Below are 110,700 nucleotides of genomic sequence, written 5' to 3' on the forward strand. Positions count from 1 at the left end.
AATGCCGGCCCGGCTGTCGGCGTCCCCCTGGATGATGAAGGTCCCCCCCTGGGCGCCGTAGGCGAGCCCCTTCCCCACCGAGCCCCCCACCCGCTGGCCGTTGCGGTTCTCCCCCTTGAGTATGACGATCTTCCCCCCCCGGGCAGATTTGCCGACCCCGTCCTGGGCCCCCCCCTCGACACGAATGTTGATGCGGGGGATGTTGAAAGCCGCCAGGCCGTTGCCGGGGATGGCATCGCGGTGGAAGTGGAGGAGCGCCTGGTTGCCGCCGCCGAACCGCCCTTCCTGGAGACCGCGCACCATGGTGCCGGCCAGATGGGTGCCGATGGCACGGTCGGAACTGGTGGCATTGTCGTCATCGTAGCGAACCCGTTCCTCGCCGGCGTCGAAGGCATCGGTCACCAGGTTGGAAACGAGGGAGGTAAGGTAGTTGAGGGGTTTGCGGATGATGCGCACCTTGCTCTCCACCAGTCTCATCGCCACAGCCGGAATGGGGGCCAGGAGTTCCGCCAGGTCGAGGCGGTCGAGTCCCCGGCTCTGGACGAGAAGATCAGCCCGGCCCACCAGGTCCTGGGTCCGCTTGAAGCCGAGCCGGGCGGTGAGTATCTTGATTTCCCGTGCCATCCCCCGGAAGAAGGTGGTTTCGTAGATGACGCCGTTTTCCAGTACCCGGGGGACGAACCGCTTCAGCCCCCGCTTTTCCGCCTCCTCCACGGTCTCGATCTGGGTGGCGATCCCCACGTGGCAGGTCCCGAGATGGCAGCCACGGCAGGCGGTGCAGCCGATGATGATCATGGCCATGGTGCCGAAGCCGACCCGGTTGGCCCCCAAGAGCATGAGCTTCAGGACGTCACGGCCGGTACGGGCGCCGCCGTCGGCCCAGATCTCCACCTTGTGGCGCATCCCCGCCTGGGTCAGGGCACGGTGTGCCTCCCGCACCCCGATCTCCGCCGGGAAACCGACGAACTTTATGGCATGCTTGCGGGCCGCTCCGGTCCCTCCGTCGTAACCGCTGATGGTGATGATGTCCGCCCCCGCCTTGGCGATGCCGAGGGCAATGGTGCCGATTCCCGCCACCGCCGGCACCTTGACCGAGATGCGGGCGCGGGGGTTGGCGGTGCGGAGCTCCTCGATGATCTGGGCCAGGTCCTCGATGGAGTAGATGTCGTGGTTGTTGGAGGGAGAGATGAGGGCGACCCCCGGCGTGGCGTGCCGCGCCGCGGCGATCTTCTCAGTCACCTTGAAGCCGGGGAGATGCCCTCCTTCCCCCGGCTTGGCCCCCTGCCCCACCTTGATCTCCAGGAAGTCCACCGAATTGAGGAACTCCATGGAGACCCCGAAACGGCCGGAGGCGACCTGCTGCCCCCGGTTGTGCCGGTAGGCGTCGAGCATGTCGGCGATCTCCCCCCCCTCGCCGTTCATGCAGACGATGTTGAGACGGCGGGCCGCCTCGGCGTAGATGCGGAAGGGGGTCTCCCCCTGGGAGCCGAAGCTCATGGCGGAAAAGAGGATCGGGAGGCTATGGCCGCCGATTCCCGTATCCACCTCCTCCGGATCGACGGAGAGCTCCTCGGGAAAACGGAAGTCGATGAGGTGACGGACCGCCAGGGGATTCTCCCCCTCCAGCTGCTGGATGAGACGGGACAGGTCGGCGTAGGTCTCCTCCATCTTGGCCACCGCGCCGACCATCTTCCAGATGCGGGGATAGAGGCGGAACTGCACCTGGGCCGGCTCTTTCACCTTGCTCCGGGCCACTGCGGTACGGCTCCGGTTCTCCACCTCCAGCCGGGCCAGGGTAAGCCCACCCTCGCCGGAACCGCAGAAATTGGGGGTCTCGAATATCTCTGCCAGGTGGCGGCAGAGGCCGATGGATGCGAAATACTTGCCGTAGCCGCCGATCTCATGGGTCCCCATGGTGGAGATCACCTTCTCCAGCCCCTTGGCAAGGACGGAGAGGAGGTTGGGGATACCGTTCTCCTCTTCCCGCGCCAGCTCCCACATGAGGTAGGGGGAGAGGGCATCGGCCCCCATGCCGAGGGCGAAGATCAGGTCGTGGAGGTTGCGAAGCGCACCGGAGCGGACCACCAGGGATACCTTTCGCCGCAGGCTCTCCCCGTCGGCGAGGATCGCCTCCTTGAGCCCCTTGTGGAGCACCGCCACCGCCAGATAGGGATCGAGGAAATCCCGGCCGGATGAGAAGACGCCCGCGTCATCCAGCACGAGGAGACGGGCACCCCGCCTGACGGCCCCGATCGCCTCCGCCGTGAGCCGGGCGGCGGCCTGGTCGATGGTCTCGCCGCGGCGGAGGGCACAGGAGAGGGTACGGCAACTCCGGAGGCCGAAATGGGCACGGAGCGCTTCCAGGGTGCAGGTGCCGAATTTCTCCGCCGCCACGCCGTCAGCCGGAGAAATTTCTCCCGGCCGGCCACCGGTCAGAAGCGGCACGTCGAGGGCCACGCTCCGTTCGGCCTTCCCCCGCAAGGCGGGGCGCGGGCCGAGATAAACCCGGATGGAGAAGTGCTCCGCCTCCCGCTCCCGGTCGATGGCCGGGTTGGTCACCACCGCAACCTGTTCCTTGAAGTAGTCGGAGAGGTTCTGGCGCAGGTTGGAGAGGGCCGCCAGCGGGCCATCGTAACCGAGGGAGGCGATGGGGTCCTGGCCGGTGCGCGCCATCTCCCGCAGGTTCTGCAGGTCGGTGCTCTTCCAGGCCAGGGCGGAGAGGAAATTGTCGCGGAGGTAGCGGGCATTTCCCCCTTTCCCCCTCTCCTTTTGCGGGGAAGGGGAGTTGAGTTCCGCTCCGTTGGTGACTGAAGCAGCGTGTGCAGCCAGGTTGGTCCGGCGGCGGAACAGATGGTAGGCCTCGTTCCGGAGTTCCTGGTGCTCCAGCACCTGTACCCGTTTGCCGGGGGTGAGGCGGAGGCCGACCTTCTCCCCCGGCGCCAGGGGTTTTGGATCAGAGGCGATCTCCTCGTGGGGGACCACCCCCAGCTCGGAGGAGGCGAACAGCTCCTTTTCCGTCTCGCCGAACCAGAGGGGCCGAAGCCCCATGGCATCCACGCTGAAGACGCAGAGGTCGCGGTGGCGTGCGATGATTGCGGCCGGCCCCTGGGCGGAGGCCTTGAGGTAGCGGCGCATCCAGCCGTACATGGCCTGCAGCTCGGGTGAATACTGCTCCATCTGGCTGAAGATGGGGGGGAATACCATCTCCATAGCCTCGAAGAGGGTGAGGCCTGACCGGAACATGAGTCCCTCCAGGGTCCGGTTCAGGTCCTGGGAGTCGCTGCCGTCCCAGGTGAGGTCGATCCCCATCATCCGGGCCTCTTCCCGCAGCCGGGCGATGGTGTTGATCTCGCCGTTGTGGCCGAGAAGGGAGAAGGGCTGGGCCCGCAGGACCGTAGGGAGGGTGTTGGTGGAGTAGCGGCTGTGGCCGATGGTGGCAGCGGAGAGGAAATCCCGCCTTTTCAGTTCCGGATAGTAGCGGGAGAGAACCTCCGGCGCACCGTGAACCTTGTAAGCGGCGACGGTAGTGGAGAGGGATGCCACGTGGACGGGAAAGCGCCGCTCCAGCTCCAACTGCAGGCCATAGAGGAGCGCGGGTGCCGTGGACGGGTCGGGGCAGAGAACTGCCATCTGCCGGAAGAGCGGCTCCCCCGCTTTCGCCATGGCGGAAAGCACTTCGTTTCTGACGAGGCCGTCCCGCTCCACCAGCAGTTCCACGCCGGCAGCGCGGCAGCACTCGCCAATGGCAGCATGCAGGTCCGGTGTGGCGGCAAGGTCATCCCGGGGGATGAGGAGGTGCCCTACGGCAAAGCCCGCCGTCTCGGCCAGGGCCGGGTCGAGGCCCGCCCCGGCAAGGATCTCCCGCCAGATAAGGCGGGGGATGTCGGTGAGAATACCGCAGCCGTCCCCTTCGCCGTTGATCTCGCCGGCCCGGTGCCCCATCTTGATGAGGGCCTCTATTGTCCGCTGCACATTGCCGTGGGTCGGCCGCACCTCCTTGTTGACGTAACAGATGATGGCGCAGGCGTCCCTTTCGACGGGAAACTGGCCAGACGGGTCGCGATGGGGGGCTAACATGGGAACTCCTGTATTCTCTGGTCCGGCGGTTTAACTCCGATGCCGCGTTCAGCTACAGGTATAGCAGAGGGAAGAGCAACAGGCAAGCGGCAGAGAACGGCGACAACGGCGGGCAGGCCGGGTTGCACCGTCGGGGATTAGGTGGTACACTTCTCAAAATTTCATCCGTTGGAGGTTTACCATGAAGAAACTGTTTACCGTTCTTGCTGCAACCATCGCTGCCACCGCCTTTGCCGGCCTCGCCTGTGCCACCGAGCCCGCCAAGGTCTACTCCCCCACAACCGACCTCATGAAAAAGCACGACGAGATGAAGGAGAAGGCTGTCCAGAAGGAGTCGGCCGTAACGGAGAAGGCAAAGAAGAAAGAGGCGGAGTTGCAGGAGAAGAAGAAAAAGTCCGACGAGAAGGCCGCCGAGCAGAAGAAGAAACTGGAAGAGAAAAAGGCGGCAGCAAAGAAAAAGAAGGAAGATACGACTAAGGCGGTGAAAGGGGTCCATGAGCAGGGGAAACAGGATATCAAGGACATCAAGGAGATGGCCAAGTAACGGACTCCGTATCTACTACCACGAAAAAAGCCGCTGGCGCCAGCGGCTTTTTTTCGTTTTGTGCATGTAATCCCCTCTCCCTGAGGGAGGGCCAGGGTGAGGGGGGGGGTGAAAATAAACTTTCACCGCACTGCGGCCCCCTCATCCGGCCTTCGGCCACCTTCTCCCTCCAGGGAGAAGGAAAGGGGGTGAGAAATTCAGTCTCTACTGGGGCCTTGTGGACAACCAAGTGGCAATAATCAGGTCCAGGTTTATTGAGCATTGGTGAGCGGCTGGTAGCTGACATCGAGGATGACGAAGGTGGCATCTCCGGCCGGGCGGCGGACCATCACCTCGTCCCCCTCCCGCTTGCCGAGCAGCGCCCTCCCCATGGGGGCATCCAGGCTGATCCACCCCTGGGCGGCGTCCGATTCGTCCGGGCCGACGATGCGGTAGACCCGCTCCTCCCCCGCCTCGTCCTCCAGCCGCACCCAGGCGCCGAAGTAGACCCGGTCGGTACGGGAGGGGGGTGATGTAACCACGGTCAGGAGGTCGAGCCGTTTGGTGAGGAAACGGATGCGACGGTCGATCTCCCGCAGACGCTTCTTGCCGTAGATGTACTCGGCATTCTCCGAGCGGTCACCCTCGGCGGCGGCATCGGCCACCCCCTGGGTAACCTTGGGGCGCTCCACCTTCCAGAGCCACTCCAGCTCTTCCCGCAGGCGCTTCGCCCCGTCGGGGGTGATATAGTCGGCCCGGGACGCCTCTGCCGCAGGTCCCTTCCCCATGAATTACTTCTTTCCCTTTTCCAGTTTCGCCTTCAGGAGTTCCCCCAGCGACCCGAGGGACTGGGCCGAGCTTTCCTCGGCACTCTTCCGGAACGAGGCAAGGGTTGCCTCCTCTTCGTCGGCGGCCCGGGCCACACCGGCCAGAGCGAGGGAGATGCGGCGGTTGTCCCGGTCCACACTCTCCACCTTGACTTCCACCTCCTCACCTTCCTTGAGCACTTCCCGCGGGTGGTTGATCCGCTTCCCCGCACCAAGGCGGGAGATGTGGATGAGACCGTCGATCCCTTCGCCGAGGGTTACGAAGGCGCCGAACTGGGCCAGGCGTGCCACCCGGCCGGTATGGAAGGAGCCTTCCGGATAGTTCACTACCGCCTTTTCCCACGGATCGGCCAGGGTCTCCCGCAGGCTCAGGGAGATGCGGCCGTTGTCCCAGTCGAGCTGCTTGATGACCACCTGCACCTGCTGCCCCACGCTGAGGGCTTCCCGGATATCGGTCACCCGTCCCCACCCCACCTCGGCCATGGGGATGAGCCCCTCCACCCCGCCGATGTCGACGAACGCGCCGAAGTCCCGCAGGGATGTAACAGTGCCGGTGACGGTCTGGTCAACCTGAAGGGCGGCCTTGAGCCGCTCCTTTTCCTGGCGCTGCAGTTCCTCCAGTACCGCCCGGTGGGAAAGGACGATGTTGCGCCCTTTTTCCCCGTACTCGGTGATCCTGAAGGAGAGGTGCTGTCCCACATAGACGGCGGCATCGGCAACCCGTTTCAGCCCCATCTGGGAATAAGGGCAGAAGGCGCGGACCGTCCCGAGCTTCACCTCGAAGCCCCCCTTGATCTCCTTTTCCACCCGCCCTTCCACGGGAATGCCGCTGCGCCATGCATCTTCCAGCTGGGCATTGCCGGCCACCCCTCCGCCGACCTTGGTGGTGAACCGCATTTCATTGTTGTGGGAGGAGAGGAACCAGGCGGTGACCGTGTCCCCTTCCCGGACGGTCAGGTTCCCCTCAGCATCCAGGAGTTCCTTCCGTTCCAGCACCCCTTCCCCTTTACGGCCGGTGTCGAGAAAGATCCAGTCGCCGGAGATCTTGAGGACCCTGACCTCCACCTTGTCCCCCGGCGCCAGGCGGGGAGTCGCGGCGAAACTCCGGGCAAGCAGGTCGGCGAAATTCTCTTCGCCGTTGTTTTCGTTTTCGTCATTCACTGGTTTGTCATTGTCGGTCATGGTGAGAACACCTCGTTGATGGAGTGGCGTCGTGCAGCTACCAGGTGAGCATACAAGCTGGAGCGTCTCCTTGTCAACCGTCTCCTCCGGCAATCATCCGTCATCCCTTATTCAGAATACTACCAACATGCGCTGTATAAATTTTCCATACAAACAATGCAGAACACCAAACGTTCCCCTTCGTCCCAAGCCTTGCATAACCAACTGGAATTGAGCAACAATTGCGGGATGGGCGGGGAGTGTTGCCAGAAGCCCCACCTACCCCGATGCATATTATTTCTATACAAACGGAAAACAGGTGGCCGTTCCCTCCCCCAGCGGAGCAATCCATTTGGAGAGTCATTCCGCCATATTACAAAGTTAACATAAAATTTTTATAATAATGGTACGGTCACTGCATGAAATGCGTGCGGGAACGATAGCGCAAACCTACTCCGGAAGGGAAAGAATCATGGGAATACTGGTACAGAAACGGGACAGGATTTATGACGTAGTGAAGGAGCAATTCCTTGGCGAGATGATAGCAGCGGGCTCCATTCTGAAATACCGGGATGCCAGCAGATGGATACGTGTCGGAGCCGGGATGGGGAGCGCCTGCTAGGGGAGGCATCAGCCTCCACCGGCGCAACCCCGGCAGTACGGCAGGGTAGAATCAGGGGGCCTTGTGGCAGTCACTGCAGTGAACGACCGGCCCGGCACCCACCTTTTTGTGGCACCCCAGACAAAGCTTGTGGGCGGACTCCTTGGTCATCTCGAAATGACGGGGGGGCCCCTCGTGGCAGTCGGTGCAGCCGAAATTCTTCCGGTGCTCCATATGGTCGAAATCCACGTTGCCGTTATAGGCCCTGAGATTGATGGCGTCGGCCGCGAAGGCGACTGACAGAAGAATGGCAACGGCTCCCAGCAGTTCTCTCATAGCATGTTTTCCTTCCCGATCGGGGCACGGTGCGCGACAGTATTGTGCCAGCCGCCGCAAGCTCTCTTCTATTACATCGTGGCCGCTCTTCCTGTCAACAGGAATCCACCGTCCGGGACGCAGGGCATCCCGAATTCCGCAAGGGTGTGTCCGCGAAAACAGGTGCGAACCCGAAAAAAACCGGTTGCATCGGCCGCGATCTGATGCTATAAAAACCAACAAGACCATTTTTGTCCTGTATGATACATTTCAAACTGCCAGGGAGGGAAAACCGGATGAATCGCCTTAGGGTAGGAGCAGGAATGATCATGGCGCTGACGGTGCTGCTTGCGGCCAGCGTGAGCCGGGCCGGCGACCGGCCGTCAGCGCTGTTCGATGAAGGGCATGGCCAGCGATTCACCATCGGGGAAAAGGGCCCCCTTCACCTGGCCGGCCTTGCCGAACGGTTTCGCGCCGGGGGATTCGAGGTGAAGAAAAGCGACGGCCCCCTTGACGGCGGGATTCTGGAAACCGCCGACGTCCTGATCCTGTCGGGGCCGTTCACCCCCTACGCAGCCGGCGAGGTTGCCGCCATCGCCCGTTTCCTGGAACGGGGCGGGCGCCTGGCCGCCATGCTCCATGTCGGCCCCCCCCTTGCGGATCTCCTGCACCGGATCGGCGTCGATTTCTCCAACGGCGTCATCAGGGAGCAGGACAACGTTATCGATGGAAATCCGCTCAACTTCCGGGTTGCCAGCCTGGCCGGCGACCCCCTCATGGCCGGCCTGGACGGTTTCAGCGTCTACGGCTGCTGGGCGCTGACCAATACGGATTCCCGGGCCGCAATCATCGCGTCCACCGGCCCCCGGGCATCCGTCGATCTGGGAACGGGACCCGACGGGAAGCCTCTGCAGGCGGTCCAGTCCTTCGGCGTGGCCGTCGCAGGCAAGCTGGGCCAGGGACGGTTCGTGGTGTTCGGCGACGACGCCATCTTCCAGAACCGGTTTCTGGATGTTGACAATCGGCATCTTGCGGATAACCTTGTTCAGTGGCTTAACTAGGCGGAAGTCAGCCTCGCAATAAATCTCAGAGGAGGAGCATGTTCATGGCAAACAATCTGGAAGTGTACAAATGTGAGCTCTGCGGCAATATCGTCGAGGTATTCCATGCCGGTGGCGGCGAACTGGTCTGCTGCGGTGAACCGATGAAGCTGCAGGCCGAGAATACGGTGGATGCGGCCAAGGAGAAGCACGTGCCGGTCATGGAAAAAGGCAACGGCACCCTTACGGTCACCGTGGGAAGCGTTCCCCACCCCATGGAGGAAAAGCACTACATAGAGTGGATCGAAGTCATCGCCGACGGCAAGGTATACCGCCAGGGGCTCAAGCCGGGGGATGCCCCCCGGGCCACGTTCCCCATCAGCGCCGAGCAGGTGGTGGTGCGCGAGTATTGCAATCTTCATGGCCAGTGGTCAGCCAAGAGCTGAAACCGGCGCGATCCGGGACAACGGAAACGCGCATCCCTCAAAACAGGCCTGTTCCGCAGGCCTGTTTTCGTCAACGGGAACTTCCCGGCACCGCAGGTTGCATACGCAACCGTTATGGTATACTTGACGTGGCTTGATACTACATCTATCAAAGGAAGCCGGCCATGGATACGAACGAATATTCAGGGAAGCACCGGGCCTGTCCCCGGGTCAACAAACTGTTCTTCATCTCCTATGTCAACCGGGAGGGGGAGGAACAGAAAACCCCCGTTTCGCTGGGGCGCACCCTGAATATCAGCATGAACGGAGTCGGCATGGAGGTGTTTCAGCAGATCGCCGTCGGCTCCTCCATGGAGATGGAACTCGATCTGGAGAACGCTCTTCTCCCCGTGCAGGGGCGGGTTGTCCATGTGGAGTCCTACGGAAACGGCGCCTATTATCTCGGCATCGTATTCAACGAACCCCAGGCGCACCTGGCCCATCTGGACAGGGAAGTCCCGGGATAGCTGGACGCTCCGCACCGGTCGTATCCAGGATCAATCTGACAGAAAAGGAGATACACGATGGAGGAAAGAACAGGCAGCGTTACCTTCAAGGGAAACCCCATAACACTTCTTGGTCCGGCACTCAAGGTCGGGGACCGGGCTCCCGATTTCAGGGTGGTAGACACCTCCCTGGCACCCCTGGCCCTTGTGGACTTTGCCGGCAAGATCAAGATATTCAGCACCGTCCCCTCCCTGGACACCCCGGTCTGCGACACGGAAACGCGCCGCTTCAACCAGGAGGCGGCCGGACTCCCCGATTCGGTGGTGGTCCTCACGGTGAGCCTCGACCTCCCCTTTGCCCAGAAGCGCTGGTGCGGTGCAGCGGGGATCGACCGGGTCCAGACCCTCTCCGACTACCAGGACCGTTCCTTCGGCCTCTCCTACGGCGTGCTCATCAAGGAGCTGAAACTCCTCTCCCGCTCCATCTTCGTGGTGGACGCCCAGGACACCATCCGCTACATCCAGCACGTGCCGGAAGTAACGACGGAGCCGGATTACGGGGCGGTCCTGACTGCGGTGAAGGGACTGCTGTGATTTTCTGAGGTATTCGACATCATACTATTTATGCGGAGGCGATAATGTTCGACAACATCGGTGTGCAGGGAGCGGTCAGAAAGGCGATTCAGACGGAAAAAAATGCCATGAATTTTTACGAGCTCGGGGCCAGGCTGATGCATGACAAGGACGCCAAGCGGGTCTTCGAGCTCCTTGCCCAGGAAGAGCGTGTCCATGCGAGCCATTTTTTCAAGGCCTACGACGGCAGTGACATTACCTCCTTCGACGACTTCATGAGCGCACCCCCCGAGGAAGAATCAACCTGGCTGGCCGCCATGGCCAAGACCATCAACGAAGGATTCAATGAGCAGAAAGCGCTGGAACTGGCTCTGGAAAACGAGCAGAAGCTGGAGACGACCCTGCGGGAAACTGCCGCCAAAATAGAAAACCAGGAGGTCCGGGCGGTGTTCGAGCTCAATGCCCGGGAAACCCACAACCATTTCGTGGTCATCGAAGCGGAGTATGCCCGGGTCATGGGGATGGTCCACGATTCGGACATGGATACCTACGTGCGGGAATAGCGCCTGGAGGAGATGTCAACCGGAAAAAGGCCTGCGACGAGCAGGCCTTTTTCCGTTCGGGCATTACCCCGTGCACCTGCCCGACCCGTGATAAATCGGCTTGCGCCTTCCCCCGTCGCGGGCTATACTCCCCCCATGTTTACCTACCGCATTACGGAAACCGATCACTGCCGGCGAGTGGAGAACCTGCTCTGCAACCTTCTCCCGGCCGCCCCCCACGGCTACCTGAAACAACTGGCGAAAACGGGCCACCTGAAGGTCAACGGCTCCCCTACCTCCCTCGAAGCGCTCCTGCGCCTGGAGGACACGGTTACCCTCAAGGAGAGCGTCCGGACGCGGCATTTCCTGGCCGGCGACCGACCACGCCTCGACATCCTCTACGAAGACCAGTGGCTCATGGTATTCAACAAGGAACCGGGCCTCCCCATGCACCGGGCCGCAGAAGTCGATGAACGGAACCTGGTCGACCTCGGGATGAAACTCATGGCGGAACGGGGGGGGGAAGGGAAACTACGGCCGATCAACCGGCTCGACCGGGGAACCTCCGGCGTGGTGATGCTGGGAAAGAGTTCGGCGTCTGCGGCCATGTTCGGCCAGATGCTGCAGGAAGAGGGGCTGGACAAGATGTATCTGGGGGTGGTAGGGGGAAAACCGGCGGCGCCAGCGGGGAGCATTTCGGCTCCACTGGAGGGGAAGGAGGCTGAAACCAGGTTCCGCGTCCTGTTCCAGGGGAAAGGGATCGCCTTCGTGGCGATCTGGCCGGTCACCGGCCGGATGCACCAGATCCGCCAGCATTTCCGGATCATCGGCCACCCTATCCGGGGGGACAAGCGGTACGGCGGCGGGACGTTGCCCGAGTACCCCGGCCATCTCCTCCACTCCTTCCGCACCACCTTCGTCCATCCCTCAAACGGAAACAGGCTGACGCTCCACGCGCCCCTTCCCTCCGGCTTCGTGGCCCAGCTCAGGGCCATGGCAGGGGATATGCTGGCCCCCCTGCTGCGGGAACTCCCCGACCTTTGAATCTGGAATCGGCAGTTGAACGCAGGACTTCTTCAACTGCCTCTCTTAGGCTGAATCGATTCGCCGGGCTCTCCGGCACGGCGGGCAAGGCGATCAAGGAGTTCCCGGGGCTTCAGCATCTTCCCCTTCTCCTCGTCACGCACCTGCTCGTAGAAAGCACAGGTACGGCAATCGAAATACTTGCGGGCGAACTGTCCCTGGACCGTCCCGCCACAAAAAGTGCCGGCCACCACCCAGCAGGCACGTCCGCCGTTGATGCCGCCATGGATGCCGTCAAGCTCCCCGGCCAGGGCGGCCGGGCAGACATCTCCCCCGCCATCCCCTTTTTTATCCGGCCCACGGCCGCAGGCCATGATTTCCCAGCAGTTCTTTTTCCCCACACGATTCCCCGTCATTTTCTTCCTGGCAGTTTACCACAGGTAAATCGCGGAACGACAGCAGTATTGCGTGGCATATTTTTCATAAAAATTCGCAAAAAAAGGGGAGCCATCGGCTCCCCCTGTTCCCTGGCATGCAGTCAATGTCAGGAAGCGACCTTCAGCACGATCTTGCCGAAATGCCGGTCCTCCTCCATCATCCGGTGGGCTTCCACCACCTGGTCGAGGGGGAAGACCTTTTCGATGATCGGGACGATGGTCCTGTCGGCGAATTTCGGGAGAGCGGTCTTCGTGAACTCGGCGACGATCTCCCCCTTGTCCTTCACCGGCCGGGAGCGGAGAACGGAGCCGATGATCTGCTGGCGCTTCACCATCATGAGGGCGAGGTTGAGCTCCGCCTTGATGCCGGAGACGATGCCGATGATGACGAGACGGCCGGCGTAGCCGAGGGAGTTCATGTTGGGCGCCAGGTACTTGGCTCCCACATGGTCGAGGATCACGTCCACCCCCTTTTTGTTGGTGAACTCCTTGACAACCTCGGAAAAATCGGGGGTCTCCCGGAAATTCACGACCAGGTCGGCACCCAGTTCCTTTACCCGCTCGATCTTCTCCGGCGCGGCGGTGACGATGATCTTCGTGGCGGGAACCAGCGCCTTGCAGAGCTGCAGGCCGGCGGTATTCACCCCGCCGCCGCCGCCGTGGAGGATGACGGTATTGTTGTCCTTCAGGCCGCCGATCATGAAGACGTTCAGGAATGCGGTTATGTAGGACTCGCAGACGCAGGCCGCCTCCTCGAAGCTCATGGATTCGGGAATCCGCATCAGGTGGCTTGCGTAGGCAACCGCATATTCAGCATAGGCACCTCCCCCCACCAGGGACATGACCCGCTCCCCCTTCTGCCAGCCGGTAACTCCCGGCCCGACCTCTTCTATCACCCCGGCGACCTCGAGCCCGAGTATCTCCGAATCGCCCGGCGGCGGCGGATATTTCCCTTCCCGCTGCACCAGGTCCGGCCGGTTGATGGAGGTCGCCATCACCTTGACGAGCACCTGCCCTTCCCCCGGCTGGGGAACGGCCACCTCCCCGACCTTCAGCACTTCCAGTCCGCCGAATCCTTCCAGTAACACTGCTTTCATACCTTCCCTCCTCCGTTATCGATACTATCAATCCCGCATCATTTTTTCGTGTCCATCCGGAAACTCCGGATGTGAAACTATCGGTTTCCAATTCGGAAACGAGGAGTTTTTCGTCCTGGCAAGGAAAACGAGGGATTGCGCGGAGGCGTACCGCCCTCACCCTATCCCTCTCCCGAAAGGAGAGGGCATTGAGTACTCTCCCCCTCTGGGGGAGAGATAGAGAGAGGGATTGGTACGCCGCACAAGCAAGCCCGATGGTTGACGCCGCCAGGGCGGAAAAGAACCGTTTTCGGATGGAAACTATTTCGTGCCGGCGGCCGGCTTGGCCGGTGGCGCCACCAGCTTGGAGACCTTCGCCTTAATCCGTTTGAACTCGGTCTGATCCGCCGCTGGCCAGCTCTTCGGCGGCAGTTGGCCGATGTCGGACTGCACCTCCTGGATCCGTTCGGCGGTAAGGGGATGGGTAGAGAAGAACCGGGCCAACTGGCTCGGGTTGCTGGCGCTTTTGCTGTCGAGTTTGGTGAAGAAGGCAAGCATCCCCTCCGGGTTGTACCCCGCCTTGTACATGGTTTCCACCCCCAGGTAGTCCGCCTGGGTCTCCATGCTCCGGCTGTAGGACATCATCCCCGCCTTGCCGAACATCTGGGAGGCGAGCTGGGCCAGGAGGCCGGGGTTCTGCCCCAGCACCAACTGGAGGACCAGGGAATAGCCGTATTCCTGGGTCATCTGACGGGTGCCGTGGCGCGCCACCACGTGGTTGATCTCGTGGGCCATGACCGCCGCCAGTTCGGCTTCCGTCTCGGCCATCTTGATGAGGCCGGTGTTGACGTAGGTATGCCCCCCGGGGATGGCGAAGGCATTGACGCTGTCGTCCAGAACCACCTTGAAGGTATAGGGGAAATCGACGCTCCGAGCGCCGGTCAGCAGCCGCTTGCCGACCCGCTCCACGTATCCCTGCAGTTCCGGATCGTTCACCACCGGGTTTTGCTTCTCGATCTCCACGGCAAACTTGTCCCCCAACTCCTTCTCCTCGGCTATGGAAATGAGGTTGAACCCCTGGATATCGGTCTTGGTCACGGCGCAGCCGGCCATGAGCTGGGTAAGAAGCAGCAGGACAACGGGCAACAGTCGATGCGGTTTCATGACGAACACCTCCCGGTCCCGGGGAACTGTGCACACCGGGGACTCTTCATTATAGGTACGTGAATGGAATAACACCGTGAACGGACGGGGAAGAACCTGGCAAGTATCCAGTGTATCAGTTTATTCCCGATGCGCCAGGAGCTTCTTTCCCACCCAGTGGCTGGCAAACTGGTAGGCGATGCGACCGCTCCAGTCCCCTTTTTTCCGTGACCAGAGAATCGCCTCGTCCTGCGCCCCCTTGTCCCACTCCAGGCTGGTGCCGTTCTTCGTACAGAGCCGGTCGATCCACTGGGCGACCACCTCCAGGTACTGGTCCTGGGTAAAGGGGTGGAAGCCGACCCAGAGGCCGAACCGACCGGAAAGGGATATCTTCTCCTCCACCGCCTCGCCGTGGTGAATCTCGTTGTTGACGAGCATGGCCCCCCGGTTGTCGCTTTCGTACTCGGGGAGGAGATGACGGCGATTGGAGGTGACGTAGATGAGGACGTTGTCCGGCGGGGCATAGACCGACCCGTCGAGGGCGCTCTTCAGCATCTTGTAGCTGGAATCTCCCATCTCGAACGAGGCATCGTCGGAGAAGACGATGTACTTGTACGGCTCAGTCTTGATGGCGTCCACGATGTCGGGAAGGTGGATCAGATCGTCCTTGTCCACCTGGATGACCCGCAGCCCCCGGGGGGCGTACCGATGAAGCAGCGCCCGCACCAGCGACGACTTGCCGGTCCCCCGGGTTCCCCAGAGGAGAACGTTGTTGGCGGGAAGGCCGGCCAGGAACTGGCGGGTGTTGTCCTCCACGACCCCCTTCTGCTTGTCGATGCCGAGCAGGTCGTCCATCTGGATGCTCTCGATCTCCGGCACCGGTTCCAGGCAGCCACTGAAGGAGTGGCGACGCCAGTTGGCTGCATGGCATGCGCTCCAGTCGATGGCCGGCACCGGCCGGGGGAGAAGCATCTCCACCGAGGTCAGCACCCTTTTGAGCTGGTCGCGCAGTTCCTGGTCCATCGTGTTCTTCCTCCTTGAAGATACTTACTGCTGGTAAACTTCTGTCCCCCTCTCTGTCTCTCCCCCGCTGGGAGAGAGCAAACCATTCTCCCCCCGGAGGGGGGAGGAAGGAGGGGGGAAGGTGCTGGTTGCAGAAACAGGTTCAGTGGTCGTGGTAGCCGAGCACCACGAGGATGCACGTTCCGTCGGCGATCACGTTGATGCCGTGCTCCTCGCAGGCGGCGATGGCCCGGGGGCTCTGGGCGCCGGGCTGCATCCAGATGTTCTCGATCCCCCTGGCGATCGCCTCCGCCACCACCTGCTCGGTGATAGCCGGCGGGGTGATGACGGAAAGGCTCTTCACTTCGGGAGGAAGATCGGCCACGGTCGCCACGCAGGGAGCCCCCTCGATCTCCGTCGCCCGGGGATTGATGCCGATGACCCTTTTCCCGTTCTCCAGGTAGCAGCGGAGCACCTTGTTGCCGAACTTCTCCCGGTTGGTGGACGCCCCGGCCACACCGAAGGCCTCCGCTTCGAGGAATTTCCCGATCCGTTCACGCACGTTCATGGTATCTCCTCCATTTTCAGGTTTATTCCTCCATTTCCGGTGACGTCCGTCATAGCATCAGGAGTGGAGGGAAAGCCCGAGCGGCAAGCGGACACCCGCCGAAATTCTCCATTGCAGGGAATGCCGGGTGAAAGACTGCAGCTCTTACGGCCACAACCGGTCAGGGTCCGCAGCGAAGGGCCGACCGCAGCGGATGAGGCCATGACGGACGGACCCGTTCCCTTTCAGCGCTTGGCGGTCGTGAGACCCCCCGACAGTTCACGAACCAGCTCGTCGTAGGTGCCGAGGGACTTGATCAGGGGACCGGCCTTGCGGCTGCTGTCGCTGAACAGATGCAGCTTGGCGTTGAAGGCTCCGGTCCGGTTCTTCAGTCCGGCGATGCTCTCACTGAGAAAGCTCTTCTCCTTCTTGGCCGCGTCCCCCCGGGTGATGAACGCCTTGGTCTTGTTCCAGTATTCGTCGGTGCTCCCCACGTAGTGGTTGACGCTCTCCAGGAAGGCGAGAGAGGAGGCGGACAGATCGGCGGTACCGGTGAGCTTCTGCTGCACATCCTGCATGTCCCGACCCAGCTGCTCGTCGGCAAAGCGGTTCAGCGCCCCCACTTCCTGGGGGTTGGGCCGGGCCGGGTCGAGGGCCTCGACGCGGCTGACGAACTGCTGTGAACTCCCCAGGTAGCGGGCTATGGAGACCGACGTGGCGTTGAGGGAGAGAATTCCCTGGGAGACGAACTTGGTGAGGAGCGAGGCCTGGCCGGCATAGGGGATCGGAAGGACCCGGGCGAACCCGGCTGCGATGGACCCCGCCTCGATGTACTTGGCATAGCCGGAGAGGCTGCCGGACATCCATTTCACGTAGCTTTCGAAATCGGCCATGGACTGGCGCTGGGCCTTGGTGTCCCGGGCGATCTCCTGCAGCCGCTGGAAGTTCCTGGTCGCCAGGGATTCGGCGGTCAGGGCCGGCTTTTCCTCAAGGGTCCTGAGTCTCTCCAGCAGGAGGGTGTTCTCCTGCTGCAGGGTGGCGATGGCCGTGTCCTTCTGGTCGACGGGAGGTGATATCTCCGCGACTACGGTGGGGGGGGCCACCTCCACCGGGACGTCGGCGGCAGCGGCTATCCCTCCCCCCAACGACAGGGCGAGGAGGACGGTCGATATAGTGGCAATACGCATGGAAAGAAATCTCCCTGATACATAATGGGGACAGTCCGGATACCGGCCCAACATACCGGAATCACAGGGGTGAAGCAAGAACTACTTGCGCCCCGCCGGCGTGACGGAACCGAAGGAGATCTTCAGTCCCGAGCCGACCCTCTGCAGGGCGTGGACCGGGAAGGTCGCCCTGTCCGCATCCAGCACCAGCCGGACCTTGTCCGGATGGGTACCGACGCGGAGCTTGCGCACGCCGAAGCGGTTGATCGCCACCTCCTTGGCCGCCAGGGAACTCCCCCCCGGGGCGATGTCGATCACCAGCCGTCCCGGATTGGTGAGGGTGAAGGTCGTGAAGCGCTCGATGGCGGTCTGGGCAACGATCTCGATGCTCTCACTGCCGACCTTGACGTCACGTACCACGGGTGGGGGACCGAAGGACGGCACCACCGGCTGGAGCGGCTGCTTCGCGGGCGCCTTTTCGGGACTTTTGGACTCCGGCACCTTGGCGGCAGCCGGGGCTTTCGCTGCCGCCGGAGCCGACGATGCAGCGGCTTTCTTCCCTTCCTTCACGGGAGCGACAGGGGGGGAGGGGGCTCCGGCTGCCGGCAGGGGTTTGAGCATGGCAAATATCCGGGTCTTCTCCACGGGGTGGGGGGCGACACTGATCTCCGCGTCCCGGGCAAGGTCGATGATGGCGCGGCTCAGCACCCGCCCGTTGATCGTCCGCCGCTCCACGGTGACCCGCTTGATGAGGCTCGTGTCCGCCGGCACCACCGGCATCATCTGTCCCGGCTCGATGTCGTAGAGGTCCACCATCGCCCGCCGCAACTGGGGCATGGTATAGCAGGAGACCTCCCCCGGCTGCCGGTCGGTGACGAATTCCACCCGGGGGGTAGCGCCGCCGCCGGTCTTGATCTCCTTCAGCATGCCGGCGGCGGAAGCCGCCTGGGCGGTCAGGGCAATGATGAACATCAGGATGACGGTGCAGACGGTCCGTACGTGAACCATGGGGACTCCTCGCGACAAATAAGGGTTAAGTGCCCTTAAAATAACGGATTGGGGGGCGACAGGCAAGGGATATTTGAAACCGGGACTCGGGACCGGTAAAGGATTATACGAACTTGTGCCATGAAACATCTAAAGCCCCCTCCCCTCCCTCCCCCGCTGGGGGAGGGCATACGGTTCTCCCCCCAGCGGGGGGAGGCAGGAGGGGGGATTTGAGGTGGTGTAATATCAAATAGTACGATGTCCGGGAGGAAACTACATCATTTCCACCGGGTCGATGTCGATAACAAGCCGTACCTGGGCCGGCAGGTCGATGGCGCCGCGGAAGGCGCTCACCAGCCGGTGCAGGTCGCTGCGGGCGGGGGCCTTGAGGAGGATCTGCCAGCGGAAGCGGCCGCGCAGCTTGCCGAGGGGAGAAGTGACCGGGCCGAGGATCTCCACCCTGCTCCGGAGGCGCCCCTTGAGCTGCTGCAGGAGGCGCGCGGCCTGTTCCGCCCCCTGCTCCACCACGGCCCCATTGGTGCCGGAGAGGTGGAGGGCGGCCAGGAAGGCGAAGGGGGGGTAGCCGGTCTCCCTGCGGAAGGCCAGCTCCTCCGCGTAGAAGCCGGCCACGTCGTGGCTGACGGCATGGCGGATGGCATAGTGGTCGGGGGCGAGGCTCTGGACGATGACCCGCCCCGCCGCGTCCCCCCGGCCGGCCCGGCCGAGCACCTGGGTGATGAGCTGGAAGGTCCGCTCGGCGCTGCGAAAATCGGGGATATTGAGGGTCGCATCGGCGGAAACCACCCCCACCAGGGTGACGCCGGGGAAGTCGTGCCCCTTGGCGATCATCTGGGTGCCAATCAGGATATCGATCCGCCCCTCCGCCACCCCCCGCAGGATCCGGGCATGCCCTCCTTTGCCGCTCGTGGTGTCCCGGTCCATCCGGCTCACCCGGGCCTCGGGGAGGAGTTCCCACACCTCCTCCTCCACCCGCTCCGTCCCCCGCCCCAGAAGACCGATGGACGGGCTCTCGCAGCCGGGGCAGACGGAGGGTGCCGGGATGGAGTAATCGCAGTAGTGGCAGAAGTGGCGCTCCCGGCGCCGGTGGTAGGTGAGGGTCACGGCACAGTTGGGGCAGCGGAGCACGAAGCCGCACTCCTGGCAGACCAGATAGGTGGCGAACCCGCGCCGGTTGAGGAAGAGAAGGGACTGCCCCCCTACCGCCAGATTCTCCGCCAGGGCGGCAGCCAGGGGGGGGAGGAAGGTCTCCCCCCTCTTCCCCCGGGCATCCACCAGCTCCACAGCCGGCATGGGGAGGTCGCGCACCCGGCGGGGGAGTTCCAGGTAGCCGAGCCGCCCCTCCCTGACGGCGTGGAAGCTCGTGACCAGCGGCGTGGCAGAACCGAGGAGCACCACGGCCTTGTCCATCTTCCCCCGCACCAGAGCCAGATCCCGGGCATGGTAGCGCACCCCCTCCGACTGCTTGTAGGACCCCTCGTGCTCCTCGTCCACCACGATGATGCCGAGCCGTTCCAGGGGGGCGAAAATGGCGGAGCGGGCGCCGATGACGATCTCCGCCTCCCCCCGCCGGATCCGACGCCATTCGTCGAAGCGCTCCCCGTCGGAGAGGCCGCTGTGGAGCACTGCGATGCCGCAACGGAAACGGCGCTTGAAGCGGCGGACCAGCTGGGGGGTGAGGGCGATCTCCGGCACCAGTACGAGCGCCGTCTTTCCCCGGGAGAGGACATGGGCGATGGCCTGGAGGTAGACCTCCGTCTTGCCGCTCCCCGTGACGCCGTGGAGAAGAAAGGGAGCAAAGGCGGCCGTGTCGCCGGCGGCAACGAGGCGGGCCAAGGCCGCCGCCTGGTCGTCGTTCAGGATGTGGGGGGTGTCGTGCTCGAACACCTCCTCCCGGAACGGATCGCGGTAGACTTCCCGCGCCGCGGCCGTCACGAGCCCCAGTTCTCGGAGCCGCTTGAGCTGGGGGGCGCAAGGGCCGAACCGCTGACGGATGAGGTGGGCCGGCGCCTCCTCCATCCCCCCGAGGAACGTCAGGATCTCCCCTCCCCTTCCCCGTGGTTGTGTGACTCCTGCAGGTGCCGAAAGGGACCGGTAGAACAGCTCCGTCTTCACCCGCTTCCCGCCGGCCAGCACCTCTTCGGTGACGCTGCTCCCGTCCGCTGCCGCCACCTGGCGCTTCCGGCTGGTGAGGTTGATCCCCGCGGGGAGCGCCGTCTTCAGCACCTCCCCCAAGGGAAAAAGGTAGTAGGCCGCCACCCAGCGAAGGAACGCCAGCTCCGCCGGGGTGATGAGGGGCTCCGCGTCCAGCACCTCGATGATCTCCTTCAACTCCGCCGCCGCGGCATCACCCGGCCCGAGCACGTACCCGGTCACCTTGCGCCGGCCGAACGGCACCAGCACCCGCTTGCCGGCCGATGCCTGCACCGCGAGCCGTTCCGGCACCCGGTAGGTGAAGGTCTGGTCGATCCGCACCGGAATGGCGACCTCGATGATGGTGGGAGGAGATGCTGGCATAATGGTGGAGTCTACAGCGGACGGGGAAAAGAGGCAAGGGGGAGATGGAAGAGTCAAACCTGCCCGCCTGTCTCATAATAAACTTCGGACCACCATGATAGAAAGCAAGCCGGTCATAGCGGCTTCTTATGAAACTCGGATTCATAGGATAAACACAGATAAATAGTTTGTCCCATCCGCATCCTGTTCATCTATGGTTAAAAACCACAAGGTCGCAAAATCTGATCTTAATGCCTTGCATTGCACTCCTTACTCCTTGACACCCTCGCCTCCTGAGGTGTAATCAGATGAAAATTTATTTATGAAACAGCAGTCCCGAGATATACAAAATGAAAGAATGCCACATCATGAAAGGACCATTTTATGAATGAACATCTCACCGAGAAGATTATCGGATGCGCCTACTCAGTTGCCAACACTCTTGGCTCGGGATTCCTTGAAAAGGTCTATGAGAACGCCCTCGCCCACGAACTCCGCAAAAGAGGTATTAACACAAAGCAACAGGCCGGGATGAATGTCTATTATGATGGCATTATCGTTGGTGAATATGTAGCGGACCTGCTAGTGGAAAATGTCCTGGTGGAGTTAAAGGCTGTTAAATCCTTGGATAACATCCATATGGCCCAATGCATGAACTATCTCAAGGCAACTGGTCTGCAGGTCTGCCTGCTCATTAATTTCGGATCTCCACGGATAGAGATCAAACGGGTTATAAACGGCTTTTTGTGAAACTCGGATTCAAAGGATAACCACGGCTACGGTCTTAAATACGTTTGCCTCATCCGTATTCATCCTATTCATCTGTGGTTAAAAAGATTTACCGACCCCCTAATCCCCGAGTCCCTGACCCCGGCCTTAAACCTTGACACTCCAGCCTTCACGGGTGTATGTAAACGAGGAATCTGCCATGCAGTGCCAGGAGGGGCCGATGAGCGTCGACGATCGAACCAAAACCCAGGTCGAACCGCTGTTTCTTCTGTGCGGCGCCTTCCTTGCCCTCGCCGTCTCGGGCCTCAATCCCCACGACCGTCTGACGTGGATACTGGAAATTTCCCCTTTTCTGCTGGCCGTGCCGGTTCTTGCCGTTACCCACCGCAGATTCCCCCTTACCCCCCTGCTCTACCGGCTGATCGTCGTCCACGCCATCATCCTCTTCATCGGCGGACACTACACCTATGCCGAGGTCCCGTTCGGCTTCACGCTGCAGGACATGTTCGGGCTCTCTCGGAACCCCTATGACCGGATCGGCCACTTTGCCCAAGGCTTTGTGCCGGCAATCGCAGCCCGGGAAATTCTTCTGCGGCGGACTCCCCTCGTTCGCGGCGGCTGGCTGTTCTTTATCGTTGTTTCCATCTGCCTCGCCATCAGCGCCTGTTACGAGTTCATCGAATGGTGGTCGGCAGTGGCTCTCGGACAGGGCGCCGACGCCTTCCTGGGAACGCAAGGCGATCCCTGGGACACCCAGTGGGACATGTTCACGGCGTTTCTGGGGGCGTTGACCGCACAGGTGGTGCTTGCACCGCTGCATGACCGACAGCTGCGACTCATCGACAGGCGCCAAAAAGTTACGGCTTCCCCTGAAGTTGCGGCTCAAGGTGAGAGTTGAGAGTCTGTTGTCAGTGTGAGAGCTGATGGGCGGCTTTGTTGCTTTAAGGTCACAAATCGTGATCTTGGAATGCCCAAGATATGCGAATCGAAGATGTCGCCGATCGGCTCAATATTGACTGGAATGCTACGCAAGGAAGGCAGGCACGGATTGCCGACGGAAGGCATGTCTCTACCAGATCAACTATGATCGAATCAATTACTGTCGGTTCGAAAACCAGTTCTCCCATAGAGGTAAGCATCATGCCATTCCAAGGACAAAAGGCAGAAAGTGATGGACTCCTCGGCATGAATTTTCTTCGCAGCCATAGGTTCCGCATCGACTTTACGCACCAGTTATTACGATGGGACTGATTTGTGCCCAAGGATCAACCAACCAATTACCGTGAAGAAGGCGTGGAGGTGCCGTACGAGCGGATACCACCGGCTACCTTGCGGACCATTATCGAGGAGTTCGTGACGCGGGAATGGTCCGATCTGGGGGATGGGGACTACACCCTGGAGAAAAAGGTGGAGCAGGTAATGCAGCAACTGCGCGAAAGGAAGGCCAAGGTGGTGGTCGACCTCGTGTCGGAAACCGCCAATATCGTCATCAGTCGCTGAGGTCCTCCACGAACATCCCCCCACTCACCTCCATTGATTGCCTTCAAACCGGCTGCATCTTCCCTTGCCGCTGCAAGTTCCCCGAACTGGTGTAGACTGTACAGACAGATTTTCAAATGACCGTGTTTCTCCGGCAAATGCGAACTCGTCTTCTGTGCACTCAAGGGGTAACCTATGAAGCTTCACCGGCTCGTCTGGTTTGCAAACCGTTTCACGATTTACGTGGTGCTGTTCGTGCTGCTGGTCGCCACCATAGTTACGCTTGCCTACGAATACTGGCTGGTCAGCCTTGTTGCCATGGTCACGTTCTTCCTCGCCCTCTACAAAGGGCTGGTCCGTCTCAAGATCCTCACGAATTCGGTGGTGGTGCGGGACGGGAAGGTGGTCTTCTTCGTACCCGAGACGACGGTTCGCAACCGGTTCGATTTTGTATCGCGCGGACAGAGCATTGTGGAATTGCCGGAATTCCAGCTGCTGGACCGGCCATTCAAGGTGGAGATCTTTGCCCCGGGCCGGAAGGGGACGGTATGGTGCTGCCGTCTGTCGCTTCGCTTCGAATACCTCATGCAGCCGGAAGCGTGGCAGCGGGCCTATGACCGTTTTGTCGCCCACGGAGAGCGCCTGCCGTCGGCGGTCAGGAAGCTGCTGGTGGAGAGCAGCGGCCGGATGGAACTCCAGCCGGTCGTCATGGCCGGTGAGGAGGCCATGCGGGAGTACCTGACGCCGATCGTCGCGCACCTGAACCGTGCTCTGGCGGACGTCGGCCTGGAAGTGGTGGACGTGCAGTGCTCGTTCACCGAAGGTCCGACCCTGGCCCGCCTTCTGGGTGCCGATCAGCAGGAAGCTGAAAAGGGATCGACGGAAGAAGTTTTCAAGTGGCAGGTAAGGAAGGACGAAGAGACGCCGAAAGGAAGGGGTGTGCTGCTGGAGGTGCCTGGTAACGTTGAACGGTAGAAAACGGACAATGACCGATCGCACAACGAAAGGAGCGTTCATGAAACTGACCGGGGCACCCAAGCTGGTGGTGTGGGCGGAAAAGGTGCGGAAAGACCGGCTGAAGGTCTGGCAGGAGACCTCTCCGGAGATCTTTCAGGCCATCGAACCCCTGCTGAACCTGCAGACAAGTGCCGACTGGTGGATTTCTTACAAGGACAAGGGGCTGGAGGTGGCATGCTCGCAGCTGCTCGCGGGGAACCGGCGCCCGGCCGCCGGCCCGCGGAAGAAGTAGCGCAGGGAATTCCGGCAGGAAAATTCCGGGGACCGTTCGGCCCCGGATGTGCTATTATAAAGCCAGGCAGAAACAACGGTTCGACGCTGCTGCACCGCGTGCGAACCCGATAAGGAAAGGAGGTTGCCACCATGACAGGCATCGGCTGGGAAATGTTCGGAACGGGCATGAGCCTGCTTATCATCACCCTGGTATCGGCCATCCTCTTCGTATACACCTGGTTGCGGTCAGGCGACAGCATGCGTATGACCACCCATCCCCACGTGGACAGAATGGCCGGAGATGAAGGGGAAGACTGATACGTCACACACTACGAGCAACGATAACGGGACAGGCTGCGTTTCAAATGCAGCCTGTCCCGATTTTGCGGGAAGCACACCTCAACTCTGGAGAACACACCTATGAAAGTCGATCTTGCCTTGCTGAACAACCTGATAAGCAAACGATCCGCTGAGATTGAACAGAGCGTTGCCGGAACCGGCTACCTGGCAAGAACGGTCATCGGCGTCGGCACCTTTCTGCTGGATAACGAGGGGAACACCGATCTGCTGACCTCTAAACAGCTGGCAACCTTCGACAAATTTCTCAAACCGTTGCTGGAATCACGGCCGACCAGACCGGGGAAGTGATTTCGAAACATGCCGATTAATTTCATCCCCCGGACAATCGAAAGGCGACCAACCGGCCGCCTTCCCGCCCCCTAACCCTTGTCAGCATCCGCTCCACCGGCACAACTTTAACTGAGCGTGTCCTCGTCGCCACTGATATGAACGAATCCTTCGTGGCTCACTTCATGATCGCTGTCGGTGAGCGTTCCGCAGACGTCACACAGGTATTTATCCCCGAAGCGTTCGTAGGAGCTGTGCTCACAGGCTCCGCTCCAGACCTTGACGTCGCACCGTTCTTTCGTCATGACCTTTCGCCTCCTTCCTTCCTGGTTCCATTATAGCATGGGAAGGAAACTGACCGTGCCGGGAATTTCGGCGTGCCCGGGACTGCCTGCACTTGTTCCGGCCAGGGACGAATGAGGTGGCGTGGCCCTTCTAGCCGCAACGGAGCCGCTTCTTCCCCCCCTTGAACAGCACGTCGATCTTGTTCGGCAGGACGAGCTGCACGACGCCGAGCCCGAACAGGGAGTGCAGCAGCAGGGTGTTGACACGGTACGTCCTGTCCATGTCGTAGGGAATCGCCTGTGCCGGGTCCATCCCCGGCTGCAGTGCCTCCCACTCAGCAGCAGCAGCGGCCGCAGGGTCGGCTTTCGTCGCGCGCGCGCGGGGCGCCGCCGCTTTTTCCCGGGTACTCCTGGCGGCAGCAGGCTCCTTGGCCACCTTGACCGGATGATAGTTGTGCATGCTGTGGCAGGTGTTGCACTCGACACGCACGATCTTTTCCCCGACCATGGCGACGATGGTATGATTCATCAGTGCCCGGCAACGGGTGCACCTGGTCTCGATAATGCTGCCGGCCGATAGCGGTCTTCTCATGATGTTCTCCTCGGTGATGGTGCCAATAAAAAAACCACAGGGGCGGTCCCCTGTGGTTCAGGTGTCGGTCAGTTATAGCATGTTTCACCTAGCAGAGCAATTATTAAACCGCCCATGCCCGGAACAGGAAGGCCGGTCACGCATACCAAAAAAGCATTTGTCGCCGGTTTGTTCGCGGTCGCTCAGGGGAAGGCCGCCGGCTTGATCTCCTCTTCCCGTTCTCCGGGAGGAAGGATCAGATTGAGAAGCACTGCCAGAACGCCACAGAGGCTGATCCCCTGCAGGCTGAAGCTGCCGATCGTCACCCCCAGGCCGCCGATGCCGGTCACCAGGGTAACGGAAACTAGACAGAGGTTGCGCGGCTTCATCAGGTCCACCCTGCCGTCGATGATGGTCTTCAGGCCGATGCCGGCGATGGAACCGAACAGAAGGATCATGATCCCCCCCATGACCGGCAGGGGGATTGTCTGCAGCAAAGCGCCGAACTTCCCGACAAAGGCCATAATGATGGCAAAGCCGGCCGCCCAGGTCATGACCACCGGGTTGTAGTTGCGGGTAAGCATGACCGCGCCGGTTACCTCGCCGTAGGTTGTGACCGGCGGTCCGCCGAACAGTCCGACGATATTGACCGCCAGACCGTCACCCAGAAGGGTGCGGTGCAGGCCGGGCTGGTCGGTGTAATCACGGCCGACGACCGAGCCGATGGCGAGGATGCCGCCAACGTGCTCCACAATCGGCGCGATGGCCACCGGGATCATGAAGAGGATCGCCGCCAGGTTGAACTGGGGGGTGCCGAACTCCGGGACCGCCAGCCAGGGCGCATTGATCACCCTGCTGAAATCGACCAGACCGAGGAAGAGTGCGGTGGTGTAGCCGGCCGCCACGCCGACCAGGATCGGTACCAGCTTGAGCAGGCCGTGGGCATGGATGGCGGTCAGCATGGTGGCGGCAAGGGAGACGGCAGCGACACCAAGGGCGGTGCCGTAGGGTACCACCTGGGCATCGCCGGCCTTGCCGGTGGCCATGCTGATGGCCACCTGGGCCAGGCCAAGACCGATAACCATGACAACCGGCCCGATGACGACCGGCGGCAGGAGGCGGTGGATGAAGTCGACCCCGCGCCACTTGACCAGACCGGCGGCGACGTAATAGAAGAAGCTGGCGGCTGCCAGGGCACCGAGTGTCGCTGGCATCCCCCAGGTCTTGACCGAGTAGATTACCGGAGCGATGAAAGCGAAGGAAGAGCCAAGGTAGATGGGGACCTGGCGTTTGGTGCAGATCTGAAAGACCAGGGTCCCGATGCCGGCGCCAAGGAGGGCCAGGCTCGGGTTGAGTCCGGTCAGGAGCGGAACGAGGACCGTAGCGCCGAAGGCAACAAAAAGGATCTGCGCGCCGGACAGGGCGGTACGCCAGACCGGCTCGGGGGATGTGGACATTGCGCTGTTCTCCTATTTCGTGCCGAATATTTTGTCCCCGGCATCGCCGAGGCCGGGGAGGATGTAACCCCGTTCGTTGAGTCGCTCGTCGATGGAGGCAACGTAGATATCCACGTCGGGGTGGGCAGCCACGATCCGTTCGATCCCCGCGGGGACGGCGACGAGAAAAAGCCCCTTGATCCTTTGGCAGCCCGCCTTCTTCAGCATCTCAATGGTGGCCAGGAGTGAGCCGCCGGTGGCAAGCATCGGATCGATGATAAGGGCAGTCCGCTCTTCCATGCCGGTAGCAAGCTTTTCGTAGTAGGCGACCGGTTCCAGCGTCTCTTCATTGCGGTAAAGACCGACCACGCTGACCCTGGCGCTCGGGATCATGTCGAGGACTCCGTTCATCATTCCCAGGCCGGCGCGCAGAATCGGCACGACCGTGATCTTCTTCCCCTTGATCTGCTGGACGGAGACCGGACCGGCCCAGCCACTGACGGTGATGGTCTCGGTTTCCAGATCCTTGGTCGCTTCGTAGGTGAGAAGGCGCGCCACTTCGGAGGCCAACTCGCGAAATTGTTTTGTGCTCAGATCAACCTTGCGCATCAGGCCGAGTTTGTGCTGAATCAGGGGGTGTTTGACTTCGTAGACCGCCACGTCGGAACTCCTTTAACAGAAATAAGTTTACAAAATTGAGTAAGAATACAGGTCAACCACAGACAGGTCAAGAGCCTGAAACTGTTTCGCCAGAAGCCGCCAGATCCCGGGAAGACAAAAAAGGACAGGCTGTTCACGGTGACATACAGCCTGCCCCCTCCACGTTCTTCGCGAACCCACTTCCTCTTGCCAAGGTACGTACCTTCCGCCCCCGGCACGGGCCGCGCCTACATGCTGTGCAGTGCTACGATATTCCCCTCCGTATCCTCGAACCGGCCGATGAAGCCATACTCGCCGATGCTCGTCTTCGGCAGCAGCGCTTTTCCGCCGCCGGCTACGACCCGTTCCAGCGTCGTCAGGATGTCCTGCACGGAGAAATAGATCACGGTCCCCGTCTTGGCGGGAACGTATCCGTCACCCTTTACCAGCGAACCGGCGGCCCCCTCCGTTGCTTCCTTCATGGGGAACATCGCCATCAGGAGCGGACCCATTTCGGACGTGGCGAGGGTATAGCCGAACACGGCTTCATAAAATGCCGTGGCGCGATCCAGGTCGACGACCGGGATCTCGAACCAGATAACCGGATTGATGGTGGTTGCCATCGTCATCGCCTCCTTTGCGTTTCCCGAGTGACGACTGCGTTGTCACCCGTTTGTACGTATAAGTGTATTCCTTTGACAGGAAGACATAAAGGCATTTATGCGGGGAAGGGAAGGCCGCGCGGTGGCCAGCCGATGTATTTCACCGCAAAAAAAAAGAGGGGCCACGCGTGCGCAGCCCCCCTTTTCCTGTTTTGACCGATGTCCCCTCAGCCCAGCGGCAACGTATATCCCTCCCCCGCAAACTGGATATTCGCCGGATCGTCGCAGCGCGGCGGCGAGACGGCATGAACGCCGCCGCAGGCCGGGCAGCTCTCCACAAAGGTGGTCAGGGTGAAGGGTGCACCGCACCCCTGGCAGGTGGTGGGCAAACCGCCGCCGGGAACGGGCCGCTCCCTGAGACTGCCACCGTGGGCCCGGCTGACGAACTCTACCAGTTCCCTTCCTTCAGCATAGGGCCCCGCCCCGGCGGCGTGGCCGCATCCGCAATTTCCCATGGTTAAACTCCTTGTGTGTGGTTGCTCCTGGCGGGGGTCATCCCGCCAGCAGGGTGCCAGCATACACGGAGTGCGTGAAGCGTCACATGACCCAAGTCAAGAAACCGTGGAAAAACGCGCTGTCAGTTATGGCCGGAATTTCGGGGAGCCTTCGGTAGGGACCAGTTGAAGTGGATGGCGCAGACACGCAGGACGATCACGGCCAGGGCGGAGATGATGAGTGCCCAGGGGGCCGGCAGGGGGGTAAGGTGAAGCAGGTAGAGGAGTGCCCCCCCCGCCAGGCAGGCCGAGGCGTAGACTTCCTTTTGCAGCACCAGCGGGACCTGGGAGGAGAGGATGTCGCGCATCATCCCCCCGGCGGTGGCGGTCATGACCCCCATCATCACCGAGCCGATGAAGCCCATGTGGAAATCCAGCGCCTTGCCGGTGCCGATCACGACGAACGTCCCTAGGCCCAGGGCGTCCAGATAGAGGAGGGGGAGTTGCAGGAGTCCCACCCGGTGGTGGAACAGGAAAACCGCCAGGGAGACGAAAATCGAGAGGTAGAAATAGGTTTCGTCCTTGAAGATGAAGGGGGGTGTGTCCCCGAGAAGCAGGTCGCGCAGGGTCCCGCCGCCGGTGGCGGTCACCATCCCGAGCATCAGCACGCCGAACAGGTCCATGTCCCGGCGGATGCCGGCCAGCGCGCCGGACGCAGCAAAGGCAGCGGTGCCGAGCAGATCGAGGCTGTAGAGCAGATTCACGGTTTCAATCCTCCCGGCAGCAGTGTACCCGGATGTCCGGGCAAAGGCAATCCGGGAAATTGAGGGATGGGAACAGACAACGACAAAGACGGCCACGTGGCCGTCTTTGTCGTTTCATATCCGTCATCGCTCTGATGGGGGAATAGCCGTTCAGGTATTCAATCCTCCCGCCGGAGGGGGGCGAAGGTGATCTCGATCTCTCCGAAACGGGGCGTTTCTTCTCCCCCATCCGTACTTCCCGCTGTCGTGACCTGATCGTTCAGGGTAACCTTTATCTTGCTGTACAGCCCCATCTTTCCCGGTTCCCCCTTGTCGATGAGGAACCCCTTGCGCTTCACCAGATGCTGCATGATTTCCGGGGGAAGCTGGTAGTCGGGGCGGCCTTCAACCTTCCTCCGTTCCTGTTTCAGTTCGACCTTGAAAGGGACCTTGATCCTGAGGCGCTCGATCCCCATGAGTGCAGAGCTTTTCCCCAGTTCCGTCCCTTCGCGGGCGGAAACGTCGTGCAGGTAATCCACGGCGCTTTGGACCTCGTTCTGGAGGGCGAGGATGAGTTCTGTCAGATAGGCTGTTTCCGGAGGGGTCATGGCGTGCTCCTACGAGGTGATGGTTTTGAAGCATATTTCGACTTCGCTCGTAATGTTGCTCCTCAGGCTGAGAAACTCGGGTCCCCGTGTCGAAACCGGATGTACCCTGAGACGCCCGCCGGCAAAGAGGGAAGTGAGGACTCCCTTTTTCAGGGGTTCCACGTTGACGGTCTGTTCCAGCTTGAGGGTGAACTTGGCGTTTATCCGCCCGCTATCCACGATTACGCGGGGGATGCCCCTCTGCACCATGAGCCGGAGACTTTCCTGCTGGGTCTGCGCCATCCGGGATGCTACGGCAAGGGCGATGCGCCCTCCCCCCGCGGCTGAGAACACGAGGCCGGCGGCGGATTTTTCCAGGTCTTCCTTCGTTACCGTGTAGCCGCACCGGTCAAGGACGGGAGGTTCTTCGGTCATCCCCTGGCGCGGTAAACGGTACGGTTGACCGGCATCGACGGCTGACACCGTTCCACGCCCCTCCGCTACGGGGAAAAGCCCCAGGATTTCACGGCGGACATCTCCGTTGTCCAGGTAGCGCGCGGCGAACTGGTCAGGCTGGAGGAGGATTGCCTCCTCCAGTTCCCGAAGTTTCTGTTCCTGGGCCAGCAGTGACGATACAACGCCGTCAAGGGTTTCGGTTATGAGCAGCGCGGCGAATTCTGCAAAGCCGCTTTCGACGGCCTTGACAAGTTCCGTCCCCATGGGGGTCCTCCTAGGCGTTCAGTGGCTGGTAGTCGGTCTTGAAGTCTATCTTGACACTGCCATAAATCTGCACCTGGCTGCCGCTCGTATCGCGGTTCTTCTCTGACGTGGTGGAGACGTTGATGCTGCTGTAGGAGGTCGACGCCGATGCCTTGACCCAGAGGCTGACGAAGCCGCCGGTCTTTGCCTTGGCGTTGAACTTGAACTCGTCGCGATGGTACGTATTTGCCTGCCGTTCGTAGAAGGTTGAGCCGTAGGTGTTGAAGGTGAGGCGCGTCTCGATGGTCCCGTGCTCCACGACGAGACGGAGGATGCCGAGCTTTACCATCTCCTTCAGCAGGGTGTACTTGTCTGCCGCTATCCGCTTGGCAACGGCGTCCAGGATCGCCTTGTACTTGCTGTCGTCGATATTCCCCTGGGCGATGGTCGGGGTCGTCTCGCCCTGGATCTTTACGGCATCGGTTATCTTCGTGGCTTCTTCATCGGTAAGCGCCCCGCCGGACTTCGCCTTAGTCCCCACGTCGCTGGAGGCGTCGGGAAGGACCCGGGCCAGGAACTGGAGAATGAGTTCCCCCCCGATGTCGTCCTTGGTGTCGTTGATGAACTGGGTGAGAGGTTTGGAAACCTGCGTCAGGAGGTCGACGTACGCCTCCGTCTGACGCATGTTGGCGCTGACCAGTGCATCGAAGGTGTCGGTGATGAGCTTTGCGGTGAATTCCGGGAAACCGATTTCATTCAGTCGTGCAGCCTCGGTTACGGCTGCCTGTGTTCCATTAGCCATGGTGGGCCTCCTTTTTTCTGGCTCTGGCGGTACCTGTCCGAAGAAAGACTCCATACCCGAGCCGGTAGGGCATCCGTGCAGTCAAGAAGCCCGGAATGGGTGCCTGTGCAGGGACGGTGCTGTAGCCTGTCGAAATTCTTATGGTTTTTTGTTTATCAGTTAATACTGGCTAACACAACGTACTAACGGTTATTTATTTTTGCAGGGGAGTATTACGTCAAAAGGGTTAATTCGCTGGCGGGTCTTTAGCCTTGGGGGTTTACCGTGAACGGTACTGCGAATGCTGTTGAATTGCCGGCGACAAGCTGATAAAGTGCGGCCGGTAGAGGATTCATACGAGATACGCTTTTCGGGGGAAGGAATGACCGGATTTCGCGGGAACAGCCGGATGTTTTTCATGGGATGTGCGGTCCTGGTCGGCCTCTATCTGGCCAGCCTCTACTCCTATCTCCTCTTCCACTCCCTGGTGGAACTATTCTCCGTCGTCGTGGCGTGCGGGATTTTCACCATCGCCTGGAACGCACGCCGCATCGACCTCAACAACTACTTCCTCTTTGTCGGCATCGGCTCTCTCTTCGTCGGCACAATGGACTTCACCCACGCCCTTGCCTACAAGGGGATGGGGGTTTTCCCCGGTTTCGATGCCAATCTGCCGACCCAGCTCTGGATAATTTCCCGCTACCTGCAGGGTTTCACGCTCCTCGCCGCACCGTATTTCCTCGGCCGGCAGCTTAAATCCGGCTACGTACTGGTGGCATACCTTGCCGCAACTTCTCTTCTTCTGGCATCGGTATTCGGAGGGATCTTCCCCGATTGCTTTATAGAGGGGGAGGGGCTCACCCCGTTCAAGAAGGTGAGCGAATACCTGGTTTCCTTCGTGCTCCTGGGCTCCCTTCTCTTCATGCGGAAGAAGGGAGAGATGTTCGACCGGAACGTGGTCCGCCTCCTTTCAGCCGCCATCGCTACCCTGATCGCCTCAGGACTCGCCTTTACCCTCTATGCCGACGTGTACGGCATCAGTAATATGGTCGGGCATTTCCTCAAGTTCGCCGGCTTCTACCTCATTTACAAGGCGATAATCGAGACCGCCCTGACCAGGCCCTACGACCTTCTCTTCCGGGAACTGAAACTGAGCGAGGAGCGCTACCGCCACCTCTATACCGATACGCCGGTGATGCTCCACTCCATAAACAGGGAACGGCAACTGGTCAACGTCAGCAACTACTGGCTCGAACATCTGGGCTTCGAGCGGAGCGAGGTGATCGGCCGCAGGGTCCTCGACTTCATGACGGAAGCGTCGCGGCGCTACGTGGAAGAATTCACCAGCCCCGAATATTTCCGGACCGGCCACGTCAAAGATGTGCCGCTCCAGCTGGTCAGGAAAAACGGGGAAGTGCGCGACGTCCTCCTCACTGCCACGGCCGAGAGGGATGAACAGAGGGAGATCATCCGCTCCCTGGCGGTCATGGTGGATATCACCGACCGCAAACGTGCGGAAGAGAAGATCGAAATTCTCAACACCAACCTGGCGGCCCGCGCCCTCGACCTGGAAAAGGCCAACCAGGAACTGGCGGCTGCCAACCAGGAACTGGAGGCGTTCAACTACACCGTCTCCCACGACCTCCGGTCTCCCCTGACCTGCATCAACGGCTACTGCCAGATCATCCAGGATCAATGCGGCGAAAAGCTCGATGAACAAAGCAGGGGCTTCATCGAGCAGATCCATACTGCGGGCAGGCGCATGGATCAGCTGATTGCCACACTCCTCAATTTTTCCCGGCTGACACGCCAGGAGATGGAGCGGGAAACGGTCGACCTGAGCCATATGGTCCGGTCCATCACCATGGATCTCAGGCTGAGACATCCCGAACACACCGTGGCGCTGACCATCGCGGACGGAGCAGTGACCAGCGGTGACGGGAAACTCCTGAGGGTAGCGCTCGAAAATCTCCTGGGAAATGCCTGGAAGTACACCGGCCGGCGTGAGGATGCGGAAGTAGAGTTCGGCGTCCTCCATGAGGAGGGGAAGAGGGTTCATTTTGTCCGCGACAACGGGATCGGTTTCGACATGGGTCAGGGGGTAAAGCTGTTCAATCTTTTCCAGCGCCTGGACAGTGCCCGGGACTTCGAGGGGACCGGCATCGGGCTGGTCACGGTGCGGCGGATCATCCAGCGCCACGGGGGGAGGATCTGGGCCGAGGGGGAGGCGGGCAAGGGGGCGACTTTTTACTTTACCCTGGAATGATAACAGGATGTCGTTGCCCTCGGGAATGAATCGGTGTGAACGGGAAAAGGCGGCCAAGGTGGTCGCCTTTTTGCGTGTGCGCGCCGTCAACGGGGAACGAAAAAAGCCCCTGTGTTTCCACAGGGGCTTTCTGGAATCGCCCGCCAATCGACTTGGCGGGCTAAATACTGCAACCTTCCTTGCAACGGGATACCGGGCGAATACGAAATCTTTCAGTCCACATCGGCGTAATCTCCTTTCAATCCAGGTTGGTGTTGATGTCTATGCTACTGTACAAGAATTCGGAGAGTGCCGTCAACCTAAATCGGACATATTAGGTCTTTTTTATGTATTCACCGGCACCACTTTCTCCATGACGGGTGTATAATCGAAAGCAGGAAGAACATTTTGCCGGGAGGTGCCGTCATGAACTCATTCATGTCGAAATACAGTTCCTACTGCTACGCGCTGATGCGGATCGTGGCCGGATTCCTGTTTCTGTGGCACGGCGCCCAGAAGCTGTTCGGGTTTCCCAGCCCGATGCCGCCAGGGGTCCCCTCCTTCATCACCTATGTCGCCGGGCCCATCGAGCTGTTCGGGGGCATCCTCATCATGATCGGCCTCTTCACCCATGGGGCCGCCTTCCTGGCCAGCGGCCTGATGGCATTCGCCTACTGGATCGGACACGGGACCAAGGCGCTGTTGCCCATCGTGAACAGCGGGGAACTGGCGGCGTTGTACTGCTTCGTGTTCCTGTTCATCGCTGCGCAGGGGAGCGGCATCTGGAGCGTCGATTCTCTGAAGGGCGGGGGCAAAGCTCCTGACCGGTAGCGACTGCGCGGCGCTGGCCGGTTGCCTGCCGAATCAAGGCCGCGACAAAGGAGAATCCCATGCAAAAGATAACCCCCTTTTTGTGGTTCGAAGATAACGCCGAAGAGGCGGCGAATTTCTACGTGTCCGTATTCAAGAATTCAAGGGTCGTCAGCATCAGCCATTACGGGGAAGCGGGGCCGAGACCGGCGGGGACGGTCATGACGGTCAGTTTCGTGCTCGACGGGGAGGAGTTCGTCGCCCTCAACGGCGGGCCGGAATTCACCTTCTCGCCGGCCATCTCGTTCGTCGTGAACTGCACGACCCAGGAAGAGGTGGATGAACTGTGGGCAAAGCTCTCGGCCGGGGGGAAAGAAGTGCAGTGCGGCTGGCTGGAGGACAGGTACGGCCTGTCGTGGCAGATCGTCCCGACCGTCCTGACCGAGATGCTGAATGATGCCGACCCGGCAAAGGCGAACCGGGTCATGCAGGCCATGCTGCAGATGGTCAAGATCGACATCGAAGGCCTGCGTCGGGCATATGGCAATGGCTGAAAACGAGGGTTCTGTGATATACTATGAGTGTCAGGAGAGGCAAGGCAGTAGTGGTTGTAGAACCGATGGGCCGCGGTTTCCACGCGGCAGGGAGGTGCATCATGAGAACCAGTACAAAGCGGATGGCAAAAGGGATATTTCACGAAGTACGGGGTACGGCAAAAAGAATGGTCGGATCACTCATTTCGAACAGGACATTGGAAACAAAGGGGAGATTCGAGCGGATTACGGGCAAGGTCCAGAGAAAAATCGGCAAAGTACAGGGTGCATGGGGATTCTAGGAAGAGCAGCGCACACCCGTTCCACGCACTTCAGAAGTAACGAAAGGCGGCCGAAAGGCCGCCTTTTCAATGAGTCATATGCATCGACTGAGGTCAGGAGGCCGGCACGGGAACGGCATGCGTCAGCCCCTCGGCCAACTCCTCAAGGTTTGCCACCGCCAGGTCGGCCAGCTCCGGCCAGCGGAAGGTGCCGCTCCGGTCCACATGGATGGTGGCAATGCCGGCGGCGCGCCCCACCTGAAGGTCGAAGAGGTAGTCCCCCACCATCACCGCCTCGTCCGGTACGCTGCCCCAGGCGTCGAGCAGCTTTGCGACCCCCTCCGGGTGGGGTTTCGGCGCGGCCTCGTCCCGACCGAGGACCGCATCCGGGCGGAAGTACTGCTTGAGGCCGATCAGGCCCAGGGTATGGAGCGCAATCTCCCGCGTATTGCGGGTGAGGATGCCTATCTGTACACCGCGCCGGAGCAAGCGGTCGAGCAGCCGTCCGGCACCGGGTGCGGCGGCGGTTCTTGCGGCCAGTTCATACTCGATCTCTATCAGCCGGGCATGCTTTGCCGTGGCCTCGGCCGCCGGCAGGGAGGCAAGGAACCCGAGGATATCGGGATCGGTTTCCGTCATGCCGAGCGCCGTACGGATGGCGGCGAAATCGTGCACCGGCAGGGTCAACGTGCCGTCCAGGTCGAAGATCCAGCAGCGGCGGGCAAGTATGTGATGTCGGTGTGTCATATCAGCAGGATAATCTTTTTTGTCCATTGGGGCAACATGGATTTCCACCGGCAGGAACCGCAAAGGCGGCCGATTGGCCGCCTTTTGAATTTCTTCTGCTGAAACATGGTCAATACCTGCTACCGCCTGATCCCCAGCCCGACAGCATCGATGAGCGGCCATAGGGCCGCTCGGAAACACAGTCTGTTTGCACCGGAAACGGTTATCAGGGACCGGCGTTCCCTGAAGGTTCGGAATGGTTCGAGACCTTATCGGTCGTCATTCCGCCCGTCACGACGAACCCCATGGCCCGGTGCGTGGAGATATCTACGGGCCTGACCGCGGATCGGGGCACAATGACCGTGTGCCCGCCGATCTGGTAGCTCAGGGGGAGGTAGACGGCAATTTCCCCCTCGCCACCGATCCCCGCCGGCAGCCCACTGAAGTCGCTGCGGGTAACGAAGCCGATTAAACGCATCGGCACCCCGCCGAATTCGAACTCCACCGTCACCACCTGGTTGAACTGGGAATCCCGCCCGGCAGCGAAAAAACCGATGAAATCCTTCAGTGAGCCGTAGAGGGTCTTCACGAGAGGAATGCGATTCATCAGGGCTTCGCTCAGGCCGAGCAGGCGCCGCACCAGAAAGGCATTGAGTGTCCAGCCGAACAGGAAGACGACGACCAGCCCGGCCACCAGCCCCATCCCGGGGATGTACCACGGGAGAAGAATCTCGAGGACCCCTCCGAGGAAGGTCTCTGCTGACCGGACTAACCAGAAGAGAATGTAAATCGTCAGTAAGGCGGGGAGGATTGCCACCAGCCCTTGAAACATGATTTTGCCAAGTTTCGTCATATGTATCTCTCCTGCCCCGTTATATTGGCAGGGGCGGCGGAAATTATACCTTATCGCACCGGTCGTTGCATCATAATCATGCTTCCGCCCCACGCCACGACCGTTGACGGCAGTGAATATTCAATGCTAGGATGACGGTCACTTGCATCCTAAATTCCATGATGGTGAGGAGTACCGATGAAAAGACTGATCATTGCAACCGTTGCTGCGATTCTCGCAGTTCCCGCCTTTGCCGCGGCTGACGACGCCATCGACAAGGCCGCCAAGGAAAAAGGCGCCGTGAAAACCCCTTCCGGGATGGTCTACGTGTCCATCAAGGACGGCAAGGGCAAGTCGCCGAAAGCCACCGACACCGTCGAGGTCAACTATCGCGGCACCCTTACCAACGGCAAGGAGTTCGACAGCTCCTACAAACGCAATCAGTCCATCAGCTTCCCCCTCTCCGGGGTAATCCCCTGCTGGACCGAAGGAGTCCAGAAGATGAAGGTCGGCGGCAAGGCCAAGCTGGTCTGCCCCCCCGAGCTTGCCTACGGTGCCCGGGGTGCAGGGAGTGCTGTCCCCCCCAACGCGACCCTCATTTTCGAGGTCGAACTGCTCGCCATAAAATAGGTGACCGGGCAGACATCGGGAACCCCTGAAACGTAGAAACGCCGTGAACCTGTCAACACCAGGTTTCACGGCGTTTTCTTTAAGGGAGACGGTTCGTCGCCGGACCGGTTCTCTTACGTATTCCGCGCTTCCACCGGGGCACAGAGATCCTCAACCTGCCGTAACAACGCCTGTATCTCAGGCTGCTGCTGCACGATCTCGCACTGTTCCGTCAGAATCGCCGCCAGGATTTCATCGGTTGTCAGCGGGTTGGCCAGGACGACCCGCAGGACGGTGAGCTCCTCGCCATAGCGGGCGATGCGCAGCCGGGTCCGGGAGACGAAGGTCTTGCCTGCCTCCCGCTGGTGTTTCTGCAGCAGCTGGCAGACCTGGTCGAGGAGCGCGTTGATGACACGCCGCTGCCGGGCCGGCGCGGCGGCCAGCGCCTGCTGCACGTTGAGGGGGCAGTAGCGGTAGGTGAGGATATTCAGCTCCGGCTCGCTGGTCAGCTCGAAATCGGGGTGCTGTCGGATCATGGCGGCAAAGGTCTGCGCCCGCTCGACCCCCATGTCGATGAGCAACTCGTACCCCTTGCGGCCGATGATGGAAAAGCCCGCATGCACCAGCATCGCCATCCCCGGCCGCGACCCTTCCAGGGTATGGCTCCCCAGGTCCTTGGACCCATAGCGGAGGATATAGTTGGCGTGGTGTTCGATGGCCGACAGGGCGGTCGGGTCCTTGAAGACGACCATCCCCGCCCCCATCGGCACATACAGCTGCTTGTGCCCGTCGATGGTGACCGAGTCGGCCCGTTCGATGCCCCTGAGCAGCGGGCGGTGCCGGTCGGAAAAGAGGGTCGGCCCCCCCCAGGCGGCGTCCACGTGAAAATGGCAGCCGAGCTCCCGGGCAAAATCGGCCAGTTCTTCCAGCGGGTCGACGTTGCCGGTTTCGGTCGTCCCGGCAATCCCCACCACCGCCAGGGGAAGGATGTTCCGGTCCTGCAGGCGCCGGCACTCTTCCCGCAGTGCCTTCAGGTCGATGCGGTTACGGTCGTCGGTCTGCACCTTGATCAGGTTGTCCCGGCCGAGACCGAGGAGGTCGGCGGCCTTGCCGAAGGAGTAGTGGCCCCGCTCGGAGACGAGGACCGCAATTCCGTCACAGCCGCGATGCTTGAGCGCCCGCCCGAGCCCTTCCTGCGCGATACCGCGAAACTCTCCGTTCGGGGCGAAGAGGCGGTTGCGCGCCACCCAGAGCGCCGTGACGTTGGCGATGGTACCGCCGGAGCAGAAGGCCCCCAGGGCATGCTGGCTGTTGTGGATCCAGGGGGTATAGAAGTCGTCATCACGGCGGTAGACCAGGTGATGGAGCATGGCGAGGACCTGCCGCTCCATGGGGGTGAACGCCTTGGAGGTCTCCACCTTGACCAGGTTCTGGTTGAGGGCGGTCATGAGGCGCGCCAGGGGGAGCATGAAATAGGGAAGCGCCGAGGTCATGTGCCCGACAAAGCCGGGGGCGGCGGTATGGACCGACTGGGCGACGAGGTGCGTCTTGACGAATTCGGTGTATTCGGAGACGTAGGTCGGTTCTTCGGGGATGGCCGCGGAGGAGAAATGGGTCTCGATCTCTTCCAGGTTCCGTTCGATGGCGACGATATGCGTCTGCAGAAAGCCGGCGACATCGGCGGCAATCGCCTGGTCGATGGCGCCGAGGGTCGAATCGGGGGATTCCGGCACGGTGAAGATCCGGTACAGGTTTTCCAGGTTGGCGCGGGCTGCATCACGGTTTTTCGGCATTATCGTCTCACCTTCGGGAAATCTCCCTGTTTCTTGACTATCGGCTCTCCCCGACGCTCACCGTCCCCGGCGCTTCTTGCCCTGCGGAGCGGGCGGCAGGGGAACAGCCGTGAACTCGGGCTCATACCCCACCACGAAACTGGCGATGGTGGTATTGCGCATCCCCAGGAAATGGGTATTGTTCCTGTCGAACGGGCAGACGGGGAGAATGCATGGTTCAAAGCCGAACCGCGTGTAATAGGCCGGCTCCCCCAGGACGAACAGGGGCTGAGTCTTGATCGCCTCCTGCCGCAGGGCAAACCTGAGCAGTTCCGAGCCCACCCCCTTCCCCTGGAAATCGGGTGCCACGGCCATGGGTGCCAGGTGCAATCCGCAGATGACGCTGCCGTGGTAGGCGTTGGTAAAGGCGATATAGGCGATAACCTTGCCGACATGGATACAGACCCATTCGTGGATCGGTTTCCCCTTCTCATGGAGTTTCTGCACCAGCCCGGCTTCGTAGTCACTCCCCGGAAAGGCGCGCTGCAAGAGGGCGTAGACCTTGGGGCGGTTCTCAACGGTCAGTTTCTGTATTTTCATGAAGGCTCCGGCATTCCCGTTCGTTCCCGCATCATACCCGCAGTCGCGGCGCAGGTCAAACATGTAGCGCGGGAGCGGCACCTTTCCCCTTCATAATTGGTCCCGATTCCTTCATAATGCACGTCATGACCTCCCTCCGACGCAATGTCTCCCTGCTCTACGCCTTCTCCTTCCTCCAGATGACCCTCTTCCCCATGGCGGTCATCACCCTGTTCTGGAAGGACCGGATCGGCCTGTCCCTGTCCCAGATCCTTCTCCTGCAGAGCATCTTCGCCGTGGCGATGGTGGTGATGGAGTACCCCTCCGGCTACATCAGCGACCGGATCGGCTACCGGACGGCCCTCACCTTCGCATCCCTTCTCGGCATTCTGGGGTGGGGGTTCTACACGGTCGCCGCATCGTTCCATGACGTCCTCATCGCCGAGATCCTCCTCGGCATCTCCACCTCCTTCATCAGCGGCACGGACAGCGCGCTGCTCTACGAATCCCTCAAGGGGACCGGAGATGAACCTGCCTATGCGCGCTTCGAAGGGCGCTCCACCGGCTTCGGCCAGACCGGCGAGGCAGCGGGGGCGCTGTTCGCCGGCGTTCTCTACGCACGCTACCCCCTCCTCCCCTTCATCCTCCAGGTTGGGGTCTGGGTGCTGGCGCTGCTCCTCACCCGCGGCCTGACGGAACCCCGGCGCGAGCCGCGACTCCACGGCGGCCATCTTAAAGAGGCGCTCGCCTCGGCACGCTACGTCTTCATCGAGAACCGGCGCCTGCGCGCAGCGATCCTCCTCAGCATCGTGCTCGGGCTCTCATCCTTCTACCCGGTCTGGCTGATCCAGCCGTACATGCGTGACGCCGGCGTCCCCCTCGCCTCCTTCGGCCCGATCTGGGCGGGAGCCAACCTCACCGTCGCCTTCTGCGCCATCCTGAGCCATCGGGTGCGGGCCGTCCTGGGGGACCGGGGGATGGTCCTGCTGCTGGTGCTGCTGGTCTGGGGGGGATTCCTGGGGTTGGGGCTGGCGGCGGGGGTGTGGGGATTTCTCTTCTACTACCTGCTCACGGCCATGCGGGGGATGAAGGGGCCGTTCCTCCTCCATGCCGCCCAGGCCGAGATCCCGTCGGCAAACCGGGCGGGGATGCTGTCGCTCCAGTCCCTCTGTTTCCGGCTCCTGTTCGCGATTACCGGCCCGCTGGTCGGGATGTATGCCGACACCTGCGGGGTAGGCAAAACCTTCCAGCTCCTCCTGATTGCCTTCCTCCTGGCCCTTCCCCCGCTGGCCTGGCTCTTCCTGAACCATCGGCACGGGAAAGATGCCGGGGGGTGAGCCCGACATGCACAGTGGTCCCTAGCGGATCACCCGGAGACGCCGAATCGCGCCGCCGCGTCGGCGGTGGTTATGCAGCGCAGTGTCGGGGGCCCTCCGGCAAAGGGGACCACCTTCTCCCACAGGCGGCCGTCCCGCGGATCGCGGTACAGTTCAGCCAGTTCCTCCCGGTTCTCCGCCAGCTTCTCCAGCTTCGTGGCCGCCAGCCACTCCACCCGGTCGGCAACGGCGTCTCCCGTCACCTTAATGCCAAGGTCGAGCCACATACCTACCAGTTCCGTCTCTTCCGGTTTCAGCTCTGCAAACATCGTCTCCTCCTTCACGAGTGGAAGCCTTTCACTTCCCTCCTTTATCCCATTTTCTGCACCAAACGTCCAGAACGGTATTGCACTGCGCCGGTCGAAAATGGTACATAAAAGGGCAACCGCCTTCACGTTGCCGGGGAATGCGGTCTCCTATAAACAAATCGTGAGGTTGAAACAATGACAATGAAACACTTCGGTCCGACCAGGCTGGACGCAGCGCTCATCCCGAAAATCGCCCAGCAGTGGGGAACGCCGGTCTATCTCCATGACCAGGACTACATCGAGAACAGCTGTGACCAGCTGCTGAACATGCCCAATGCCTACGGCCTGCATGTCCGCTACGCCATGAAGGCCAACTCGGACCGCACCGTCCTCCGGGTCGTCACCAGCAAGGGGCTCGACCTGGACTGCTCGTCCCTGGACGAGGCGGCCCGCGCCCATGCCGCCGGCATCCCCTACAGCCGGATGATGCTCACCACCCAGGAGGTCCCCTCCGGCGAGGAGCGCAAAGAGCTGGAGGCGATGATCAGGGCCGGCCTCAGGTACAACGTCTGCTCCATGCTGCAGTTCCAGCTGATCGCCGACTTCGCCGCAGAGAACAGCGTCGACCTCTCCATCCGGGTCCACCCCGGCGCCGCCGGCGGCGGTGAAAGCACCACCCGCGACACCGGGAGCGAATACTCCTGCTTCGGCGTCCACCTGCGGGACGTCCCGACGGTCAAGGCGCTGGCCGACGAAAAGGGGCTGCGTTTCACCCAGGTCCATGTCCATATCGGCTCCGGCGGCGACCCGGAGAAATGGCGGGAGAACATCGACCGGGAACTGGGCTTCGTGAAGAGCTATTTCCCCGATGCCACCACCGTAAGCTTCGGCGGCGGGCTCAAGGTCGCCCGGATGCCGGGAGAAAAACAGGCCGATATCGCGGCGCTCGGCGCCTATGCCAAGCAGAGGATCGAGGAGTTCAAGGCGGCCACCGGCCGGGAACTGGAGATGGAGATCGAGCCGGGGACCTTCGTCGTGGCCAACTCGGGGCACATCGTCACCCGGATCATCGACAAGAAGCTGACCAACGAGATGAACTTCCTCATCGTCGACGGCGGCATGGAACTGTTGACCCGCCCGCTCCTGTACGGCTCCGAGCACCCCATCGCCATCGTGCGCCAGGACGGAACGCTCCTCTCCAGCGAGTATGACCAGACACCAACCGCCGGCCTCAAATCCTTCGGCATCGTGGGGCGCTGCTGCGAGAGCGGCGACTCGGTACGTCTCGACAAGGAGGGGAACATCGTGCCGGTCATGATCGTCGAGCCGGAAATCGGCGACTATGTGGTCATCGGCGGCACGGGGGCCTATTCCGAGAGCATGTCGCCGGAAAACTACAACTCCCACCGCAAGCCGGGAGCGGTCATGAAGACCCGGAGCGGCGAGCTGGTGCAGATCAGGAAGAAGCAGGTGCGGGAGCAGCTGACACAGAATGAGCTGGATGTGAAGCTGTAGCAGATCACAAAATATTGCTCTGAAAACAAGAAAGGCGGCCAATCGGCCGCCTTTTGCATTACGTATCATGCCCCGAGAAGACTGCCGGGCCGGTCATGCCGGGTGTTCCGGAGCTTCCGCGTCAAGGGGGGTGAAACGCGGCACCTCCTGCCCGGCAACGATCACCGTCTCCATGAACATCGCCAAAGGCCGCACCCAGAGGGAGTCGTGATCGTAGAGGCAACGGTAGACCACCAGCAGTTCGTCGGTCTCGCTGTGGCGCGCCGTGCCGATTACCCGGTACTCCCCACCCTTGTAATGCCGGTAGAGTCCCGGCGCCGGTTCCCGATTCATGATCGCTCCTCTGTCCGCTTCCGCCCTGTACGGCCGCCATCCGCCTCCCAACCGTAGCGGCCGAGATCGACCCGCCCCCGGGCATCGAACCGCACCCCTTCCGCCTCCAGCAACTGCCGCTGAATGAGATCACCGTCACCATTGCGGCGCGGACTGACTTTTCCCTGGCTATTGATTACCCGCTGCCAGGGGACGTCATGGCCGGCCGGCAGCGCCGCCATAGCGTAACCAACGGTGCGGGCAGTACAGCCAATCTGTCGGGCAAGGGAACCGTAGGTGGTAACCAGGCCGGCGGGAATCTGGCTGACCAGGGCATAGATGAGGTTATACAGGGGGCTGGTGGACATGACGTGGGTGGTTTTGTTTTCCATTCTATGAACGATAGGTTCATCATGGGGCAAGCTGGTGAACTCTAGGCTTATCGTTTATCAGTCAAACGCTGTATTTCGCTGTCAGCCGGGTCGTTCGCCCCGCACCATGCGATGCAGCAGGCTGTCCAGGGCCGAGGCGAAGCGGTTGCGGTCGCTCAGGCTGAACGGCGCCGGGCCGCCCCCCTGGATCATGCCGGTGTCGCGCAGTTCTGACAAAAGGTCGCGCATGGCCAGCCGGTCGCCAATGGACTCCTCGGTGTAGCGCTCGCCACGCGGGTCGAGCGCCACGCCCCCCTTGGCGACGATCCGGGCGGCCAGCGGCACGTCGGCGGTCACCACCAGGTCGGTCGGCGCGGCATGTTCGGCGATGTAGTCGTCCGCCACGTCGAAGCCGTCGGCAACCACCACCGTCTCCACCAGCGGGCCGGCATGCTTGGCCAGGCTCTTGTTGGCCACCAGGCAGAGCGGCACCTGCAGCCGGGCCGAGGCCCGGAACAGGATCTCCTTCACCACCCGGGGGCAGGCATCTGCATCGATCCAGATCTTCATGGAACTCTCACGTAATTCGGCTCATTGTTCATCAGGTAACGGCCACGATGGTGTAGACCGTTCCCCTGCCGGCGTCCACCCCCTGCACCTCGTCACCCGTCACACAGCCGAGCAGCATGTTCCCGAGGGGTGACGCCGGGGTGATCACCACGATCTCCCCATCAGGATCGGGAATCTTCATCCCCCCCGCCTGGGGACCGATAAACAGCCGCCGCTCTCCCCCGGCCTCGTCCTCCAGGGTCACCAGGGCCCCCAGCCGCACCGGCGTATCGTCGTCGAACTCCGGCAGCTCCAGGGCACGGTACGCCTCCAGGCCCCGGCGGATCTCCTGGGCGCGGTTGGCCTGCCCCTGGGCGAGGTAGGAGGCTTCCAGGGCGGTGGTATCGTACTTGTTGTCCGGCTGACACTCCTCATGGGTAGCGGCAGCGTGGGCGTGGAGGGCCGCCGCGGTGAACAGGGCCAGGTCGGCTTCCAGCCGGGCGATGATGGTGTCGAGGAGTTGGTGTTTGGTCATGAAGCGGGATGTCCGACGGGAAGAGATGAGCCCGGCAGCCGGGCAAGTGAGGCACTTTAGTCGATTCCCGCCGATTCGTCAAGAAGTGACCAGCTCCGGCAAGAAGGGAATGCCGGGGAAAAGCCACCCTTGGCTGCTTGGCCGCCGTGCGAATTAAGCATGGTGTCCCCGGGATTGTTTGTCGTCGTGGTCCCCATCGCCGCCTGACCACGTGCGGATCAGCAGCGCCTCCTTTTCGGAGATGCCGAGGGAGAGCAGAAAGGCGTGGTGGGCCTCCGGCTCCCGCCTCTCGAACTCCACGTGGAGCTTTTTCATGGCGGCGTCATCCATGCCGGCTGCGCGCAGCATGGCGACGAACATCTCCTTGTTCACGGTGGCACCCGGGCCACCCTCCCCCTGTACCTTCAACATGCCGGCCAGCAGCCGCTGCTTGGTCCGCAGGGCCTCGATCTCCCCGCCGATCTCGTCCAGCCGCCGTCGCAGCACCGTGGTCGTATCGTCACCGGCAGTGGCGAGAATCGCCCTGATCCCTTCGATATCCATGCCGGCCCGGCGCAGGGAGCAGATCGATTCCAGCCGCCCCCGATCGACGGGAGAGTACTGACGATAGCCGGACTCGCTCCGTGCCGATGGCGACAGCAGCCCGATCCGGTCGTAGTAGAGCAGCGTACTGCGTGACAGCCCGAACTCCCGGGCCAGTTGAGAAATGCGGTACATACGGACTCCAGAAGTGCCCCCGGCGCGATGCCGGGGGCGGGTAGCCATCAGGCCGATTTCGCCCTGATGACGCTGATCCTCTCCGCCGGCAGCCCCAGCCACTCCAGGAAGCTCTGGTGCCCCGCCGGGTTCTCCCGCTCGAACAGCCGGTGCCACTCTTCCATTGCCGCATCATCCAGGCCGATGGCCCGGAAGCGGGCCACCCACTCCTCCACGGTTACCGTCGCGCTCATTGTCGTCCTCCTTTTCATACCGTTGATTGTATCATGGCCATGACAAGGACGACGCTAAACTATGAAGCGGTAGACGGGTCAAGATGTATTTTTCTGTGGGCACAGACGTTGGGGCCCCATCTCGGGACACTCTCCTACTTCAACTCCATCCACGGCTCCTGCTCCAGGAAACTCCCTTTGACATTCGCCTCCATCTCCAGAAACCGCTGAAAGGGGATGGTGAAGCTCAGCACGTCCTTCCCCACCTGGCCCCGCAGAAACTGCCGCGCCGATAGGTCCGTAAGCCCCACCAGGCAGCGGGGGTGCTCCCCACGGGCCTCCCGGTAGGCGAGAATGCCGATGACCTGGCACGCGGCGGCATAAGGGATGGCCACGTTTTCCAGGCCGGGACGATCGTAGTTGGCAAACACCGTCAGGGCCGATACCTGATCAGCGGTGACGAGGAAGGTGACCGACTCCGGCTTGTCCGTGGTCGGGTCGATGGCGTCAAGAGGGACAAAGGCGGCGTAGCGGGTGGGGATCTCCGTGATCGGCAGGGCATCGACGAACGCCTGGACCAGCGCCGGGTTTTTCTTGTAACGCTCGCCGTGGAGGAAATGGTGCACGAACTCGGCCCGCGCCCCCCCGGCCTTCATCCCCTCGCCGATCCGGCGCCCCTGCTCCGACGCCTCGTTGCCGGTGGAGAGGAAATGGCAGAACCCTTCCACCCCGCCGGGAAATTTTTCGTAGGTGTTGCCGAAGCCGAGCCCCATACCGCCGCCGAAGCAGCCATAGGTCTCTCGGTCGAACACGGCGATGCGCCCCTTGGTGGCGGCAGCCCCGAACATGCTCAGCACGCACCCCCATTTCCCCGCTTCGAACTGGACCGCCCCCGCCGGCTTCTCGTCGGTAAAGACCAGGGCGACCGGCTCGATCCCGAGGTTGATGGCCCCTGCAATGGCGCTTTTCATATGCTGACCTCCCGAGTAATCGTCTATGCTCTTTCTACCCCGGAACAGGCAAATCGTCAAGAGTCAGGCAAAGCGTGGCACGGAGTAGAAAAGCAAAGGGGCCGAGTGGCCGCCTTTATTTATTACCGCCAGCAGTCGTTTTCTGGTAAATATAGAGAAACTATTTGCGGGCGGCCAAACAGATAAAGACCCCATTTTGAAGTGCATTGGATTAGCTCGTAAGGACAAAATGCAAATAGATCTCACGGATATATTCAGTCAGTGGCGCTCAAGCTACAATAGCAATTCGCAGCTGATTAGAGTTGTTTCGGAAGAGTGGTTTAAAACTCAAATGTTTTGCCCTTCGTGCAATAACAATCGGGTTGAATCATTACCTAATAACTCTAAAGCTGCTGATTTCATTTGTACACATTGTAATGAAACCTATCAGCTTAAGAGCAAGAAGTTAACTCTAGGTCGAAAGGTCGTTGATGGCCAATACGATACGATGCACGATGCAATTATTGAAGGAAGAGCTCCTAACTTTTGCTTTATGACGTATGACTTGTCTAGCTTGTCAGTTACCAACCTCTTGCTCGTGCCACGGTTTTTTATCAATCTGCCGATTCTTGAAAAGCGAAAACCATTATCAGCTACTGCAAGAAGAGCAGGCTGGACCGGATGCAACATTCTGCACCAGGAAATATCTGATAGAGGAAAGCTGTTCGTTGTTGAAAAACAAAAGGTGGCCAGTGCCGAAGAAGTTAGAATCAAGTGGAACAAGATAAGGTTTCTACAGGATTATGATGATTATAATGCTCGGAGCTGGATTACTGATATTTTGCATTGCATAGATGCGGTGAAAAAAGAGAATTTCAATCTTCAAGAAATGTATCAATTTGAAGCGTACTTAGCATCTAACCACCCACTAAATAACAACATCAAACCAAAAATCCGTCAACTACTCCAGGTATTACGGGACCGCGGGATAATCGACTTTGTGGGAAGGGGCGAATACCGGGTTCTATAATTCGCGTTGACTTTTAAGATATTTTGATCAAAGATCCCGTATTTTCAGTGGGGTAATAATTGTGTCAAATAGCCAGCCTGAATGGTATTGCTCTGTATGTGGTGAAAAATTTCAATGGGGAGAAGGGGTTGTGTTAGTTTCAGCCGGAAAAATTGACCGACAATATGATGGTCCAGTGGTAGATAATAATGCTTGGTGGGATATTTATCACCATGATTGTTATGAGGCAAGTCAATAACCAATCTTCAAAAATAGAGGGCGCCGCAATGGGCGCCCTTTCAATTTCATCCTACTTCAAATTCTTCTTTATCCTCTCCACCGCCTCAATCACGTTCTCGCGATGGCCAAAGGCCGACAACCGGAAGAACCCTTCGCCGGCACGGGGTTCCGGGGACATCTTACTTAATTCCCTTCGCTATCTTCTGGACAGCCTCCAGCAGCATCGGCAAATCGTTGTGAATCGTATTCCAGACGATCTCCAGATCGACCCCAAAATATTCGTGAGCAAGAAGGTTGCGGAAGTCCTTGATGTCCTGCCAGGGGATATCCGGGTATCTATCCTTCAACGTTGCAGACAGCTTGCCGACTGCCTCACCGATTATTTCGAACTCGCGAATCACCGCCGAGTAACGCATGCGGTCCCGCACAAACTCAGCGAAGGTTATCCCCTGAACATACGACTGGATGGCCGCACCGGCATCGAGAATATCCTGACTGTAGAGAAGCTGTGGCCGCTCAGACATGGATGATTTCCTTGGCGACCATCTCCCGCGCCAGCGGCTTTAACGTGCTCTCAATCCCCAGATCGACCGTTTTGCCGAACTGTTGTTCGAGGTAGCGCCTTATGCCGAGGAAGTTGCTCAGGGATTTCTTTGCGGGCTCAAGCTCTATGGCGATATCGATGTCGGAATCTTCACGCGCCTCTCCCCGGGCATAACTGCCAAAGAGGCCGACGCTCACCACGCCGAAACGCTGCGCCATTTCATCCTTGTGCGACTGCAAGAACATGATGATATCGTTACTGTTCCTGACCATACTGCCGCTCCTTAAGCTGTATTAACGGGAGTATACGTTTGCACGAGGCAAAAAGCAAGAAGGGGGGCGGGGGCAGTTTGCTTACTTCACGCCCACGGATTAATAACCCGCGCCTTGCATCTCTCAATATCCCTGACATTGCGCGTCACTACGACCAAGCCATGAGCAGCAGCAGTGGCCGCAATGAGCGAATCCATTACCGGCAGTTTTTCGCCCAACCGTTCCGCCTCTCCCTGAAGCCTTCCCCAGCAAAGCGCCGTTTCAAGATCGATTTCAAGAATACGGCCAGCAAACCGCTCAACCAGATCGAGCGCCACCCACGCCTGCAGCTCCTCTTTTTTTGCACCGTCCGGGAGCTTGCTGATCCCTTTCTGCAACTCGCCCAGGTTCAGGACACTGAGAAACAGCTTCTGTTCATCCTGCTTGTCCAGCCAGCTCACCACTGCCGGATTCGGCTCCTTCTTTACCAGTTCGGATATCAGACAGGTATCGAGCAGATACTTCACAACTCCACCTCGCGGGAGAGGTCGGCGCTACGACTAAGATCGAGTTCGATATCATGCAGGGGAGATTGCCGGAAAAACTCTGATAATCCGGTTCGAGGCAACGTCAGTTTGCGATATTCATCGAAAGAAACGACCACCGCAGCGGGCTTGCCCCGCAACGTTATTGTCTGGGGGCCATCATGCAGGGCAGAATCAACCACCTGGCTCAAGCGGTTCTTTGCTTCCTGAAGCTGCCATTCCCGATCATGGGGGGTGCGATCCGTCTTGTTGGCTCTCATCGTATCCTCCACTATTAACCTAGACAGTCTAGCCAGTAAAGAGTAGCACAGCACTGATATTAAATCACCTATAAATTATGCCACCAAAAACAAAGGGCGCCTCAATGGGCGCCCTCGAATTCAAACAGTGTACTTAATTCCTCTACGCCGCCTTTTCCTGCCTGTTTTCTGCGAACATCGCCTCAATACTCAGGTGATAATCCAACTCGGGCCACTCGATGCCGGTCCCGCGGCAGATAAAGCGATAGTTGGCCAACTGGGTCAGGGTAGCGCGCTGCAGTTCGGGATACCAGCTCATGGGCGTGGAAATGATACGGCCATCCTTCAGTTCTACATGGAGATACCGTTCGTCGACGTGAACCACCTTACCTTTTAAAGAACTCATCCCATTTCCCCTCAAATGCTCCCCGATGTTTGACAACAATAGCCAGAGCCTTTTTCAGGTCTGCCTTCTTCATGAAACTCTCGCGTACGGCCAGTGTTGACAGGTCGATTGTAGCATAATCATCCCCCTTAACAACGTGAATGTGCCGTGGAAGATGTTCATTGGCGTAGAAGAAAAACTTGAAGCCATCCTCAATAAGCAGTGTTGGCGACATGAGACACTCCAAAGCAAAAGGGCGCCACGGTGGGCGCCCTTCTTATTACTTCAAATTCTTCTTTATCCTCTCCACCGCCTCAATCACATTCTCACGATGGCCGAAGGCCGAAAGCCTGAAGAACCCTTCACCGCTCGGCCCAAAGCCTGATCCCGGCGTTCCGACCACGTTACATTCGGTAAGGAGCTTGTCGAAGAAGTCCCAGCTGGTCATCCCACCCGGGGTCTTGAGCCAGATGTAGGGGGCGTCCACGCCGCCGTAGCAGGTGACACCGGCTGCGGTCAGCCCTTCGCGGATGATCCGGGCATTCTCCATGTAGTAATCGATGATCTCCCTGGTCTGCTTCCACCCCTCGTCGGTATAGACCGCGGCGGCGGCGCGCTGGACCGGGTAGGAGGCACCGTTGAACTTGGTGGTGGTGCGGCGGAGCCAGAGCTTGTTGAAGCTGTAGCGCTCACCGGTGCTGGTGGTCCCCATCACCTCTTCCGGCACGACCACCAGGCCGCAGCGGACGCCGGTGAAGCCGGCGGTCTTGGAGAAGGAGCGGAACTCGATGGCGCACTTCTTGGCCCCTTCGATCTCGTAGATGGAATGGGGGATATCCGGGTTGGTGATGAACGCCTCGTAGGCGGCATCGAAGAAGATCACCGCGTCGTTGGCGTTGGCGTAGTCGACCCACTTCTTCAGCTCGGCCTTGCTGGCCACGGTGCCGGTCGGGTTGTTGGGGAAGCAGAGGTAGATGATGTCCACCTTGCTTGTCGGGAGCGAGGGGATGAAGTTGTTCGCCTCGTTGCACGGCATGTAGACGATGTTCTTGTAGTACCCCTTCTCGTCCGCCTCGCCGGTCCGGCCGATCATGACGTTGGTGTCGTTGTAGACCGGGTAGACCGGGTCGCCGATGGCCACCACGTTGTCCAGGGCGAAGATGTCGAGGATGTTGGCACAGTCGCACTTGGAGCCGTCGGAGATGAACATCTCCTCGGTCTTGAGGTCGACGCCGAGGGGCTTGTAGGACTTCTCGATGATGGCGTTGATGAGCCAGTCGTACCCCTGCTCCGGGCCGTAGCCGGCGAAGCGGTCGGTGGTGGCCAGGTCGTCCACGGCGTCGTGGAACGCCTTGAGGATAGCGGGGGGAAGGGGACGGGTGACGTCGCCGATGCCGAGGCGGATCACCTTGGCGTCCGGGTTGGCGGCGGTAAACTCCCGCACGCGGCGGCCGATCTCCGGGAAGAGGTAGCCGGCCTTCAGTTTCAGGTAGTTGTCGTTGATCTTTGCCACAGAAAAACCTCCTAAATTTTACAGGGATATTCAGGATAATCAGGATAACGGCTGAAGACCGTAAACCTGAATGAAACTGACTATGCCCGTGAATAATGTTTTTTGAAAGTTAAGTTCTCAGCGTCTAAAGAGAACAGGGATATCAAGAATAAAGGGGGGATACCGCAGAAACGATAATCCTGAATATCCTGATTATCCCTGTGAATAATGCATTTAGCTTTTATTTCAGCCCCAACACGTCCTGCATATCGTACAGCCCCGGCGCTTTGCCCACCACCCACTGGGCCGCCCTGACCGAGCCGCGGGAGAACATGTCCCGGGTCATGGCACGGTGGGAGATCTCGATCCGCTCCCCCATGCCTATGAAGTAGACCGTGTGCTCGCCGACGATATCGCCGCCGCGCACGGTCTGCATGCCGATCTCTTCCTTGGTCCGCTCGCCGCAGATCCCCTCCCGGTGGTAGTTGGCCACCTGGTTGTAGTCCCGACCCAGCGCCTCGGCCACCACCTCACCCATCCGCACCGCGGTGCCGCTGGGAGCGTCCTTCTTCTTGTTGTGGTGCAGCTCCACGATCTCCACGTCGAAGTCGTCACCCAGGGTCTTCGCCACGTCCTTCAGGATCTTGAAGCAGACGTTGACGCCAACGCTCATGTTGGGGGCGAGCACAGCCGGGATCTCCTTGGCCAGCTCGGCGGCCAGGGCCCGCTCCTCGGGGGTGAAGCCGGTGGAGCCGATGACGATGGACTTCTTCTTCAGGGCGCAGACCTCCAGGTTCTTCAGCGACACCTTGGGGGTGGTGAAGTCGATGAGGACGTCGCACCCCGCCACCACGGCGTTCAGGTCGTCGGAGATGTTCACCCCGAGCACGCCGCAACCGGCGATGAGCCCCGCGTCCTGCCCCACCAGCTCGTGTCCCGGCCGCTCCAGCGCGCCGGAGACCGTGCACCCCGCCTCCTTGGCAGCAACGATTATCCTCTGCCCCATCCGGCCGGCGGCCCCACAGACAGCTATTTTAACCATGTGACTCTCCAATAAGCTCAGTTCAACCACACAAATGGTGGAGATTTTAAGGTTTTCCTGCCGGGCGAGGAACCGGGCGGAGGCGTACTGGAAGTACGCCGCACAACCGGCTCCGATGACTTACGCAGCCAGGGCAAAAAAGCATCGTCCGTCTAGATCAGCTTGTATTCCTTCATGATGGCCGTGAGCTTCTCCTTGTTCCCCGCACCCATGGGGCAGAGCGGCAGGCGGAGCTCGTCGGAGCATTTCCCCATGAGCCCCAGGGCCGTCTTGACCGGGATCGGGTTGGACTCGATGAACATGGCGTTGCCGATCTTGAGGGTCTCCAGGTGGAGCTTGCGGGCAGTGGCCAGGTCACCGGCGAAGAAGGCGTCGGTCAGGTCCGCCACGGTCTTCGGCATGATGTTGGCCAGCACCGAGATGACCCCCTTGGCGCCGCACGCCATCATGGGGAAGGTGATGAAGTCGTCGCCGGAGAGGACGTCGATCTGGTCGCCGCAGAGGGAGAGCACTTCGGACGCCTGCTGGAGAGAACCGGTCGCCTCCTTGATGGCGACGATGTTCTTGTTCGGCGCCAGACGGGCCACGGTCTCGGGGAGCATGTTCACCCCGGTGCGTCCCGGGACGTTGTAGAGGATCTGGGGGATGGCCACGGCGTCGGCGATGGCGGTGTAGTGGCGCACCAGCCCTTCCTGGGTCGGCTTGTTGTAGTAAGGGGTGACGAGCAGCACGCCGGCGGCGCCGGCCTCCTTCGCCTTCTGGGAGAGCTCAATCGCCTCGGCGGTGGAGTTGGAGCCGGTGCCGGCGATGACCGGGACCCGCTTGTTCACCTGCTCGATGACGGTCTTCACCACCGCCATGTGCTCGTCGTAGTCCAGCGTCGAGGCCTCGCCGGTGGTGCCGCACGGCACGATGGCGTCGGTCCCGTTGGTGATCTGGAACTCCACGAGCTCCCGCAGTTTCTCGAAGTCCACCTGGCCGTTGGTGAACGGGGTGACGATGGCGACTATGCTTCCCTTGAACATGACCTGCCTCCTCTAGGGGAATTGATGGATGGGATGATTGAAAGAAAAGTGGGTATTTGTACCATACGGGAGGGTAAAAGTCAAAATATTACGGTGTGGTAGGGGGTTACGGGGCGGTCATACCCCGTGGCACGGAACGGAACGGAAGGGAGGGGGCCGAACAGCTCGATGGAGGGGAATCTACCGGCGTTACTCCGGCAACGCCTGGGCGCCCGTCACTTCGTTGGAGATAGCCCCCTCCACGAGCTGTCCGTCGGACGAGGCCACTTCCCGCACCATGTAGGTGTAGGTGACGCCGAAATCGGCGTGCAGGTCCTCGTAGCGGTTTCCCTTCACCGGCTGGGGGGTGAGGAGCGCCAGGGTGGCGATGTCGCTCCCCCGCCGGCGGTAGACGTTGAAGCCTGCACGGTCCGTCCCGGCGCCGGATGCCGGCTGCCATTCCAGGGTGACGCCGGTGGGGGTGGATGTGGCGGTCAGCCGGGGAGCTGCGGGGGAGGCGACTTTCTTGCTGCGGGCCCGGGAGGGGGCGCTTTCCGCACCCTCCTTGTTGTAGGCGACCAGCTTGTACTGGTAGGTGGTGCCGTCCTTCAGGCCGGTATCGGTGAAGATGTAGAGGTTGTTGTAGAGCTGGACCCCCTTGGGGAACTCCAGGTCCACCTGCTGAAGGAGACCATAGGCGGTGGGGCAGCTCTCGCAGTCCTCGTCGGGGGGGAGCACCTCGCGGCGGAACAGCCGGAACCCCGCCAGGTCCTTGAGCGGTTTCCCGCCCGCATCGCGGGAGGGGGCCGACCAGGTGACGTAGAATTGCTCACCCTTCTGCTCCGCCCGCAGGTCGGCGACGGCCGCCGGCACCAGGGAGTCGGGTGGGACGAGGCCACCTTTGCGGCCGCAGGCGGCAAGCAGCGACATCAGCACTATCATCACGAATAATCTGCCCATGGTGTTGTCCCGTTCAGTGAAAGTAATTCTGGATTTAGAGGAGTGAGCGCTCCATTCCGCTCAGAGTCCCCTCGCACCGCCGCGGTACGGCTCATTTCGCGCCAGCCTGCCGGTTGGCTCTGCTCAATTTCGCCTACCGCTGCTGGTACTCGGGCACATTCGCTTCATGGAACGCTCACTCCTCGCTGATTCACAGCGGGGTAAGCCCGTGGCACGGTTACCGTCCCGACTTGACCCGCTCGATCTCGGCCTTGACCCGCTCCAGCGCCGTCCCCCCCGTGGCGCGGCGGGCGTTGACGCTCGCCTCCAGGGTGATGGCGTCGTAGATGTCGGCGTCGATCTTGTCCGAGAACCCCTGCCACTCCTCCATGGTCAGCTCCGGCAGGTCCTTGCCGCGGGAGAGACAATAGGCCACCGATTTCCCCACCACCTCGTGGGCATCCCGGAACGGCATCCCCTTCCGGACGAGATAATCGGCCACGTCGGTGGCGGTGGAAAACCCCTTGGCCGCCGCCTGGCGCATGGTGGCGGCGTTCACTTTCATCTCCCGGATCATGTCGGCGAAGATCTTGAGGCTCCCCTTCACCGTGTCGATGGTGTCGAACAGTGGCTCCTTGTCCTCCTGCATGTCCTTGTTGTAGGCGAGGGGGAGCGACTTCATGACGGTGAGGAGGGCCATCAGGTTGCCGTAGACCCGGCCGGTCTTCCCCCGCACCAGTTCGGGGACGTCCGGGTTCTTCTTCTGGGGCATGATGGAGGAACCGGTGCAGAAGGAGTCGGAGAGGTCGACGAACTTGAACTCGCTCGTGGACCAGAGGATCAGCTCCTCCGAGAAGCGGGAGAGGTGCATCATCAGGATCGAACTGGCAGACATGAACTCCAGGGCGAAGTCGCGATCGGAGACGGAATCGAGGGAGTTGCGGGTGACCTCCGGGAAGTCCAGGAGCTCGGCAACGTGCTCCCGGTCGATGGGGAAGGTGGTCCCGGCCAGGGCGCCCGCCCCGAGGGGAAGAACGTTCATCCGCCGGAGGCAGTCCTCCATCCGCCCCTTGTCCCTTTTGAACATCTCCACGTAGGCGAGCATGTGGTGGGCGAAGAGGATCGGCTGGGCGGTCTGGAGGTGGGTGTAGCCCGGCATGATGACGTCCAGGTTCTTCTCCGCCTGGGACAGGAGGGAGTCGATGAGGAGATCGAGGTAGGCGGATATCTCCACCAGTTCGTCCCGGAGGTAGAGGCGAATGTCCAGGGCCACCTGGTCGTTGCGGGAGCGGCCGGTGTGGAGCCGTTTCCCCGCCTCGCCGATCTTCGCCGAGAGGCGCGCCTCGATGTTCATATGGATATCTTCCAGGGAAACGGAAAAGTCGAACTTCCCCGCCTCGATCTGGTCGAGGATCTCCTGGAGGCCATGGACGATCTTCTCCACGTCAGCCAGGGGGATGATCCCTTGCTTGCCGAGCATCCGGGCATGGGCGATGGAGCCGCGGATATCCTGGTGGTAGAGGCGCTTGTCAAAATCGATGGAGGCCGTGAACTCCTCCACGAACTTGTCGGTCGGCTGGGAAAACCGCCCCCCCCAAAGTTTATCGGTACATTCCTTGGACATGGTGTATCTCCTTCTATGAAAAACTGTCTTATTTGAGTTTTAGTGCCTGTTTCTACTAGAAACGAGCAATTTTTCGCAAGGTCAAGGCGGCCGAAGGATGACGCGGAGGCGTAGTACCCAAACAACGGGCATAAACAACGCTACGCCGCACAATTTCGCTTGCGAAATTGGACCGCGAAGGCGCCCCGAAGGGGGCGGCCGCAGGCCGAGTCACAAGGAATCCTGAAGGCCAACGCCGAGATTGCGGAAAAGGGCCGTTTCTATACCTCCTGGCCGATCTCGAACCCCCCCACCATCTCCTCCCCCGTCACCCTCACCCACCGCTCCTCCGTCGACCAGCGCATGATGGCGTGGACCTTGAGGGGAACCCGGGTGGTGCGGGGGTCGAGCTCGTGGTGCTGGGGGAGGTTGAAGTAGTAGAGCCGGGTGCCGGTGCCGAACCGGAGCCGGCAGAGGGGCGCACCACCGAAGTCGTCGGTGGCGAACTCCGGCAGCTCCACCTTCGCCAGCTTGTGGTGGCGGTTGATGACCACCGCCGACCGGCCGAACTCGCCGGCAGCGGGAGCGTCCTCGATCCGGGTCTCGGCCGAGGCGTTGCCGAAGACCGTCACCGTTTCCCGCACGCCGGGGGTGTCCTCCAGGTATTCGCCGTAAAAGCCGGTCAGGACCTCCCAGTAGGCCCGGTGCTCCGGCTTGGGGTTGCACTGGATGACGAACAGGGCGTCGAGCCCCTGCCGGGTGGAGAAATAGAGCTGATTGGCATGGTCGACGATCTGCCGGATGTTGGAGGCGTAGAGGTCCCGGTAGAGGTAGTCGAGACAGATCAGCACCATGAAATTGAAACAGGAGGGGCGGCTCCGGAACAGGTAAAAATGGCGCCCCCGGTACAGGTCATGGACCTTGTCGAGAAACTCCTCCCCGTGGAACGGGTGGGACTTGGCCTCCAGGAAGACCCGCAGCCTGCCGTCCGCCTCCTTGACCGCCGTACAGCACCAGTTGACCGGCATCTCCAGCACGTCGCCGGAATCGATGTCCCGGTCCACCAGCTCGATCGCCTCGCCGTTGTCATCCCGGAACCGCTCCAGCAGCTCCCGGAAGACCTTCAGGGTGACATGTTCCACCCCGAACATGGTGACCGTATTGGGGCGGAAGCCGGCCCGGATTCTCTCCAGCAGGTCGTCGAAGCGAGCAAAGGGGATGGAGCTCTCGGGGAGCATGAGGAAGTGGAGCTTCTTCAGGTTGCTCTCCCCCGCCGCCACCAGGTCGAGGAGCGCCTCTACCTGGGCCCACTTCCGCACCGGTTCCGCCAGGGCGAATCCCGCCTCGGCCCGCCGCAGATGGTTGGGTATCTGGGCGATGAGGCAATGGAGGTGATGCCCCAAGGGGAATTCCAGATTCACTTTTTTGTCGATAATCTGGACCATGAGAACCTTTTTCTCTACCACAGAGGACACAGAGAAAAAAAGATTTAAGCACATTTATCGGAGCGCGATTTTTTCGCAAGATCAAGGCTGTCAAGGGATTGCGCGGAGTCCCTCACCCGGCCTTTAGCCACCCTCTCCCAAAGGGAGAGGGTAACTGTATCCCTTCTCCCTCTGGGAGAAGGATAGGATGAGGGCAGCGCGCTCCCTCAAACGTCGCAGCTACACAGCTCCGGGAATATCTTCCCCAGTATGAATCTCGCCCCGTCCGGCATGGCATACTGTGGCAGCTCTCCCCGCGGCACCCAGCGGGCCTCGGCCACCTCCCCCGGATTGTGGTTGATGGCACAGGAGAGGGGGCGGCAGAGGTAGTAGAGGATGATGAAATGGTCGTTGTCGTCCCCCGGCGTCAGGTGTTCGAAGACGTCGACCAGGTCCTCCACCTCAACCTCCAGGCCGACCTCCTCCATCACCTCCCGGTGGAGCGCCTTCATGATCGGCTCACCCAGGTCAATCTTGCCGCCGGGCATGACCCAGAGATCCTGGAACGGCTGGATGTTCCGCTTGGTCAGGAGGACCCGCTCGTCGGCATCGACGATGACCGCCACCACCGACGTGACGATATGTTCTTTGCGATATTTTATCTTGGGCATAAACAAACCAGGGACACGGCGGCCGTGTCCCTGCAGATAGAGATTTGAAGGGGCACCCAGGGGGCACCCCCGTGGGTCATTTTTTCTTGTTGGCCTGCATGAGTGACTGAATCCGCATCCGCAAGCTGTTGATCTTGATGAACCCTTCGGCGTCGGCCTGGTTGTAGACCTTGTCCTTCTCGAACGTGGCGAAGTCCAGGTTGAAGAGGGAGTCGGTCTCGGACTTGCGCCCGACAGTGCGGCAGTGCCCCTTGTAGAGCTTCAGGCGGGCCACACCGTTCACCGTTTTTTGCGAATCGTCGATAAGGGTCTGGAGCATGAGCCGTTCCGGGGAGAACCAGTAGCCTGCGTAGACCTGCCAGGCGTACTGGGGGATGAGGGAGTCGCGAATCCGCAGCACCTCCCGGTCCATGGTGATCTGTTCAACCGCCATGTGGGCCTCGCGGAGGATGGTGCCCCCCGGGGTCTCGTAGACGCCCCGGGACTTCATCCCGACCGAGCGGTTCTCCAGCAGGTCAACCCGGCCGATGCCGTGCTGGCCGCCGATGTAGTTCAGATGGGCCAGGAGCTGCGCCGGGCTCATCTTTTCGCCATCCACCGCCACCGCGTTGCCGTTCCTGAACTCGATCTCCACGTACTGGGGCTTGTTGGGTGCCTTCTCCGGCTTGACGGTGAGGACGTACATCTCTTCGGGCGCCTCAGCCCAGGTGTCCTCCAGGATGCCCCCCTCGAAGGAGATGTGGAGGAGGTTCCGATCGCTCGACCAGGGGCGCTTCTTGGTGATCGGGATCGGGATGCCGTTCTTCTTGGCGTAGGAGATCAGGGCTTGGCGGCTGTTGAGCTTCCACTCCCGCCACGGCGCGATGACCGTGATGGCAGGGTCGAAGTGGTAGTAGCCGAGCTCGAAGCGGACCTGGTCGTTCCCCTTGCCGGTGGCGCCGTGGGAGACGGCGTCCGCCCCCTCGATCTTCGCGATTTCCATCTGCCGCTTGGCGATGAGCGGGCGGGCGATGGAGGTGCCGAGGAGGTAGTGCCCCTCGTAGATGGCATTGGCGCGGAACATGGGGTAGACGAAGTCACGGACGAACTCTTCCTTCAGGTCGTCGATGTAGACCTTGTCCGCGCCGGTTGCCAGGGCCTTGTCCCGGATCGGGGTCAGCTCGTCCCCCTGTCCCAGGTCGGCGGAAAAGGTGACCACCTGGCAGCCATACTCGTTCTTCAGCCACTTCAGGATGATGGAGGTATCCAGCCCGCCGGAATAGGCGAGGACGATCTTTTTCACTTCTTTCTTGGCCATTACGCTCTCCTTTTCGTGTTTTTCATAAGACATATTCTGAGGCACGTCGATTTTTCGTCAGGTCAAGGCGCCCAAGGAAACCCGCGGAGGCCCTCACCCGGCCTTTGGCCACCCTCTCCCGGAGGAAGAGGATAACTGTATCCCTTCTCCCTTTGGGAGAAGGATAGGATGAGGAGCATTACGCCGTACAATTGCACTTGTGAAATTGGACTACGAAGGCGCCCCGAAGGGGGCGGCCGTCAGGCCGAGTCACAAGGAGTTTCCGCAGGGCAACGCTGAGATGGCGGAAAAGCGGCGTGCCTAACCCATCAGGGTGGCCATGATGGCTTTTTGTATATGCAGTCTGTTCTCCGCCTCGTCCCAGACCGCCGAATGGGGACCCTCGATGACGTCGTCAGCAATCTCCTCCCCCCGGTGGGCGGGGAGACAGTGGAGCACCATGCAGTTCCCCCTGGCCAGGTTGACGAGGGACTCGTCCAGCTGGTAGCCGGCGAACGCCTTTTCCCGCTCCTTCTGCTCCGCCTCCTGCCCCATGCTGGCCCAGACGTCGGTGTTGAGGACATCGGCGTCCTTTACCGCCTCTTTCGGGTCGCCGGTCAGGGTGATCCTGCCGGGAGCCTTGGCCTGCGCCCACGCCATCACCTGCGCGTCCGGCTCGTACCCCTTCGGGCAGGCGAGGGCAAGGTCGAAGCCGAAGATTGCCGCCGCCTCGATCCAGGTATTGGCCATGTTGTTGCCGTCCCCCACCCAGGCGATCTTGAGCCCTTCATAGCTCCCCCGCGCCTCGATGACCGTGAAGAGGTCAGCCATGATCTGGCAGGGGTGGAACAGGTCGGTGAGGCCGTTGATCACCGGCACGGAACTGTATCGGGCGAACTCGTCCACGATCTCCTGGCCGAAGGTGCGGATCATCACCCCGTCGCAGTAGCGTGCCAGGATCCGGGCCGTGTCCTTGATCGGCTCCCCCCGCCCCATCTGGGAGGTGCCGGAGGAGATGAAGAGGCCATGGCCGCCCAGTTGGTAGATACCCACCTCGAAGGAGATCCGGGTCCGGGTGGAAGACTTCTCGAAGATCATGGCGAGGGCCTTCCCCTTGAGGAGATGGTGCTCAACCCCCTTCTTCTGCTTCGCCTTGAGGTCCCGGGTCAGGGTGAACAGGTCGTCCAGCTCCCCCTTGGTAAAGTCGCTCAGTTTGAGAAAATGGTTCTGCATCGTCCGTCCTTGTCCCCTCTCAGGGGGTTATTTCCGCCAGGATGCCGTCGAGGATCACGATCATCCGGTCAATTTCCTGCTTGGTCACCACGAGGGGGGGAACGAAACGGAGCACCGTATCGTGGGTCACGTTGAGGAGCACTCCTCGCTCCAGTCCCTTCTTCACGATGTCTCCGGCGGGAAAGGCGAGGCCCATGCCGATCATGAGGCCGATGCCGCGCACCTCGGTGATGAAGGGGTATTTCCCCTTGAGCGCTTCAAGTTCACCCAGGAGGTAGTCGCCGATCTCCTCGGTCCGGTTGAGGATCCCCTCCTCCAGAATGGTCCTAACCGTCGCCACTGCCGCCGCGGTTACGAGGGGGTTACCGCCGAAGGTTGAGCCGTGGGTGCCGGGCGAGAAGGCGACCGCTACCTCGTCCCGCGCCAGCATGGTGCCGATGGGGGCGCCGCCGGCCAGCGCCTTGGCCAGGGTCATGATGTCGGGGGTGACGCCGAAATGTTCATGGGCGAAGAGCTTGCCGGTCCGCCCCATCCCCACCTGGACCTCGTCGAAGATGAAGAGCAGGTTGTGCTCGTCGCAGATCTGCCGCACTGCCTGGAAATAGCCGGGGGACGGGACGTTCACCCCTCCTTCCCCCTGGATCGGCTCCAGCATCACCGCGCAGGTATTGGGGGAGATGGCAGCCTTGAGGGCCGGCACGTCGTCGAAGGGAACATGCCGGAAGCCGTGGAGGAGCGGGTCGAAGAACTTCTGCACCTTCTCCTGGCCGGTGGCGGAAACGGTCGCCATGGTCCGCCCGTGGAACGACTCGGCAGCGGTGATGATCTCATAGCGGTTCTCGCCGTACTTCTCGCGGCTGTACTTCCTGGCCAGCTTGATGGCCGCCTCGTTGGCCTCGGCGCCGCTGTTGCAGAAAAACGCCTTGTCGGCGAAGGAGTGGCTACAGAGCAGCTCCGCCAGCTCGATCTGCTGGGGAATATTATAGTAATTGGAGCAGTGAATGAGGGTCGCCGCCTGCTGCTGCAGGGCCGCCACCACCTTGGGATGGCAGTGCCCCAGGTTGTTGACCGCCACCCCCGCCAGGAAATCCAGGTATTCCTTCCCGTCCGCATCCCAGAGCCGGCACCCCTCCCCCCGCACCGGGACGAGGGGGTAGCGGCCGTAGGTCTTCATGACATACTTGTCAGCTTTGGCAATCCATTCAGCGGAATTCATTTTTTCGTACCTTTCGTGAAACGCGAATTTTTCGCAAGATCAAGGCTGTCGAAGGCCAGCGCGGAGGCCTAGCAGCGCTAGGCCGCACAAGCTGGCCTGAAGACTTACGCAGATATTGCGGAAAAGGCGCGTTTCATTTCTGTATCTCCGTTCCAACACCTACGTCGGTAAATATTTCCAATAATACCGCGTGGAGCACGCGGCCGTCAACGATGTGGGCCTTCTTCACCCCCTCACGGAGGGCGTCGACGCAGCAGGTCACCTTGGGGATCATCCCGCCGGTGATGGTGCCGTTGTCGATGAGGGCCGGGACGTCATCCAGGGAGATGCTGGTCAGCAGTTCACCGGCCTGGTTTTTCACCCCGGCGACGTCGGTGAGGAGGATCAGCTTTTCCGCCTTGAGGGCACCGGCCACCTTCCCCGCCACCAGGTCGGCGTTGATGTTGTAGCTCTCACCCTGTTCACCCACCCCCACCGGGGCGATGACGGGGAGGAACTTGCCGTGCTCCAGGGTCTGGATCAGCTCCTGGTTCACCTTGACCACATCCCCCACGTAACCGATATCCACCAGTTCCACGCATCCGTCTTCCTGCTTCACCTCCTGCAGGAGCTTTTTGCAGAGGAGCAGGTTGCCGTCCTTCCCCGACAGTCCCACCGCCCGGCCGCCATGCTGGTTGAGGTAGCCGACCACATCCTTGTTAACCTGGCCGGTCAGCACCATCTCCACCACCGCCATGGTTGCGGCGTCGGTGACCCGCATCCCCCTGACGAACTCGGAGACGATGCCGTACCGCTTGAGGGTTTCGTTGATCTGGGGACCGCCACCATGGACGACGACCGGATTGATGCCGAGGGACTTGAGGAGGATCACGTCGAGGGCGAAGGACTCCTTGAGCGCCTCGTCGGCCATGGCATGGCCGCCGTACTTGATGACGATGGTCTTGCCGGCAAAGCGCCTGATGTAGGGAAGCGCTTCCATCAAGGTCGTGGCTTTTTCGATCAGTTTCTGCATCCTGGCTCTCCGTCTGGTCGCTGGCGGCCGGCAGCGACGGTGAACCCCCGTCTGCCAAAACCGAAAGGTGTAACTATAGCAGAAAAGCCCAAAGAATCAATAGCAAAGAGGGGTTAGCACTGCAGGTGGAACCGGTGGACATGGGAGGAGCGTGTCAGGGCTGCTGAGGGGATTGCGCCGGAAGGGTGATGGTGACCCGGGTGCCGCGCCCCGGTTCACTCTCCATGGTAATGGTGCCGCCATGGAGGCGGACGAACTGGCGCGCGTAGTAGAGGCCGAGACCGAACCCGCGGATCTGGCCGGTCTTGGCGATGTCCACCTGGTAGAACTTCTCGAACACCTTGGGGAGCTCCTCACGGGCAATCCCTTCCCCTCCGTCCTCCACGGTGATCCGGCAGAGATCGCCGTCCCGCGTAAGGGAAATGACCACGCTCCCCGTCTCCCGGGAAAACTTGTAGGCATTGTCGATCACCTGCTTGATGGCAAAGGAGATCTTTTCCCGGTCAAAGAGGAACTCGGGGAGCGGTTCGAGGTCAAAGCGGGTTTCCACCCCCGGCCTGCGGGGGACCTCCCTGGATGACTGGAGGGCCTCCATGATCAGGTCGCCGAGCAGGACCGGTTCGAGCCTGAGTCCCCCCGTGTCCATCACCCGCGTGAAGGCGAGGAGATCGGCCACCAGCCGCTCCAGGTAGCACGACTCTTCGTAGACCAGCCCCAGGTTGCGACGGCTTTCCGGATTGTCGGGATCGTACACCCCGCCGGACAGGTTCTGGAGGAAGAGGGAAATGGACGTGATGGGGGTGCGGAACTTGTGGGAGATGAGGGAGAGGAAGTTGGACTTGAGTCGGTCCAGGTTCCTGAGGTTGGCTACCTCTTCCTTGAGGGCCTTCTTGTCCAGCGCCTTGTCCACGGCGGTCTTGAGTTGGAGAAGGTTGAGCGGCTTGGAGATGAAATCGTCCGCATCCGCCTTGAGGGCATTGAGGATGATCTCCTTCTCGGCAAAGCCGGTCATGACGATGACCACGAGCGTCGGGTCCATCTCCTTGAGCCGCTTCAGGAGTTCGATGCCGGTCATTCTCGGCATCATGACGTCGGTAAGGACGACGTCGACCCCTCCCCTGGCGAATATCTCCAGCGCCTCCTCGCCATTACCCGCCTGCAGCACCGTGTACCCCTTGAGGGCCTTGCTGCAGAGATCGCGAATGATCGCCTCATCGTCCACGATCAGTATGGACCGGGATACCTGGTCTCCGGCGGGCTGTTGACTCGTTTCAGTCATGGGCGCTCTCGTCGTGTACACCGTTGTCAGGCGGAGGTGGCGCTGATGAGATCATATGCCTTCTGCAGGGCGTCGGCCAGCTGCTCCGGACGGCTGCCGCCGGCTTGCGCCAGCTCGGGTTTTCCGCCACCGCTGCCGCCGATGAGGGGAGCGAGGGACTTGATCAGATCACCCGCCCTGTACCGGCCTGTCAGGTCCCGGGAAACGGCGACCAGCAAGTTTGCCTTGCCGTCACCGGTGGAGCCGAGTACCACGATCCCCGATCCGAGACGCTCCTTGAGGTTGTCGGACAACTCTCGCAGCCCCTTCGGATCAGCCCCCTTGACCTCGGCGGCAAGGACTTTCACGCCGCCGACCTCCTTCACCCCTGCCAGGAGATCGGCCGCCGCGCCGGCGTTCAGCCGCGCCTGGAGAGTCTCGATCTCCCGCTGCAGCTCCTTCTGCCGGGAGAGGAGGCGCTCCAGCTTCTCGATGGGGCTTCCCCCCTCGGCTTTCACCATGGCCGCCACCCGCTGCAGGTCATCCTCGAGTTGCTGGACATGGGAGATGGCACCCGTGCCGGTAAGGGCCTCTATCCGCCGAACCCCGGCGGCGATCCCGCTCTCGGAGAGGATCTTGAACAGGCCAATGTCGCCGGCCGCGGTGACATGGGTGCCGCCGCACAGCTCGGTGCTCACATCCCCCACCGCCACAACCCGGACCCGCTCCCCGTACTTCTCGCCGAAAAGGGCAGTGGCGCCGCTCGCCATCGCCTCGGCGGTGGTCATCTCCTGGGAGTCCACCGGGGCATTGGCCATGATGTAACCGTTCACCAGTTCCTCCACCCGCCGCAACTCGTCGGTGGTGACTGCAGAGAAGTGGGTGAAGTCGAAGCGGAGACGGTCGTGCTCCACCAGGGAGCCGGCCTGTTTCACGTGGTCTCCCAGGACCTGGCGGAGAGCCGACTGGAGGAGGTGGGTCGCCGTGTGGTTGCGGGCAGTCGCCAGCCGTTCGGGAACCATCACCCGCAGATCAACAGCGTCGCCGACCCGTAGGGACCCGTCTTTCACCACGGCCCGGTGGACGATCAGGTCCGGATAGGGCCGCAGTGCCGTCGTCACCTCCAGGTGGGCGCTGCCGCTGGAGATGGTCCCCCGGTCACCTTCCTGCCCCCCCGAGGCGCCGTAGAAGGGAGTCTTGTCGGTGACCACATCCACCACGTCGCCGCTGTTCGCCTCGCCGACCGCTTCACCTCCCCGGATAAGGGCGGAGACCACGCCGTAGGTGGTCTGTTCGTCGTAGCCGGTGAAGATGGAGCGGAGCCCCTGGCCGTGGAGGGATTTGTACACCTCGGCGATCCCCTCTTCTCCCGATCCCTTCCAGTTTTCCCGGGCCTGGTTCCGCTGGCGCTCCATGGCGAGGGCGAATCCGTCCTCGTCCACGGTCATCCCCTCGGCGGCGATGATATCGGCCGTCAGGTCGACGGGGAACCCGAAGGTATCGTAGAGACGGAAGACCGCCTCGCCGGGGAGAACGGTCTGGCCGGACTTCTTGAGATTCGCAACCTCATCGTTGAGGATGGCGAGTCCCCGGTCGAGGGTCTCGGCAAAGCGCTCCTCCTCCGCCAGGATAACCTTCTTGATATAGCTCTCCCGTTCCAGCAGTTCAGGGAAAGCCTCGCCCAGCAGGGTGTTGACGGCATCAACCGTCCGGTAGAGGATCGGTTCGGCGAAACCGAGCATCTTGGCATGACGGGCGGCGCGGCGCATGATGCGGCGCAGCACGTAACCACGTCCCTCATTGCTCGGCAGCGCCCCGTCACAGATCAGGAAGGTGACGGCCCGGGCATGGTCGGCAATGACCCGCATGGAGACGGAATCCCGCTCGTCCGCCCCGTACTGCTTGCCGGAAAGCCTGGCTACGAACTGGATGATCCCCTGGAGGAGGTCGGTATCATAGTTGGAGGTGACCCCCTGCATGACGGTGCAGATCCGCTCCAGCCCCATGCCGGTGTCGACGGAGGGCTTGGGGAGGGGGGTCAGGGTACCGTCGGCGGAACGGTTGAACTGCATGAAGACGTTGTTCCATATCTCCATGTACCGGTCACAGTCGCATCCCACCGCGCAGGTCGGGCTGCCGCAGCCGGTGCCGGGACCGTTGTCCCAGAATATCTCGGAGCAGGGACCGCAGGGGCCCGTATCACCCATGGACCAGAAATTGTCCTTCTCGCCGAAGCGGTAGATCCGTTCCCGCGGCACCCCTTCCTGGAGATGCCAGATGTCGGCCGCCTCGTCGTCGTCCTGGTAGACGGTGACATAGAGGCGGTCCTTGTCCAGGCCGAGATCCCTGGTGAGGAACTCCCAGGCGAAAGCGATAGCCTCCTTCTTGAAGTAGTCGCCGAAGGAGAAATTGCCGAGCATCTCGAAAAACGTGTGGTGGCGCGCCGTCCGGCCCACGTTCTCCAGGTCGTTGTGCTTGCCGCCGGCCCGGACGCACTTCTGGGAGCTGCACGCCCGGACGTAGTCCCGCTTTTCGAGCCCGAGGAAGCAGTCTTTGAACTGGTTCATCCCCGCGTTAGTGAAGAGAAGGGTCGGATCGTTATGGGGAATAAGGCTGGAACTGGCCACCACCGCATGGCCCCGCTCCTGGAAGTAGCGGAGAAAACGCGCTCTGATCTCTTTTCCTGTCATGCACACCCCTGCTTAGAAAATAGTAAAAAAAGGCTGCCGGTCCGGCAGCTCTCACTCATTGTCCCGCAACACCCTGAACAGCAGCCCGGCTGAAAAGCCGCGCCGCTGCAGATACCCCATGACCCGCCGCCGGTCACGGTCCGACGCCGTCAGCGGATCGAAGGCGGGGAATTTCCGGGCCAGGATCTCCCTGACCAGTTCCCGCTCGTCGTTGTGAGCTGCGATCCCGGCCAGGGTCTCCGCAACGATCTCGGGAGAAAACCCCCGCCGCGTCAGTTCCATGCGCAGCTTCGGGCCGAAGCCCCGGCCGCTGCGCACCGCCGACTCTGCCCACTGGCGGGCGGAGCGCCGGTCATCCAGATATCCCAGATCCTTGAGCCGGGCGACAACCCCATCCTGGACCGCACCCTGGTATTCCCGGTCCCCCAGCTTGCGACGCAGTTCGGCCTCGCTGTGGTCGCGCCGTGAAAGTATCCGCAGCGCGGCGGCAAAGGCCTGCTGCGCCTGGTCCATGTCAGTACTTGTCCACCTTCAGGCTGTCCCCTTCGCCATCCCCTCCACCTTCGCCGCCAAACTGGTCCCAGGTGGAGTTTGAGGTGGACGAAATGCCGGACACCTTGAGGGCGAAGTCGTCGGGGTTGCTCGACTGGCGCAGCGCCTCTTCGTAGGTAATCAGCTTCCCCGTATAGAGTTGCATGAGGGACTGGTCGAAGGTCTGCATACCGTAGGAGACGAACCCCTGGGCAATCGCATCCGGGATCTGCTTGGTCTTTTCCTTGTCGTCGATGCATTCGCGGATCCGGGCGGTGCCGATCATTACCTCGACGGCAGGCACCCGCCCCTTGCCGTCGGCCCGGGGAACGAGGCGCTGGGAGACGACCCCCTTGATGACGCTGGAAAGCTGCATCCGGATCTGCCGCTGGTGGAAGGGGGGGAACACGGAAATGATCCGGTTGATGGTTTCGGCGGCATCCAGGGTGTGGAGAGTTGACATGACGAGGTGCCCGGTTTCGGAGGCGGTCAGCGCGGTCTCGATGGTTTCCAGGTCGCGCATCTCCCCCACAAGGATGACATCCGGATCCTGGCGCAGGGCGCTCCGGAGGGCGTTGCCGAACGAGGCGGTGTCGAACCCCACCTCCCGCTGGCTGACGATGCTCTTCTTGTCCTTGTGCAGGTACTCCACCGGGTCCTCGACGGTGATGACGTTGCAGGTCCGGTTGTCGTTGATGTAGTCGATCATGGACGCCAGGGTGGTGGACTTGCCGCTCCCCGTCGTTCCGGTAACCAGAAGCAGGCCGCGCTCCTCCAGGGCGAGCTTCTTGAGGACCGGCGGCAGGTTGAGGGAGTCGATGGAAGGGATGCCGAAGGGTATGGAACGGAGCACCATGGCGACGCTCCCCCGCTGGGAGTAGACGCTGACCCGGAAACGCCCCAATCCCGGCACACCATACGCCAGGTCGGTCTCGTAGCTCTCGTCGAACTGCTTCTTCTGCTTTTCGCTCATGATCCCGTAGGCCATGTCGGCAACCATTTCGGGAGAGAGCCGGGGGGCATTGGGGATAGGGCGCAGCTTGCCGTCGATCCGGACGATGGGGGGAAGGCCGGATTTGATGTGCACATCGGAGCCGCGCGCCTTGACGGCAATGGTCAGTATCTCGTTAAGGTCCATGGTTTACGCCTTCGCTTCGGCGGCCGCGCCCCGGGAAAGCCCCAGCTCGCCGAGCAGCCTGGTTTCGATCTCCGTGACCAGTTCCGGGTGCTCCTTGAGGAACAGCCGGGAGTTCTCGCGCCCCTGGCCGATCCGTTCCTTGCCGTAGGAGAACCAGGCGCCGCTCTTCTCGATAATGTTCTTCTCCACCGCCATGTCGAGGATATCCCCCTCGCGGGAGATCCCTTCGCCATAGAGAATGTCGAACTCAACCTCCCGGAAGGGGGGGGCTACCTTGTTCTTTACCACCTTGACCCGGGTCCGCGACCCGATGACGTCGTTCCCCTGCTTGAGGCTGGCGATCTTCCGGATGTCCATACGTACCGACGCGTAGAACTTGAGGGCGTTCCCCCCCGTCGTCGTTTCCGGGTTGCCGAACATCACCCCGATCTTCATCCGGATCTGGTTGATGAAGATCACGCAGCAGTTGGACTTGGAGATGATGGCGGTGAGCTTGCGCAGGGCCTGGGACATGAGGCGGGCCTGGAGCCCCATGTGGGAGTCTCCCATGTCACCTTCGATCTCGGCCTTGGGAACGAGGGCCGCCACCGAGTCGATGACCAGCACGTCGATGGCGCCGCTTCTCACCAGGGTTTCCGCTATCTCAAGGGCCTGTTCCCCCGTGTCCGGCTGGGAAACGAGGAGGTCGTCGGTCCGGACCCCCAGTTTGCGGGCGTAACCGATATCCAGGGCGTGCTCGGCATCCACGAAAGCGGCGATTCCCCCCTGTTTCTGGGCCTCCGCCACGATGTGGAGGGCGAGGGTCGTCTTCCCCGACGATTCGGGACCGAATATCTCCATGATCCTCCCCCGGGGAACCCCGCCGACGCCGAGGGCCATGTCGAGGGAGATGGCGCCGGTGGATATGGCAGCGATATCCGGCAACGGCTCTTCTTTTCCGAGCCGCATGATGGCACCTTTGCCGAACTGTTTCTCTATCTGGCTCAACGCCAGGTCGATCGCCTTCTCTCTATCCTGCATGTACTTTGCCTCCTCGGTTTGAATAGATGTCCGCCCGACCATCCTGACTGGCAGAAACGTAGCCACAGATAGTTTCCGGATGGAAACTAGCATAGTTAGCACGCTATTTTCAACATTATCTTTACTGGCATGGGGGAGAACGGTCAGCCGGCGGGAGAATCTTCCGGCGGGTGTGAGCCCCAATCTCGTCTGGAGTGAAAGTCCGGGGCGGATTCGGCGCGCATGAACGGCAACGCCGGCTGGCTGACCCCCTCTTCCATGGGGAGAAGAAAGATGAAGGCGCTGCCCGACTCCCCGCCGGCATCCCTGAAGGGGCTTTCCACCCAGACCATCCCCCCCTGGGCCTCCACCATTCCCTTGACGATGGACAGGCCGAGACCCGGCCCTTTCCCCTGGAACTTGTGACAGCCACTGGAATGGTGGCGTATGTCGCCGATCCCGTAAAACTTCTCGAATATTTGCAGCTGTTCGTCGTCGTCGATACCGATGCCGCTGTCCTGTACCGCCACCTGCAGATAACAGGTGGCTCCCATCTGTTCTAAAAACAGGGGGTTGAAACGACAGAGGGTCTCCTCCTTGCCGATCAGACCGGCCCGGTCGACCACCTGGGCAGCGACAACGATCCCCCCCCCGTCGGGGGTGAATTTGATGGCATTTTCAAGCAGTTCCATGAAAATATCGGTAAGAAATTCCCGGTCGCCGGAGAAATGGGGAAGGGACTCCACACCGCGGGTCGCAATAGTCTGCCCCCGTTCTTCCAGAAGCGGCTGGAACTGGGAGAGAACCAGATCCAGAACCTCCGACAGATGGAGGGTCGTCCTTATCATGGTGGCTGCCTTGGATTCAAGGCGGGCAACCTTGAGAAGGTCGGTGACGATCTCGTTGAGGCGCGCCCCCCCCTTGTGGATCATCTCCAGCAGCTGCCGTTCCTCGTTGTTCAGGGTGCCGCCACGGTTCTCCAGGAGATACTCGGCACTGCCGAGTATCCCGGTCAGGGGGGTCCGGAACTCATGGGATATCAGCCCGAGGAAATGGGTTTTCATCCGGTCCAGGCGCTCCAGATCCAGGTTCGCCTGTTCGATGAGGGCAAGGTTCTTCTTGAGACGATGCTGGGAGAGGGTAAGCTGTCTGCTGTTCTTCTCCAGCAACCGGTGGGAGCGGAGCAGTTCGCCGGTCTTCAGGTTGAGTTCGGCGAACAGCATGGCGTGCTCGATGACGATGCCGATCTGGTTGCCGATGGTGGTGCCAAAGGTGAGTTCTTCCGGCGAATAGGTCCGCCGGGTGTGGGACATGACGTGCATGATGCCGATGAGGCGGCTCTTGGCAAACAGGGGAAGTCCGACCATGGCGCGCCAGCCGTCGGTAACGGCCAGTTGCCCCATTCTGCAGGGGGTTTCGTGCAGGTCGGAAAAGGCGTGGCAGTGCTGGGTGGCCATGACCTGGCAGGGGCCGCCGCAGTGCAGATCGTCCCGTGCCGCCTGTGAGGCGAACTCATCCGACAGGTTATGCTGGACACCCATCCGGAGGGATGTGCCATCCTCTCCCAGGAGGTGGATCACCCCCGCCTCGGCGCCAAATACCTCCAGGTTTTCCTTGAGGGTTACCTCAAGCACCTTGGGAAGGTCGAGGCTCTGGTTCGCCCGCGCCACGATGCTATTGAGGAGGGAAAGCTCCCGGTTGCGCTGCCGGACCTCCCGCTCGGACCGGTATTTCTGGGTGACGTCCCGGACGATGGCGTGGACCACCTTCTCGTCGCCGAGGTCGATGAGGCGCGCCTCGATTTCCCCGAGAAACCGTTCGCCGTTTCTCCGCCGGAAGGTTATGCCGCCGACCCGGACCCTCCCCCGCCGCCTGACCCGCAGGACCAGCGAGGTGAACTTGTCCTGCACGTCTTCCGCCACCAGGTCCTTGCCGTGCAGGGAGGCCAGTTCCTCCTGGCCATAGCCGAACAGCTCGGTTCCCCGCCGGTTGACCTCCTCCAGGATGCCACTGTCGACGTTGAAGACGAAGATGGCGGTGCCGGCCCCTTCCAGGAGGCTCTTGTACCGGAGGGCAGTCTTGTCCACTTCTCGCCGCATCTCCAGGAGTTCCCGGGAATGGGAGGCCGCTGCCAGGCCGACCGTTTTTCTGCTGGCCATATGCAGTAGCACCAGCGCGGTCACCAGGCCGAAGAGCGTTATCAGATCGAACAGACGGGACAAGAGGGTCGAAGGGACGTGATTAAAGAAGAGAAGAACCTCAAGGATGACGCTGATAACAATCAGTCCGAGAACCCACGTGAGGGACTTCAGAGTTGTATTACTGCTGGCAGGCGTCATGGCACCGCTCTCCACCGGACAACCGGCGGGCTTACTTACTGGGGTTGTGTGTTACGGGGTCAACAACTGGCGCCGCAGCCAATCCATGGCCGTCAACGCGGTAATCGACCTGATCTCCTCCCGATCACCGATAAAAGCGTAGCGCTTGGCATGGCAACCGGCCCGGGTCGCCAGGGCAATGAAGACCGTGCCGACCGGTTTCTCCGGGGTGCCGCCGTCCGGACCGGCTATCCCCGTCACGGCAAGGGCGATGTCGCTGCCGCTCGCCCGCCGCATCCCCTTCGCCATGGCCATGGCCACCTCGCCGCTGACCGCGCCCTTCTCGGCCAGAAGCTGGGGGGGGACTTCCAGGTACCTGGACTTGGCGGCATCGGCGTAGGTAACCACTCCTTCCAGGAAATAGGCCGAACTCCCCGGTTGGTCGGTAATCCGTTTGGCTACCAGCCCGCCGGTACAGGATTCGGCTAGGGCCAGGGTAAGCCCTTTCTCCCGGAACAGGCCGGCCACCACGCTGTCCATGGTAGCGGTATCCTCCGCAAATACCACGCCTTTGAGCTTTTCCCGGGCCTCGGCCATGGCCCGCTCCAGCAGGTCGACGACAAGCCCTTCCCCATCCCCCTCGGCCCGCAGCTTGACGTGGATCTCGGGAAAGATGACGTTGAAAGCCACCGTTATCCCCACGTGGACCGATGCCAGCTCCTTGAGGAGAAAATCGACCTCCGCCTCGGAAGGACCGAACACCTTGAGGACCCGGGTCCTGACCACCTTCCGCTGGCGGCATCGCTCCAGCAGGAAGGGAATGACCGTGTCTCCCAGCATCCGGAGCATCTCTCCCGGCACCCCCGGGAGGAAGAACAGGTACCGCCCTTGATGGGTCAGGTGAAAACCACAGGCAGTCCCCACCGGATTGGGGATGAGGGTCGACTTGGTCGGCATGAGAGCCTGTTTTTCGTTGAGGGGATGGAGATTCCCTCCCAGCTTTTCGCAGATTCCCCTGACATGGACAAGGGCCTCGTCGTTGAGCACCAGTCGCCGTCCGGTGGCCTTGGCGGCAGCACGGGCGGTAATATCGTCGACGGTGGGACCGAGCCCCCCGGTGACGATGACCGCATCGCTCTTCTCCGCCAGGAGTTCCAGGGCCTCCATGATGTCCGGCTCCCCGTCGCCGACGGTCAGGTGTCGTTGCACCGTCAGCCCCGCTCCGTAGAGTCGTTCGGCGATCCGGCCGGCGTTGGTATCCACCACCTCGCCGTAGAGCAGTTCGTCACCGATGGAAAGGGTGGCAATCTTCACAGGAACCTCAGCAGCAGGTGGAGCGCCAGGCAGGCATACACCCCCGCCACCAGGTCGTCCAGCACCACACCGCAGCCGTTTTTCACATTACGGTCAACATACCGGGCGGGAAACGGCTTGGTGATGTCGAACAGGCGGAACAGGAAAAAGCCGGCCACCACCCCCTGCCAGCTGAACGGAACGGCGATCATGGTGACGAGGTAGCCGGCCACCTCGTCGATGACGATCTTTCCCGAATCCTTTTCGGCGAAGACCCGTTCTGCCTCTCCCGAAATCCAGCAGGCGAAGGAGCTGAACAGCAGGGTGGCCAGCAGGTAGAGCGGCAGCGGCAGCCGGGCCAGCAGGAGATAGAACGGGATCGCTGCCAGGGTGCCGACCGTCCCCGAGGCCACCGGACTGTAGCCGGTCCCCCCCCAGGTGGCGAGCATGATGACCAGACGCCTCATGACGCGACCGTCTCCCGTTCGATGATGCGGTAGACCTCCTGGAGGGGAAGCCCCCTCTCCTGAGCAAGCCGACGGCACTCTTCATATTCGGGCGCAACCCGGAGCAGGCCGGCGCCGTCCCGGAACACCTTCACCCGGACCTGTCCGAGGGAGGTCTCCCGCTCCTCGATGGTCCGTTCCAGCTTGAGACGACGGGCAGGATAATAGCGGATTCCGGCTGCGGTGGTTTCCGTCAGGACCATGCGGGCAAGTTCATCCAGATGGGAAGGGGAAGAGATGATGGTCAGCCTGATGCCGGGGCGGTTTTTCTTCATCTGCAGGGGAGCAAAGGCGACATCGAGCGCCCCCCGTTCCAGGAGCCGCTCCATGAGGAACCCGAAGATTTCCGGGTTCATGTCGTCGATGTGGGTCTCTGCCACGATTACGTCGTCATGGTGAAGGGTACCATCTTTTTCTCCCAGCACAAGGCGAAGAATGTTCGGCACGTCGGAGAAATCCCTGCTCCCGGCGCCACAGCCGACGCCGAGCACCCGCATGGCCGGCGGCGCTCCGAAACCGGTGGCTAGGGCAGCCAGAATGGCCGCGCCGGTCGGAGTGACCCGCTCTCCCAGGCCGGTATCACCATGAACCGGCATTCCCTTGAGGAGTTCGGCAGTTGCCGGTGCCGGCACCGGCAGCCGGCCATGGGCGGTCTCCACCCAGCCGCTTCCCAGGGGAAGGGAGGAGGCATGGAGTTCGGTCACCCCCAGGTAGTCGAGAGCGATGGCAGTTCCGACGATATCCACGATGGAGTCCACACCTCCCACCTCGTGAAAATGGACATGGCCGATCTCCACACCGTGGACCCTGGCTTCAGCCTCCGCCAGCCGGAAAAAGATCCGCTGGGCCCGCTCCTTGACCCCGGCCGCCAGGGAACTCGCCTCGATCATCCCGGAAATGTCGGTATAGTGCCGATGGGGCTGGTGCTCCTCCACCCGGACCTGAAAATGGGTCGCCACCATACCCCGGCGCGTTACCCGCGCCGCGTCGATGCTGTAGCTGGAAAGGGGAAGCGGGAGATTCGCCAGCTGGTCCCGGAGATGCACCAGTGGCACCCCCAGTTCCAGCAGCGCGGCGACCGTCATGTCACCGGCAATGCCCGCACCGCAATCACAATAGAGAATCTTCATCACTCGTCCCGGTTCATGAGGCTCGCGGCGCAGGCAGCCCCGAAGCCGTTGTCGATATTGACCACCGTCACCCCGGCGGCGCAGGAATTGAGCATGCCCAGCAATGCGGCAATCCCCCCGAAGGAGGCGCCGTACCCGATGGAGGTGGGTACGCCAATGACCGGCCTCCCTGCCATGCCGGCAACTACCGAGGGGAGCGCACCCTCCATGCCAGCCACCACAATGATCACCGCTGCGGTGAAAAGGAGCTCCTTCCGTGCCAGCAGACGGTGGATACCGGCCACTCCCACGTCGTAGAGCTGCTCCACCTCGTTTCCCAGCAGACGGGCGGTAACCACCGCCTCGGCGGCAACCGGGATGTCGGATGTTCCCGCCGACACCACGAGAATCTTTCCCCGGCCGGTTATCTCCACCGGCTTCTGTTCCAGGGTCAGGCAGCGGGCAGCCTCGTGGTACACGAGGCTGGGGAAATGCTCCTTGAGCTGCAGGGCACGGGGTTCGTCGATCCGCGTCACCAGCACGTTGTTCCCTTTGTCCACCAGCGCCGCGACGATCTGGGTCATCTGGCCGACGCTCTTCCCCTCGCCGAATATCACCTCGGGGAAGCCGAGTCGGAGCTGCCGGTGATGGTCCACGTTGGCGTGGCCGAGATCTTCGAACGGCAGGTGCTTGAGCCTCTGGATCGCGTCGTCCACGTCGATGTCGCCGTTTTTCAGGTTCTGCAGCAATACCTGCAGTTCTTTGCTGTCCATTGCCACCCCTTGTTTTACGTACCTGCACGAAGGAATAAAGTATAGCACGGAGTCCGGGAAAGGGGAATGAATCAATCCGTGGGAAGTGTGTCGCTTGGGGGGAAAAGGTCAGAGCCTGCCCAGGTAGCCGGTGATTTCGGCGGCCAGGGCCGGGGAATCGATATGGAGGGATAGCTCGTTGTTGCGGGTAAGGGCGCTCTGGGTAAGATTATGGCTGCCAAGGTAGACATGGCGGTTATCGATTACCACCACCTTGGCGTGGGAGGTCACCCAGGGGGAGTCGAAGCGGACCGTTACCCCACCGCGCCGCAGCAGGTCGGCCGTAAGGTGATTTTCCCCGTTGAGCGGATCCCGCCGACGCCCCTCGTCTTCGAGGACCACCGTGACCGCCACCCCCCGCTGCCGGGCACGGATCAGTTCGTCGGCTATCCGGCGGGGCTGGTTCCCGCGGCCCGTACCGGTCTTGAACAGGTAGCAGGAACAGAGGACGCTTTTGCGCGCCGTCCTGATTCCCTGCACGAGAGCATCCAGGTAGTCGCCATTCTTGAGCAGGGTAACGGAGGGAGAGGGGGATGGAGCGGCAGCGACAGGTACCGCCGGAGAAAAGACAAGGATTGCAAGGAGGGGAATCACCGCAAGCCGGGCGGAGCGCCCGGCCCGGCACCGATGAAGGAGAAAGAGGTTCAACTGATGATGTCCATGACCTTGTCGAAGAAGCCCTTCCGCAAGGGATGGACCTCTTCGCCGCTGATCCGGGCAAACTCGTCGAGAAGCTCACGTTGCCGCTTGTTCAGGTTGACAGGGGTTTCCACCCGGATGACGGCCAGCTGGTCTCCCCGACCGTACCCCTGAAGCACCGGGATTCCTTTCCCCCGCAGGCGGAAAATCCGCCCCGACTGGGTCCCTTCGGGAATCTTCATCTTCACCGGCCCCTCCAGGGTCGGGATCTCGATGTCGCACCCGAGGGCCGCCTGGGCAAAGCTGATGGGGACCTCGCACACGACGTCATTCCCTTCGCGGGTGAAGAGGGAATGGTCGCGTACCGAGAGCAGCACATAGAGGTCGCCGTTGCTCCCTCCCTTGGTCCCCTGCCCTCCCTCCCCGGTAAGTTTCAGGCGGTTGCCGGTTTCGACCCCCGGAGGCACCTTGACGGAGAGGGTCTTGGTATCCCTGACGCTGCCGGTACCGCGGCAGGTGCTACAGGGATGCTCCACCACGCGCCCCTCGCCCTGGCACTGACTGCAGGTCTTGCTGACGCTGAAAAAGCCCTGCTGAAAGCGGACCTGGCCGGCACCGCGACAGGTAGGGCAGGTTTTCGGTTCGGTACCCGGCTTGGCTCCATTACCCCCGCAGGTGTCGCACCGCTTGGCGTAGGGGACATCGATGGTGGTCTCCATCCCGAACGCCGCCTCCTCGAAGCTGATCTCAAGGTTGTACTGGAGGTCGTCGCCCCGTTTCCCCCGCCCCCGCTGCCGGCTCCCGCCGAAAATGTCGCCGAAGATGTCGCCGAAGATATCGCCAAACGGCGACCCGCCGAACCCCCCGCTGGAAAAGCCGCCGGCTCCAAGTCCGGCATGACCGAACTGGTCGTACTGGGCCCGCTTCTGGGGATCGGAAAGGACCTCGTAGGCCTCGGAAAGCTCCTTGAACTTGTCCTCGGCAGCCTTGTCCCCCGGGTTCTTGTCGGGATGAAACTGGATTGCCAGCCTGCGGTAGGCCTTCTTTATTTCCGTATCCGAGGCGTTGCGGTTGACGCCAAGCACCTCGTAATAATCGCGTTTGTCGCCATTTGCCAAGATATCGTTCCTTTTATCCTTGTCTAAATACGTATAGGGGCGCAGCATGCTGCGCCCCTACGATATACACCGGCGAACCGCGCCAGATTACTTCTTGTCGTCCTTCACTTCCTCGAAGTCTGCATCCACGACCTTCTCACCCTTGGAAGTCTCCTCGCCTGAAACCTCTCCCGCCGCCTCGCCGGCACCGGGCTGGGCCTTGGCGTAGACCGCCTCGGCAAGCTTGTGGGAAGCCTGCATCAGGTCGTCGCTCGCCTTCTTGATGGCATCCGTATCGCTCCCCTCCAGGGTCTTCTTCAGGGCCGCCAGGGCATCTTCGATCTTCTGCTTCTCGGCTGCATCGATCTTGTCCCCGAACTCCTTGAGGGACTTCTCGGTCTGGTAGGCAAGGCTGTCCGCCTGGTTGCGGGCCTCGATCAGCTCCCGCTTCTTCTTGTCCTCGGAGGCATGGGCTTCCGCATCCTTCACCATCTTGTCGATCTCCTCCTTGGAGAGACCGGAGGAGGCGGTGATCCGGATCGACTGCTCCTTGCCGGTCCCCAGGTCCTTGGCCGAGACATGGACGATGCCGTTGGCATCGATGTCGAAGGTTACCTCGATCTGGGGAACGCCACGGGGTGCGGCAGGAATGCCGGTCAACTCGAAGTTGCCGAGGGTCTTGTTATCCCCCGCCATCTCCCGCTCACCCTGGAGGACATGGATGGTCACGGCAGGCTGGTTGTCGGCGGCGGTGGAAAACACCTGGGACTTCCGGCAGGGGATGGTGGTGTTCTTCTCGATCAGCTTGGTCATGACGCTTCCCAGGGTCTCGATGCCGAGGGAAAGCGGGGTGACGTCGAGGAGCAGCACGTCCTTCACATCTCCCCTGAGGACACCCCCCTGGATGGCGGCGCCGATGGCCACCACCTCGTCCGGGTTGACGCCCCGGCTGGGGACCTTGCCGAAGATGTCCTGCACCTTCTTCTGCACGATCGGCATGCGGGTCATGCCGCCGACCAGGATCACCTCGTCCACATCACTGGCGGAAAGGCCGGCATCCTTGAGGGCGGTCCGGCACGGCCCTTCCAGCTTGGCGATGAGGTCGGCGCAGAGCGCCTCAAGCTTGGCCCGGGTGAGTTTCAGGGTCAGGTGTTTGGGGCCGGTGGCATCGGCGGTGATGAAGGGGAGGTTGATATCGGTCTCCATGGAGGAGGAAAGCTCGCATTTCGCCTTCTCCGCAGCTTCCTTCAGACGCTGCAGGGCCATCTTGTCGCTCCGCAGGTCGATCCCCTGGTCCTTCTTGAACTCGTCGGCGATCCAGTCGATCACCTTCTGGTCGAAGTCCTCACCCCCGAGGAAGGTGTCGCCGTTGGTGGACTTCACCTCGAACACCCCTTCCCCCAGTTCCAGGATGGAGATATCGAAGGTCCCTCCCCCCAGGTCGAAGACCGCGATCTTCTCGTCCTTCTTCTTGTCGAGACCGTAGGCGAGTGCCGCTGCGGTCGGCTCGTTGATGATCCGCAGGACGTTGAGGCCGGCGATCTTGCCGGCATCCTTGGTCGCCTGGCGCTGGGAATCGTCGAAATAGGCGGGTACCGTGATGACCGCATCGGTAACCGTCTCACCCAGGTAGTCCTCGGCGGTCTTCTTCATCTTCTGCAGCACCATGGCCGAAATCTCGGGGGGGGAATACTTCTGTCCCCGGACTTCCACCCAGGCGTCGCCGTTGTCCGCCTTCACGATCTTGAAGGGAGAGATGGCGATGTCCTTTTTCACCTGCTCCGTATCGAATTTGCGGCCTATGAGCCGCTTGATGGCGAAGAGGGTGTTCTCCGGGTTGGTGACCGCCTGGCGTTTGGCCTGCTGACCCACCGGCCGCTCCCCGCTGTCGGTGAAGGCGACCATGGACGGAGTGGTGCGGCTCCCCTCCGCGTTGGCTATGACAACCGGTTCCCCCCCCTCCATGACGGCTACGCAGGAGTTGGTGGTTCCCAGGTCGATTCCGATGACTTTGCTCATACAGGTGCTCCTCCTTGTGAAATATCTACGATCAAGCTAGGCATCCCCCCCCGAAAAAACAAGGGGGGACGCAAAAAAATGTACGGGGGAAAACGGGGACCAGAAACCGGGGCCCCTAGCCTCTCGTCCCCACCTCCCGGTCACGCGCTTTTCGTGACCGACACCATGGCCGGCCGCAACAGCCGCTCGTTGAGGAGGTATCCCTTCTGGAGTTCCTCCACCACCGTGTTGGCGGGAAGGTCATCCGACTCCACCTGGCACATGGCCTGGTGGAAGGCCGGGTCGAAGGCGGTCCCCCGGCCGGTCTCGATGGGGCAAACGCCGAATTTCTTCAATGCCCCGAGGAGCATGGCATAGGTCATCCGCACCCCTTCGATCACCGCGTTCTGGCTCTCCTCACCCGAATGGGCCAGTGCCCGCTCCATGTTGTCGAGGACCGGCAGGATTTCGAGAAGGAGCGCCTCGTTGCCATACTTGAGCAGCTCTTCCTTTTCCTTCTGGACCCGCCGCCGGTAGTTTTCCAGATCGGCCCGCTCCCGGACGAACTTGTCCCAGTTTGCCGCCGCCTCGGTTTCCTTTGCCGCCAGGGCCTCTTCCAGCTGCTGAAGCCGGTCGCCAGCGGAAGCCGTCTCCTCCGCCGGAGGCACGGCCGCTTCCGACTCCGTCTGCGGTACATCTCCAGCTGGTGCAGTATGGTGTTGTTCCGTATGTTTTTTCTTGTCCATCTCTCAAATCTCCCTTGAATCGCATCAATGCCCGACGGCGTGCATGCCTGCTACTCCATCTCCAGGAGCCGGCTGACCATTTTCGCCGTATAGTCGACAATCGGGATCACCTTGGCGTATCCCATGCGTGTCGGACCGATAACGCCAAGCACCCCGAGGGTGTTGCGGCCGGTCATGTAGGTCGAAGTAATGACGCTCAGCCCCGCCATCTGGCTCAAGCGGGATTCGGCGCCGATGAAAATATTGATTCCCTGCGCCCCGAGACACTGGTCGAGGAGGCTGACCAGCTGCCCCTTTTCCTCGAATGCCCGGAATATCTCCTTCATCCTGCCGACGTCGGCAAATTCCGGAAGTTCCAGGATATTGGACTGCCCCTCGAGGAAAACTTCCGAATCCTTGTCCGGCAGGCTCTGCTGGGAAAGCCGAAGGGCCTTGGACAGGAGGGCATCGTACCTCGTCTTGGCGTTCTCCAGCTCCTCCAGGAGGCGGCTGCGCACCTGGGCAATGGTCAGGCCGGCGACGAGCTCGTTGAGGTAGTTGGACATCCGCACCAGCTCTTCGCTGGAGAAATCGTCGGTCGTTTCGACGATCTTGTTCTGCACGGCGCCGCTCTGGGAAACCAGGATGACCAGGATCCGCCGCCCCCCCAGCTTGACGAATTCAAGATGCCGGAGCACATCGGCGGCGAAGCGGGGGGCGACCACGATCCCCATGTAGTGCGAAACGGAGGAGAGCATCCGGCTCGTCTCGTGAAGAACCTCGCCGATGTCCTTTCCCGTGAGGCTGCAGTGCTTCCGGATCTCCTCCCGCTCCTCCCGCGCCACCTTGCGGACACCGAGAAGGGAGTCGACATAGAGGCGGTAAGCCTTGTCGGTCGGCACCCTGCCTGCCGAGGTGTGGGGGGAGGCGAGAAACCCCATCTCCTCCAAGTCGGCCATGACATTGCGCACCGTGGCCGGCGACAGGTTGAGGCCGTGCTGGCGGGAAACGGTCCGGCTCCCCACCGGTTCGGCCGTAACTATGTAGTCCTCGATGATCGCCTCGAGGATCTGCTTGCTCCGTTCGGTCAGGTTGTCGCGCATGGATCACCCTCAAAAAAATATTAGCACTCACCATTTCCGAGTGCTAATACCGTCCCAATCTAATGACTAACGCCCGTTTTGTCAAGGGGATTTACCCGCTAAAGGAATGACTGAAATACCTGATTGGCCAGGGGGAGCCCGGCTCGGGTCAGTCGGAGCCGGCCGCCGGCAACTTCCAGCAGACCGGTCGCCGTCAGGCGAGCCACTTCCTCCCCGTAGGCATCGTTCACCGTAACCCCGAACTCCTTCTGGAACCGGGCCGGCTCGATCCCCTCCAGGAGGCGCAGGCCGAGAAACATGAATTCCGCCATGGCATCGCGCCGGTCGAGAATGGCCGGCTCCTCCGCCGGTGGCAGCCCGTCGGCCATGGAGTGCATATAGGCAACCGGGTCGCTCGGATTGTGCCAGCGCGTCCCCCACCCCCCATCCCTCAGGAAGGAATGGGCTCCCGCCCCGAACCCCAGGTAGTTCCCCCGGTGCCAGTAGACCTGGTTGTGGCGGGAGCGCCGCCCGGTCCGGGCGAAGTTGGATATCTCGTACTGTTCGTAACCGGCATCCCGAAGAACGTCCGCCGTCATCTCCAGCATCTCCAGCGCGGCTTCCTCGACCGGTAGATCGAGGTTTCCACTGCTGGCCAGGCTGAAGAACGGAGTCCCCTCCTCCACGGTCAGGCCGTAGGCGGAAATATGCTCGGGGGCAAGATCGACGGCCCGTGCCAGGTCGTCCCGCCACATGGTGGCCGTCTGGCCGGGGAGCCCATGGATAAGATCGATGCCGAGGTTGGCGAATCCCGCCTGCCGGGCCATGGTGACCGCATCAGCCGCCTGCCGCGCCGTATGGAGACGACCGAGACGAACCAGCATGGCATCGTCGAAGGACTGCACCCCCAGCGACAGACGGTTCACCCCGGCCGCACGGTAACCGGCGAGCTTTTCCCGGTCAACGGTGCCGGGATTTGCCTCCAGGGTTACCTCTGCCTCCGGCAAAAGCCCGTACCATCTCCCCGCCCCGTCGATTACCAGCTGCACGGACGCCGGAGCCATGAGCGAAGGGGTACCCCCTCCGAAGTAGAGAGTGGGAGCCGTTACCGCCTCCAGGGTTTCCGCATGCAACTCCAGCTCCCGCACCAGCGCGGCGACGTACCCCTCGGGAGAGACGGGAGAGCCGGCCAGGGAGTTGAAATCGCAGTAGAGGCATTTCCGGACACAGAATGGGAAATGGATGTAGAGGGCACACTCCATGCTCACGATACTAGTACATCCCTACCTCCATGTCCAAATATCTTGTTGAAATGCAGGTCACTTGCCGGTAAACTTGCGACACTCTTGCGATTAATCCGGAAGGAGGTCCGCCATGTCCCGTGAGGTCAAGGCAGCCGCGGTGCAGTTCACCATACAGCTGGGGGATATCGACGCCAACGTGGAGCATGTGCGGTGCGCACTTTCCCGTCTGGCCGGGGAGGGATGCCAGCTGGCGGTGCTGCCGGAGATGTGGAGCTGCGGCTTTGCCTATCGCGAACTCAACGCCCTTGCCGCCCGCACACCGGAACTGGTGGAAGAGATGGGGCGGCTTTCTGCCGAATACGGCATGGTGCTGGCGGGGAGCCTGCCGGAGCCGGACGGCGACAAGGTCTGCAATACCGCCTACCTGTTTGACCGCGGCAGGCTGGCGGGGAAATACCGCAAGATACACCTCTTCTCCCTGATGAATGAAGACCGCTCCTTCACCGGCGGTGATTCCTGGTTCGTAGCGGATACCAGCATCGGCAGGATCGGGGTGTTCATCTGCTACGATCTGCGCTTCCCCGAGCTTGCCCGCCGCCTCGCCCTGGAGGGGGCGGAAATCCTCGTCGTTCCCGGTGAGTGGCCCAAGCCGCGGGAAGAGCACTGGCGGACGCTGCTCCGTGCCCGGGCCATCGAAAACCAGCTGTTCGTCGTTGCCGCCAATTGCTGCGGGGTGGTCGGCAAGCTGGATTTCTTCGGCATGAGCCTGATTATCGGCCCGAAGGGAGAGGTCCTGGCGGAAGGCGGGTACGAAAACTGCGAACTGACTGCCTCTCTCGACCTCAGCATCATGGAGAACTGGCGCCAGCAGATACCCTGCTTCCAGGACCGGAAGCCGGAATGCTACTGACGGGCTTTCCCCGGGGGCGGGCACGCTAGCACCCCACCATCAGGGGCCGGCACGGGGACCTGTCCCGCAACAGCAAAAATCGTATTGACTTCCCCGGGGGTACGTAATATTTTCGGGGAGTTTACTCCTACCAAACAGCGGAGGTACATGCCGTGACATTCTTTGCCGGGACCGGCCTGGTCGTAAAACTGGTGCTGCTGATTCTGCTCTATTTTTCCGTCGTCTCCTGGGCCATCATCTTCTACAAACTGCTCCAGGTCCATCGTGCCAACAGCGAGTCGGAGCGGTTTCTGGAGTTCTTCTGGAAAACCAAGCGGTTTGACGCCATCAACGCCCAGGTTGACCGGTTCACCAACTCTCCCCTCACGGTCCTTTTCAGCGAAGGATACGGAGAGTTGAAAAAACTCATGGACAAGGGGGAGCAGAAGGAAGAGCCGGACGTGATCAGCACCGAACTGGGGGGGATCGACAACATATCCCGCGCCCTGCGCCGCGCCACCACCTCGGAGATCACCCGCCTGGAGAAGTACACCACCTTCCTCGCCACCACCGGTTCCACCGCCCCGTTCATCGGCCTGTTCGGAACGGTCTGGGGTATCATGACCGCCTTCAAGGGGATCGGCGAGACCGGTTCCGCCTCCCTGGCGGTCGTCGCCCCGGGCATCGCCGAGGCCCTTATCGCCACGGCCATCGGCCTGGTGGCCGCCATCCCGGCGGTCATGGGGTACAACCACTTCCAGCACAAGATCAGGGTGCTCATCGGAGAAATGGACAGCTTCTCCACCGAGTTCCTCAACATCGTGCAGCGCAGCTTCGCCAAGAAATAGGGGGGAAGCATGGGAATGGGAAGCCATAACAACAGCGACCGGGGGACCATGTCCCAGATCAACGTCACCCCCCTGGTGGACGTCATGCTCGTCCTTCTCGTCATCTTCATGGTCACCGCCCCCATGATGCAGCAGGGGGTCCAGGTCAACCTGCCGAAGGCGGACACCAAGGCCCTGCCGGCCCAGGAGGAGACCGTCATCGTCTCCATCGACAAGGGGAACCGCCTGTTCATCAACAAGGAGCCGATCGCCGAATCCGACCTCCGCAGCCGTCTGACCTCCATGTTTGCCAACCGGACGAAGAAGGAGGTGTTCCTCAAGGCCGATCGGGACGTTCCCTACGGGGATGTGGTCAGGACCATGGCCGAGATCAAGGGAGCCGGCATCGAACGGCTCGGAATGGTAACGGAGCCGGCCGGGGGGAGATGAGCCACCGCCTGCAGACAACATCACGAGGGTTCGGTGCATCGCTGACGTTCTCGTTCGTCATGCATCTGGCCCTTTTTTTTATCGTCACCTATTCGGGGCTCCTGCTGGCACCCCGCCTGCAGGAAGCTCCGGTCTACTACGTGGATGTGGTGAACCTGCCGGTGGCCCACCCCCGCATGGGAAGCCCGGCCGTGGCCGGCAGCCAGACGGGGGCGGTCCCCCAACCCCCAGCTCCTCCCCAGGCCATGCAGCTGCCGGTAAAAACGCCACCCAAAGCCGCTGCGGGAGCACCGGCGACCAAACCCCCAAAAGGAGCCACGGAAGAGACGAGCCGGGAATTCGAGGAACGGCTCCGGCAACTGGAGAAGAATGCTGAGGCGCGGCATCAGGCAGCGGCCCTGGAGGCGTTGAAAAACAGGGCGGCCGGCACCGGCAGGGGAGCAGCCGGGATGCCGACGGGGACGGGAAAGGAAGCGGGAAGCGACTACGCCAGTTACATCCACTCCCGGCTCCAGGATGTGTTTCGCACCACCATCGCCTACCAGAGCAAAAATCCGTCGGTGGTCGTACGACTCACCATCGCCCGTAACGGCCGGTTGCTCCGCTACCGGATCGAGCGGAGTTCCGGCGACAGGATTTTCGAAGCATCCGTTGTCGACACCATCACCAAGGCGGAAAAGACCTTCCCTCCACCACCGAACGGCACAGAATTCGAACAGGGCTTTCTGTTCAGGCCCCAGGGGATCGGTAAACAGTGAAAACGATCATTTCCATCGCCATAATCGCCGTGTTGACAATCCTCCCCGCCGCCATTCCCGCCGGGGAGAGTTACCTCGAAGTCACCGCACCCGGCAATCGGCAGCTGCAGCTGGCAGTAGCCACCCCTGTTCCCCTCTCCGGCGGGGTAAATAGCGGTATTGCCCGGGATATCGCGGAGTTGTTCCGGTTCGACATGACCCTCGCCGGACCGTTCACCGTCATGGCCACTACCCCGACTGACCCGAAGAGCGGCATCCGGCCGGGCGATTTCAGTTTCGACTCCTGGAAGGCAGCGGGAGCCGATATACTCATCAAATCGGGATACACCATCTCCGGAACCTCCCTTACCCTGGAATGCAGGCTGTACGACGTCACCCGAGGACAGGAACTGGCAGCCAAGCGCTACAGCGGCAGTGTCACCGATCTGCGCCGCATGGCCCACAGCTTTTCCGACGAGATCCTGCAGGTGGTAACCGGTGAACGGGGCCCCTTCACCGGCAAGATCGCCTTCGTCTCCAAACAGACCGGCAACAAGGAACTTTACCTGATGGATTACGACGGGTACAACGTCCAGCGCCTCTCCCGCAACGGCTCCATCAATCTCAACCCGGACTTTTCCCCCTCTGGCAAGGAAATCATCTATACTTCCTACAAAAAGAGGAATCCCGATCTTTACCGCCGCGATATTTTCAGCGGCAGCGAAGCACGGATCGCCGCAAACCCCGGAATCAACGTGACCGCCGCCTACGGTCCGGACGGCAGCCGGATCGCCCTGGCCATGAGCAAGGACGGCAATTCCGAGATTTACATCATCGGCAAGGACGGCAAACAGCTGGCCCGGCTGACCAATAATAACGCCATCGACGTCTCGCCAGCCTGGTCACCCGACGGTCGGCAGATCGCCTTTGTCTCGGACCGGCTCGGGAAGCCGCAGGTCTTTGTCATGAATGCGGACGGGAGCGGAGTTCGCCGCCTCACCACCAGCGGCGCCTACAACGTGAGCCCCCGCTGGTCCCCCAAGGGGGACCGGATTGTCTACTGCCGTCAGCAGGGAGGTTTCCAGATCTTTGCCATCAACCCGGACGGCAGCGGCGATACCCAGCTGACCAGCGAGGGGAGCAACGAGCATCCGCGCTGGTCTCCCGACGGCCGCTACATCACCTTCAGTTCACAGCGCGGCGGGCGGGAAGCCATTTACATCATGCGTGCCGACGGAACCGGACAGGTCATGGTTTCACGGGGGAAGGGATCGGACAGCCATCCCACCTGGTCGCCCCGCTGGTAATCCGAAGAGTTTTCCCCCATGACATCAAACGCATTGAAAACAGCGTCCGGATATGTATAATTAGGTACGTTCAGACCTCGTGGCAGCAATATTCCGTGCCCCTGGCCTTATTCATGTTTCCAGAAGGAATTGCTCTTTCGGAAACAGGCAGTTTCCCATCCGGATTTTCCCGGAGGGAAATTATTAACGGTAAAAGGAGAGGAAAATGCGCAAGGGTATGTTGGGATGTGTGATGGTATTGTGTTGTGGGGTGATTTTTGCCAGCGGTTGCGCCAAGGACGAGCTTGTGAAAAAAGATGAACCGGTAGCGGCGCCGGTTGCGCCCGCACCGACCCCCAAACCGGCTCAACCGACAGCGCCCCGGGAAGAGGTTATAGCCCCCCAGACGGTGAAGGAAGCATCCATTTCCACGACGGAAGAGATAGCCCCGGCAACGGCACCGATATCCGCCCTGGAGAAAATTTACTTCGACTTCGACTCGTTCACCCTCAGCCAGGCATCACGCGACACATTGGCGAAAAATGCCGAAATTCTGCTGAAGAAGCTGTCGGGCAAAATCCAGATCGAAGGGCATTGCGACGAGCGGGGCTCTGACGAATACAACCTCGCCCTGGGTGAAAAACGGGCCAAATCGGCCATGAACTACCTGGTTACTCTTGGCGTTCCGGCGGAACGGCTTTCCGTCATCAGCTACGGCAAGGAAAAACCGGCTGAACCGGGGCACGACGAGGCAGCCTGGGCCAAGAACCGCCGGGGAGAGTTCGTCATCGTAAAATAAGGTTCTTTCCCGTGACGATCACGAGGGGCGTAAAAACTACGCCCCTCTTTTTTCAACGGGGAACAAGGAGGATGCCTGGCTATGCGGTTGAATAACGTGGGACTCTCCCTGGTCATGCTGCTCGCGGTCGCGGGCTGCGCCAGCAGGGGAGAGATGGAAAACCTGCAGCGTGATACGGACGAACTGAAGACCCGTGTACTGCAGCTGGACAAGGACCTGGGAGCGACGCGGAATGAAGCGCGGGACATAGTGGAAAAGGCCCAGGGCTACCAGAAGGACATGGAAGCCCTGCGGAAGGGCGCAGCCGATCTCCAGGCGACTCTGGACAGCGCCCGGGTCGACATGCAGGTTCTGACCGGCAAGGTCGATGACGCAGCCCTCCTGGCGAAGAAACCGGCCGACGACCTTGCCCTTGTGAGAGAGGACATGGAACGCCGCTTCGCAGCAATCGACGAGCGCCTGGCAAAACTGGAAAAGGGGCTGTCAGACTCCATCGCACGGGAGGAAGCGACCCCGGAATCCCTCTACCAGAAGGGGCTCACTACCTTCAAAAATGGCGAACCGCAAAAGGCCCGGGAATTGTTCGGCCAGTTTCTCCAGAAATTCCCCCGGCACGACCTGGCGTCCAACGTCCACTACTGGCTGGGAGAGACCTATTACAGCGAAAAGAACTACGACCAGGCCATTCTTGAGTTCCAGGAGGTCATCAAGAACTTTCCGGGAAAGGAGAAGGTCCCGGCGGCCATGCTGAAGCAGGCCATGGCCTTCAAGGAACTGGGGGACGTCAAGAGTGCCCGTTATGTGTTCAAGAAACTGGTCGACGATTTTCCCCTGGCGGATGAAGCGAAACAGGCCAAGGAAAGACTCAAGGAGTTGAAATAAGAAAAGGCGGGAAATCCCCGCCTTTTTTATTGGTGCAAACTGCCGGCCTCACACCTTGGTCGGCTCTTTCTTTTCCTCCCCTTGAGTTGTCGTTGCGGCCTCCTTGGCGGCAACTTCCCGGGCTATCCTCTCCTTCTCATCCTGGGCCTGCACCTCGTCCTCCACGCTCTGCTTGAAATCATCGGTTGCCCGCTTGAACTCCGCCAACCCTTTGCCAAGTGAACGGGCCAGGTCAGGAAGCTTCTGCGGCCCGATGACGATCAGCGCAATGACCAGAATAACGATCAACTCGGGCATCCCTATCCCAAACATGGTAAACCTCTCTTTAGCCGGCCAATGCAGGCCGGACGCGCGTTGATTGCTAGAATAATAGAAGTTTTGCCGAATCATGTCAAGAACGGTTGTCGGTGGCAAAGGGTTTGACATGGCTGCAGATATTGTCTACTATTTCCACCACTCCCCGACCCGGGAAGCATGCCACGAACCACGAGGACCTGCCGACATGAGTGCAGAAACTGTCAAACAGGAGATCAGGAGCCTGCTCAAGGAGCGCAACGCCATCCTCCTGGCCCATAACTACATGCGCGACGAGGTACAGGAGATCGCCGACATCACCGGTGACTCACTCGCCCTCTCCATTGAAGCGGCCCGGGCGACGGCCGACGTCATCGTCTTCTGCGGCGTCCACTTCATGGCCGAATCGGCCTCCATCCTCGCACCGGCCAAGACGGTTCTGCTGCCCCGTCTGGATGCCGGCTGCCCCATGGCGGACATGGTAACGGTAGAAGGATTGCGGGAACTGAAAGCGCAGCATCCCGGGGTGCCGGTGGTCACTTACGTCAATTCCTCCGCCGCCGTCAAGGCGGAAAGCGACATCTGCTGCACCTCGGCCAATGCCCAGAAAGTGGTGAACTCCCTTCCCGAACCCGAGATCATCTTCGTTCCCGACCGTAACCTGGGGCGCTACGTGGCCAGGTTCTCCCCCAAGACCTTTCACTTCTGGGAGGGATACTGCCCGACCCACGAGCGGCTCACGGTCGACACGGTCCGACGGCTCAAAGGAGAACATCCCGACGCCCTTTTCATCTGCCATCCCGAATGCAACCCCGCCGTCCTAGAGCTTGCGGACCACGTCTGCTCCACGAGCGGCATGTACGATTACTGCCACAAAAGCACGGTTCGACGCTTCATCATCGGCACTGAAGCAGGCATCCTCTACCGCCTGCGGCAGGAGAACCCGGACAAGGAGTTCATCCTCGCCTCCCCCGCCCTCATCTGCCCCAACATGAAACTCACCTCTCTTGAGGATATCAAGGCGGCCCTGGAAACCATGGCCCCCGTAGTTAAGGTGCCGGAAGAGATCCGGGTGCCGGCGAAGAGGGCGCTGGACCGGATGCTGGCAATCCCACGGGACTAACCCCGGGGACCGGGGACCGGGGACCGGGGACCGGGGACCGGGGACCGGGGACCGGGGACCGGGGACCGGGGACCGGAAAGAATCCAATCTATCGAGGACTATGTCAATGATCCATTCGTTCCAGGGGATGCACCCCCAGATTGCATCTTCCGCCTTCATCGCCGAGACGGCAGTTGTCATCGGCGACGTGCAGATCGGGGAGCAGAGCAGCATCTGGTACAACGTGGTGGCTCGCGGCGACGTGAATTTCATCCGGATCGGCGACCGGACCAACATCCAGGATCTGACCATGCTCCACGTCACCCATCGGAAACATGCCGACGACCCGGGGGCACCTCTGGTCATCGGCGATGATGTCACCGTCGGCCACAGCGTCACCCTCCACGGTTGCACCGTCGAAAACGGTGCCTTCATCGGCATGCAGGCGATGGTCATGGACAAGGCGGTTGTCGGTGAGGGGGCTCTGGTCGGAGCCCGCGCCCTGGTAACCGAAGGGACGGTCATCCCCCCTCACACCCTCTGGGTCGGTGCACCGGCCAAATACAAGCGCGACCTTACCCCCGATGAAATCGCCTGGCTCCGCAAATCCCCCCAGAACTACGTCCGCTATGCCCTCGAGTATATCAACGACCACCCCTGAAACGGAGAGAGCCCCGGCAGATGAACATGCCGGAGCTCTCGTCCTGTCTCCCACACCCGGATCACTCTCCTAGCCCAACCGCTCCCGTGCCGTCTCAACCAGGCAGTCGAAAACCTGCTCGCGGGTGACGATGAACCGTGGCAGTTCCTGGTTGAGAATGTCCTCCAGCATGTTCAGGACACGCCCGTCGTTGCTCCCCAGCTCGTCCATAACCGCAGCCAGCATCGGCAACACCTCGTAGAGGTCGTCGCGGTTGAACGGCTCAGGATCGGGTTTTCCCTTGAACTTGGGCAGATTGCGATGTGCCGTGTCCTTCGGATATTTATAATAGAGATCGGACGGTTTCAGCATGATGCCCATGTCTGCCTCCTACGTCACGCAGATAAAATCTTCCCCCTCCCGAAAACCACGGGCCATCGCCCAGCGCCGCAGCTCTTCCCGAGCCCCGCGGGTCCCGACAGTGACGAGAAGCTTCCCCATTGCCGGCGAAACCCCGTCAGCAGGGATGACTGGCGCTCCATGCAACTGCCGGCCGACTTTGCGGGGGTCCACATCCACCCAACGGCTTACCCCTATCCCTTCTCCTTCAAGGGCAAGCCGCCATGCCCGCCCCTCTTTACCCGCGCCCGCCAGCATGACCTCGCGTGTGCCGTCCAGAAACCCGCGCCGCAAATGGTGGACCTTGCATGCGCGGAAGGCCCCCGCCGTATATTCGACCATGGTGCGGGTAGCCCTTTCCGGCCGTTCCCTCCAGAAGAAAAGTGGCTGGGGAAGCCGCGCGAAACGGACTCCCGCTGCAGCAAGGCGAAGCCAGAGGTCATAATCCTCCGCCCACCCCATCTCACGATATCCGCCGACGGCGGTTACCAAATCCTTGCGAAACATGACACTTGGATGAACGAAGGGGGATTCCACGAACAGGTCGCACATAACTGCTTCGTGGGTGGTGAGGGAGTTCTGCCACACTTCGTAGGCACGCATGCCGACCTTGAGGCCGGTGCGGGGGAAATGACGAAAGGCAGAGGCGACAAGGCCAATCTCCGGATGGGCTCGCAAACATGCCAGCTGGAACTCCAGACGCCGGGGATGGGAGATGTCGTCCCCATCCATACGGGCAACCAACGGCGCACGGCAGGCGGAAAGACCGGCGTTGAGGGCCTGGACCAGTCCCCGTTCGGGGGGATCGACGATGCGAATGCGCCGGTCACGCCGGGCAGCAGCAGCAAGCTGGCGGGGAGTCGCATCGGTCGAACCGTCATCCACGGCCACAAGTTCCCAGTCATGAAAAGTCTGTCGCTCAATGGACGCAAGGGCTTGGGGGAGATATTCCGCTTCGTTGCGGACAGGAAGCAGAATGGAGAGGGGGGGGACGCTCACCGGTCTGCCGTCATTCCATGCATTTGCCGGTCTCGCCGGCGGGGTGGAAGATGCCGCAGGTCACCAGCGGCTTGCCATCCTTGAGACTGCAGCTGATTTTTCCCCTGACGGGGAGGCGGGTGCCGTCACGGGCAACAAAGACGGCATCGATCTCCCCACCCCTGCCGGTAGCCATGAGGGTATTGAAAAACCCCAGGCAATGCTCGCGACAGTCGGGGTGGATGATATCGTGGATGGAAAGCCGGTCGATCTCGTCCTCACCGTAACCGAGGGCTTGTCGCCAGGCACGGTTGACGTAGAGGAACATGCCGTCGGGGGTAACCCCCTGCACCATGTCCCGGGAGTTATCCAGCAGGGTGCGAAACATCTCCTCACTCTCCTGGAGGCTCTCCATCATCCGCTTCCGATCGGTTACCTCGTTGTAAACCAGCACCACATGGGTAATTTCACCGAACTTGTTCTTGATGGGTGCGGCGGCCACATCGTAGTTGCGCCCTTTTAACGCCCACTCCTGGCGTTGCAATCCGATCTTGCACGCCATGATCTTGGCAAACGTGCAATCAGGGGGAGGGATTTCCTGCCCGCAAAGCACCTTGCTGCAGGTGGAACCGAGGACATCCATCCCCGCAGGGAGAAACATCTCCCGCAACTTGGGATTGAAGGCCTGGACCTTCATCTCGGCATCCACCACCAGTATTCCCACGTTTGCAGCGGTCAGAATGGCCTGTATTTCGTCATTGGCAAGCTTGAGTTTGTCGTTGGTGTCATTGAGGTGTTCGAGCACCTGGTCGAAGGCATCGGCAATTATTCCGATCGGATCAAGGTCCAGCAGGGTCTTGTCGTCCAACTCCTCGGCACGAAGCGGCAACGTTCCCATTACCCGCAATAGCTGGTTTACCTTGCTCCGCACGTAGGTATGGGCCTGGCGTTCCCGTTCCCGCAGGAGTTCGTTTTCCGCGACCAGACGCCGGCTCTCGTTGGCTCCGGACAGGTTCTCGACAACGTCCCGCAATTTTTCACCTAACTTCATGGCTGATCATACCCTCCGTCGCTAGTGGCCCCGCTCGATCACCACGAGATACCCGTCATCGACATGCCGCACCTCTACGCCGTACCCCATATTTCCGGCCGCTTCGGGAATGGTTATGGTGGCATCCCGGTTGTCGGTCTTGAAGGCGAGCTGGACTTTTCCGTTGTGCAACTGCTCCTTGCAGCGATTCAGTTCTTTGAGAGCTATGAGCAGAGTTGCCGGGCAGAGCTGGCCTCTGATGTCAAACTCGATAACCTGGGGTGCTTTCTGTTCCCTGTCCATGGTATCCTCACTAGAAACCGGTTGATGTCCCGACGCAGACCCCGTGCCTCAATCTCTTATGACCAGGCGGGTCAGGAGTTTCCCCCCCAACCAGGCTCCCGGAAACAGTCCAAGAACGAACAGGAGACTCTGGCCCGCCAGTATGGGGAGCCCCCCGAAGATATGCCAGATATTACACCCCGGAGCCATGCGTGATGCGAGCCCCATTATCACCCCGCCGGCAAAAGCGGAACCATACTGTCGTACCGGCACTCGATAATAGATGTGAAATTCCCGTACCAGCACGGCCGACATCAGTCCACCCAGCACAAGCCCCACCAGAAGGGGATACTGCACGGCTGCCACGGCATCAAACGCAGGCCCCGGTCCGCCGACAAGGCGCTCCTGCGTCAATGGGTGACGGTAATCGAGGGGCAATCCCTTGAAAAAAGCCACTTCGGCAAAATGGCGGGGTGCGATGAGCCGTTCTAGTGACGCACCCAGTTTGGCGTAGGATGTCGTTATGCCGAGGGGCATCCCCACCAGCAGATAGGAGCAGAGCCCTGTCAGGGAAAGAAGCAGGGCGCCCAGCCACGGCTGCACATGGCCTTGCACCCGAAAATGTCGTTGCAGTTTACCATGGCGCTGCCAGCGATACAAGAAAGCCCCTGCGACACCAACTGACAGCATGACGGGGAACAGGGGGGAGAGCCCGAAAGCTTCCGGCAGTGTCACACTCCCGTTGCCCATCACTGTCGACCGCACGAAGGCTCCCCACCAGGGATGAATCTCCCCATACAACGCGCTGCCGGCAATGAGCCCGACGAAAGCAACCCCGCTGAGAACATTCCCCGCGCCGAGCTTATAGAGAGTCCCGACGACACATCCCCCCGCCAGAACCATTCCGATGCCGAAGAGAGTTCCGCCAACCAGGCTGGCGAGAGTCGGAGGCCCCAGCGACGGAAAGGGATAGAGAGGCAAAAGCCCCATCACTCGGGCTGCTTCGAAGAGAATCATGGAAACGGCGACAAGGAGCAGCAATTGGCGCAGCATGAATGCCTGACGGAAGAGAAAGAGGTCACGGAACGCCCCCGCCATGCAAAATCCGGCACGATGCATGATGAACCCGGCCACACACCCCAGAAGGAATGATACCGGCATAACAACCGCATATGCCGCTACGGTCAACACCCAGCCTCCCTTGCCCCTTTAGATCAGGCCTTTTGGAGCACCCGCACCAGGTCAGACGGCAGTCGCTTCGCCTTCATTCCCGGCCCGACGCAAACCAGCGTCACCCGCCCCTCGACAAGGAGTTTGTCATCCATATCCCTTATGACCCGCTGGCCCAGGGTAAAAGAGGTTTTCCCCACTTCAAGGACCTCAGTCTCCACCCGGACCAGGTCATCGAGGACTGCCGGAGCGCGGAAGTCAGTCTCCAGGCGTACCACCGGGAATATGCTTCCCATGTCGTGCAACGCGCGCACTGACAATCCCTGCTCTCTCAGAAATTCTGTACGGGCCCGCTCGAAATAATGGAGGTACCTGGCATGATAGACAACCCCGCCAGCGTCCGTGTCCTCATAATAAATACGCAGTTTCATCCCCGCCGTGACCTTTCGTGGCGCATGTTATGCGGGCGTGACGTCTCCCCGTGCCGGCAACGACAGGCGGCCATAACCTCAATCACGCATTGCTGACAGTATATCACCAACGGAGGACCCTGTTCCAATCAATTATTCGTTGCTTGTGGTTTGTTCGGTTGCAGTAACCTTTTAACCGCTGCTCACCTGTGGTCATGACACAGGACAAAAAAAACCCCGCTTAGGCGGGGTTTTTCATGAATACATACGAGTCGCTTCATCCCGTAATGCCGAACAGCGGTGCAACGGGATACGCAGTCAACCGGCAGGAATTACTTCTTCTTGGCAACGGCATCCTTGAGAGCCTTGCCAGGACGGAACTTGGGCACCTTGGCGGCGGCAATCTTGATTTCCTTGCCGGTCTGGGGATTTCTGCCGGTGCGGGCCTTGCGGCTGGCAACTTCGAAGCTGCCGAAGCCGACCAGGGTTACCCGGTCACCCTTCTTCAGGGCGCCGCTAACCGTAGAGATGAACGCACCTACTGCTTTCTCCGCTGCCGCCTTGGTCAGACTGGCAGACTTCGCTACCGCTTCGACGAGTTCTGCTTTGGTCATAGTAAACCCTCCTTTTTATGGTGTTTCACGAATACTATATTCATAAATTTGCCCTTTGCAAGGGTTTATTTAAAAAAATTTGTTTTTTTTTACGGTTGGCAGGGGTTCGCCCACTCCGTCTCCCGTATGCCGTGACCAGTAGAAGGTTTGGGGTGACACTGATACGTAACCCCTCTCGGGAGGCAAACATAAGTCAAAACAACTGGTTAAAAGCTTGCCGGGAAAGACATTAACGCCCTGCGTAGAGGCGGACTCCTTCTAATTATCCTCTCCATCGTAACTGGTCGGCTCAGTACCCGTTATGAAACATTCCGAGACGCTCCCCTCGCTCCCCTGCCTGGCAAGCAGTCCAGTGCGGGGATTGATGAGGGCAAAGACAACATTATCGGGAGGGGAGAACCTCTGGGCCGGAATGCCGGCCAATCCGCGCTGCATGAACTCAGTCCAGATCGGAGCGGCGGCCTGGCCACCCGACCCTCCCGCACCGAGTGATTTCTCCTGGTCGTAACCGACCCAGACACCGGCAACCAGTTGGGGAACATACCCGACAAACCAGGCATCCTTCATGTCATTGGTGGTTCCCGTCTTACCCGCCACGGGTCGGCCGAGAGCCCGGGCTCTCTGGCCGGTGCCGCTCGCTACTACGCTCTCCATAAGGTTCGTCATGATATAGGCAGTTTCCGGCGGAATGACTGGAACCGCCGTCAGTTGAGTTGTCGGGGAGGGAGAAGCAGGGGCGGCGGCACCATCCAGGGTCAGCGTTTGTGCGGACGTCGCGGCCCCGAAGACCGGCAGCGCCGGTGGCGTAATCTCTTCCAGCACTTTTCCGTCACGGTCCGTTACCTTGGTGACGAAATAGGGGGTCGTCCGGTAGCCGCCGGAGGCGAACACCGCATAGGCGCTGGTCAGCTCCAGGGGAGTCACGCTGGAAGAGCCGAGAGCCAGGGTGAGATTGTTTTCCAGGGTCGAGGCAATGCCCAGCTTCTTCGCGAATTCGATGGCGGCGGTCACCCCGATGGTTTCGAGGATTTTCACGCTCACCACATTGATGGAATTGGTGAGCGCCTCCCGCATGGCGACCGGCCCCCGATAGATATTGTCGTAATTTTTCGGCTTCCAGGCCTTGTCCCTGCCACTGTCGTACTCAACCGGCGAATCGTCGATAATGGTGGCCGCCGTCATCCTTCTGCTGTCGATGGCAGCACCGTAGATTATCGGCTTGAATGCGGAGCCGGGGTTGCGCTTGGCCTGCATGGCACGATTGAACTGGCTCTTTTTGAAGTCGTAGCCTCCCACCATGGCACGTACTCCGCCGGTGCGCGGATCGATGGCAATCAGCGCCGCCTGGGCTTCCGGTTCCTGGTCGAGGGAGAAGACCGCACCCCCCTTGTTCACGTCAGGGGTCAGCACCGACACCTCGACAACCGCGCCGAGGGGGAGGGCTTTCCCCTTGACCTCCGCCGGCTTGCCATAACTGTTGACCAGCACCACCTTGCCAGCCCACGCCATGTTTTTGCGGGGGAGAAGTCCGGTCCGGTCGCCGACGCGCACCGTCACATCACCATTGGCGGGATTCACCGCCGTTACGACACCCTGGTAGGTCGCTCCCTGCTTGAGGGAGGCAGAGTCGATGCCTTCCTCGACCTTCTTGCAGAAATCGTCCAGCTCGGCTTCGCTCAGGTATTTGAGAGCCCCCCGGAATCCCTGGCGCTTGTCCACCGCCTTGAGACCGTTCACCACCGCGTCATAGGCCGATTTCTGCATTTCGGCATTCATGGTGGTATAGACCTTCAGCCCCTCCTTGTAGAGCCGGTCCTCGCCATATTTTTCCTCCAGCTGGATGCGCACCTGCTCCAGGAAATAGGCAGACTGGTCGCTGTTGACCTTCTTCCGCGAACGGATGACGATCGGAGTGTTGCGGGCATGGACAGCCTCGGCCTCGGCGATGAACCCCTCCTTCACCATCCGGTCCAGTACGTATTTCTGGCGCTCCCGCGCCCTGTCCAGGTGTTTGATGGGGGAATAGGTATTGGGTGCCTTGGGAAGGCCCGCCAGCATCGCCATTTCCGCGAGGTTGAGCTGCTCCACATCCTTGCCGAAATAGGTTTCCGCCGCCAGTTGCACACCATAGGAGCCCGCCCCCATGTAGATCTGGTTCAGGTAGATATAGAGGATTTCGTCCTTGGAGAGCATCTTTTCCATGCGCGTTGCAAGGATCGCCTCCTTGAGCTTGCGGGAGTATTTCTTCTCCGGCGTAAGGAGCATGGATTTGGCCACCTGCTGGGTTATGGTGGACGCCCCCTCCTTCTTCCGCAGAGATATGAGGTTCTTGACGGCGGCCCGGACGATCCCCAGGTAATCGATCCCCTTGTGCTTGTAGAAATTGGCGTCTTCCGCCGCAACGAACGCCTGGATCAGCTTCTTGGGAATCTTTTCCACCGGAACCACCGTCCGCCGTTCCAGATAAAATTCACCGACCAGATTGCCGTCCGCCCCGAACACCTGGGAAACGATGGGAGGCCGGTAATCGGCCAGCCGGTCCACTTTCGGCAAGGTGGCCATGAGAAAGAGAAAATAGCCGCACAACGCGAGCAGGGCGACACCACCCGCGCCGACGGCGGCAAGCAGGAGTTTTTTCCCCAGCCCTTTGCCGGGTTTGCGTGGCAGGCGCCGTTTGATCTGCTGTTGTCCCTGGTAAAGCTGCATAGAGGTAAGCTCCTCTGTGATGACAAGAATGGTGCCGAAAAAGGGCGGTTCATTATCGCAGATTGACCGGCGAATTCAAGCACTAATCAACCGCCATTCCCTCCCGGACAGGGGAGTCACGGCAACGGCATGCGAACGTTTGGTGCTGGCAATCCCCCCGTTTTCCGTTATCCTTGGGAATGATTGCCCCGATGGCTATCACCGGTATCAATTATTCTGCACGGGAGGGCGCATGGCCCGGAAAACCCGTATAGCGACCCTGCCTGCCCTTCTGCCGTTCAGAAGCGGTCCATCGGCACTATTCCTTCCCCTGGCCGTCGTGTGCTGCCTTTTCTGCGGGATTCTGGTTCCCGGCATCGCGAGATGCGCAGACATCACCCCGTTCCACACCTTCAACCAGAGCCCGCTGGTGCAGATATTCGGCCTGCCGGCGGCGGAACCGGCAGCATTGCAGCCTGCCGGACGAAGCCGGAGCCTTCTGGCGCTGGACATAGCCAACAGCTTCGCCCGGGACACGACGCCGCGGGATGAAATCCTTATCGATGGAGAGAGCTACCGGCTCACCCTGGCACTTCGTCACGGCATTACGGAGAAGTTGGAGGCGGGAATCGATATTCCGTGGGTCGGGCATGGGGCGGGGGTTTTCGACAGCTTCATCGAGGGGTGGCACGACTTCTTCGGCCTCCCCCAAGGAGGGCGGAAGGAGGCGCCACGCAACCGCCTCCTCTACGCCTACGACCGGTACGGCCAGGAACGGTTGAGACGGGACGACTCCACCTTCGGGATGGGAGACATCCGGCTCACCGGCGGACTGCAACTCTATCACGACCGCCGACCCAACCCCCGCGCCGTCGCACTGCGCACCAGCATCAAGCTCCCCACGGGGAGCAGCTCCAGGCTCCACGGCAGTGGCAGCACCGATGTCGCGCTCTGGCTCACCGCCAGCGACGATTATACGCTGCCGGGCCCTTGGGGACACCTGGCCCTGTTCGGCTCCGCCGGGGGCATGGTCATGACCGGCGGTGACATACTGAGGGATCAGCAGCGCAATCTTGCCGGCTTCGGCAGTCTCGGCGTCGGCTGGTCACCGGCGGAGTGGATTGCGCTGAAAACCCAGATATCAGGCAACACCCCTTTCTACCGGGACAGCGACCTGCCGGAACTGGATAACCCCTCGTTCCTGTTAACCGTCGGCGGCACCCTCGCGTTCTCACCCGATACCGCCCTCGACATCGGGGTTTCGGAGGACCTTGCCGTCTCCACCGCCCCCGATGTGGCCCTTCACCTGGGACTCAGCCATCGCTTTTAGCATCCGAGTCAACCCCCGGATGTGAGGTCCAATCTTAAGCCCGACGGTAATCGATCCCGATGCGCCACTCCCGGTAACGCCGGATGAGCATCGGCAGGGCAACGGCCCCGAAGATAAAGCCGCACCCCACCCATTCCTTGCCGCTCAACCGCTCACCCAGCACCGCCATCCCCCCCAGCATGCTCCAGACAGGATCGAGGGTATAGATCAGTCCTGCCTTGGTGGGGGTGGTGTAGCGCTGATACCTGTTCTGCAGGGTGAAACAGATGACCGTCGGAAAGATTGCGCAGTAGATGAGGGAGGCGGCAGAAAGCGGCCCGACGCGGAGCGGCTGAGACGGCATGAACAGACAGATCGCCCCGCCGGCGAGAGCCACGACGGCGAACTGGACGAAGGATATCAGGTAGACGTCCTCGTCCCGCAGCACCTTGGAGACGGTGATAATGTGAATGGCGATGAACAGGGCACAGACGGTGGAGAGGAAATCGCCGTAACTGAACCCCTCCACACCCCCCCGGGCCAGCTGCCACAGGCCGACGAGCGCCAGGACGATGCCGAGAAAGCTCCAGCGGTCGACCCGTTCCCTCCAGACCAGGTAGCAGAGGAGCGGAATGAAAAGAACGAACAGGTTGTTGAGAAAGCCGGCCCGGGAGGCGGTCGTGCCGCTCAAGCCAAGCACGAAGGAGAGATTGGTCGCTGCCAGAGCCAGTCCGACGACCGTCCCCTTCCAGGTTATGCGCCAATCGAGACGACGGAGGCGGGGGAGACAGACAACCGTCATGATGAGGGTCGCCAGGGCGAAACGGAGGAACATGAAGGTAACGGGGGGAATATCCCGGAAACCGAGCTTGTTGAAGACGAAGCTCCCCCCCCAAAGGAGGGTGGTGAAGACGAGCATGAAGGTAACTCTGGAAGAGGAAACTGCCGTTTGGCTGGTATCGGTCATGGGAGTGCCATTAAAAACCGGTTCGCCCGGCAAGTCAACCGTTCGTTCATCGGCCCTCACGGACCCGCTCCCCATGCAGCCACGTCGGCAATGGCAAGGGGCGGCCCTTACGAAGGATTGTCACTCCCCCCCTTGGGGCCGTTTCCCGGTGGGGAGGTCGGCAGGCGGAACAGATACATGGTGACCCCCGCGGCTATGGCCAAAAGCAGTAGCTTAACCCAGAAAACCGGAACGAAGAGAAACGCGGAGGTCGGCACCGTCACCCACACCATCCCGACAGCCATCCACTTCGCCTTCTGGGGGATACCCTTGCCGCTCAGATAATCCCGCACCAGCGGCCCCAGGTGATCGTGTTCGACGAGCCAGGAGTGGAAACGCTCCGAACTCCGGGCGAAGCAGGCTGCCGCCAGGAGCAGCAGCGGGACCGTTGGCACCAGTGGCAGGAACAGTCCGATCACCCCCGCCACGATGGCAACCCAGCCGATACCGACAAGGAGCCAGCGAAGCAGGTCATTTTTTACGTGTGCGGGGTTCGCCAAACGTGTCAATTCCTTCTGTCAGCATTGCATGTTACGAAGGGAATGGCTGACATACCACCCTCAGAGAAGCTTGCGCAGAAACTGCCCCGTGTACGAACGGGTGACAAGGGACACCTCTTCTGGGGTCCCCGTGGCGATCACCTCGCCCCCCCGATCCCCTCCTTCCGGCCCCAGGTCGATGAGGTAGTCGGCGGTCTTGATCACGTCAAGGTTGTGCTCGATGATGACGATGGTGTTTCCCCCCTCCACCAGCCGCTGCAGGACGTCCAGGAGCTTCTGGATGTCGGCGAAGTGGAGGCCGGTGGTCGGTTCGTCCAGGATGTAGATGGTGCGGCCGGTGGCCCGCTTGGCCAACTCCTTGGCGAGCTTCACCCGCTGGGCCTCGCCACCGGAGAGGGTGGTGGCGGACTGCCCCAGCTTGATGTAGCCGAGCCCCACCTCCTCCAGGGTCTTCAGCTTGGTCCTGATGCGGGGGATATGCTCCATGAACTGCACCGCCTGGGAGACGGTCATGTCCAGCACCTCGGCGATGGATTTCCCCTTGTAGCGCACCTCCAGGGTCTCCCGGTTGTACCGGGCACCCTTGCAGACCTCGCACTGGACGTAGACGTCGGGAAGGAAGTGCATCTCGATCTTGATGATGCCGTCCCCCGAGCACGCCTCGCACCTCCCCCCCTTGACGTTGAAGGAGTAGCGCCCCGGCTTGTAGCCGCGCACCTTGGATTCGGGGAGTTGGGCGAACAGGTCACGGACATCGGTGAAAAGCCCGGTGTAGGTAGCGGGATTGGAGCGTGGGGTACGGCCGATGGGGGACTGGTCGATGTTGATCACCTTGTCCAGCGCATCCAGTCCCTTGATGTCACGCACCGCCCCCGCCTTCTCCCGGCTCTTGTAGAGTCGCTGGCCGAGGACCTTGTAGAGGGTGTCGATGACCAGGGTGGATTTACCCGACCCGGAAACCCCGGTGACGCAGGTCATGACGCCGAGGGGAACCTGCACGTCCACCTGTTTCAGGTTGTTCTCTGTAGCACCGACGATCTTCAGGAACTTTTTGGGGGTGCGCCGCTTCTTCGGCACCGCGATGGAGAGTGACCCCGACAGGTACTGTCCCGTCAGGGACGCGGGATTCGCCATGATCTCCGCCGGCGTCCCCTGGGCCACCACCTCGCCGCCATGGACTCCCGCCCCCGGTCCCATGTCGATGACGTGGTCCGACTCCAGGATGGTTTCCTCGTCGTGCTCCACCACGAGCACCGTGTTGCCGATGTCCCGCAGGTGCTTGAGGGTCTGGAGGAGCCGGGCGTTGTCCCGCTGGTGGAGGCCTATGGAGGGTTCGTCCAGGATGTAGAGGACCCCCACGAGGGAGGAGCCAATCTGGGTGGCGAGCCTGATCCGCTGTCCTTCCCCGCCGGAGAGGGTGCCGGAGGAGCGGTCCAGGGAAAGATAGTCGAGCCCCACGTTGACCAGGAAGTGGAGCCGCTCCCGGATCTCCTTCAGAACACGGCGGGCGATCTCCGCCTCCTTCTCGGTCAGGGGAAGGTCGGCGAAGAACGTCAGGCACTCCTTGATGGAAAGGGCCGTCACCTCGCAGATGTTCCGCCCGTTGATCCTGACGTAAAGGGCTTCTTTCTTCAGCCGCGCCCCCTGGCAGGTGGGGCACGGCATGACGTTCATGTACTTCTCCAGCTCCTCCCGCACCTGCTCCGAGTCGGTCTCCCGGAACCGCCGCTCCAGGTTGTTCAGCACACCCTCGAACTCCTTCTGGTAGGTATGGCGGCGGCCGCCGTCCTCCTCCCACCAGAACTCCACTTTCTCTCCTCCCGAGCCGTACAGGATCACCTGCCGGGCCTTTTCCGGGAGCTTGCTGAAGGGGGTGCGGATGTCAAAGTCATAGGCCTTGGCCAGGGCTTCCAGGGTCAGGTGGTACCAGCCGGAGAGCCGCTTTTCCCACGGAGCGATGGCACCGTCCCGGATGGAGAGATTCGGGTTGGGGACCACCAGGTCGGCATCGAAATACATCCGGGTGCCAAGGCCGGTGCAGTCGGGGCAGGCGCCGTAGGGGTTGTTGAAGGAGAACATGCGCGGCGTCATCTCCGGGTAGGAGATGCCGCAGTCGATGCAGGCGAGGGATTCGGAAAAAAGCATCGTCTCGCCGTCCACGATGGCCACCTTGGCGATCCCTTCGGCATGGTTGAGAGCCACCTCCAGGGAGTCGGCCAGCCGCCGCTCCAAACCCTCCTTGACGATGAGCCGGTCCACCACGATGTCGATATCGTGCTTCTTGTTCTTGTCGAGGGTGATATCTTCCGCCAGTTCAAACGGCTTTCCGTCGATGATCACCCGGGTGAAGCCGTCCTTCCGCAGCTGCTGCAGCTCTTTCCGATATTCCCCTTTCCGGCCGCGCACCATGGGGGAGAGGAGGTTGAGCCTGGTTCCGGCGGGGAACGCCATGATCTGGTCCACCATCTGGGAGACGGTCTGGGAGGTGATCTCCCTGCCGCAACTGTAGCAGTGGGGGCGGCCTACCCGGGCGAAGAGGAGCCGCAGGTAGTCGTAGATCTCGGTGACCGTCCCGACGGTGGAGCGGGGATTCTTGCTGGTGGTCTTCTGCTCGATGGAGATAGCCGGGGAGAGCCCCTCGATGGACTCCACGTCCGGCTTCTCCATCTGCTCCAGGAACTGGCGGGCGTAGGCGGAGAGGGACTCAACGTAACGGCGCTGCCCCTCGGCGTAGATGGTATCGAAGGCCAGGGTCGACTTCCCCGACCCGGAAATGCCGGTGATGACCACCAGCCGGTCCCGGGGGATCTCCACGTCGATGCACTTCAGGTTGTGCTCGCAGGCCCCTTTGATGATGATCTTGTCGCTTGCCATGGTATTCGGAAATCCCCTTCACTATGTTGCGTTGCACGAAAGAATCGGCGTTTACGGCAACTAGAGCCATCCTTTTTTCTTGAATATATAGAGGGGAAGGACGGCGGAAACGACGATGAGAAAAAGCGACAGCACGTAGCCGTAGGGCCATTCCAGCCCCGGCAGATGCCGGAAATTCATTCCGTAAATGCTGGCTATGAGCGTCGGCGGCAGGAAGATTACCGACATGACGGTGAATATCTTGATGACCTTGTTTTGCTCGATACTCAGATGGTTGAGAAAGAGGTTCTGCAGGTAATCGAGGCGGTCGAAGTTGAAATTGGCCGAAATTGTCAGGGAGTTTACATCCTTGATCATGAGACTGAACTCTTTCTTCAGATTTTCTGAAATCTTGCCGCTCTTGAGAAGGGAAGAGAGGACCCGGTGCTTGTCGGTCAGGTTCTCGCGGATGGTGATATTGATATCCTCGTAGGCGGTGATGTATTCGAGAAACCGGGCTGGGTTTTCGAAGGAGCGGGGATCCTTCCTGCCGACACTGACGATCTCCTTCGAAAGGTTTTCCAAAATGTCGGCATCCATGTCGACCCGCACCCCCAGGATGCCGGAAAGGACGTCGGCCCCGTCCCGGAACGCACTGGGGTTGAGACGAAGTTTTCTGGAAAATTCGGTGAATATGCGCAGGTCGCTGAACCGGACGGTAACGATGAACTGATCCTTGAGGATGAAGGAAACGGTTTCGTTGTATGCCTTGGCCGCTTCCTTGACGAGGAAGTAGGTGTTGATCATGATGCCGGCGTCATCCTCCCAGTAGCGGGAGCTGAACTCGATCTCCTCCGATTCCTGGCGCGTCGGGATCTCGATGTTCAGGATTTCCTCCACCGCAGCGCACTCCTCCGGGGAAGGGGAGAGGAGGTCGAGCCAGACGAGAAAGTCCCGTTCCAGGGTCGCAAGTTGGTCCAGTTCTATGGTGGCCGGCTTGAACGATCCGTCTTTGCGTAAAAATGCCCTGATCATGGTGGAACCTCACGAAGGATGCCGGTTTGCAGATGCGAACGGGGGTGCTACCGGAGGGGCGGTCAGGAGCAGGAAACCGGCGCCTTTCATCCCTGTCGCCCCTCACCTTGGGAAACGAGGAGATCAGATCCGGGCTATATCCCGTCCGGCCTGGAGCAATGCGGTGACAAGGTCGGGGTCTCCCGCTTCGCTGTAGAGACGGAGCACCGGCTCGGTACCGGAGGGACGGATGAGGAGCCAGGAACCGTCGCCGAAAATGAACTTGAAGCCGTCCCGGAAATTCTCCTCCGCAACCTCCCGACCGGCGATGGTCGACATTCCCCCCGCCTTGAGCCGGGCAATGAGCTCTTCCTTGGCGGCATTGTCGATGGGGAGGTCAAGGCGATGGTAGTAAAAATGACCGATCTCGTCCATGGTTTCCATGAGAAGCTGGCGCAATCCCTTGCCGGTCATGGCCATCGCCTCCAGCAGCAGCAGCCCCATGAGGATGCCGTCCCGCTCCGGAATATGCCCCTTGACGCCGAGCCCTCCCGATTCCTCACCCCCCATGAGGATGTCATGATCGAGCATCAGTTCGCAGATATGCTTGAAGCCGATGGGGGTCTCGAACAGGGGAAGGCCGAATTTGGCGCTCAGCAGGTCGATCATCCGGGTGGTGGAAACGGTCTTCACCACTCCGCCAGCGAGCCCCTTCCGCTCATGGAGATGGCGGAGGAGGACCGTGAATATCCGGTGGGAGGAAAAGAACTCCCCCGCCTCGTCCACCGCGCCGATCCGGTCCGCATCCCCGTCCAGGGCGAGGCCGACCCGGTACTGGCCGCTCTTCACCAGAAGCGCAAGGTCCGTAAGGTGCTCTTCCGTCGGCTCGGGAGGCTGACCGCCAAAGCCGGGATTCTCCAGGGCATGGATTTCCGCGGTACCGGGGAGAAGTTCCGGGATGAAGCCGGTGCCGGCGCCGTACATGGGATCCACCACCACCGGGATGTTGGCGCGACGGATCAGATCGAGATCGACATAGCGGGCCAGTTGTTTGAAATAGGAGGTCCTGGCAGCGAAAGGCTTCACTACCCCTTTCTCCCGCGCCTCGGCAAGGGGAATGGCCCGCACCTCCCGGCCGCTCGCCTGGTTGGCCGCCACCATCTCTTCCAGCACTTTGGTGGTCGAAGGGCGGGCCGAACCGCCGTACTGCTCCTTCACCTTGAAGCCGTTGTAGATGGGAGGGTTGTGGCTGGCGGTGATCATCACCCCCGCCCCGGCCCCCAGCTCGTGCACTCCCCAGGAAACCGCAGGTGTCGGGGCGTAACCATCGATGAGCCAGCAGGTTATGTCGTTGCCGGCGGCGATCTCCGCAACCCGTTCGGCGAACTCCCGGGAAAGGAAACGCCGGTCGTAACCGACCACCACCCCCTTGGCCCCGAGCCCTTCCCGGTGGAGATAGTCCATGGTGGCCTGGGCCACAAGAGAAACATTGTCAAAGGTAAAATCGCGGGCGATGATCCCTCGCCAGCCGTCGGTGCCAAACTTGATCTGCAACGCTCCGTCCTCCCCAACTATCTGAAATTTCATGATTCGGGCGATAATTTTCGCCCCATCGGCACTTGATGTCAACCATTAGTTTCCTTTCCTTTGGCGGGGAAATGGAGTAAGGTGCCTCCCAATCCACCATCACGGAGCACGACCATGTCCGGACGCATCTTCACCCCCTTCGCCATCGGCCCCTTCACCATCCTGCCGGAAGACGCCCTGCCGCCTGAACCGTGCGGCATCCCCCTCGTCCTCGGCAGAAAGGGGGCATTCGGTTCGGGCGAGCACGAGACCACCGCCTCCTGCCTGGAGATGCTGGCAAGGCGCCCCGAAGTCCGGGGTGCCCGGGGGCTCGACCTGGGGAGCGGCACCGGCATCCTCGCCATCGCGGCAATCCGGCTCGGGGCGGAGGCGGTGGTCGCCGTGGACATCGAGTGGCCTGCGGCAGTTTCCTGCGCCGCCAATGCCCGCCTGAACGGGATGGAGGACCGGGTCCTGACGGTCTGCGGAGAACTGAACTCCCTCCGCGGAGAGCAGTTCGACCTGCTCCTCGCCAACATCTACGCCGACCTCCACCTGGCCCTGGCCGACCAGATGGTGGCCATGACCCGTCGGGGAGGACTGCTCCTCCTCTCCGGCATCCCTCTCCAGGACAAGTTCGACATCCAGAACCGCTTCGCCCGTCTCGGCTGCCGCCAGCTCGACATGGGCATCCTGGAGGATTACGTCACCATTCTCATGGGAAAAGGTTGACCGAGACACCCCTACTTCCTGTATACTTGAAACCCTACACACCCCATCGCAAGGAGGAATCACCATGCTGAAGAAAATCATGTTTACCCTCGCCTGCACCCTGCTGCTGGGGGGGACCGCCCTGGCCGCCGAAGGTAAAAACCCGGTGGTGCTCATGGAAACGAGCCTTGGCAACGTGAAGCTGGAGCTGTTCCAGAAGGAAGCACCCCTCTCGGTGAAGAACTTCCTCGCCTACGTCACCAGCGGCTTCTACAACGGCACCGTCTTTCACCGGGTCATCCCCGGCTTCATGATCCAGGGTGGAGGGATGACGGCGGATCTGAAGCCCAAGACGACCAATGCACCGATCAAAAATGAGGCGGACAACGGCCTCAAGAACGACCGCGGGACCTTGTCCATGGCCAGGACAGGTGATCCCAACAGTGCAACCTCTCAATTTTTTATCAACGTTGTGAACAACGGCGGACTCAATCGCCCCCAACCCGACGGCTTTGGCTATGCCGTCTTCGGCAGGGTGATCGACGGGATGGAGGTGGTTGACAAAATCGTGTCGACCCCACAGAAGCAGCTGAACATGGTCTTCCAGAACGTGCCGGTGACACCGGTGGTTATAAAGTCGATGAAAGTGCTGAAGTAACAAAAAGGGCGCCGGCAACGGCGCCCTTCGCTTGTCTCGACATCATTCTACCCCCGGCGGGGAGATGCCGAGGAGTGAACGTAGTCCTCAGGAAAGCGAACGTCCCCGCCGGACCGCCAGCAGCGCAACATTACCCACCGTGAACAGCAATGCCCCCGCCAGCGCCCATCCTGCCCCCGGTTCCCGGTGGATCTCCACCAGTGCCACCGGCGCCGGCATGAACCCCACCTCCTTCAGGTAGATCCCGAACCCCCGGTGAAAGAAGGGGTGGTTGGGGCTGACGGTCCCGGCTGCCATTCCCCCCGCAACGGTACGGACCCGGGCGCTGTACCCGGTCGGCATCCCCATGGGCCCCATGGCGGCGTCGAGCCTCTCCACCAGCACTACCCCGCCATCGGGAAAGCCGATAGTCGACCCCTCCCCCACCTCCATCACCTGCTTGAAGCTCCCCCTGGCGCTGACCAGATGGGCGACCATGATCAGCAGGAATCCTAGGTGCATGACCTGGGGGGCGATACGGACCAGAAAATTACCCCGCTCCCACTTTTTGCCGAGGGACTCCATGCTGCAGAGAACGGTGTTGACCGCCAGCAGGGCCAGCAGGCCGATAGTCACCCAGAGCCACCAGGAAACGGTCAGCGGCGCCTCCTGCAACCAGTAAAACAGCGGCAGGTCGTTGAGGGAACGCCCTTCTTCCCCGCTGCTGGCAAAGGAGCCGATCGCCATGAACAGCAGCACCCCGGCCATGAGCCAGAGCCCCAGGTTGAGCGAGACCAGGTAGCGGTAGATCTTCCCCATCATGGCATTACATCTCCACCCGCGTCACGACACCCTGGAGTTTGGACGCCGGCAGCTTGTTGAACTGGACAAAATTGGGGGTGAGCTTCTTGATGACGGAGAAGACCCGCCAGACGGGGTTCATGGTGGAGATGTCCTCGACCCCGTAGAAGATGACCTTCCCCACAATGCTGTTTTCCTTCATCAGCGTTTCGATGTCGAGGACTTCCATGTATCCCGCCTGGATCTCGAAGGCGTCGAGCCCCGGCCCCATCCCTTCGGTGAGGCAGGTATACACACCGAACGGCTCATCGGTCCGGTTGATGGAAATCAGGACGTTCCTTTCATACAGGATGTTGCTCCGGATGATGCAGTGGACAAGGTAGGGGGGGATGACGTCCTTCTCCCGGGTGAAGAAGATGCCCGTTCCAGGGATGTATCCCTTGGCGCGAATCTGCTGGTAACTCAGCATGAAGGTGTCCAGATCGAGGGGTTTCAGAGCCCGGTAGAGCGACTTCTGTCCTCTTGTCCAGATCAGGATGGTCCCCAGGGGGATGGATGCCAGGATGATCGACCAGTAGGCCCCGTGGGGTATCTTGGAAAAGGTCGAGAGGAGATAGAGGAGGTCTATCAGGAAGATGACGGCGACGATGGGAACTTTCCACTTCTTCGTCGTGTTGGCGAAGACGATCATCATCATGATGGCGGTGATGGTCATGGACCCGGTGACCGCCATGCCGTAGGCCGCCGCCAGGTTCCCCGACTTGCGGAACAGGAACATCACCATGATGACGGCGACCATGAGCGACCAGTTGACCGCCGGGATGTAAATCTGGGACTGGAGGTGGGTAGAGGTGTATTCGACCCGCATCAGGGGCATCAGGCGGGTGGTGATCCCCTGGTAGACAATGGAAAAGACACCGCTGATGATCGCCTGGGACGCGATGATGGTCGCCATGATGGTCAGGAGCAGGAAGGGGATGTAGAGCATGGGCGCCTGTCCCTTGATCATGCCGAACAGGAGATTCTTCGTCTCCGGGTTCTGGATGACGTAGGCCCCCTGCCCCAGGTAGTTTATCATCAGGGCGGCGAAGACGAAATACCATGCCCGGATGATGGGGCGTTTGCCGAGATGTCCCATGTCGGCATAGAGCGCCTCGCCGCCGGTGGAACAGAGGATGACCTCGGAGAGGACGAAGAAGCCGGGAAGCCCGTTGTTCCTGAAAAATTCCACCGCGTGCCACGGGTTTATGGCCGTTATGACCGATGGCATGGTGGCGATGGACGTAACCCCCGAAACAAAAAGGGCGCCGAAGTAAACCACCATGATCGGCCCGAATATCCCCGCGACCCGGTCGGTCCCGTGGGACTGGAAAAAGAAGAGGGAAACGGCGATGAGGGCGGCGATGACGACCAGCACCCACTGGGGGATCTGTTCGAAGCCGGGGACGAGATGCATCCCCTCCACGGCGGAGAGGATACTGATGGCCGGGGTTATGACCCCGTCCCCAAGGAGAAGCGAGACGCCGAGAAAGGAGAGTATCCCGGCGAACGCCAGCAGCCTCCCCTGCCTGAGGAGCTTGATCAGGATTTCCCTGAGGACGATCTCCCCCCCCTGACCCTTCTTGCCCAGGCTCATGGCGAGCCAGGCGTATTCACAGGTGACGAGGATGGTCATGGTCCAGAAGACCAGGGAGAGGATGCCGAAGACGTTCTCCTGGGTCGGCCTGGTCAGGGTGAAGATGACCGTGAGGGTATAGATGGGGCTCGTGCCGATGTCGCCGAAGACCAGCCCCAGCGCCTTGACTATACCCCCCCAGAAACTCTCCTGCTTGCTGCTATCCATGAACTGCCCCCGGAATCAACGATGAACGGAAAACTGTGAGGTCGCCGACAGGCGCTCGTCTGAACCGTGCCGTGACGGGTGGAGGTTCAGGACCGTTCCACGTCGGGGCGCAGGCGCCTTTCGCCACAGCCGGCAACATATACCATTTCCACCCTGAATAGACAAGCAAAAACGCCCCTTTAGCCTTGACTTTTCAATGGGTTCCTAGTAGTTTAAGGCGTTTCGCACAAGGATTGCTTCCCATCTCGCCTGGAGGTCGTATGGACTATAAAGAGACGCTCAACCTGCCGGTTACCGAGTTCCCCATGAAGGCCAACCTGGCCCAGCGGGAACCGGAAATCCTGAAAAAGTGGGACGATACCCGACTCTACGGAAAGATTGAAGAAAAGGGGAAGGAGCGGCCGCTCTACATACTCCACGACGGCCCCCCCTACGCCAACGGCCACATCCACATCGGCCACGCCCTCAACAAGATCCTCAAGGACGTTATCCTGAAGAGCAAGCGGATGGAGGGGCTGAGCGCCCCCTATGTCCCGGGATGGGACTGCCATGGCCTCCCCATCGAGCTGCAGGTAGAGAAGAACCTGGGCTCCAAGAAGCACGAGATGTCCAAGCTGGCCATGCGCCGGGAGTGCCGGACCTACGCCGAGAAGTTCATAGCCATCCAGCGGGACGAGTTCAAGCGCCTCGGCGTCCTGGGGGACTGGGATAACCCCTACCTCACCATGAACTACGAGTACGAGGGGCTTACCGCCGCCGAGCTGGCCAAATTCGCCCACAACGGCGGCCTCTACCGCGGCAAGAAACCGGTCCACTGGTGCTCCTCCTGCGTCACCGCCTTGGCGGAAGCGGAGGTGGAGTACG

120 protein-coding genes (2 of these 120 only partly in view) are annotated in these 110,700 nt (G+C 61.1%); 37 read left to right on the forward strand and 83 right to left on the reverse strand.

The genetic code is table 11. The features are described from left to right. Positions 1-4,077, reverse strand: the 5' portion of a protein-coding gene (locus tag KI810_RS01045) for a glutamate synthase-related protein (RefSeq protein WP_214173632.1). Its footprint begins 456 nt before the window's first position; only the first 4,077 of its 4,533 coding nucleotides appear in the window; it begins with the start codon at positions 4,075-4,077; its stop codon lies beyond the left edge, outside the window. Between the two features lie 181 nt (positions 4,078-4,258). Here KI810_RS01045 and KI810_RS01050 point away from each other — a divergent pair, with 181 nt between their 5' ends. Further along, positions 4,259-4,621: a hypothetical protein gene (locus KI810_RS01050; protein WP_214173633.1), complete on the forward strand. Its 363-nt coding sequence runs from the start codon at positions 4,259-4,261 to the stop codon at positions 4,619-4,621. 251 nt (positions 4,622-4,872) lie between these two features. On the opposite strand, the gene greB is transcribed toward KI810_RS01050, so the two are convergent. Together greB and rpsA are read right to left on the reverse strand one after the other, a co-directional pair. Beyond that, on the reverse strand, positions 4,873-5,388 hold the full coding sequence (greB, locus tag KI810_RS01055; RefSeq protein ID WP_214173634.1) for a transcription elongation factor GreB: 516 nt from the start codon (positions 5,386-5,388) through the stop codon (positions 4,873-4,875). A gap of 3 nt (positions 5,389-5,391) precedes the next feature. Further along, the gene (gene rpsA / locus KI810_RS01060) at positions 5,392-6,609 is read right to left on the reverse strand and encodes a 30S ribosomal protein S1 (RefSeq protein WP_214173635.1); all 1,218 of its coding nucleotides are present in this window, start codon (positions 6,607-6,609) and stop codon (positions 5,392-5,394) included. Positions 6,610-7,060: 451 nt separating this feature from the next. Here rpsA and KI810_RS01065 point away from each other — a divergent pair, with 451 nt between their 5' ends. Then, a complete protein-coding gene (locus tag KI810_RS01065) occupies positions 7,061-7,210 on the forward strand; it encodes a GSU3473 family protein (RefSeq protein ID WP_214173636.1) in 150 nt (49 codons plus the stop codon). Between the two features lie 51 nt (positions 7,211-7,261). Here the strand turns inward: KI810_RS01065 and KI810_RS01070 are convergent, their stop codons facing one another. Beyond that, positions 7,262-7,525, reverse strand: a complete 264-nt coding sequence (locus KI810_RS01070) for a cytochrome c3 family protein (protein ID WP_214173637.1) — start codon at positions 7,523-7,525, stop codon at positions 7,262-7,264. 302 nt (positions 7,526-7,827) lie between these two features. Between KI810_RS01070 and KI810_RS01075 the strand changes: the two genes are divergently transcribed. From KI810_RS01075 to KI810_RS01100, 6 genes are all read left to right on the forward strand, one after another. Then, positions 7,828-8,565 carry a DUF4350 domain-containing protein gene (locus tag KI810_RS01075; protein WP_214173638.1) on the forward strand — a complete coding sequence of 246 codons (738 nt, stop codon included), beginning with the start codon at positions 7,828-7,830 and terminating at the stop codon, positions 8,563-8,565. 44 nt (positions 8,566-8,609) lie between these two features. Next, entirely contained in the window at positions 8,610-8,990 is a 381-nt protein-coding gene (locus KI810_RS01080; RefSeq protein ID WP_214173639.1) for a desulfoferrodoxin, read from the forward strand. Between the two features lie 164 nt (positions 8,991-9,154). Beyond that, positions 9,155-9,496: a PilZ domain-containing protein gene (locus KI810_RS01085; RefSeq protein ID WP_214173640.1), complete on the forward strand. Its 342-nt coding sequence runs from the start codon at positions 9,155-9,157 to the stop codon at positions 9,494-9,496. A gap of 57 nt (positions 9,497-9,553) precedes the next feature. After that, positions 9,554-10,069, forward strand: a complete 516-nt coding sequence (gene tpx, locus KI810_RS01090; protein WP_214173641.1) for a thiol peroxidase — start codon at positions 9,554-9,556, stop codon at positions 10,067-10,069. Positions 10,070-10,113: 44 nt separating this feature from the next. Beyond that, a complete protein-coding gene (locus KI810_RS01095) occupies positions 10,114-10,611 on the forward strand; it encodes a ferritin-like domain-containing protein (protein WP_214173642.1) in 498 nt (165 codons plus the stop codon). Between the two features lie 135 nt (positions 10,612-10,746). Next, positions 10,747-11,634, forward strand: coding sequence for an RluA family pseudouridine synthase (locus KI810_RS01100; protein WP_214173643.1), 888 nt, complete (start codon positions 10,747-10,749; stop codon positions 11,632-11,634). Positions 11,635-11,666: 32 nt separating this feature from the next. On the opposite strand, the gene KI810_RS01105 is transcribed toward KI810_RS01100, so the two are convergent. The 8 genes from KI810_RS01105 to priA all read right to left on the reverse strand — a co-directional run bounded on the left by KI810_RS01105 (position 11,667) and on the right by priA (position 20,506). Next, positions 11,667-12,029 (reverse strand): two-CW domain-containing protein, encoded by a 363-nt coding sequence (locus tag KI810_RS01105; protein WP_214173644.1) that lies wholly within the window; start codon positions 12,027-12,029, stop codon positions 11,667-11,669. A gap of 128 nt (positions 12,030-12,157) precedes the next feature. Next, positions 12,158-13,147 carry an NAD(P)H-quinone oxidoreductase gene (locus KI810_RS01110; RefSeq protein WP_214173645.1) on the reverse strand — a complete coding sequence of 330 codons (990 nt, stop codon included), beginning with the start codon at positions 13,145-13,147 and terminating at the stop codon, positions 12,158-12,160. 300 nt (positions 13,148-13,447) lie between these two features. Next, the gene (locus KI810_RS01115) at positions 13,448-14,290 is read right to left on the reverse strand and encodes a M48 family metallopeptidase (RefSeq protein WP_214173646.1); all 843 of its coding nucleotides are present in this window, start codon (positions 14,288-14,290) and stop codon (positions 13,448-13,450) included. Between the two features lie 120 nt (positions 14,291-14,410). Then, complete coding sequence (locus KI810_RS01120) at positions 14,411-15,292, reverse strand: ATP-binding protein (RefSeq protein WP_214173647.1); 882 nt, start codon at positions 15,290-15,292, stop codon at positions 14,411-14,413. Positions 15,293-15,434: 142 nt separating this feature from the next. After that, a complete protein-coding gene (locus KI810_RS01125) occupies positions 15,435-15,839 on the reverse strand; it encodes a CoA-binding protein (protein WP_214173648.1) in 405 nt (134 codons plus the stop codon). A 224-nt stretch (positions 15,840-16,063) separates the two neighbouring features. Further along, on the reverse strand, positions 16,064-17,005 hold the full coding sequence (locus tag KI810_RS01130) for a hypothetical protein (RefSeq protein ID WP_214173649.1): 942 nt from the start codon (positions 17,003-17,005) through the stop codon (positions 16,064-16,066). A gap of 81 nt (positions 17,006-17,086) precedes the next feature. Continuing rightward, positions 17,087-17,992 carry an AMIN domain-containing protein gene (locus tag KI810_RS01135; RefSeq protein WP_214173650.1) on the reverse strand — a complete coding sequence of 302 codons (906 nt, stop codon included), beginning with the start codon at positions 17,990-17,992 and terminating at the stop codon, positions 17,087-17,089. Positions 17,993-18,244: 252 nt separating this feature from the next. Beyond that, complete coding sequence (gene priA, locus KI810_RS01140; RefSeq protein WP_214173651.1) at positions 18,245-20,506, reverse strand: replication restart helicase PriA; 2,262 nt, start codon at positions 20,504-20,506, stop codon at positions 18,245-18,247. 363 nt (positions 20,507-20,869) lie between these two features. On the opposite strand from priA, the gene KI810_RS01145 reads away from it, so the two are divergent. The 8 genes from KI810_RS01145 to KI810_RS01180 all read left to right on the forward strand — a co-directional run bounded on the left by KI810_RS01145 (position 20,870) and on the right by KI810_RS01180 (position 24,571). Continuing rightward, the gene (locus tag KI810_RS01145) at positions 20,870-21,235 is read left to right on the forward strand and encodes a GxxExxY protein (protein WP_214173652.1); all 366 of its coding nucleotides are present in this window, start codon (positions 20,870-20,872) and stop codon (positions 21,233-21,235) included. A 199-nt stretch (positions 21,236-21,434) separates the two neighbouring features. Beyond that, positions 21,435-22,112, forward strand: a complete 678-nt coding sequence (locus KI810_RS01150) for a DUF2238 domain-containing protein (RefSeq protein WP_246525106.1) — start codon at positions 21,435-21,437, stop codon at positions 22,110-22,112. Positions 22,113-22,192: 80 nt separating this feature from the next. Beyond that, a complete protein-coding gene (locus KI810_RS17650; RefSeq protein ID WP_214173654.1) occupies positions 22,193-22,465 on the forward strand; it encodes a retroviral-like aspartic protease family protein in 273 nt (90 codons plus the stop codon). 3 nt (positions 22,466-22,468) lie between these two features. Further along, complete coding sequence (locus KI810_RS01160; RefSeq protein ID WP_214173655.1) at positions 22,469-22,714, forward strand: YheU family protein; 246 nt, start codon at positions 22,469-22,471, stop codon at positions 22,712-22,714. Positions 22,715-22,888: 174 nt separating this feature from the next. Beyond that, complete coding sequence (locus KI810_RS01165; protein ID WP_214173656.1) at positions 22,889-23,668, forward strand: hypothetical protein; 780 nt, start codon at positions 22,889-22,891, stop codon at positions 23,666-23,668. Between the two features lie 40 nt (positions 23,669-23,708). After that, positions 23,709-23,942 carry a hypothetical protein gene (locus KI810_RS01170; RefSeq protein WP_214173657.1) on the forward strand — a complete coding sequence of 78 codons (234 nt, stop codon included), beginning with the start codon at positions 23,709-23,711 and terminating at the stop codon, positions 23,940-23,942. A 131-nt stretch (positions 23,943-24,073) separates the two neighbouring features. Continuing rightward, on the forward strand, positions 24,074-24,241 hold the full coding sequence (locus tag KI810_RS01175) for a hypothetical protein (protein ID WP_214173658.1): 168 nt from the start codon (positions 24,074-24,076) through the stop codon (positions 24,239-24,241). A 102-nt stretch (positions 24,242-24,343) separates the two neighbouring features. Next, complete coding sequence (locus KI810_RS01180) at positions 24,344-24,571, forward strand: hypothetical protein (RefSeq protein ID WP_214173659.1); 228 nt, start codon at positions 24,344-24,346, stop codon at positions 24,569-24,571. Positions 24,572-24,678: 107 nt separating this feature from the next. Here the strand turns inward: KI810_RS01180 and KI810_RS01185 are convergent, their stop codons facing one another. The 10 genes from KI810_RS01185 to KI810_RS01230 form a co-directional block, all read right to left on the reverse strand. Beyond that, complete coding sequence (locus tag KI810_RS01185) at positions 24,679-24,855, reverse strand: hypothetical protein (RefSeq protein ID WP_214173660.1); 177 nt, start codon at positions 24,853-24,855, stop codon at positions 24,679-24,681. 130 nt (positions 24,856-24,985) lie between these two features. Then, complete coding sequence (locus tag KI810_RS01190) at positions 24,986-25,426, reverse strand: hypothetical protein (protein ID WP_246525107.1); 441 nt, start codon at positions 25,424-25,426, stop codon at positions 24,986-24,988. A 182-nt stretch (positions 25,427-25,608) separates the two neighbouring features. Further along, positions 25,609-26,862 (reverse strand): uracil-xanthine permease family protein, encoded by a 1,254-nt coding sequence (locus KI810_RS01195; protein ID WP_214173661.1) that lies wholly within the window; start codon positions 26,860-26,862, stop codon positions 25,609-25,611. A gap of 12 nt (positions 26,863-26,874) precedes the next feature. Beyond that, a complete protein-coding gene (gene upp, locus KI810_RS01200; RefSeq protein WP_214173662.1) occupies positions 26,875-27,501 on the reverse strand; it encodes a uracil phosphoribosyltransferase in 627 nt (208 codons plus the stop codon). A 227-nt stretch (positions 27,502-27,728) separates the two neighbouring features. Beyond that, positions 27,729-28,103, reverse strand: a complete 375-nt coding sequence (locus KI810_RS01205) for a VOC family protein (RefSeq protein ID WP_214173663.1) — start codon at positions 28,101-28,103, stop codon at positions 27,729-27,731. 206 nt (positions 28,104-28,309) lie between these two features. Further along, the gene (locus KI810_RS01210; RefSeq protein WP_214173664.1) at positions 28,310-28,597 is read right to left on the reverse strand and encodes a hypothetical protein; all 288 of its coding nucleotides are present in this window, start codon (positions 28,595-28,597) and stop codon (positions 28,310-28,312) included. 122 nt (positions 28,598-28,719) lie between these two features. Next, positions 28,720-29,340, reverse strand: a complete 621-nt coding sequence (locus KI810_RS01215) for a trimeric intracellular cation channel family protein (protein WP_214173665.1) — start codon at positions 29,338-29,340, stop codon at positions 28,720-28,722. A gap of 158 nt (positions 29,341-29,498) precedes the next feature. Beyond that, entirely contained in the window at positions 29,499-29,927 is a 429-nt protein-coding gene (locus KI810_RS01220) for a hypothetical protein (protein ID WP_214173666.1), read from the reverse strand. A gap of 9 nt (positions 29,928-29,936) precedes the next feature. Then, positions 29,937-30,626, reverse strand: a complete 690-nt coding sequence (locus KI810_RS01225) for a hypothetical protein (protein WP_214173667.1) — start codon at positions 30,624-30,626, stop codon at positions 29,937-29,939. A gap of 10 nt (positions 30,627-30,636) precedes the next feature. Beyond that, complete coding sequence (locus KI810_RS01230; RefSeq protein WP_214173668.1) at positions 30,637-31,407, reverse strand: hypothetical protein; 771 nt, start codon at positions 31,405-31,407, stop codon at positions 30,637-30,639. A 361-nt stretch (positions 31,408-31,768) separates the two neighbouring features. Between KI810_RS01230 and KI810_RS01235 the strand changes: the two genes are divergently transcribed. From KI810_RS01235 to KI810_RS01250, 4 genes are all read left to right on the forward strand, one after another. Beyond that, the gene (locus tag KI810_RS01235; protein WP_214173669.1) at positions 31,769-33,652 is read left to right on the forward strand and encodes an MASE3 domain-containing protein; all 1,884 of its coding nucleotides are present in this window, start codon (positions 31,769-31,771) and stop codon (positions 33,650-33,652) included. A 405-nt stretch (positions 33,653-34,057) separates the two neighbouring features. After that, entirely contained in the window at positions 34,058-34,462 is a 405-nt protein-coding gene (locus KI810_RS01240) for a DoxX family protein (protein ID WP_214173670.1), read from the forward strand. A 59-nt stretch (positions 34,463-34,521) separates the two neighbouring features. Then, a complete protein-coding gene (locus KI810_RS01245; RefSeq protein ID WP_214173671.1) occupies positions 34,522-34,995 on the forward strand; it encodes a VOC family protein in 474 nt (157 codons plus the stop codon). 101 nt (positions 34,996-35,096) lie between these two features. Continuing rightward, entirely contained in the window at positions 35,097-35,276 is a 180-nt protein-coding gene (locus KI810_RS01250; protein WP_214173672.1) for a CsbD family protein, read from the forward strand. 93 nt (positions 35,277-35,369) lie between these two features. Here KI810_RS01250 and KI810_RS01255 read toward each other — a convergent pair whose 3' ends face one another. After that, positions 35,370-36,002, reverse strand: coding sequence for an HAD family hydrolase (locus tag KI810_RS01255; protein ID WP_214173673.1), 633 nt, complete (start codon positions 36,000-36,002; stop codon positions 35,370-35,372). A gap of 205 nt (positions 36,003-36,207) precedes the next feature. Beyond that, complete coding sequence (locus KI810_RS01260) at positions 36,208-36,834, reverse strand: DUF502 domain-containing protein (protein ID WP_214173674.1); 627 nt, start codon at positions 36,832-36,834, stop codon at positions 36,208-36,210. Between the two features lie 177 nt (positions 36,835-37,011). Here KI810_RS01260 and KI810_RS01265 point away from each other — a divergent pair, with 177 nt between their 5' ends. Then, positions 37,012-37,443 (forward strand): FKBP-type peptidyl-prolyl cis-trans isomerase, encoded by a 432-nt coding sequence (locus KI810_RS01265; protein ID WP_214173675.1) that lies wholly within the window; start codon positions 37,012-37,014, stop codon positions 37,441-37,443. 113 nt (positions 37,444-37,556) lie between these two features. Here the strand turns inward: KI810_RS01265 and panP are convergent, their stop codons facing one another. Both panP and KI810_RS01275 read right to left on the reverse strand, forming a co-directional pair. Beyond that, positions 37,557-39,215, reverse strand: coding sequence for a pyridoxal-dependent aspartate 1-decarboxylase PanP (gene panP, locus KI810_RS01270; RefSeq protein ID WP_214173676.1), 1,659 nt, complete (start codon positions 39,213-39,215; stop codon positions 37,557-37,559). 57 nt (positions 39,216-39,272) lie between these two features. Then, entirely contained in the window at positions 39,273-39,794 is a 522-nt protein-coding gene (locus KI810_RS01275) for a GNAT family N-acetyltransferase (RefSeq protein WP_214173677.1), read from the reverse strand. Positions 39,795-39,919: 125 nt separating this feature from the next. Here KI810_RS01275 and KI810_RS01280 point away from each other — a divergent pair, with 125 nt between their 5' ends. After that, positions 39,920-41,110: an MFS transporter gene (locus tag KI810_RS01280; protein ID WP_214173678.1), complete on the forward strand. Its 1,191-nt coding sequence runs from the start codon at positions 39,920-39,922 to the stop codon at positions 41,108-41,110. A gap of 29 nt (positions 41,111-41,139) precedes the next feature. Here KI810_RS01280 and KI810_RS01285 read toward each other — a convergent pair whose 3' ends face one another. Further along, entirely contained in the window at positions 41,140-41,418 is a 279-nt protein-coding gene (locus KI810_RS01285; protein WP_214173679.1) for an Imm27 family immunity protein, read from the reverse strand. A 174-nt stretch (positions 41,419-41,592) separates the two neighbouring features. Here KI810_RS01285 and KI810_RS01290 point away from each other — a divergent pair, with 174 nt between their 5' ends. Next, on the forward strand, positions 41,593-42,912 hold the full coding sequence (locus KI810_RS01290) for a diaminopimelate decarboxylase (protein WP_214173680.1): 1,320 nt from the start codon (positions 41,593-41,595) through the stop codon (positions 42,910-42,912). A gap of 93 nt (positions 42,913-43,005) precedes the next feature. Here KI810_RS01290 and KI810_RS01295 read toward each other — a convergent pair whose 3' ends face one another. The 7 genes from KI810_RS01295 to KI810_RS01325 form a co-directional block, all read right to left on the reverse strand. After that, positions 43,006-43,245: a DUF1653 domain-containing protein gene (locus KI810_RS01295; protein WP_214173681.1), complete on the reverse strand. Its 240-nt coding sequence runs from the start codon at positions 43,243-43,245 to the stop codon at positions 43,006-43,008. Continuing rightward, a complete protein-coding gene (locus tag KI810_RS01300; RefSeq protein ID WP_246525108.1) occupies positions 43,242-43,616 on the reverse strand; it encodes an MGMT family protein in 375 nt (124 codons plus the stop codon). Before KI810_RS01300 ends, KI810_RS01295 begins: the two co-directional genes overlap by 4 nt. A gap of 81 nt (positions 43,617-43,697) precedes the next feature. Beyond that, positions 43,698-44,165: a YaiI/YqxD family protein gene (locus tag KI810_RS01305; protein WP_214173682.1), complete on the reverse strand. Its 468-nt coding sequence runs from the start codon at positions 44,163-44,165 to the stop codon at positions 43,698-43,700. Positions 44,166-44,196: 31 nt separating this feature from the next. Next, positions 44,197-44,679, reverse strand: coding sequence for a GreA/GreB family elongation factor (locus KI810_RS01310; RefSeq protein WP_214173683.1), 483 nt, complete (start codon positions 44,677-44,679; stop codon positions 44,197-44,199). Positions 44,680-44,832: 153 nt separating this feature from the next. Next, positions 44,833-45,396, reverse strand: coding sequence for a MerR family transcriptional regulator (locus KI810_RS01315; protein WP_214173684.1), 564 nt, complete (start codon positions 45,394-45,396; stop codon positions 44,833-44,835). A gap of 47 nt (positions 45,397-45,443) precedes the next feature. Then, positions 45,444-45,629 (reverse strand): MerR family transcriptional regulator, encoded by a 186-nt coding sequence (locus KI810_RS01320; RefSeq protein ID WP_214173685.1) that lies wholly within the window; start codon positions 45,627-45,629, stop codon positions 45,444-45,446. Positions 45,630-45,763: 134 nt separating this feature from the next. Further along, complete coding sequence (locus tag KI810_RS01325) at positions 45,764-46,579, reverse strand: DUF169 domain-containing protein (RefSeq protein ID WP_214173686.1); 816 nt, start codon at positions 46,577-46,579, stop codon at positions 45,764-45,766. A gap of 229 nt (positions 46,580-46,808) precedes the next feature. On the opposite strand from KI810_RS01325, the gene KI810_RS01330 reads away from it, so the two are divergent. Further along, a complete protein-coding gene (locus KI810_RS01330; RefSeq protein WP_214173687.1) occupies positions 46,809-47,588 on the forward strand; it encodes a DpnI domain-containing protein in 780 nt (259 codons plus the stop codon). Positions 47,589-47,986: 398 nt separating this feature from the next. Here KI810_RS01330 and KI810_RS01335 read toward each other — a convergent pair whose 3' ends face one another. The 33 genes from KI810_RS01335 to hemW form a co-directional block, all read right to left on the reverse strand. Continuing rightward, positions 47,987-48,331 (reverse strand): HepT-like ribonuclease domain-containing protein, encoded by a 345-nt coding sequence (locus KI810_RS01335; protein WP_214173688.1) that lies wholly within the window; start codon positions 48,329-48,331, stop codon positions 47,987-47,989. Continuing rightward, positions 48,324-48,623: a nucleotidyltransferase family protein gene (locus KI810_RS01340; protein WP_214173689.1), complete on the reverse strand. Its 300-nt coding sequence runs from the start codon at positions 48,621-48,623 to the stop codon at positions 48,324-48,326. The genes KI810_RS01335 and KI810_RS01340 overlap by 8 nt, the downstream gene beginning before the upstream one ends. A gap of 86 nt (positions 48,624-48,709) precedes the next feature. Continuing rightward, complete coding sequence (locus KI810_RS01345) at positions 48,710-49,129, reverse strand: type II toxin-antitoxin system VapC family toxin (protein WP_214173690.1); 420 nt, start codon at positions 49,127-49,129, stop codon at positions 48,710-48,712. Next, positions 49,126-49,407, reverse strand: a complete 282-nt coding sequence (locus KI810_RS01350; protein ID WP_214173691.1) for a type II toxin-antitoxin system Phd/YefM family antitoxin — start codon at positions 49,405-49,407, stop codon at positions 49,126-49,128. The genes KI810_RS01345 and KI810_RS01350 overlap by 4 nt, the downstream gene beginning before the upstream one ends. A 142-nt stretch (positions 49,408-49,549) precedes the next feature. Next, a complete protein-coding gene (locus KI810_RS01355) occupies positions 49,550-49,792 on the reverse strand; it encodes a DUF2442 domain-containing protein (protein ID WP_214173692.1) in 243 nt (80 codons plus the stop codon). After that, positions 49,773-50,006 carry a DUF4160 domain-containing protein gene (locus KI810_RS01360; protein WP_214173693.1) on the reverse strand — a complete coding sequence of 78 codons (234 nt, stop codon included), beginning with the start codon at positions 50,004-50,006 and terminating at the stop codon, positions 49,773-49,775. The genes KI810_RS01355 and KI810_RS01360 overlap by 20 nt, the downstream gene beginning before the upstream one ends. 45 nt (positions 50,007-50,051) lie before the next feature. Continuing rightward, positions 50,052-51,284, reverse strand: a complete 1,233-nt coding sequence (locus tag KI810_RS01365; protein ID WP_214173694.1) for an LL-diaminopimelate aminotransferase — start codon at positions 51,282-51,284, stop codon at positions 50,052-50,054. 220 nt (positions 51,285-51,504) lie between these two features. Beyond that, on the reverse strand, positions 51,505-52,305 hold the full coding sequence (gene dapB / locus KI810_RS01370; protein ID WP_214173695.1) for a 4-hydroxy-tetrahydrodipicolinate reductase: 801 nt from the start codon (positions 52,303-52,305) through the stop codon (positions 51,505-51,507). Positions 52,306-52,457: 152 nt separating this feature from the next. Continuing rightward, a complete protein-coding gene (gene dapA, locus KI810_RS01375; protein WP_214173696.1) occupies positions 52,458-53,330 on the reverse strand; it encodes a 4-hydroxy-tetrahydrodipicolinate synthase in 873 nt (290 codons plus the stop codon). A 189-nt stretch (positions 53,331-53,519) separates the two neighbouring features. Next, entirely contained in the window at positions 53,520-54,269 is a 750-nt protein-coding gene (locus tag KI810_RS01380; RefSeq protein WP_214173697.1) for a fibronectin type III domain-containing protein, read from the reverse strand. Between the two features lie 217 nt (positions 54,270-54,486). Continuing rightward, positions 54,487-55,872 (reverse strand): argininosuccinate lyase, encoded by a 1,386-nt coding sequence (gene argH, locus KI810_RS01385; protein ID WP_214173698.1) that lies wholly within the window; start codon positions 55,870-55,872, stop codon positions 54,487-54,489. A 260-nt stretch (positions 55,873-56,132) separates the two neighbouring features. Further along, complete coding sequence (locus KI810_RS01390) at positions 56,133-57,296, reverse strand: hypothetical protein (protein WP_214174680.1); 1,164 nt, start codon at positions 57,294-57,296, stop codon at positions 56,133-56,135. Positions 57,297-57,502: 206 nt separating this feature from the next. Then, complete coding sequence (locus KI810_RS01395; RefSeq protein WP_214173699.1) at positions 57,503-57,946, reverse strand: NUDIX domain-containing protein; 444 nt, start codon at positions 57,944-57,946, stop codon at positions 57,503-57,505. Between the two features lie 76 nt (positions 57,947-58,022). Next, positions 58,023-59,243, reverse strand: a complete 1,221-nt coding sequence (locus KI810_RS01400; RefSeq protein ID WP_214173700.1) for an argininosuccinate synthase — start codon at positions 59,241-59,243, stop codon at positions 58,023-58,025. Positions 59,244-59,543: 300 nt separating this feature from the next. Next, positions 59,544-60,455 carry an ornithine carbamoyltransferase gene (gene argF / locus KI810_RS01405; protein ID WP_214173701.1) on the reverse strand — a complete coding sequence of 304 codons (912 nt, stop codon included), beginning with the start codon at positions 60,453-60,455 and terminating at the stop codon, positions 59,544-59,546. A 19-nt stretch (positions 60,456-60,474) separates the two neighbouring features. Further along, complete coding sequence (locus tag KI810_RS01410; protein ID WP_214173702.1) at positions 60,475-61,671, reverse strand: acetylornithine transaminase; 1,197 nt, start codon at positions 61,669-61,671, stop codon at positions 60,475-60,477. A gap of 133 nt (positions 61,672-61,804) precedes the next feature. Continuing rightward, positions 61,805-62,683: an acetylglutamate kinase gene (gene argB, locus KI810_RS01415; RefSeq protein WP_214173703.1), complete on the reverse strand. Its 879-nt coding sequence runs from the start codon at positions 62,681-62,683 to the stop codon at positions 61,805-61,807. Between the two features lie 154 nt (positions 62,684-62,837). Further along, positions 62,838-63,962: an ATP-binding response regulator gene (locus KI810_RS01420; protein WP_214173704.1), complete on the reverse strand. Its 1,125-nt coding sequence runs from the start codon at positions 63,960-63,962 to the stop codon at positions 62,838-62,840. 26 nt (positions 63,963-63,988) lie between these two features. Further along, positions 63,989-66,631, reverse strand: coding sequence for an alanine--tRNA ligase (alaS, locus tag KI810_RS01425; protein WP_214173705.1), 2,643 nt, complete (start codon positions 66,629-66,631; stop codon positions 63,989-63,991). A 51-nt stretch (positions 66,632-66,682) separates the two neighbouring features. Further along, a complete protein-coding gene (locus KI810_RS01430; RefSeq protein WP_214173706.1) occupies positions 66,683-67,144 on the reverse strand; it encodes a regulatory protein RecX in 462 nt (153 codons plus the stop codon). 1 nt (position 67,145) lies between these two features. Continuing rightward, the gene (locus KI810_RS01435; protein ID WP_214173707.1) at positions 67,146-68,300 is read right to left on the reverse strand and encodes a type IV pilus twitching motility protein PilT; all 1,155 of its coding nucleotides are present in this window, start codon (positions 68,298-68,300) and stop codon (positions 67,146-67,148) included. Positions 68,301-68,303: 3 nt separating this feature from the next. Continuing rightward, entirely contained in the window at positions 68,304-69,320 is a 1,017-nt protein-coding gene (recA, locus tag KI810_RS01440) for a recombinase RecA (RefSeq protein WP_214173708.1), read from the reverse strand. Between the two features lie 143 nt (positions 69,321-69,463). Then, positions 69,464-71,638 carry a sensor histidine kinase gene (locus tag KI810_RS01445; protein ID WP_214173709.1) on the reverse strand — a complete coding sequence of 725 codons (2,175 nt, stop codon included), beginning with the start codon at positions 71,636-71,638 and terminating at the stop codon, positions 69,464-69,466. A gap of 51 nt (positions 71,639-71,689) precedes the next feature. Then, positions 71,690-72,931 carry a competence/damage-inducible protein A gene (locus tag KI810_RS01450; protein WP_214173710.1) on the reverse strand — a complete coding sequence of 414 codons (1,242 nt, stop codon included), beginning with the start codon at positions 72,929-72,931 and terminating at the stop codon, positions 71,690-71,692. Continuing rightward, entirely contained in the window at positions 72,928-73,377 is a 450-nt protein-coding gene (locus KI810_RS01455; protein ID WP_214173711.1) for a phosphatidylglycerophosphatase A family protein, read from the reverse strand. The genes KI810_RS01450 and KI810_RS01455 overlap by 4 nt, the downstream gene beginning before the upstream one ends. Then, positions 73,374-74,546 (reverse strand): nickel pincer cofactor biosynthesis protein LarC, encoded by a 1,173-nt coding sequence (larC, locus tag KI810_RS01460; protein ID WP_214173712.1) that lies wholly within the window; start codon positions 74,544-74,546, stop codon positions 73,374-73,376. Before larC ends, KI810_RS01455 begins: the two co-directional genes overlap by 4 nt. After that, the gene (gene larB, locus KI810_RS01465; protein ID WP_214173713.1) at positions 74,546-75,298 is read right to left on the reverse strand and encodes a nickel pincer cofactor biosynthesis protein LarB; all 753 of its coding nucleotides are present in this window, start codon (positions 75,296-75,298) and stop codon (positions 74,546-74,548) included. Before larB ends, larC begins: the two co-directional genes overlap by 1 nt. 108 nt (positions 75,299-75,406) lie before the next feature. After that, positions 75,407-75,985, reverse strand: a complete 579-nt coding sequence (locus tag KI810_RS01470) for a phospholipase D-like domain-containing protein (protein WP_214173714.1) — start codon at positions 75,983-75,985, stop codon at positions 75,407-75,409. Continuing rightward, the gene (gene dnaJ, locus KI810_RS01475) at positions 75,982-77,094 is read right to left on the reverse strand and encodes a molecular chaperone DnaJ (RefSeq protein WP_281412526.1); all 1,113 of its coding nucleotides are present in this window, start codon (positions 77,092-77,094) and stop codon (positions 75,982-75,984) included. Before dnaJ ends, KI810_RS01470 begins: the two co-directional genes overlap by 4 nt. A gap of 87 nt (positions 77,095-77,181) precedes the next feature. Further along, positions 77,182-79,092, reverse strand: a complete 1,911-nt coding sequence (dnaK, locus tag KI810_RS01480) for a molecular chaperone DnaK (RefSeq protein ID WP_214173716.1) — start codon at positions 79,090-79,092, stop codon at positions 77,182-77,184. Between the two features lie 140 nt (positions 79,093-79,232). Then, positions 79,233-79,817 (reverse strand): nucleotide exchange factor GrpE, encoded by a 585-nt coding sequence (gene grpE / locus KI810_RS01485; protein WP_214173717.1) that lies wholly within the window; start codon positions 79,815-79,817, stop codon positions 79,233-79,235. 50 nt (positions 79,818-79,867) lie between these two features. After that, entirely contained in the window at positions 79,868-80,899 is a 1,032-nt protein-coding gene (hrcA, locus tag KI810_RS01490) for a heat-inducible transcriptional repressor HrcA (RefSeq protein ID WP_214173718.1), read from the reverse strand. A gap of 98 nt (positions 80,900-80,997) precedes the next feature. Then, on the reverse strand, positions 80,998-82,140 hold the full coding sequence (gene hemW, locus KI810_RS01495; RefSeq protein ID WP_214174681.1) for a radical SAM family heme chaperone HemW: 1,143 nt from the start codon (positions 82,138-82,140) through the stop codon (positions 80,998-81,000). 112 nt (positions 82,141-82,252) lie between these two features. On the opposite strand from hemW, the gene KI810_RS01500 reads away from it, so the two are divergent. From KI810_RS01500 to ybgF, 7 genes are all read left to right on the forward strand, one after another. Then, on the forward strand, positions 82,253-83,032 hold the full coding sequence (locus tag KI810_RS01500; protein WP_214173719.1) for a carbon-nitrogen family hydrolase: 780 nt from the start codon (positions 82,253-82,255) through the stop codon (positions 83,030-83,032). Between the two features lie 152 nt (positions 83,033-83,184). Beyond that, on the forward strand, positions 83,185-83,859 hold the full coding sequence (gene tolQ, locus KI810_RS01505) for a protein TolQ (protein ID WP_214173720.1): 675 nt from the start codon (positions 83,185-83,187) through the stop codon (positions 83,857-83,859). Between the two features lie 9 nt (positions 83,860-83,868). Then, the gene (gene tolR / locus KI810_RS01510; protein WP_214173721.1) at positions 83,869-84,288 is read left to right on the forward strand and encodes a protein TolR; all 420 of its coding nucleotides are present in this window, start codon (positions 83,869-83,871) and stop codon (positions 84,286-84,288) included. Next, a complete protein-coding gene (locus tag KI810_RS01515) occupies positions 84,285-85,046 on the forward strand; it encodes an energy transducer TonB (protein WP_214173722.1) in 762 nt (253 codons plus the stop codon). Before tolR ends, KI810_RS01515 begins: the two co-directional genes overlap by 4 nt. Further along, positions 85,043-86,332: a Tol-Pal system beta propeller repeat protein TolB gene (tolB, locus tag KI810_RS01520; protein ID WP_425513886.1), complete on the forward strand. Its 1,290-nt coding sequence runs from the start codon at positions 85,043-85,045 to the stop codon at positions 86,330-86,332. The genes KI810_RS01515 and tolB overlap by 4 nt, the downstream gene beginning before the upstream one ends. Before the next feature lie 205 nt (positions 86,333-86,537). Then, positions 86,538-87,110 (forward strand): peptidoglycan-associated lipoprotein Pal, encoded by a 573-nt coding sequence (pal, locus tag KI810_RS01525; protein ID WP_214173723.1) that lies wholly within the window; start codon positions 86,538-86,540, stop codon positions 87,108-87,110. 81 nt (positions 87,111-87,191) lie between these two features. Then, the gene (gene ybgF / locus KI810_RS01530; RefSeq protein ID WP_214173724.1) at positions 87,192-87,992 is read left to right on the forward strand and encodes a tol-pal system protein YbgF; all 801 of its coding nucleotides are present in this window, start codon (positions 87,192-87,194) and stop codon (positions 87,990-87,992) included. A 48-nt stretch (positions 87,993-88,040) separates the two neighbouring features. Here the strand turns inward: ybgF and KI810_RS01535 are convergent, their stop codons facing one another. Next, the gene (locus KI810_RS01535) at positions 88,041-88,304 is read right to left on the reverse strand and encodes a TatA/E family twin arginine-targeting protein translocase (protein ID WP_214173725.1); all 264 of its coding nucleotides are present in this window, start codon (positions 88,302-88,304) and stop codon (positions 88,041-88,043) included. A gap of 190 nt (positions 88,305-88,494) precedes the next feature. On the opposite strand from KI810_RS01535, the gene nadA reads away from it, so the two are divergent. Both nadA and KI810_RS01545 read left to right on the forward strand, forming a co-directional pair. Then, on the forward strand, positions 88,495-89,409 hold the full coding sequence (nadA, locus tag KI810_RS01540) for a quinolinate synthase NadA (RefSeq protein ID WP_214174683.1): 915 nt from the start codon (positions 88,495-88,497) through the stop codon (positions 89,407-89,409). 106 nt (positions 89,410-89,515) lie between these two features. After that, entirely contained in the window at positions 89,516-90,049 is a 534-nt protein-coding gene (locus KI810_RS01545) for a gamma carbonic anhydrase family protein (protein ID WP_214173726.1), read from the forward strand. 69 nt (positions 90,050-90,118) lie between these two features. On the opposite strand, the gene KI810_RS01550 is transcribed toward KI810_RS01545, so the two are convergent. From KI810_RS01550 to KI810_RS01585, 8 genes are all read right to left on the reverse strand, one after another. Further along, positions 90,119-90,409, reverse strand: coding sequence for a hypothetical protein (locus tag KI810_RS01550; RefSeq protein WP_214173727.1), 291 nt, complete (start codon positions 90,407-90,409; stop codon positions 90,119-90,121). Between the two features lie 9 nt (positions 90,410-90,418). Continuing rightward, positions 90,419-91,426 carry a glycosyltransferase gene (locus KI810_RS01555; RefSeq protein WP_214173728.1) on the reverse strand — a complete coding sequence of 336 codons (1,008 nt, stop codon included), beginning with the start codon at positions 91,424-91,426 and terminating at the stop codon, positions 90,419-90,421. A 10-nt stretch (positions 91,427-91,436) separates the two neighbouring features. Next, the gene (locus KI810_RS01560) at positions 91,437-92,456 is read right to left on the reverse strand and encodes a PAS domain-containing protein (RefSeq protein ID WP_214173729.1); all 1,020 of its coding nucleotides are present in this window, start codon (positions 92,454-92,456) and stop codon (positions 91,437-91,439) included. Between the two features lie 21 nt (positions 92,457-92,477). Then, the gene (locus KI810_RS01565; RefSeq protein ID WP_214173730.1) at positions 92,478-92,738 is read right to left on the reverse strand and encodes a sulfurtransferase TusA family protein; all 261 of its coding nucleotides are present in this window, start codon (positions 92,736-92,738) and stop codon (positions 92,478-92,480) included. A 48-nt stretch (positions 92,739-92,786) separates the two neighbouring features. Next, on the reverse strand, positions 92,787-93,878 hold the full coding sequence (locus tag KI810_RS01570; protein ID WP_214173731.1) for a YeeE/YedE family protein: 1,092 nt from the start codon (positions 93,876-93,878) through the stop codon (positions 92,787-92,789). A 53-nt stretch (positions 93,879-93,931) separates the two neighbouring features. Next, positions 93,932-94,318, reverse strand: coding sequence for a YbgC/FadM family acyl-CoA thioesterase (locus KI810_RS01575; protein ID WP_214173732.1), 387 nt, complete (start codon positions 94,316-94,318; stop codon positions 93,932-93,934). Positions 94,319-94,629: 311 nt separating this feature from the next. After that, positions 94,630-94,911 (reverse strand): HU family DNA-binding protein, encoded by a 282-nt coding sequence (locus tag KI810_RS01580; RefSeq protein WP_214173733.1) that lies wholly within the window; start codon positions 94,909-94,911, stop codon positions 94,630-94,632. 258 nt (positions 94,912-95,169) lie between these two features. Next, a complete protein-coding gene (locus KI810_RS01585; RefSeq protein WP_214173734.1) occupies positions 95,170-97,617 on the reverse strand; it encodes a penicillin-binding protein 1A in 2,448 nt (815 codons plus the stop codon). A 232-nt stretch (positions 97,618-97,849) separates the two neighbouring features. Between KI810_RS01585 and KI810_RS01590 the strand changes: the two genes are divergently transcribed. After that, positions 97,850-98,926 (forward strand): DUF3187 family protein, encoded by a 1,077-nt coding sequence (locus tag KI810_RS01590; protein WP_214173735.1) that lies wholly within the window; start codon positions 97,850-97,852, stop codon positions 98,924-98,926. Between the two features lie 34 nt (positions 98,927-98,960). Here KI810_RS01590 and KI810_RS01595 read toward each other — a convergent pair whose 3' ends face one another. The 5 genes from KI810_RS01595 to KI810_RS01615 form a co-directional block, all read right to left on the reverse strand. Further along, positions 98,961-99,872 carry a DMT family transporter gene (locus tag KI810_RS01595; protein ID WP_214174684.1) on the reverse strand — a complete coding sequence of 304 codons (912 nt, stop codon included), beginning with the start codon at positions 99,870-99,872 and terminating at the stop codon, positions 98,961-98,963. A 107-nt stretch (positions 99,873-99,979) separates the two neighbouring features. Continuing rightward, positions 99,980-100,411: a YbaN family protein gene (locus KI810_RS01600; RefSeq protein ID WP_246525109.1), complete on the reverse strand. Its 432-nt coding sequence runs from the start codon at positions 100,409-100,411 to the stop codon at positions 99,980-99,982. A 60-nt stretch (positions 100,412-100,471) separates the two neighbouring features. Beyond that, positions 100,472-103,285, reverse strand: a complete 2,814-nt coding sequence (gene uvrA, locus KI810_RS01605) for an excinuclease ABC subunit UvrA (protein ID WP_214173737.1) — start codon at positions 103,283-103,285, stop codon at positions 100,472-100,474. A 60-nt stretch (positions 103,286-103,345) separates the two neighbouring features. Further along, positions 103,346-104,299 (reverse strand): magnesium/cobalt transporter CorA, encoded by a 954-nt coding sequence (gene corA, locus KI810_RS01610; protein ID WP_214173738.1) that lies wholly within the window; start codon positions 104,297-104,299, stop codon positions 103,346-103,348. Positions 104,300-104,422: 123 nt separating this feature from the next. Further along, positions 104,423-105,832 carry a phosphoglucomutase/phosphomannomutase family protein gene (locus KI810_RS01615; RefSeq protein WP_214173739.1) on the reverse strand — a complete coding sequence of 470 codons (1,410 nt, stop codon included), beginning with the start codon at positions 105,830-105,832 and terminating at the stop codon, positions 104,423-104,425. Positions 105,833-105,979: 147 nt separating this feature from the next. Between KI810_RS01615 and KI810_RS01620 the strand changes: the two genes are divergently transcribed. After that, positions 105,980-106,576, forward strand: a complete 597-nt coding sequence (locus tag KI810_RS01620) for a 50S ribosomal protein L11 methyltransferase (protein WP_214173740.1) — start codon at positions 105,980-105,982, stop codon at positions 106,574-106,576. Positions 106,577-106,640: 64 nt separating this feature from the next. After that, complete coding sequence (locus KI810_RS01625; RefSeq protein ID WP_214173741.1) at positions 106,641-107,213, forward strand: peptidylprolyl isomerase; 573 nt, start codon at positions 106,641-106,643, stop codon at positions 107,211-107,213. An 87-nt stretch (positions 107,214-107,300) separates the two neighbouring features. Here KI810_RS01625 and KI810_RS01630 read toward each other — a convergent pair whose 3' ends face one another. Then, entirely contained in the window at positions 107,301-108,014 is a 714-nt protein-coding gene (locus tag KI810_RS01630) for a cytochrome c biogenesis ResB family protein (protein ID WP_214173742.1), read from the reverse strand. A 4-nt stretch (positions 108,015-108,018) separates the two neighbouring features. Next, entirely contained in the window at positions 108,019-109,836 is a 1,818-nt protein-coding gene (locus KI810_RS01635; protein WP_214173743.1) for a KUP/HAK/KT family potassium transporter, read from the reverse strand. Between the two features lie 260 nt (positions 109,837-110,096). Here KI810_RS01635 and ileS point away from each other — a divergent pair, with 260 nt between their 5' ends. Then, on the forward strand, positions 110,097-110,700 hold the beginning of the coding sequence (ileS, locus tag KI810_RS01640; RefSeq protein WP_214173744.1) for an isoleucine--tRNA ligase. 2,171 nt of this gene lie beyond the right edge of the window; only the first 604 of its 2,775 coding nucleotides appear in the window; it begins with the start codon at positions 110,097-110,099; its stop codon lies beyond the right edge, outside the window.

The sequence above is a fragment of the Geomobilimonas luticola genome (assembly GCF_018476905.1).
GTDB lineage: Bacteria > Desulfobacterota > Desulfuromonadia > Geobacterales > Geobacteraceae > Geomobilimonas > Geomobilimonas luticola.

What these genes read in the sequence shown, in the direction of transcription:
- KI810_RS01050 (WP_214173633.1), top strand. Translation starts at nt 4,259, where the DNA reads ATGAAGAAACTGTTTACCGTTCTTGCTGCAACCATCGCTGCCACCGCC.
- greB (WP_214173634.1), bottom strand. Translation starts at nt 5,388, where the DNA reads ATGGGGAAGGGACCTGCGGCAGAGGCGTCCCGGGCCGACTATATCACC.
- rpsA (WP_214173635.1), bottom strand. Translation starts at nt 6,609, where the DNA reads ATGACCGACAATGACAAACCAGTGAATGACGAAAACGAAAACAACGGC.
- KI810_RS01065 (WP_214173636.1), top strand. Translation starts at nt 7,061, where the DNA reads ATGGGAATACTGGTACAGAAACGGGACAGGATTTATGACGTAGTGAAG.
- KI810_RS01070 (WP_214173637.1), bottom strand. Translation starts at nt 7,525, where the DNA reads ATGAGAGAACTGCTGGGAGCCGTTGCCATTCTTCTGTCAGTCGCCTTC.
- KI810_RS01075 (WP_214173638.1), top strand. Translation starts at nt 7,828, where the DNA reads ATGATCATGGCGCTGACGGTGCTGCTTGCGGCCAGCGTGAGCCGGGCC.
- KI810_RS01080 (WP_214173639.1), top strand. Translation starts at nt 8,610, where the DNA reads ATGGCAAACAATCTGGAAGTGTACAAATGTGAGCTCTGCGGCAATATC.
- KI810_RS01085 (WP_214173640.1), top strand. Translation starts at nt 9,155, where the DNA reads ATGGATACGAACGAATATTCAGGGAAGCACCGGGCCTGTCCCCGGGTC.
- tpx (WP_214173641.1), top strand. Translation starts at nt 9,554, where the DNA reads ATGGAGGAAAGAACAGGCAGCGTTACCTTCAAGGGAAACCCCATAACA.
- KI810_RS01095 (WP_214173642.1), top strand. Translation starts at nt 10,114, where the DNA reads ATGTTCGACAACATCGGTGTGCAGGGAGCGGTCAGAAAGGCGATTCAG.
- KI810_RS01100 (WP_214173643.1), top strand. Translation starts at nt 10,747, where the DNA reads ATGTTTACCTACCGCATTACGGAAACCGATCACTGCCGGCGAGTGGAG.
- KI810_RS01105 (WP_214173644.1), bottom strand. Translation starts at nt 12,029, where the DNA reads ATGACGGGGAATCGTGTGGGGAAAAAGAACTGCTGGGAAATCATGGCC.
- KI810_RS01110 (WP_214173645.1), bottom strand. Translation starts at nt 13,147, where the DNA reads ATGAAAGCAGTGTTACTGGAAGGATTCGGCGGACTGGAAGTGCTGAAG.
- KI810_RS01115 (WP_214173646.1), bottom strand. Translation starts at nt 14,290, where the DNA reads ATGAAACCGCATCGACTGTTGCCCGTTGTCCTGCTGCTTCTTACCCAG.
- KI810_RS01120 (WP_214173647.1), bottom strand. Translation starts at nt 15,292, where the DNA reads ATGGACCAGGAACTGCGCGACCAGCTCAAAAGGGTGCTGACCTCGGTG.
- KI810_RS01125 (WP_214173648.1), bottom strand. Translation starts at nt 15,839, where the DNA reads ATGAACGTGCGTGAACGGATCGGGAAATTCCTCGAAGCGGAGGCCTTC.
- KI810_RS01130 (WP_214173649.1), bottom strand. Translation starts at nt 17,005, where the DNA reads ATGCGTATTGCCACTATATCGACCGTCCTCCTCGCCCTGTCGTTGGGG.
- KI810_RS01135 (WP_214173650.1), bottom strand. Translation starts at nt 17,992, where the DNA reads ATGGTTCACGTACGGACCGTCTGCACCGTCATCCTGATGTTCATCATT.
- priA (WP_214173651.1), bottom strand. Translation starts at nt 20,506, where the DNA reads ATGCCAGCATCTCCTCCCACCATCATCGAGGTCGCCATTCCGGTGCGG.
- KI810_RS01145 (WP_214173652.1), top strand. Translation starts at nt 20,870, where the DNA reads ATGAATGAACATCTCACCGAGAAGATTATCGGATGCGCCTACTCAGTT.
- KI810_RS01150 (WP_246525106.1), top strand. Translation starts at nt 21,435, where the DNA reads ATGAGCGTCGACGATCGAACCAAAACCCAGGTCGAACCGCTGTTTCTT.
- KI810_RS17650 (WP_214173654.1), top strand. Translation starts at nt 22,193, where the DNA reads ATGCGAATCGAAGATGTCGCCGATCGGCTCAATATTGACTGGAATGCT.
- KI810_RS01165 (WP_214173656.1), top strand. Translation starts at nt 22,889, where the DNA reads ATGAAGCTTCACCGGCTCGTCTGGTTTGCAAACCGTTTCACGATTTAC.
- KI810_RS01170 (WP_214173657.1), top strand. Translation starts at nt 23,709, where the DNA reads ATGAAACTGACCGGGGCACCCAAGCTGGTGGTGTGGGCGGAAAAGGTG.
- KI810_RS01175 (WP_214173658.1), top strand. Translation starts at nt 24,074, where the DNA reads ATGACAGGCATCGGCTGGGAAATGTTCGGAACGGGCATGAGCCTGCTT.
- KI810_RS01180 (WP_214173659.1), top strand. Translation starts at nt 24,344, where the DNA reads ATGAAAGTCGATCTTGCCTTGCTGAACAACCTGATAAGCAAACGATCC.
- KI810_RS01185 (WP_214173660.1), bottom strand. Translation starts at nt 24,855, where the DNA reads ATGACGAAAGAACGGTGCGACGTCAAGGTCTGGAGCGGAGCCTGTGAG.
- KI810_RS01190 (WP_246525107.1), bottom strand. Translation starts at nt 25,426, where the DNA reads ATGAGAAGACCGCTATCGGCCGGCAGCATTATCGAGACCAGGTGCACC.
- KI810_RS01195 (WP_214173661.1), bottom strand. Translation starts at nt 26,862, where the DNA reads ATGTCCACATCCCCCGAGCCGGTCTGGCGTACCGCCCTGTCCGGCGCG.
- KI810_RS01205 (WP_214173663.1), bottom strand. Translation starts at nt 28,103, where the DNA reads ATGGCAACCACCATCAATCCGGTTATCTGGTTCGAGATCCCGGTCGTC.
- KI810_RS01210 (WP_214173664.1), bottom strand. Translation starts at nt 28,597, where the DNA reads ATGGGAAATTGCGGATGCGGCCACGCCGCCGGGGCGGGGCCCTATGCT.
- KI810_RS01220 (WP_214173666.1), bottom strand. Translation starts at nt 29,927, where the DNA reads ATGACCCCTCCGGAAACAGCCTATCTGACAGAACTCATCCTCGCCCTC.
- KI810_RS01225 (WP_214173667.1), bottom strand. Translation starts at nt 30,626, where the DNA reads ATGGGGACGGAACTTGTCAAGGCCGTCGAAAGCGGCTTTGCAGAATTC.
- KI810_RS01230 (WP_214173668.1), bottom strand. Translation starts at nt 31,407, where the DNA reads ATGGCTAATGGAACACAGGCAGCCGTAACCGAGGCTGCACGACTGAAT.
- KI810_RS01235 (WP_214173669.1), top strand. Translation starts at nt 31,769, where the DNA reads ATGACCGGATTTCGCGGGAACAGCCGGATGTTTTTCATGGGATGTGCG.
- KI810_RS01240 (WP_214173670.1), top strand. Translation starts at nt 34,058, where the DNA reads ATGAACTCATTCATGTCGAAATACAGTTCCTACTGCTACGCGCTGATG.
- KI810_RS01245 (WP_214173671.1), top strand. Translation starts at nt 34,522, where the DNA reads ATGCAAAAGATAACCCCCTTTTTGTGGTTCGAAGATAACGCCGAAGAG.
- KI810_RS01250 (WP_214173672.1), top strand. Translation starts at nt 35,097, where the DNA reads ATGAGAACCAGTACAAAGCGGATGGCAAAAGGGATATTTCACGAAGTA.
- KI810_RS01255 (WP_214173673.1), bottom strand. Translation starts at nt 36,002, where the DNA reads ATGACACACCGACATCACATACTTGCCCGCCGCTGCTGGATCTTCGAC.
- KI810_RS01260 (WP_214173674.1), bottom strand. Translation starts at nt 36,834, where the DNA reads ATGACGAAACTTGGCAAAATCATGTTTCAAGGGCTGGTGGCAATCCTC.
- KI810_RS01265 (WP_214173675.1), top strand. Translation starts at nt 37,012, where the DNA reads ATGAAAAGACTGATCATTGCAACCGTTGCTGCGATTCTCGCAGTTCCC.
- panP (WP_214173676.1), bottom strand. Translation starts at nt 39,215, where the DNA reads ATGCCGAAAAACCGTGATGCAGCCCGCGCCAACCTGGAAAACCTGTAC.
- KI810_RS01275 (WP_214173677.1), bottom strand. Translation starts at nt 39,794, where the DNA reads ATGAAAATACAGAAACTGACCGTTGAGAACCGCCCCAAGGTCTACGCC.
- KI810_RS01280 (WP_214173678.1), top strand. Translation starts at nt 39,920, where the DNA reads ATGACCTCCCTCCGACGCAATGTCTCCCTGCTCTACGCCTTCTCCTTC.
- KI810_RS01285 (WP_214173679.1), bottom strand. Translation starts at nt 41,418, where the DNA reads ATGTTTGCAGAGCTGAAACCGGAAGAGACGGAACTGGTAGGTATGTGG.
- KI810_RS01290 (WP_214173680.1), top strand. Translation starts at nt 41,593, where the DNA reads ATGACAATGAAACACTTCGGTCCGACCAGGCTGGACGCAGCGCTCATC.
- KI810_RS01295 (WP_214173681.1), bottom strand. Translation starts at nt 43,245, where the DNA reads ATGAATCGGGAACCGGCGCCGGGACTCTACCGGCATTACAAGGGTGGG.
- KI810_RS01300 (WP_246525108.1), bottom strand. Translation starts at nt 43,616, where the DNA reads ATGGAAAACAAAACCACCCACGTCATGTCCACCAGCCCCCTGTATAAC.
- KI810_RS01305 (WP_214173682.1), bottom strand. Translation starts at nt 44,165, where the DNA reads ATGAAGATCTGGATCGATGCAGATGCCTGCCCCCGGGTGGTGAAGGAG.
- KI810_RS01310 (WP_214173683.1), bottom strand. Translation starts at nt 44,679, where the DNA reads ATGACCAAACACCAACTCCTCGACACCATCATCGCCCGGCTGGAAGCC.
- KI810_RS01315 (WP_214173684.1), bottom strand. Translation starts at nt 45,396, where the DNA reads ATGTACCGCATTTCTCAACTGGCCCGGGAGTTCGGGCTGTCACGCAGT.
- KI810_RS01320 (WP_214173685.1), bottom strand. Translation starts at nt 45,629, where the DNA reads ATGAGCGCGACGGTAACCGTGGAGGAGTGGGTGGCCCGCTTCCGGGCC.
- KI810_RS01325 (WP_214173686.1), bottom strand. Translation starts at nt 46,579, where the DNA reads ATGAAAAGCGCCATTGCAGGGGCCATCAACCTCGGGATCGAGCCGGTC.
- KI810_RS01330 (WP_214173687.1), top strand. Translation starts at nt 46,809, where the DNA reads ATGCAAATAGATCTCACGGATATATTCAGTCAGTGGCGCTCAAGCTAC.
- KI810_RS01335 (WP_214173688.1), bottom strand. Translation starts at nt 48,331, where the DNA reads ATGTCTGAGCGGCCACAGCTTCTCTACAGTCAGGATATTCTCGATGCC.
- KI810_RS01340 (WP_214173689.1), bottom strand. Translation starts at nt 48,623, where the DNA reads ATGGTCAGGAACAGTAACGATATCATCATGTTCTTGCAGTCGCACAAG.
- KI810_RS01350 (WP_214173691.1), bottom strand. Translation starts at nt 49,407, where the DNA reads ATGAGAGCCAACAAGACGGATCGCACCCCCCATGATCGGGAATGGCAG.
- KI810_RS01355 (WP_214173692.1), bottom strand. Translation starts at nt 49,792, where the DNA reads ATGAGTTCTTTAAAAGGTAAGGTGGTTCACGTCGACGAACGGTATCTC.
- KI810_RS01360 (WP_214173693.1), bottom strand. Translation starts at nt 50,006, where the DNA reads ATGTCGCCAACACTGCTTATTGAGGATGGCTTCAAGTTTTTCTTCTAC.
- dapB (WP_214173695.1), bottom strand. Translation starts at nt 52,305, where the DNA reads ATGGTTAAAATAGCTGTCTGTGGGGCCGCCGGCCGGATGGGGCAGAGG.
- dapA (WP_214173696.1), bottom strand. Translation starts at nt 53,330, where the DNA reads ATGTTCAAGGGAAGCATAGTCGCCATCGTCACCCCGTTCACCAACGGC.
- KI810_RS01380 (WP_214173697.1), bottom strand. Translation starts at nt 54,269, where the DNA reads ATGGGCAGATTATTCGTGATGATAGTGCTGATGTCGCTGCTTGCCGCC.
- argH (WP_214173698.1), bottom strand. Translation starts at nt 55,872, where the DNA reads ATGTCCAAGGAATGTACCGATAAACTTTGGGGGGGGCGGTTTTCCCAG.
- KI810_RS01390 (WP_214174680.1), bottom strand. Translation starts at nt 57,296, where the DNA reads ATGGTCCAGATTATCGACAAAAAAGTGAATCTGGAATTCCCCTTGGGG.
- KI810_RS01395 (WP_214173699.1), bottom strand. Translation starts at nt 57,946, where the DNA reads ATGCCCAAGATAAAATATCGCAAAGAACATATCGTCACGTCGGTGGTG.
- KI810_RS01400 (WP_214173700.1), bottom strand. Translation starts at nt 59,243, where the DNA reads ATGGCCAAGAAAGAAGTGAAAAAGATCGTCCTCGCCTATTCCGGCGGG.
- argF (WP_214173701.1), bottom strand. Translation starts at nt 60,455, where the DNA reads ATGCAGAACCATTTTCTCAAACTGAGCGACTTTACCAAGGGGGAGCTG.
- KI810_RS01410 (WP_214173702.1), bottom strand. Translation starts at nt 61,671, where the DNA reads ATGAATTCCGCTGAATGGATTGCCAAAGCTGACAAGTATGTCATGAAG.
- argB (WP_214173703.1), bottom strand. Translation starts at nt 62,683, where the DNA reads ATGCAGAAACTGATCGAAAAAGCCACGACCTTGATGGAAGCGCTTCCC.
- KI810_RS01420 (WP_214173704.1), bottom strand. Translation starts at nt 63,962, where the DNA reads ATGACTGAAACGAGTCAACAGCCCGCCGGAGACCAGGTATCCCGGTCC.
- alaS (WP_214173705.1), bottom strand. Translation starts at nt 66,631, where the DNA reads ATGACAGGAAAAGAGATCAGAGCGCGTTTTCTCCGCTACTTCCAGGAG.
- KI810_RS01430 (WP_214173706.1), bottom strand. Translation starts at nt 67,144, where the DNA reads ATGGACCAGGCGCAGCAGGCCTTTGCCGCCGCGCTGCGGATACTTTCA.
- KI810_RS01435 (WP_214173707.1), bottom strand. Translation starts at nt 68,300, where the DNA reads ATGGACCTTAACGAGATACTGACCATTGCCGTCAAGGCGCGCGGCTCC.
- recA (WP_214173708.1), bottom strand. Translation starts at nt 69,320, where the DNA reads ATGCAGGATAGAGAGAAGGCGATCGACCTGGCGTTGAGCCAGATAGAG.
- KI810_RS01445 (WP_214173709.1), bottom strand. Translation starts at nt 71,638, where the DNA reads ATGACGCCTGCCAGCAGTAATACAACTCTGAAGTCCCTCACGTGGGTT.
- KI810_RS01455 (WP_214173711.1), bottom strand. Translation starts at nt 73,377, where the DNA reads ATGAGGCGTCTGGTCATCATGCTCGCCACCTGGGGGGGGACCGGCTAC.
- larC (WP_214173712.1), bottom strand. Translation starts at nt 74,546, where the DNA reads ATGAAGATTCTCTATTGTGATTGCGGTGCGGGCATTGCCGGTGACATG.
- larB (WP_214173713.1), bottom strand. Translation starts at nt 75,298, where the DNA reads ATGGACAGCAAAGAACTGCAGGTATTGCTGCAGAACCTGAAAAACGGC.
- dnaK (WP_214173716.1), bottom strand. Translation starts at nt 79,092, where the DNA reads ATGAGCAAAGTCATCGGAATCGACCTGGGAACCACCAACTCCTGCGTA.
- grpE (WP_214173717.1), bottom strand. Translation starts at nt 79,817, where the DNA reads ATGGACAAGAAAAAACATACGGAACAACACCATACTGCACCAGCTGGA.
- hrcA (WP_214173718.1), bottom strand. Translation starts at nt 80,899, where the DNA reads ATGCGCGACAACCTGACCGAACGGAGCAAGCAGATCCTCGAGGCGATC.
- hemW (WP_214174681.1), bottom strand. Translation starts at nt 82,140, where the DNA reads ATGGAGTGTGCCCTCTACATCCATTTCCCATTCTGTGTCCGGAAATGC.
- KI810_RS01500 (WP_214173719.1), top strand. Translation starts at nt 82,253, where the DNA reads ATGTCCCGTGAGGTCAAGGCAGCCGCGGTGCAGTTCACCATACAGCTG.
- tolR (WP_214173721.1), top strand. Translation starts at nt 83,869, where the DNA reads ATGGGAATGGGAAGCCATAACAACAGCGACCGGGGGACCATGTCCCAG.
- KI810_RS01515 (WP_214173722.1), top strand. Translation starts at nt 84,285, where the DNA reads ATGAGCCACCGCCTGCAGACAACATCACGAGGGTTCGGTGCATCGCTG.
- pal (WP_214173723.1), top strand. Translation starts at nt 86,538, where the DNA reads ATGCGCAAGGGTATGTTGGGATGTGTGATGGTATTGTGTTGTGGGGTG.
- ybgF (WP_214173724.1), top strand. Translation starts at nt 87,192, where the DNA reads ATGCGGTTGAATAACGTGGGACTCTCCCTGGTCATGCTGCTCGCGGTC.
- KI810_RS01535 (WP_214173725.1), bottom strand. Translation starts at nt 88,304, where the DNA reads ATGTTTGGGATAGGGATGCCCGAGTTGATCGTTATTCTGGTCATTGCG.
- nadA (WP_214174683.1), top strand. Translation starts at nt 88,495, where the DNA reads ATGAGTGCAGAAACTGTCAAACAGGAGATCAGGAGCCTGCTCAAGGAG.
- KI810_RS01545 (WP_214173726.1), top strand. Translation starts at nt 89,516, where the DNA reads ATGATCCATTCGTTCCAGGGGATGCACCCCCAGATTGCATCTTCCGCC.
- KI810_RS01550 (WP_214173727.1), bottom strand. Translation starts at nt 90,409, where the DNA reads ATGGGCATCATGCTGAAACCGTCCGATCTCTATTATAAATATCCGAAG.
- KI810_RS01560 (WP_214173729.1), bottom strand. Translation starts at nt 92,456, where the DNA reads ATGAAGTTAGGTGAAAAATTGCGGGACGTTGTCGAGAACCTGTCCGGA.
- KI810_RS01565 (WP_214173730.1), bottom strand. Translation starts at nt 92,738, where the DNA reads ATGGACAGGGAACAGAAAGCACCCCAGGTTATCGAGTTTGACATCAGA.
- KI810_RS01570 (WP_214173731.1), bottom strand. Translation starts at nt 93,878, where the DNA reads ATGCCGGTATCATTCCTTCTGGGGTGTGTGGCCGGGTTCATCATGCAT.
- KI810_RS01575 (WP_214173732.1), bottom strand. Translation starts at nt 94,318, where the DNA reads ATGAAACTGCGTATTTATTATGAGGACACGGACGCTGGCGGGGTTGTC.
- KI810_RS01580 (WP_214173733.1), bottom strand. Translation starts at nt 94,911, where the DNA reads ATGACCAAAGCAGAACTCGTCGAAGCGGTAGCGAAGTCTGCCAGTCTG.
- KI810_RS01585 (WP_214173734.1), bottom strand. Translation starts at nt 97,617, where the DNA reads ATGCAGCTTTACCAGGGACAACAGCAGATCAAACGGCGCCTGCCACGC.
- KI810_RS01590 (WP_214173735.1), top strand. Translation starts at nt 97,850, where the DNA reads ATGGCCCGGAAAACCCGTATAGCGACCCTGCCTGCCCTTCTGCCGTTC.
- KI810_RS01595 (WP_214174684.1), bottom strand. Translation starts at nt 99,872, where the DNA reads ATGACCGATACCAGCCAAACGGCAGTTTCCTCTTCCAGAGTTACCTTC.
- uvrA (WP_214173737.1), bottom strand. Translation starts at nt 103,285, where the DNA reads ATGGCAAGCGACAAGATCATCATCAAAGGGGCCTGCGAGCACAACCTG.
- corA (WP_214173738.1), bottom strand. Translation starts at nt 104,299, where the DNA reads ATGATCAGGGCATTTTTACGCAAAGACGGATCGTTCAAGCCGGCCACC.
- KI810_RS01620 (WP_214173740.1), top strand. Translation starts at nt 105,980, where the DNA reads ATGTCCGGACGCATCTTCACCCCCTTCGCCATCGGCCCCTTCACCATC.
- KI810_RS01625 (WP_214173741.1), top strand. Translation starts at nt 106,641, where the DNA reads ATGCTGAAGAAAATCATGTTTACCCTCGCCTGCACCCTGCTGCTGGGG.
- KI810_RS01630 (WP_214173742.1), bottom strand. Translation starts at nt 108,014, where the DNA reads ATGATGGGGAAGATCTACCGCTACCTGGTCTCGCTCAACCTGGGGCTC.
- KI810_RS01635 (WP_214173743.1), bottom strand. Translation starts at nt 109,836, where the DNA reads ATGGATAGCAGCAAGCAGGAGAGTTTCTGGGGGGGTATAGTCAAGGCG.